This window comes from Pseudomonas sp. GL_135 (genome assembly GCF_057834665.1).
Genome location: NZ_CM174408.1, coordinates 1,383,922 through 1,497,549, shown reverse-complemented (window position 1 = coordinate 1,497,549; position 113,628 = coordinate 1,383,922). Strand labels below are relative to the sequence as shown.

Below are 113,628 nucleotides of genomic sequence, written 5' to 3'. Positions count from 1 at the left end.
CGCCAATGGTCTCGTTGGGCACGTAGTGAACGTAGGCGGCGTCTTTCGACAGCTTCCACTCGCTCTGACCGGGGATAGCGAAGTAATCGGCGGGTTTGGCGCTGGCGGCCACATTGATATTGCCGTAGCGCGATGCTTCTTCAATGGCTTTCTGCGACCAGATGCCGGTGTCGATGTAGTCGGCCGTGCCGTTTTCCGGCAGCAGGTTTAACGGAACCTGAGCGAATTGCTGACTGCCGCCGCCTTGAAGAAACAGCACTTTGTAGTTTGAGGGGATGGACAGCAGGTCGCGAAAATCCTGCTCCGCCTTGGTGGCGATGGAGACGAACTCGTCGCTGCGATGGCTCATTTCCATGACGGACAGGCCTTTGCCATGCCAGTCCAGGAGTTCGGCCTGGGCGCGCAGCAGAACAGCTTCAGGGAGCGCGGCAGGACCTGCGCAGAAGTTAAAGGCTCGCTTGCTCATATCCACTCTCGTCGTGTCACTGAATTAATTTGGAACGGGTGAAGTGCGGGAAGGTGCAGGACAGGGACTGCATTGTGTCAGAAGATACGCATCGCGACCGTCGTTACCTCCGGTTGCTCCTACAGACGTTCTCTGGTCGGGCGCTGAGATCGACTGTAGGAGCAGTCGGAGTTTGCGACGGTCGCGAAAGCGGTCTGCCTGACAGCGTGCGCCCCATGATTCTAAGGAGGGGGCCGGATCGCCAGCCCCCCCTTTCAGCGTTACGCCTGCGGCTCGTCTTCGTCAGCCGCGGGATCCGCTTGCACATCGTCAGCGGACTCGTCGGTTTCGGCGGCGCCAATAACGTCGCCGTCAACCTCATCTGCGTCGAACGCCTCGCCTTCCAGCTCTTCGCCCTCGACTTCCGATGGTTCCTGAACGCGCTCCAGACCGACCAGTTTCTCGTCCTTGGCCAGCTTGATCAGGGTCACGCCCTGAGTGTTACGGCCCAGACTCGAGACCTCGCCAACACGGGTACGCACCAGCGTGCCCTGGTCGGAAATCAGCATGATCTCCTCGCCTTCCTGCACCTGAACGGCGCCGACCAGACGGCCGTTACGCTCGTTGCTGACCATGGCGATGACGCCCTGACCGCCACGCTTGTACTCAGGGAACTCGGTGATCGCGGTGCGCTTGCCGTAGCCACGCTCGGAAGCGGTGAGGATCTGGCTGCCCTGCTCCGGAATCAGCATGGAAATCAGCTTCTGCCCTTCCGGCAGACGCATGCCGCGCACACCGCGAGCGGTACGGCCCATGGCGCGCACTTCGGATTCCTTGAAGCGGGTGACCTTGCCGCCGTCGGAGAACAGCATGATTTCCTGCTCGCCATCGGTGACGGCCGCGGAAATCAGAATGTCGCCTTCGTCCAGCTCCAGCGCAATCAGGCCAACGCTGCGTTGACGACTGAACGCCACCAGCGGGGTCTTCTTGACGGTACCGTTGGCGGTTGACATGAAGATGAACGGGGCCTTCTTCTTGTCGGCAGCCTTGATGCGCGCCTTGCGCTCTTCTTCGGTCTCGTTGCTGTTTTCGAGGTCTTCGGCGTCGGCGTCCACGCCTTCGGCTTCTTCTTCGTCAGCCCGCTTGCGCATGGCTTCGAGGTCGACCGGCAGCATAGTGGTGATGTATTCGCCTTCGCTCAGCGGCAACAGGTTGACCAGCGGACGACCACGGGCGGCGCGGGACGCTTCCGGGATCTCGTAGGTCTTGAGCCAGTACACCTTGCCTTTGCTGGAGAACATCAGCAGCGTGGTGTGGCTGTTGGCGACCAGCAGGTGAGCGATGTAGTCCTCATCCTTGACGCCGGTGGCCGACTTGCCTTTGCCGCCGCGACGCTGGGCCTGATAGACGGCCAGCGGCTGAGTCTTGGCGTAGCCACCGTGGGAGATGGTCACGACGCGCTCTTCTTCGGGGATCATGTCGCCGAGGGTCAGGTCCAGGCGCGCATCGAGGATCTCGGTGCGACGCACATCGCCGTATTCGGCGCGGATCAGCTCCAGCTCTTCGCGGATGACTTCCATCAGGCGCGTGGCGCTGTTGAGGATGCGCAGCAGCACGCCGATCTGAGTCAGGATTTCCTGGTACTCGGTCAGCAGCTTCTCGTGTTCCAGACCGGTCAGGCGGTGCAGACGCAGTTCGAGGATGGCCTGAGCCTGTTCCGGCGACAGGAAATACTTGCCGTCACGCATGCCGTACTGAGGATCGAGGTTTTCCGGGCGGGAGGATTCGGCGCCTGCGCGCTCGACCATCTCGACCACGGCGCTGGATTCCCAAGGTGTGCTGATCAGGCCTTCTTTCGCTTCGGCCGGTGTCGGCGAGGCTTTGATGAGGGCGATGACCGGGTCGATGTTCGACAGGGCAACGGCCTGACCTTCGAGGATGTGACCCCGCTCGCGGGCCTTGCGCAGTTCGAACACGGTGCGGCGGGTAACCACTTCGCGACGGTGACGAATAAAGGCTTCCAGCAGGTCCTTGAGGTTCAGGATGCGTGGGCGGCCGTCGATCAGCGCAACAATGTTGATACCGAAGACGCTTTGCAGCTGGGTCTGGGCGTAAAGATTGTTGAGGATGACCTCAGGCACTTCGCCGCGACGCAGCTCGATGACCACGCGCATGCCGTCCTTGTCGGACTCGTCGCGCAGTTCGGTGATGCCTTCAAGCTTCTTCTCTTTGACCAGCTCGGCGATCTTCTCGATCAGACGCGCCTTGTTCAGCTGGTACGGCAGTTCGGTGATGACGATCTGCTGGCGACCACCGACCTTGTCGATGTCTTCGACCATGGAGCGGGCGCGCATGTATATGCGGCCACGGCCGGTTTTGTAGGCTTCGACGATGCCCGCACGGCCGTTGATGATCGCGGCGGTCGGGAAGTCGGGGCCGGGGATGTACTGCATCAACTCGTCGACGGTGAGGTCGCCGTTGTCGATGAGCGCCAGACAGCCGTCGATGACTTCACCGAGGTTGTGCGGCGGAATGTTGGTCGCCATGCCCACGGCGATGCCGCTTGAGCCGTTGACCAGCAGGTTGGGAATACGGGTCGGCATGACCGCGGGGATCTGTTCGGTGCCGTCGTAGTTCGGCACCCAGTCCACGGTTTCCTTGTGCAGGTCGGCCAGCAGCTCGTGGGCCAGCTTGGTCATGCGCACTTCGGTGTATCGCATGGCGGCGGCGTTGTCGCCGTCCACGGAGCCGAAGTTGCCCTGGCCGTCTACCAGCAGGTAGCGCAGGGAAAAGGGTTGGGCCATACGAACGATGGTGTCGTAGACCGCGGTGTCGCCATGCGGGTGGTACTTACCGATAACGTCACCGACCACACGGGCGGATTTCTTGTACGGCTTGTTCCAGTCGTTACCCAGTTCGCTCATCGCGAACAGTACCCGGCGGTGCACGGGCTTCAAGCCGTCGCGCGCATCGGGCAGAGCTCGTCCGACGATGACGCTCATCGCGTAGTCGAGGTAGGACTGCTTCAGCTCGTCTTCGATATTGACCGGGAGGATTTCTTTGGCCAGTTCGCCCATGAGAAGCCTGATTCCTTTTTCTGGTGAAACCTCGCTCAGCCGTACGGGATGAACAAGGCTTGCCGCTGCCGACGATTGTCAGGCAACGACTTACGACAAATCAGCGAGTTATGCCATGAATAGGCGCAGTTATCAGGGTCGCCATGCGGCCCTTTGGAAAGCGCCGGATGGTACCACAATCGCCGTCAGGCACGAAGTGTTTGCAGGTGCCGCGAACAAGCCATTTCGCCAGCAGACGCCTGAGACGCGCTCACAGAGCGCGATAGGGCGTTTGGGGACGAACGGTATTACCGGTCACGGCGTGATTAATGCAGGCGTTTGCGGCACATCAACAGGGCCATTTTTGCCGTGTCGGGGCGCTCGACGATGCCCTTCTCGGTGACGATGGCGTCGATGAGATCAGCGGGCGTCACGTCGAAGACGGGGTTGAAGGCGTCGACGTCGGCGCCCACACGCTTGCCGCCGACTTCCAGCAATTCGCGGCCGTCGCGCTCTTCGATGGGAATGTCGTCGCCGCTGGCCAGGTTCATGTCGATGGTCGAGCTCGGCGCCACCACCATGAAGCGCACGCCGTGGTGCATTGCCGCGACTGCCAACTGGTAAGTGCCGATCTTGTTGGCGACGTCGCCGTTGGCGGTAATGCGGTCGGCACCCACGATGACCCAGGTGATGCCCTTGGTTTTCATCAGGTGCGCGGCCGCGGAGTCGGCGTTGAGGGTGACCGGAACGCCTTCGTTGACCAGCTCCCACGCCGTGAGGCGGGAGCCCTGCAGCCAGGGCCGGGTTTCATCGGCGTACACGCGCTCGATCATGCCTTCAAGATGTGCTGCGCGAATGACGCCGAGTGCGGTACCAAAGCCGCCGGTGGCCAGTGCGCCGGTGTTGCAGTGGGTCAGCACGGTCTGCAGGTTGCCCTGATGCTTGCGGATCAGCTCGGCACCCAGTTGCGCCATGGTCAGGTTCGCTTCGCGGTCGCTCAAATGAATAGCCACGGCTTCGGCTTCCATGACCTTCAGCGGATCTTCGTGATCCTTCAGGCGATACAAGCGCTCACGCATGCGGTTCAGCGCCCAGAACAGGTTGACCGCCGTGGGCCGGGAATTGGCCAGCAGGTCGAAGTCTTCTTCCAGGGCCATCTGCCAGTCGCCGCCTTCGGCCAGACGATCAATGACCGCCAATACGATGCCGTAGGCCGCGCTGATGCCGATGGCGGGCGCGCCGCGCACTACCATCGTGCGAATGGCTTCGGCCACGCCTTCGGCACTGGTGTAGGGATGCCAGGTTTCTTCGAAGGGCAAGACCCGCTGATCCAGCAGATACAACGTGCCGTCCCGCCAATCGATGGCCTTTACCTTCTCAGCAGCCAGTAATCGATCGCGCATTGCACACCCCACTTGATGAATGTTTGAAAAGCCTGCCGCCACAGCGACGGTGCAAAGAAGCAAATCGCCAGCACCTTAAAAAGCCGCCGATTATAGCGAGCCGCCTGCGAAGACGCTCGGGTATACTTCGCCGTCCCCGTAATAAGCCATTGGATGCCCGCCCCATGCCCCATTCCGCTGCCCCACTCGACCTGTTGTTGCTGCCGGACTGGCTGGTACCGGTCGAACCCGCCGGCGTTGTGTTGAAGCAGCACGGGATCGGCATTCGCGATGGCCTGATCGTTTACATCGGCCCCCGCGCCGAAGCCCTGCGCCAGCCGGCCATCGAAGTGCGCGAGCTGCCGGGCATGCTGCTCAGTCCCGGGCTGATCAACGCTCACGGCCATGCGGCCATGACGCTGTTCCGCGGCCTGGCGGACGATCTGCCGTTGATGACCTGGCTGCAGGATCATATCTGGCCAGCCGAGGCGAAATGGGTTGATGAGGATTTCGTTCGCGACGGCACCGATCTGGCCATCGCCGAGCAGTTGAAAGGCGGCATCACCTGCTTCTCCGACATGTATTTCTTTCCGAAGGTCGCCTGCGAGCGGGTGCACAACAGTGGCATTCGCGCACAGATCACCGTGCCGGTGCTGGACTTCCCGATACCCGGTGCGCGTAACAGCGATGAATCGCTGCACATCGGCATCGAGCTGTTCAACGACCTGGCCCACCACGATCGCATCAAGATCGCCATGGGTCCCCACGCGCCCTACACCGTCAGCGATGAAAACCTGGAGAAGATCCGGGTCATCGCCGATGAGCTGGACGCGATGATCCAGATGCACGTTCACGAAACCGCCTTTGAAGTGCACGAGGCCGTCCAGCAACGCCAGGAACGCCCCCTTGCGCGGCTGCAGCGCCTGGGCCTGCTGGGCCCGCGCTTCCAGGCGGTGCACATGACCCAGATCAGTGATGACGATCTGGCGATGCTGGTCGAAAGCAACTCCAGCGTCATTCACTGCCCCGAATCGAACCTGAAACTGGCCAGCGGCTTTTGCCCGGTCGAGCGCCTGTGGCAGGCCGGGGTCAACGTCGCCATCGGCACCGACGGTGCGGCCAGCAACAATGACCTTGATCTCCTTGGCGAAACCCGCACCGCTGCGCTGCTGGCGAAAGCCGTCGCCGGCTCGGCTACCGCGCTGGACGCCCACCGCGCGCTGCGCATGGCCACGCTGAACGGCGCGCGCGCCATGGGCATCGATGATCACACCGGCTCGCTGCAAATCGGCAAGGCCGCCGACATGGTCGCGTTCGACCTCTCGGGGCTCGCGCAACAGCCGGTCTACGACCCGGTGTCACAACTTATTTACGCAACGGGACGCGACTGCGTGACCCACGTCTGGGTCGCCGGCAAGCAGTTGCTGCAGGACAAACGCCTGACCCGCATGGACGAAGAAGCGCTGACCCGAACTGCCAAAGCCTGGGGCGACCGCATCGCGTCAGATAAAGCCTGACCCATTGAGCGCCGCCACGGTCAGATACCGTGGCCGGACACCGAATTCAAGTTTTAGAGGATCACACATGAGCAACGTCGACCACGCCGAAATCGCCAAATTCGAGGCCCTCGCCCATCGCTGGTGGGACCGCAACAGCGAGTTCAAGCCGCTGCACGACATCAATCCGCTGCGGGTGAACTGGATTGACGAGCGCGTGAATCTGGCCGGCAAAAAGGTGCTCGACGTCGGCTGCGGCGGCGGCATTCTGAGCGAGGCCATGGCCTTGCGCGGCGCCACCGTGACCGGCATCGACATGGGCGAAGCCCCGCTGGCCGTGGCGCAACTGCATCAGTTGGAATCCGGCGTGAGCGTTGAATACCGGCAGATCACCGCCGAAGCGCTGGCCGAAGAAATGCCCGAGCAATTCGATGTCGTGACCTGCCTGGAAATGCTCGAGCACGTACCCGACCCTTCGTCGGTGATTCGCGCCTGCTACCAGATGGTCAAGCCGGGCGGTCAGGTGTTTTTCTCCACCATCAACCGCAATCCGAAGGCGTACCTGTTCGCCATCATCGGCGCCGAATACATCATGAACCTGCTGCCCCGCGGCACCCATGACTTCAAGAAATTCATCCGCCCGTCCGAGCTGGGCGCGTGGAGCCGTGATGCCGGGCTTCAGGTCAAGGACATCACCGGCCTGACCTACAACCCGCTGACCAAGCACTACAAGCTGGCGTCCGACGTCGACGTCAATTACATGATCCAGACACTTCGAGGGGTCTGAGCCATGCGCTTGAGGGCGGTTCTCTTCGACATGGACGGCACGCTGCTCGACACCGCGCCGGACTTCATCGCGATCTGCCAGGCGATGCTGGCCGAACGCGGCTTCCCGCGTGTGGACGACAAGCTGATTCGCGATGAAATCTCAGGCGGCGCAAAGGCCATGGTCTCGGCGGCGTTCGCCATGTCCCCCGACGCGCCGGAATTCGAGGCGCTGCGACTGGAGTTTCTGGCGCGCTACCAGACTGATTGCGCAGTGCACAGCAAGCTGTTCGACGGCATGGCCGAGTTGCTGGCCGACATCGAAAAAGCCAACTTGATCTGGGGCGTGGTGACCAACAAACCGGTGCGCTTCGCCCAACCGATCATGGAACAACTGGGTTTGTCGGAACGCTCTGCGCTGCTGATCTGCCCGGACCACGTGACCAAGAGCAAGCCCGACCCGGAGCCGCTGTTGCTGGCCTGCAAGATGCTCGATTTGGACCCGGCTAGCGTGTTGTTTGTGGGCGATGACCTGCGTGACATCGAATCCGGCCGCGACGCCGGGACCAAGACCGCCGCCGTTCGCTATGGCTATATCCACCCCCACGACAACCCCGATCATTGGGGCGCGGACGTGGTGGTGAATCACCCTCTGGAGCTGCGCCGGGTGCTGGACGATGCGTTGTGCAGTTGCTGATTTAGGACCGAATGCACATCCCTTGTGGGACGATCGAAGTGGCGTTCCACCTTGCTCGCGAAGAGGACGGTACATCCGTCGCATCTTTGTAAATCCAAAAACCATTCGCGAGCAAGCTCGCTCCCACAGGGTCGGGGTGGACTCGATATCTTGGTTACACCGCCGGACTTGTGGGAGCGAGCTTGCTCGCGAAGAGGACGGTACGTCCGTCGCATCTTTACTGAATCCAAAAACCATTCGCGAGCAAGCTCGCTCCCACAGTAACGCCGCCAGCCAAACACTGCGTTCTACCGCTTGACTACGTGTGATGAAGGAGACCCCATGTTCAATTACTCCGCCCACCCCGATCTGCTCAAGGACCGGGTCATTCTGGTCACCGGCGCCGGCCGTGGGATTGGCGCCGCTGCCGCGAAAACGTACGCCGCCCACGGTGCAACGGTCTTGCTGCTGGGCAGGACCGAATCGAACCTGAGCGCGCTGTATGACGAGATCGAGGCCGCCGGACATCCGCAGCCCGTGGTCATCCCGTTCGACCTCGAGACTGCCCTGCCCCATCAATACGATGAACTCGCCGCGATGATCGAAGCCGAGTTCGGTCGGCTAGACGGTGTATTGCACAATGCCTCGATCATCGGCCCGCGCACGCCGATCGAACAGCTCACTGGCGAGCAGTTCATGCAAGTCATGCACGTCAACGTCAACGCCACCTTCATGCTGACCACTGCGTTGCTGCCGCTGCTCAAGCTCGCGGGTGACGCATCCATTGCGTTCACCTCCAGCAGCGTCGGGCGCAAAGGCCGCGCGTATTGGGGCGCCTATGGCGTTTCCAAGTTCGCTACCGAAGGGCTGATGCAGACGCTGGCCGATGAAATCGATGGGCTGGGGTCGCTACGCGCCAATAGCATCAATCCGGGCGCAACCCGCACTGACATGCGCGCCCAGGCGTACCCGGCCGAGGACCCGACCAACAACCCGACGCCGGAAGAGATCATGCCGGTGTACCTGTACCTGATGGGCCCGGATAGCAAGGGCATCAACGGGCAGGCACTGGATGCGCAGACCCGCTGAACCCGGCTGTGCGTTTGTCGCAGCTCATGGAAGGGAGCGCACTCACTCTGCGCTCCCTCACCTGAATATCAGTCGGCGCCGGGTACCTCCACTCGGCAGTTTCCTGTCATCTTGCATCGCCCAATGCCTTCGGAATCGATACGTAAGTCAAATCCAAGGCGCCGAAAGGTACCAAACCTGTCACAATCCGCCGCAACTTATTGATTGACAATGCTTTTCACGCAGGCAGTCGAATTGGCACGAGTTTCGCTCTCTCCTTTTCAAGCCCGTAGAGGCGAAGGAGCGGAACCATGAGTTTTCCAACCACCACCAATGCCATAGATTTCGACAGCGCCCGGCTGCAACGCCATGGTTTCGCGCCGCAGCACAGCCTCGTTCGGCCTGCCCTCGATTACGAGCAGCTCCGGCGTCAGCTCGACCTGCAACTGCAAACCAGCCTTGAAGCGGACAAGATCCTGTCGATGCTCTTCCAGAGCATTCAGCAGCTCATCCCGCTGAATGCCCTTAACTTTAAACACCTGCCGACCGATCTGCGTCTGGAGCTCGGCGAACGCGCCCGGCATAACGCCACGTACAGCATGACGCACGAAGGCAACCAACTTGGCGAGCTTTCGTTCCAGCGTGATCATCGTTTTGCCGAGCACGAGCTGGAGCAACTCGAATCGTTGCTGTCGAGCTTGCTCTATCCCCTGCGCAATGCCCTGCTGTACCGCCATGCCAGCCTGAGTGCGCTGCGTGACCCGCTGACCGGCGCCGGTAACCGGATTGCCATGGAACAGTCGCTCATTCGCGAGTTCGAAATCGCACGCCGCCAGCAGCAACCGCTGTCGGTGCTGATGCTGGACATCGACCACTTCAAGGGCATCAACGACGCCCATGGCCATGCCACGGGCGATGAAGTGCTGCGGGCCGTGACCAACGCAGTCAAGGATCGCCTGCGTAACATCGATCAAGTGTTCAGATTTGGCGGTGAGGAATTTCTTATCGTGCTGAGCAACACCAGTCGTGAGTCAGCCGCGCTGGTGGGTGAGCGCCTGCGCAGTGCGGCACTGCAACTGAGTTATCCGGTGACAGGACGGCCTCTGGATCTGACCGTCAGCCTCGGTTGCTCGACGCTGCTGCCGGGCGAATCGTCCGACAGCATGTTGCGCCGTGCCGACACGGCCCTGTACGCCGCCAAGCGCAAGGGCCGCAACCGCCTGGAAATGGCGGGCTGACCGATCAGGCGCGAGCAGGTATCCGGTGTTCCCGGACCGAGCCGTTACCTTCCTGGGATCGTTCCAGCGTCATGCACCGTTCGAGGAACAGGAACATGTACTCGTAACTCTTGCAGACCGCCATTCGCAGGTCGGCCTGCAATTGCTCGCTGGGGTTGTTGCCGGCCAGGGTGCAAATGATTTCCAACGCTTCCCAAGGGTGGGAATCGTCGTACTGCGCATGCATCTTCAGCCACTTCATCGCCCGCTTTCGTGTCTCCGGCGGGAACAGGTCTGCGTAGGTGTCCTGGGAACAGACCACCGCAGACCATTCACCAGTGGCGCCTTCAATGGCGTAGTTGGTCGCCGCAATGGCCACCACCAGCGAATCCGACGAACAGCTGTGCCAGCACCAGTGATTCAATGCGTGAAGTTCCGAGGGTACCCTTTGCGCCTGCAGGTCTTCCAGTGTCACCCCATGGGCGGCGCTCCAGTTGACCCAGTAATCGGCATGGTTGAGTTCGACCCGAATATTGCGCATTAACCATCGTCGCGCCATGTCTTCACCCGGGTGTCGGGCGAATCGGGTTTTGGTCAGGTTATGCGCCATATAGACCGCGAACTGTTCGACAACCGGCCAGCCACCAATCAGGTACTGGCGCATGGTCTTAGAACTGAGCCGCCCGTCACGCATGCGTTGATAAAGTTCATGCCCTACCACCTTGGCCTTGGCGTCACTGCAATCATTGATCAATTGCTGTGCCCAAGCGGGGTAACTGCTGGCATCCATCAGCGGACCGGTTCTAATGAACATATCGATCACTGTGTAGCTCCTTATGTGAGTTGCGTAGGGTGTGTTCAGCGAAAAGTCCCGGGAGCGCTGAACAACAGGGGGGTCTGCCTCGCGGGCCGTGCGTGCAGACATTCACAGGTGAATAATTGCGGTCGCTCGATAACATACCCCTGAGCGTAGTCCACACCGATTTCCAATAACGCCTGCTCTATCTGAGGGCTCTCGACGAACTCGGCGATCGTCTGTTTGCCCATCACGTGCCCGATATGGTTGATCACTTCCACCATCGCCCGGTTGACCGGATCGTCGAGCATGTCCTTTACGAAACTGCCATCAATCTTCAGGAAGTCCACAGGCAAGTGCTTCAAGTACGCAAATGACGACATGCCTGCACAGAAGTCATCCAGAGAGAAACGGCATCCCAGACTTTTGAGTTCATTGATAAACCGAATGGCGCTGCCCAAGTTAGCGATCGCACTGGTTTCGGTGATTTCAAAACAGATAAGTTCAGGGGGGATTGCGTAGATCTGGAACTGCTGTCGCAAATATTCAAGAAATGCGTCGTCGCCAATGCTGGTGCCGGACAGGTTGATCGCACACACGGCCATCGGCCCTTCGCCGTGTCCGGACTTGAGACAGTCGGCGATGATCATGAAAACGTGCTGCACGACCCAGCGGTCCAGGGTGGTCATCATGCCGTAGCGCTCGGCGGCGGGGATGAAACTGTCCGGCAGGATCATGCGCCCGGACTCGTCGCGCAGCCGCAGCAGAATCTCGATATGGCCAGGGCCTTGCACGGCGTTGCGGCCCAGTGCTGCAATTTCCTGGGAGTACAGACAGAAGCGGTTGTCTTCGAGGGCCATGTGCAGGCGCTGAATCCAAGCCATTTCGCCAAAGCGGGTGGACAGATCAGAGTCGTCGTCGTGGTAGACCTGAACCCGGTTGCGGCCCTTTTCCTTGGCCATGTAGCAGGCCATGTCGGCGGCGCGCAGCGAGGTCTCCAGCGTGGTCGGGACCTCGTCGATGTGCACCAGACCGATGCTGACGGTGGTGACAAAAGGCCGGCCTTTCCAGACAAAGTGCAGGCTTTCCACCGTTTGCCGCAGGCTTTCGGCCACGCGCTCAGCGGCCTCCGGCGCACAGTGTTCGAGAAGGATGCCGAACTCGTCGCCCCCAAGGCGCGCCAGCGTATCGCCTTCGCGCACGCCCTGCTGCAGCAGCGTGCAAATGTGCCGCAGCAGCTCATCACCCGCGGCATGACCGCTGGTGTCGTTGACCAGCTTGAACTGATCGAGGTCAAGGAACATCAATGCATGCTGCGCCGGCTGCTCGGCCAGGCCGTTGAGGGCCAGCTCGAGGCGGTATTCGAACTCGCGGCGATTGGTCAGTCCGGTCAGCGCATCGTGGGTCGCCTGCCAGGACAGGTTGGCGATGTACTGACGCTCCTGGGTCATGTCGTGCAACACCAGCACCGCGCCACTGACCTTGCCTTCGGTGCGGATCGGCGAGCCGACCAACGCGACCGAAACGGTACTGCCGTCCAGGCGCTGAATCAGTCGTGAGCTTTCGCTGCCGCCGCCCAGATTGCCACTGAGCATGCGCTCGATCAGGGTCGAGGTGTCTTTCTGATCGTTCTCGTCGAGCAGGCTGAACAGCGCGGCCAGCGGCAGACCGGCCGCCTGCTCGTTCTTCCAGTGAGTCATGAGTTCGGCGGCGGGATTCATATAGACGATGGAGCCGTCGACGTCGGTGGTGATGACACCATCACCGATGGACTCGAGGGTAATTTGCGCACGCTCCTTTTCCATCTGCAGCGCGACCGCGAAGGCGTGGCGCTGCTCCAGCAACTTATGGGTGCGCAGCAGCGCCAGGATGATCAGGCACAGCGCGGTGGCGAGGTTGACCACCAGCAGAATTCGCAGGATGACCCGCGAGCCCTCGCCCAGCGCGTCGCTGAAGGCCATGGCCGCGGGCGTGACGCCTTCGTTGATGGCGCTGATGCGCTGCCGCCATCCCAGGACCTCGCTATTGGTGACGTTGCCTTCCTGAATCCGCGCATGCATTTCCCGGGCGACTTCATCGAGCTGTACCAGGTAGTTGTCACCGACCTTCCACAGGTCAATGGCCTTTTCCAGGTAGCTGAAGTGCTGAAAATTCAGATAAAGCCAGATGATGCTCTGGGCATCGTCAGGGTGGTTGCCACCTTGCAGAATCCCGGCCTTGGCGCGCGCGATGTCGGGCACCGGCTGATCCATGGCCAGGCGCAGGTCATGGCCGCCCTGGGGAATGGCAATGGCTTTCTGGTATTTCAGGTAATTAATGTCGTCGCGGCTGTTGGCGTAGAGATTCAGGTAATAAATGGCGTCTTTCTGGCCCTTCGACCACAGGCTCTCCCCGCCGATATAGCTGCGCACCGCCGACATCATGTACAGGCTGACGCAGCCGAGCAGTGCCTGTAACAGCACAACGGCGATAAATGGCCATACGATGCCCAGAAGGCGAGGCTTCTCGAGAATCCGCTTTTGCTTCATGGTGTCCCTTTGATCAGCACTGCCAGATACTCAGCCCCCCTGCCAGGCAACCTTCCTGGAGCCTGAGGGACTTCGCTAATTTCCACGATGCAGCAGACAATCTCTCACATCCATTACAGGACGTAACCAGCCAATTGAGTGGTGAGACGTAAACATGACGCTTCTCACATTTCCGGTGGGCGTCGACGCGAAGCATAGCCCAACAATTGACGTGGTCCAGTGGCGATACGCCATTTCACCATGAACCTTCGGAACCCCACAGGCTGAGTCACACCTGTTGCAGGTGTCCGTAGAGCCGGGCGTATAACCCGCCGTCTGCAATCAGCTGCTGATGGTCACCGTCCTCGGCAATGCGCCCCCCATCGAACACCAGTACCCGATCCGCCTGTTTCACTGCCGACAGTCGGTGGGCAATGATCAGCGTGGTGCGGCCACTTAAAAAACGGTTCAGCGCCTGATGCAGGTTGTACTCGGTGGCAGCGTCCAGGGCAGAAGTGGCCTCGTCGAGAATCACCACCTTGGGGTCAGCCAGGACCATGCGCGCAATGGCCAGCCGTTGTCGCTGGCCACCAGACAACCGAACCCCCGAGCGCCCGACCACGCTGTCCAGCCCGAGGGGCAGCGCGCGGATGGTGGCATCCATCTGCGCAATTTCCAGCGCCTGCCAACAGGCGCTGTCGTCTTGCTCGCGCCCCATCAGCAGGTTGGCGCGGACGGTGTCGTTGAACAGCGCCGGATGCTGCAGCACTACCGCGACGTTCTCGCGCACGGTGTCCAGACCAATCTCCTGCATACGTGAGCCACCAAAACAAATGACGCCGGATTGGGGGGTGTACAGGCCGAGCAGCAACTGGACCAGCGTGCTTTTGCCGCCGCCGCTGGCACCGACAATGGCGACCTTCTCGCCCGGATTGATCGACAAGTCAAGTTTATCGAGGACCAACTCGTCGTTGTAGCCGAAGCTCAAACCCCGCACGTCAATGCTCACCGTCTGCCGACCTTCGAACGGATTGGTTTGCCCCAAGAACTGAGGCTCGTCCGCACGGGCGAGCAGCTCGTTGATCCGGGTCAGTGCGCCGCCCGCCGCGTAGTAGGCGTACTGCAGGTTCAGCAGTTGTTCGACGGGACCGATCATGAACCACAGGTAGCTGAACACGGCGAGCATGTGGCCGATGGACAGGTCGGAGAACAGCACCGTCAGCATCGCGGCAGCGCGGAAAATGTCGATGCCGAACTGAAACAGCAACCCGCTGGCCCGGCCCGACGCATCGCTTTTCCATTGAGACGACACTGCGTAATCACGCACTTCCCGGGCGCGCAGGCCGAGCAATCCGAGGAAATACCCCTGACGGTTGCTGGCGCGGATCTCCTGAATCGCGTCGAGGGTTTCAGTGAGCGCCTGGGTGAAGCGCGAAGTGCTGTCGTTTTCCAGCTTCTTGAGGTGCTTAACGCGCTTGCCGAGTTTCACCGTGGCGAACACCACCAGCGGGTTGAACAGCAGAATCAGCAGCGCCAGTTGCCAGTGCATCCACATCAGGATCGCGGCAGTGCCCGTGAGGGTAAGCATCGCCACGAGAAACTTGCTGAGCGTTTCGCCGACGAATTTGTCGACGGTGTCCAGATCCGTCACCAGGTGCGCGGTGACCGTGCCGCTGCCCAGGCTTTCGTATTCGCTCAGCGAGATGCGCTTGAGTCGCTCGATCAGGCGAGTGCGGATGCGGTAGACAATGTTTTTGGCCAGGCCGGCAAACAGCCACGACTGAATCACGTTGAACACCAGCGCGCCCAAGCGCAGGCAGAGTGTCGCCACGAGCATCAGACCGATGTAGCCGACAGGCTTGTGCAGGCTGTCGGGCAGGAACTGATTCATGAAGATCAGCGCCGAATTGCCTTTGCCCAGCAGCACTTCATCGACCAGCAGCGGCAATAGCAGCGGTATCGGCACCGAGCAGAGCACGGCCAGAACCGCGACGCCATTGGCCACCCACAGCGATTTTCTGTGCTGCAGGGCAAGGCGGCGGATCTGCGCCCAGTTCAAGCGATCAACGGCGGGATGCTCATCAACCGATGGTGCGGCACTGCGACGATCCGGATTCTCGACATCAGGCACTGGCATTACGCTCCAGCCAGCGACCCAGCAAGGGCTCAAGGACATCAAGGGGTTGATACCCGTTGGTCAGCAGCGCCAACTGGCCGTTGTGCTCGGCAAGCAATGTCGGAAAACCCGCGATGCCCAAGTCCTGAACCCAGGAGAAATCCGACGCAGTCGCGGTGTGCTGCTCGACGCTGTCGAAGGCTTCGGCAAACTCGATGCGCGGCAAGCCGGCTTTTTCGGCCAGCTCGGCCAGCACCGAGCCGTGGGTCACGTCGCGGCCGTCCAGGTAAAAGGCCTGCTGGATTTCCTTGACCAGCCGCCAGGCGACGTCCGGGGCCAGACTGCGCGCCGCAACAATCGCTCGGCAGGCAGGCGCGGTGTCATAGACGAAACCGTCGGGCAAGGCGCCGTCGAAACGGAACGCCTGGCCCGTGGCCTCGTGCACCGCTTGCCAGTGTTCGAGGATGTAGCGTTTGGTCGTCGGTTCCAGCGCCGCGCCACTGCCGGTGCGCAACCCGCCCACCACCAGATGCAACGGCACCCCCGCCGCTCCCGCCTGCTCGACCAATGCTTCGGCCACCGGAGAAAATCCCCAGCACCAGGAACACATTGGGTCCATCACATACAGCAGGCGGGTGGACATGGCTCAGCCCTCGTTGCTTTGAGTTTCAATGGCCTGGCCGTCGAGCGCGCGGTAATTGCGCCCGATCGGGTGCGGCTGATTGCGCGCCTTCGCCAATTCGATCTGCTTTTGCCGGTCGATGGCGCTGCGGCGGGTTTTTTCGCTCAGTGAATCCCAGCAATGCGGGCAACTGACGCCCGGCGAATAGTGCTCGCTGGCGCGGTCTTCTGCGCTGATTGGTGTGCGGCAGGCGTGACACTGATCGTAGTCGCCTTCGGTCAGGTCGTGGCGCACGGTGACGCGATTGTCGAACACGAAGCAGTCGCCCTGCCAGCGGGTTTCTTCCTGGGGCACTTCCTCCAGGTATTTGAGAATGCCGCCCTTGAGGTGATAGACCTCTTCGAAGCCTTCGCCAAGCATATAGCTGGAGGCCTTTTCACAGCGGATGCCGCCGGTGCAGAACATCGCGACCTTCTTGTGCCTGGCCGGGTCGAAGTGGGCCTTGATGTAGTCCGGAAACTCACGGAATGATGTGGTCTTGGGGTCAATCGCGCCTTCGAAGGTGCCGATCGACACTTCGTAATCATTGCGCGTGTCGATCAGCAGCACTTCAGGGTCGGCAATCAGCGCGTTCCAGTCCTTGGGATCGACGTAGGTGCCCACGGCCTTGTTCGGGTCTACGCCCGGCACGCCGAGGGTCACGATCTCTTTCTTGAGTTTGACCTTGGTGCGGTAGAACGGCTGCTCGTCGCAGTAGGATTCCTTATGGTCGATGTCGACCATGCGCGGGTCCTTCTTCAGCCAGGCCATCAAGCCGTCGATGCCCTCGCGGCTGCCGGAGACGGTGCCGTTGATGCCTTCTTCGGCGATCAGCAAGGTGCCTTTGATGCCGTTGTCGACCATCGCCTGCAGCAGTGGCTCGCGCAGTGCGACGTAATCGGAAAGGGTGACGAATTTGTACAGCGCCGCGACAACGATGGGTGCGGTTTGGGTCATGTGCCGTCTCCAGGTGGTGACCCTCGCAAAGGGCCTACCGGGTGATTGATTCAGATGAGCGCGTGCCGACCGGGCAACGCGGCGCGGATTCTATCAAGAATCGACGGCGAGCAGTCAGGGAGGTTGATCAACCGAAGCTGACGGCCGATCCGACGTGAGAGCTCAGTAACGCAAGACAAAACCAAACCTAACGAATGTTAGGTAGCCTATTGACCGAGGCGGTATTCAAGCCTAAGGTTGGCCTACCTAACAACCGTTAGGTGCTTAATCTTCCATTACAGGACAGCGCCATGACGACCAGACTGCAGCTATTCACCTCTCCTTCGGCGTTCCCCAATCCCCAACGGCTGCGCTTGTTTATGCACGAAAAGGGCATCGCCGATCAATTCGATGAAACCGTCTATGACATGTCGCCCGGTGGCGAACAACGCGGTTGGCGTCACCTCAACATGAACCCATGGGGCGAAACCCCGACACTCCAGCTGGCAGATGGCAGCTTTATTTCCGAAACAGCGGCCATCGTCCGTTTTCTCGACCAGTCCTACCCCGGCCGCAAGATCATGGGAGAAACCCCGCTGGAGCAAGGCCTGGACAACATGTGGGATAACCGCATCTGGGTGCATATCCTGTATCGCATCGTCACGGCTTTTCACGTCTTGCACACCGGGCTCGGTTTCAAACTGGAACTGACGAAGAATGAGGCATGGGGTGAGCACTGCCGCAAAGAGGCACTGATGCACGCGGCCTTGGTGAATCGTCATCTGGCCGACGGTCGCGAATGGCTGTTGGGAGGCGCCGAACCGACGTTTGCCGATATCACGCTGGCCACTGCCATTGCCTTTTCCAAGTTCCCGGTAAACGCGACCCCGCTGGACGAGCGTTTCGAGCATCTCGATAGCTACTGGCAGCGCTGGCAGAAGCGCCCAAGTTTCCAGGCCGCCTACGCTGATCGCAGCAGTGGCATACCGGAACTGGATTCACCTTCCGCCTGATCCATCTGGATCCGCACGTCATATGTGTGAGGACGATTGCCTGGACATTTGCTTTAAGATGGCCGGTTCCACAGCAACTCGTCCGACCCATGAAAGGCACGACAATGAGCATCAACGCCCGCGAAGCCATACTTCTGGCTGCTCGAAACATTGCCCAGTCACAGGGCTACAACGGACTGAATTTTCGCGATCTCGCCCAAGAGGTTGGCATCAAGCCAGCCAGCATCTACTACCACTTCCCGAGCAAGGCCGATCTAGGTATCGCCGTTGCCAAGCGGTATTGGCAAGATGGTGCCGCTGCCCTCGAGACTATTTCCGAGGAGACGCCGGATCCGGCGGAGGCATTGCGCCGATTCCCCGAAATTTTTCGTCGCTCGCTGGAGACCGACAACCGGCTGTGTCTGGCGAGTTTTGTGGGGGCGGAAACCGATAATCTGCCCACGGCCATGGCCGAGGAGATTCAGACGTTTGCCAAGGTCAATATTGCCTGGCTTAGGCGACTGCTGGTCGCCGCGAAATACTGCGAGGAAGCCGACAGCGACGTCCGCGCGCGCGCCATTTTCTCGGCCGTCGCGGGGGCGCAGCTCATCGCACGAAGCAGGTCGGACATCACACTGTTCGATACGTTAATCGAGGCCTATCGCGCCTACGGCCCACTGCCGGCGTGACGCCCGCTAGCGCCCGAAACCTGTACAACGGCTTCGGGCGGCGCGGGTCAGTCATGCCCACCCGCACAGGTCGGGGAAGACGGCGCCGAGCCGAGCTTCGCCCATTCTTCAGGGGTGTAGGTGTGCAGCGCCAGAGCGTGGAACTCACCCATCAGGCCACCGAGCAGGCCATAGACCTTCTGATGGCGCTTGACTGCGTTGAGGCCAGCGAACTGCTCGCTGACCACCACCGCCTTGTAGTGAGTGTCCGTGCCGCGACTGTGCATGTGGCTTTCGTTGAGCACCTGAAGGTACTCGGGCTGAAAGACCGTCAACGCGGATTCGATTCGCTGTTGCATGCTCATGTCAGGCTTCGCTTATGGCTTCTTGGCAGGAGCAGCCGGTGCAGCAGGCTTGGCGCCGGCCGGGGTCAGTTCCTTGGTCATGTCGGCGAGCAGCTTGTTGACCACAGGCACCGCGCTTTCCAGTTTGCTCTGGGTCAGCTGGAACGACTGCTGGCTGATCTGCGGCATCTTGGCCTGGACTTTCTGGCCCAGTGGAGACTGGTAGAAGGCAACCAGGTCTTTCAGCTCGCTTTCGCTGAAGTTGGAGGTGTACAGCTTGACCATGTCAGGCTGCAGTTTTGGCCAGCTGATCACCTGATCCAGCGCAGCGTTGGCCTTGCCCTGGTAGGTTTCGAGGGTGGCTTGCTTGGACGCAGGCGCTTTGGTTTCAGCAAAACGCTGAGCGAACATCTGCTGGACTTGCATGTAAACCGGCGCACCCAGTTGATCGGCGTGAGCCAGTTTGAGGAACGCTACAGCACTGGCTTCATGGCTGGCGGTATCGGCAAGAACCTGGCCGCTGGCACATACCAGAGCAACCGCAGCACAAATGGCACGAAGACGGGTCATCGAGTTTCCTTATCTAGCAGGCGAGGCAGAACCCCAAGGGCGGCCATTCTGCGCCCCTTTGCGCATTTCCCTCAACCCCCGACCCTACGAGCGGTTATCCCGCGGACCTGACGCACTCCCCCGTATGCAGGTTTAGGGCGACCGCCCCGGTCGTTTTGTCGCACACTGGCCGTACCTGTTCCGACCGCACAGCAGCCACGGGGAACCCCACCGGCTCGCCTGGTTACTAAACTGCGCAAATCGATCTTAAGGAGAGAGTCCAGTGAGCCGTACCGAAACCGACAGCATAGGTCCGATCGAAGTCCCCGAAGACGCTTACTGGGGGGCGCAGACGCAGCGTTCTCTGATCAACTTCGCCATTGGCCAGGAGCGCATGCCACTGCCCGTATTGCACGCGCTGGCACTGATCAAAAAAGCCGCCGCCCGGGTCAACAACCGCAACGGCGACTTGCCCACCGACATTGCCAACCTGATCGAGCAGTCCGCCGACGAAGTGCTGCAAGGCCAGCTCGACGACCAGTTTCCCCTGGTGGTCTGGCAGACTGGCAGCGGCACGCAAAGCAACATGAACGTCAATGAAGTCATCGCCGGCCGTGCCAACGAACTGGCGGGTGGCGTTCGCGGCGGCAAGTCGCCGGTTCACCCCAACGACCATGTCAATCGCTCGCAGAGCTCCAACGACTGCTTCCCCACCGCGATGCACATCGCCGCTGTACAAGCAGTGAAAGAACAGCTGCTGCCGGCGATCGCCGAATTGTCCAGCGGCCTCGCCGAGCAGTCTTCACGGCACATGAAGCTGGTGAAAACCGGCCGCACGCACATGATGGACGCTACGCCGATCACTTTCGGCCAGGAGCTGTCGGCCTATGTCGCCCAACTCGACTACGCCGAAAAGAGCATCCGCGCTGCGTTGCCGGCCGTATGTGAACTGGCCCAGGGCGGCACCGCCGTAGGTACGGGTTTGAACTCGCCCCATGGGTTCGCCGAAGCCGTCGCCGCTGAACTGGCTGCGCTGTCTGGCCTGCCCTTCGTCACCGCGCCGAACAAGTTTGCCGCGCTAGCCGGGCATGAGCCGCTGACCGCGCTGTCCGGCGCGCTGAAAACCCTCGCCGTGACGCTGATGAAAATCGCCAACGACCTGCGTCTGCTCGGTTCCGGCCCTCGCGCCGGCCTGGCCGAAGTCAAGCTGCCGGCCAACGAACCGGGCAGCTCGATCATGCCGGGCAAGGTCAACCCGACCCAGTGCGAGGCGCTGTCGATGCTGGCGTGTCAGGTCATGGGCAACGACACCACGATCACCTTCGCTGCCAGTCAGGGCCACCTGCAACTGAACGTGTTCAAGCCGGTGATCATCCACAACCTGCTGCAATCGATCCGCTTGCTGGGCGATGGCTGCCGCAACTTCAACGAGCACTGCATTGCCGGCATGGAACCGGATGCCGCCAAGATGGCCGAGCATCTGGAACGCGGCCTGATGCTGGTGACCGCGCTGAACCCGCACATCGGCTACGACAAGTCGGCGCAGATTGCCAAGAAAGCCTATAGCGAAGGGCTGACCCTGCGCGAAGCGGCGCTGCAACTGGGCTTCCTCACCGACGCCGAGTTCGACGCCTGGGTGCGCCCGGAACACATGCTCGAGGCTGGCAGCAATGGCTGAACCCATCAGCGGCGCCACGCCACTGGAAGGCTATGGCAAACGCATTCTGATGATCATCGGCACGCCGAAAAGCATCAGCCTCGGCCACGCGCTGGGCGAGGCTTATGCCCAGGGCGCGCGGAGCAAAGGTCATGTCGTGCGGGTGCTCAAGCTTGATGAAATGGATTTCGACCCGGTGCTGCGGGGTGGTTATGAATCCGCACAGACGCTTGAACACGATCTGCTCGAAGCCCAGCGCGAGGTGCACTGGGCGCAGCATCTGGTGTTCGTGTATCCCGTCTGGTGGGGCGGGCTGCCGAGCCTGCTTGGTGGATTCTTTGACCGGGTGTTCATGCCCGGCTTTGCTTTCAAAGCCCACGGCAGGCATCACCCGTCCAATGAGTTGCTGAAGGGCCGGACAGCGGAATTGCTGGTGACAATGGACACGCCTTCGCGCTATTTCCGCTGGGTTTTCAAAGCCCCGGCCCATCGGCAGATGGTCAGGACGATCCTCGAGTTCTGCGGCATCAAGACCACGCGGCTCACGGAGTTTTCGCCGGTGCGCACCTCTACCGAAGAGCAGCGTCAGCAGTGGATTCGTGACGCCGAGGCACTGGGCAAGCGCTGAATGTGATGCCCGAGCGGTCAGCAGTGGCGCGTGGGCTCGCACGTTGATGGAACCGTTAACAACGCTACTATTCAAATGCTCTGACTTACGCTGTGGCGGCGGCTGTCGCCCATTCAGATCACTCGCGTACCCACCCAATGCCCGGAGAAGGCCATGTTAAGCAAGCGTGAACAAGATGCAGCCCCCACCGTCCGTTTTCGCAGCGACCGCGTTTCCCGCGTCAATGGCCAGTATTTCTTCAGCACCCGGGAAAACACCCTCGAAGGTCCGTTCATGAGCAAGGAAGACGCTGCTCGTGAAACCGAGGTCTATATCCGTCGCATGCAGGCGGTCAGTGCATATCAGCCAGGCATGCCCTCCTCGCTCAACGGCTGATTCAGCCCGTTTTCATGAATGATTGCGGCGAAAGGTCTCTTCGCCCATCGCTGCGATCTGCCCGTCGATCAGCGCATCGAACGGACGCAACAAGCTATCAAATGACGTCTCCGGCTCCAGCGTATGCAGCGCATGGACGATGGCCTCGAGCGTTGACAACGCGTCGGGCCCCGGCGCTTTGCGTAGACGGTAGCGTGACGCTGGCGCATTCGTCAGCATCACTCTGGGCAATGCTGCCAGCAGAGGATTGAGGTGCAGCAGCTTGCGCGCCTTGCGCCAAGTGCCATCGGGTACCACGAGCAGCACGGACACGTCGTCGGCACTGTAAGCCTTCAACGCAACAGCCTCCTCCCCTGGAAACAGCAAACAGGCCCGGTAACCGGGCCGGCTCAGCCATTGCGGCAGATCCTCAAACATCTCCCCCACCTGCAATTCCGCATTCGTCAGGCCTAGTGCTGCCAGGCGCGCCGTGTTGAGCGCGTGATTGACTTCGCTGGGGTGCTGCAGGATCAACACGCGCGTCCGGCTGCCCAACGCGGGAATCAACGCACACAGGCAGTGATCGGTCGGGCGCAGGCAGCGTTCACAACGGGCACGGGACATCGTCGGTTTCCTACAGTGGATTGAGCTGCGCTTTCAGCAGATCGCGAAAGGTCTGAATCAGCGGCTCACGGCTGCGGCCGCGACGCAGGATCATCGAAAACGGCGCCTGATAGCCGAATGTGGCCGGCAGCAAGACGCGCAGGTGCCCGGAGTCCACCCACGACTGCGCGTAATGCTCGGGCAAGTAACCGATGTAGGCCCCGGACAGCACCAGAATCAGCTGCGCTTCCATACTCTCGACGGTCGCGGCGCTGTGCTTGAAGCCGTGGCGAGCCAGTTCGGCCTGACTCCAGTAGCCGCGCCCGACCATGCGTTGTTGAGTGATGACCGGTTCCGGAATCCGCCGTTCGGCATACAGCGTGTGGCGATTGCTGCAGTACAGCCAGTGCTGCTCGCGGTACAGCGGCTGATAGAGCAGGCCGTTCATGCGGGTGGAGAACGAGCCGATTGCGAGGTCCAGCCGGTTGTCCAGCACGCCCAGCTGCAGTTCATACGGACTCATCACGGCGAGGTGCAAATGCACGGCCGGATGCTCTGCACTGTAGGCGCCGATGACTTCCGCAAAGGGCAGCGCGCGGTCGCTGACCGTCGAGTCCAGCACCCCCAGGTTCAGCGTGCCGCGCAGCTCGCCCTTGAGCGCAGCGGCGTAGCGCTCGAAGCCTTCCAGCTCGCCCAACAGCCGCAGGGTTTCCTGATGAAACAGCTCGCCCTTGCTGGTCAGGCTGAAACCGCCGCGTCCGCGATGACACAGCACGATGCCCAACGCAGTTTCGAGCTGGCTCATGTAGGTGCTGATTGCCGAGGTCGACAGGTTGAGTTCTTGCTGGGCGCTGGCAAAGCCCTGATGGCGCACCACGCAGGCGAAGATGCGCAGCAATTTGAGGTCGGGGAGCGCGCTGAGCATGGTTGTTCCAGGGAGGGTTTTGCGCGCAGCTTACCCGATACTTCAGGAATATCTGAACTAAGTATTTTGCCTGGCCGATTGTTCGCGGTGGGCCCGGTCAACAGAATCGAGGCCATGCTGGAAGACCGCTTCCGCCCCTTTTTTTGATTACCACTGACGAGGCATTCTCGTGGACAAGATTTTTCACCAACCACTGGGCGGCAACGAAATGCCGCGCTTCGCCGGCATCGCCACCATGATGCGCCTGCCGCACCTGCAAACGGCGGCCGGGCTGGACGCGGCCTTCGTCGGCGTGCCCCTGGACATCGGCACGTCGCTGCGCGCCGGTACTCGGTTCGGCCCGCGGGAAATCCGTGCCGAATCGGTAATGATTCGCCCCTACAACATGGCCACCGGCGCCGCCCCGTTTGATTCGCTGTCCGTGGCGGACATCGGCGACGTGGCGATCAACACGTTTAACCTGCTGGATGCCGTGCGCATCATCGAAGAAGCCTACGATGGCTTTCTCGAACACGACATCATTCCACTGACCCTCGGCGGCGATCACACCATCACGCTGCCGATCCTGCGCGCCATGAAGAAGAAGCATGGCAAGGTCGGGCTGGTTCACATCGACGCCCATGCGGACGTCAACGATCACATGTTTGGCGAAAAGATCGCCCACGGCACCACGTTCCGCCGGGCGGTGGAGGAAGGCCTGCTGGATTGCGATCGCGTGGTGCAGATCGGTTTGCGTGCCCAGGGCTATACCGCTGAAGACTTCAACTGGAGTCGCAAGCAAGGGTTCCGCGTGGTTCAGGCCGAGGAATGCTGGCACAAGTCGCTGGCGCCGCTGATGGCCGAAGTGCGCGAGAAGGTAGGCGGCGGTCCGGTGTACCTGAGTTTCGACATCGACGGCATCGACCCGGCCTGGGCGCCGGGCACTGGCACACCCGAGATCGGCGGTCTGACGACCATTCAGGCAATCGAGATCATTCGTGGGTGCCAAGGGCTAGAGTTGATTGGCTGCGACCTCGTCGAGGTTTCGCCGCCGTATGACACCACCGGCAATACCTCGCTGCTGGGGGCGAACCTGCTCTATGAAATGCTTTGCGTGCTGCCAGGCGTCACGCACCGCTGACAGCGGGACTGGAAGGGTTGCTTAATGGGACCAGCCGCGCTGCTTTCTGAGTGGGACCGGCTTCAGCCGGGAAGAGGCCCTTATGAGCACTCCTCAATTTTGCGGTGTGGCGCCTGACGCCTTCCCGGCTGAAGCCGGTCCTACGATTTGCACGCGCTGACTTTGTGGGAAGGGCTTCAGCCGGGAAGAGGCCCGTATGAGCACCCTTAATCTTGCGGTGTGGCGCCTGACGCCTTCCCGGCTGAAGCCGGTCCTACGATTTGCACGCGCTGACTTTGTGGGAAGGGCTTCAGCCGGGAAGAGGCCCGTATGAGCACCCTTAATCTTGCGGTGTGGCGCCTGACGCCCTCCGGCTGAAGCCGGCACCACGATGAATGCGCTGCATCGGGCGCGCCGCTCTTCCATTGCGCGCCGTTACAAAAAATCACCACACACCTGTCATTCCTCTCCCGCAAACTTGGGCTAGCCTTAATCCGAGACCGCCGGCGTTGTGCATTGCACCGCAGGTTTTTCAGGGTGGTTGCTCATTGGGCATTCCTGCCACAACCCTCTGTATTTTGATGTTGGGGTGATTACCACTTGGATCAAAGCAGAGGCCGGCCATGAAGCGGAGTGAAGTCAGACAACATGTCATCGACACGATCGGGAAGATCCTGGTCGACAAGACGCTGATTCAGGAAGAAGACGATGTGATGCTGAGCGCGCTTGAACTGGATGAGGAAGACTTCAGGGAGTTTTTTTCAATTCTGCAAAGTGACTTTGGCATCGTCCTTCCCAACCAGATTAAAGCCGATATTGCGGGTATGTCACCGCAATCACCTTATGGACAACTGACGCTGCAGGGTCTTGTCGACCAGATTCTCGTCGAGAAAAGGCGCCGAACTCATCACTGAGTCGCAAATGGGATCGATTCAAATGGTGCAGAGCAGAGGAAAGGACTCGACCAAATGGTCGGAGAAAATCGGGAGCGGGCTATCGGGCGATAGCGCCGCTTTCAGACGCGTCTTTTAGAAAGCGCCTACCGCCGTGGACGACGACGCTCATCATCATTGCTGCGCACGGGAATGGGTTGCAGCTTTGGCTTTTCAATCAACCCGAGCGCGACGCCTACATCGTGAAGCCATTCTTGCAACTTGCTGTTCATATAACGCCCCCTTCAGGGAAATACTCGGCAGCCAATGTCCGAACTGCCTAAAGCAGATCATAGTGCTAAGGCGCACTTTACGCCTGCTACCGAGTGTCGCGGCAGGAATTTTTTGCCTTGCATGACGTTGTGACACTGCAAATCGCCGATTCGAAGACTTCACGCGACAGACGGCAGGGGCGTCAGCCAGCAACCGCGGAGGTCAACGCCGCGCATTCATGGGCCTGCCGGCGTCTGGCAAACAGATAGAACAGCCCGCCGCCAAGGAAACATCCTGTAAACCATGCGAAGTTGGCCATCGGCTGCAATGCCGGGACGAAGGTGATTGCGATGCCTGCCACTGTCGCCAGGATAAGCGCCTTGACCGCCGTGTAGTTCACCCCGCCGGTGTACCAGTAGCGCCCGGTCGGCCCATCGTTGAACAGCGCATCGACATCGATCTGCTGCTTCTTGATCACGTAATAGTCCACCAGCAAGATGCCGAACAATGGCCCGATGAACGCCGCCAGCACGTCCAGGGTGTAATGGATGACGGCGGGGTTGTTAAACAGGTTCCAGGGTGTGATGAAGACCGACGCCACCGCTGCGATCATCCCGCCTGCACGCCAGCTGATCTTGCTGGGCGCGACGTTGGCGAAGTCGAACGCCGGCGACACGAAGTTGGCGACGATGTTGATGCCGATTGTGGCGGTCACGAAGGCAAACGCGCCGAGCAGTACTGCAACGTCGTTGTCGATGCGCGCCACGGTGGCGATCGGGTCATGGAGCATCTCGCCGAACACCGGCAGCGTTCCCGAAACGATGACGACGGTGACCAGCGAAAACGCCAGAAAGTTGATAGGCAGCCCCCAGAAATTACCGCGACGCACTTCGGACATGCTCCGGCAGTAGCGGCTGAAATCGCCAAAGTTGAGCGTAGGACCAGAGAAGTAGGACACCACCAGCGCCGTTGCCATGATCACTTGGGAAAACGCTTCCCAGCCGGTCAGGGATTTCTCGGACAGGGTGAAGCTGATGTTGGCCCATCCCGCCTTCCAGACAATCCACCCCGCCAGGATGAACATCACGGCGTAGACCACGGGTCCGGCCCAATCAATGAAGCGCCGGATCGAGTCCATCCCGGTCCAGAACACAGCAGCCTGTACCACCCAGAGCGCGAGGAAGCCCATCCAGCCGAGGTAGGACAAGCCGGCAAAGTGCGGCTCTGCATAGACCGACATGTGTGGGAAGAAGCGCAGCACCACGATGATCAGCGCGCTCGAGGCCAGATACGTCTGTACCCCGTACCACGCCACCGCGATAAGGCCGCGAATCACCGCAGGAATATTCGCGCCGAAAACGCCAAACGCGAGACGGCAGATCACCGGGTACGGCACCGCCGCTTGCTGGCTGGGCCTGGCCAGCAGGTTGGCGATCACCTGAATGATGCAGATGCCCACCAGCAGCGCGATCAGCACCTGCCAGCTCGCCAGCCCGAGGGCAAAAAGGCTGGCGGCGAAGACGTAGCCGCCCACGCTGTGCACATCGCTCATCCAGAACGCGAAAATGTTGTACCAGGTCCACTTCTGCGGCACGGGGCCCAGGTCCTCGTTGTACAGGCGGGGGCTGTAGCCTTTGGGCAATGGCTCGGTCATCGCATATCTCCCTCTAAGGACGAACCGGCTCCCGACCTCACGTGCGCACACTGCGTACGGGAGCGCGTGTGGGTTGTATACGAAGCGAGAGGCAGAATGCGTGCCATTGGCCGCCTGACCCTGTGGCAAGGCGCCAAAACAGGGGGTTACCGGCAATCGGAGACACCGGTCGCTGTGACCATAATCAGCATGGATTTTGCACTCCGCGCCTGCTGGCAGTGCACCGTGATCAATGTCGGTGCATTTTCGCCAGGCAGCAAACGGACATAGGGAAAGTGATGAAATCTGTATACGATCAGTGCGGACTTTGTTCTAACTCCAAGCCCGCGTGAAAGCGCAGCGTGAGGAAAACCAGTTCAGGATCACTCCGGCAACTGCACCAGTCCCTCCGGGTCGGTCATCGCCCGCTCCAGCAGATCCGCCGGCAGACTCTTGCTCGCCCGCGCGCCCAGCAGCTTGAGCTGTTCACTGCGGCTGACCAGGTTGCCGCGCCCTTCGACGAGCTTGTTGCGCGCGGCGCCGTAGGCCTTGTCGAGCTGCTGAAGACGGTTGCCGACCTCGTCCAGGTCTTGGATAAACAGCACGAACTTGTCGTAGAGCCACCCTGCCCGCTCAGCGATCTCACGGGCATTCTGACTCTGCCGCTCTTGCTTCCACAGACTGTCGATGACCCGCAGCGTTGCCAGCAGTGTGGTTGGGCTGACGATCACGATGTTACGATCAAAGGCCTCCTGGAACATGTTCGGCTCGGCCTGCAACGCCGCCGAAAACGCCGCCTCGATCGGCACGAACAGCAAAACGAAATCGAGGCTGTGCAGCCCTTCAAGGCGTTTGTAATCTTTGCCGGACAAGCCTTTGACGTGATTGCGCAGGGACAGCACATGCTGTTTCAACGCCGCTTGGGAAATCACCTCATCGTCAGCCGACACGTACTGCTGATAGGCGGTCAGGCTGACCTTCGCGTCGACAACGACCTGCTTATCGCCCGGCAGCATGATCAACACGTCAGGCTGGAACCGCTCGCCGTCGGGGCCCTTCAGGCTGACTTGGGTCTGGTACTCGCGGCCCTTTTCAAGACCGGCGTGCTCGAGCACGCGCTCCAGAATCAGTTCACCCCAATTGCCCTGAGTCTTCTGGCCTTTGAGCGCACGGGTCAAGTTGTTCGCTTCGTCGCTCAGGCGCAGGTTGAGCTGCTGCAAGCGCTCCAGTTCCTTGCTCAGAGAGAAGCGTTCGCGGGCTTCGTTCTGGTAACTGTCTTCAACGCGCTTTTCGAACGACTGGATGCGTTCCTTGAGCGGGTTGAGCAACTGCCCCAATTGCTGCTGACTGGTTTCGGCGAAGCGCTGTTCGCGCTCATCGAAGATCTTGCCGGCCAGCTCTGCAAACTGCGCACGCAGCTCATCGCGGGAGCCCTGCAGGTCGGTCAGGCGCTGCTGGTGACTGTCCTGTTGTTCGCGCAGCTCGGCACCAAGGGACGCGCACTGGGCGTCAAGGCGGCGCAACTCAGCCTCCCTGGCCGTCCGTTCGCGGCTCCAGTCTTCCTGAGCCTCGCGCGCGCCTTCATGCTGTTGGCGCAGCAACTCCACTTCCCGGCGCAGCGCCGCCAGGTCCGCCTGCTTGACCGCATTGGCCTGGGCCAGGTCGCTGATCTCATCGCGGCTGGCGTCAAGCTGGGCGTTGAGCCCATCCTGCGCCATCTGCGCATTACTCAAACGCTCGTCAAGCAACGCGGCGTCCGCTTCGCGTTGCGCCAGACGCCGCTGCAACTGCCACGCCAGTCCCACCAAAGGCAATGCCGCCACCGCCAAACCCAGCAACAGGCTGGTTAACTCAAACACCATAAAATCCAGACTCCTCCATTCATGCAGTCAGCATTATGCGCAGAAGCGAGCTCGACGTACGATTCGGGTAAAACCGCGCAAGGGGAAGAGAAAAAAGCAAGCGGATGCTTCAAGAGCGGCGTGATAGAGCCAGTGCTTGGGACAATCCACAGAACCTGTGGATAACTCAGTGGACAACACCCCTTAAGCTCTCGGAAACGCACGTAGAATGGGGCCTGCGTTCAAACTGACGATTTTTTCACCAGCGAAAAAAAACGATGGTTTTCATTGACTTAATAATTCGTTGCATTAAATCAAGCGGTTAGCGGACGACGTGACAGTGACATGACAGATACCTATCGCAATGTGCACAAGTTGATTTTGTCTGCCCGCAAGCCTGGTCCTGCTGCCACGCAACCGGAGGAAAGTTGCGGGGAACGCAGCACTTGGCCACCTCCTTCGCTCTGCATGATGCAGCCTTATTCGCCCCGCCTTCCGATCTTTTTCAAAAGATTGCGATTCAGCGCTTGCCTTGTTCGGATAACTCCACTAGCATCGCCGCCGTTAGTACCAAGCTGAAAGTCAATTCTGATCGAACAAATCCCCCAATCCCGGTTCGCCACTGAGCGAACGGATTGAAAACAGGGATCGATCACCTCGATGGTTTCCAGACATGAACTCACGCCACCTGCCGTCAAAACGGAGGGGTGTGCAGAACATTCATGCTCTCCATAACCAGCCTGCAAATTGATCAGGATCTTCACCTCGAGCATCGAACCTTTGCTCGCGTTGTGTTGCCTGCCCTCCTAAGTACCTACCAGTCAGCCCCGCGCCACATTTTAAATGCGCTCAACTGGCTGCTTTTGTTCCAGACAGGTTCTGCGCCCTGCCCCTGACTCGCATTCGAGCATCGGTCCGCGTTTACTGGAACGTTTTTATTTTGCACGCCTCTTATTGCGTGTCGATTCAGGAAACACCCATAACATGACTACTCATATCCAGACTCAAAACGCTATTCGTACCCTGACCAACGCTTTTGCCCCGATGAACTGCCTGATCATGGCAACCCGCAAAGGCTGCTTCAGCTTCACCATCGTCAACGAGCACGGTATCGCCCGCCACAGCGAGCGTTTGTACCCGGATCAATACTCCACCGATGCTCCGCTGCAGGCTGTCATCGACCGTACGCGTCAGGCCCTGGTTGCCTAATACCGTTGCCTGATACCGTCCGTCGGTAAATAACGCTGCATCGACAAGGCCTCACCCGATAACGGTGGGGCTTTTTTGTATCTGTTTTACTTACATAAACAGCGACAGATGCAGTAAGGAATGCCAGTCAGCCGATTCGAGTCGCACTGGAACTTCCCGCAAAACAGACCTTTACATCCTAAATATCACACTACACTTCAAGTCAGCGGCTCAGGTCGCCGCCGGTGGGCCCACTCCATCAATGCTGCCAAGCGCCAGGGCCCGCCGACTCATCAACTCCTCGAGGGTGTTATGGGAATCGCCGCCAGTGAACTGTGTCGCTACGTCATTCGCCCGACGCTCATCTACCTTGGTCGGCACAATCGGGCCGCCGAAGCCTTGCTACTGGGCATTGCCGCCAGCCAGTCAGCGCTAGGCGCCGAGCTGGACAATCCGCCCGGCCACGGGCTTTACAGCATCGCCGACACCCAGCACCGCCAGCTTTGGGACGAGTACCTGGCCCGGGATCCGGACCTTGCCAGCCTTGTTCGAGGCCTGGCCAGCCAGCACGCGTTCCTCACAGGTCCCGATCTGGAGCTGACCGTCAACCTGCGTTACTCGACTGCCATTGCCTGGTTGATGGTCGAAGCAAGCCATATCTCGCTGCCGGATACGGATGACTGCCTGGCCATGGCACACATGTGGCGCGAGATATTTCAGCCCGATGGGCAGTTGCAGGATTTCACCTCGGCTTGGCAAACGTGGGTCAGCCCCTTGTTCCAGCCCTCACCAGCCATTTCGTGACCAACCGGTATTAAACGAAAAAGCCGCGAACTTTCAGGATTGTCCTACAAGAACCGCTCTAAATCGGCTGATCCAGGCTATGGCGCGTGGGGAGAAATATTGGTAATTTCCGCGCGGTGATCAACAAGGAGTTCTAACAATGAAAAAAACAATGATCAAATCCAGCCTCAGTCTCGCCATCACTCTTGCCTCCACTCAGATTTTTGCATCCGGCTTCGCCCTGAACGAACAAAGTATCAGCGGCATGGGGACCGGCTTTGCGGGCCGTACCTCGTCCGTCGATGACGCCAGCATCGTGTACGGCAACCCGGCCGGCATGTCGCGTCTCAAGCGCGCGCAGGCGACCGTGGGGGTCGCCGCAATCGATGCTTCCACCGACATTACCGACACCAGCGGCCGCAGCACCGGTTCGAACAAAGGCGACATGGTGCCTTTCATCGCCGTGCCGATGGGCTTCTACGTGAACCCGGTCGACGAGCACTGGGCGTTCGGCTTTGGTGTCTACGCGCCATTCGGCCTGGTCACCGATTACGAAGATAACTTCCAGGGCCGTAACTTCGGCAGCAAGAGCATCGTCAAGGTCGTGACCTTTCAGCCGACCGTCAGCTACGCATTCAACGACAAGGTGTCGATCGGTTTCGGGCCGACCATCAACCGTATTTCCGGCGCGCTGGAATCGGCACTCAATGTCAGCCCGTTGCTGGGCGCCCGTACCGGCGACGGCCGCGTCCAGGTCAAGGGCGATGATGTTGGTTACGGCTTCAACGCCGGTATCCTGGTGCAAGCCACTGATACCACCAGCGTCGGCCTGACCTATCACTCCAAAGTGACCTACAAGCTCGAAGGCCACACTGAAGTGACCCCGGGTGCAGGCGTGCCTTCAGCCATCCTGCCGGGCGGTCGCTACGACGCCAAGCTGAACATCGATACACCGGAAACCGTGGACTTCTCCGTCACTCAGAAAATGAATGACGACTGGAAGCTGTACGCCGGTGCAACGTGGACCCGCTGGAGCCGCCTGGAAGACATCACCGTCAAAAACTCCGGGATCTCGCCGGTGTCTCGCCGCGACGCGACCCAGTCTCTGGTCGGTACCATCCGTGAAGAGCAGAACTGGCACGACACCTGGGCCTACGCCGTGGGTACGTCGTATCAGTTGAACAAGCAGTGGGTGCTGCGTACCGGCCTGTCGTTCGATCAGTCGCCGACCAACAACGAAAACCGCTCGCCGCGCATACCGACAGGCGATCGCACGATCTTCAGCCTGGGCGCCGGTTACAGCCCGACCGACGACATCACCATCGACGTGGCTTACTCCTACCTTCAGGAAGAGAAGGTCAAGGTCTCCGACGCGAACGCGCTGGGTCAGAGCTACAACGCCAAGTACGACAACAGCGCCAACGGTTTCGGCGTGGGCATGACGTACCGCTTCTGATGCAGTTGGCGGGACAGGTACATCACCTGTTCGCCAGACAGAAAACCCCGCAGCCAGCAATGACTGCGGGGTTTCTCGTTGTGGTCGGTCTGTTCTGTGTCGCGCCGCTTTTACGGCTTGGAGGCGATGGCCTTCTCGATGGCCGAAATCAGCTCGGGATCATCCGGCGCGGTTTTGCTGGAGAAGCTGGCAACCACATTGCCCTTGCGGTCGACCACATACTTATAGAAGTTCCAGCGCGGTGGACTGCTTTGCTCGGCGAGGACCTTGAACAGGTTGATGGCGTCGGCGCCGCGCACCGGCTGCGGCTCGGTCATGGTGAACGTGACGCCATAGTTCACGTAGCAGACCTTGGCGGTCTCGGCAGCGTCTTTGGATTCCTGCAGAAAATCGTCCGAAGGCACGCCCAGCACTTCAAGCCCCTCGCCCTTGAAACGCTGATTGAGCGCTTCAAGCCCTTTGAACTGCGGCGCGAAGCCACAGAAGCTCGCGGTATTGACCACGAGCATCGGCTTGCCGGCGAACTGCTTGCACAAGTCGATATCCTGTTTCGCCCGCAGCTTGGGCAGCTCGCCTTGCAACAATGGCGGGCAATCGGCAGCCGACGCGGCGCCACTGAGGGCAAGCAACAGCAGAGTCGCGTGAATCCATCGTAGGGCCATGGCGACGTCCATTCATGAGCGGGCAGGAAAGATGAAGCTGTCGCTACGCTACTCCGCCGCGCGATGAATGCCTAGCGCGCCACAGAAACGGGGTTATCAGCTGGCTTTGTCGGTGGCCGTGAACGCTCGCTGGATCGCCTGGGGCGGTTCGCCGAAGTTGCGCAGAAACGCCTGGCGCATCCTTTCCCGATCGCCGAAACCGGTCTCCCGGGCGACCACTTCGATGGGATGCCGACTGGTTTCCATCATCGCCCGCGCCACTTCCACCCGCAGGCATTCGATGGCTTTCGCCGGGGTCTGGCCGGTCTCCTCGCGGAACACCCGACTGAATTGGCGAGGGCTCAACCGGGCAATGGCCGCCAGTGCATCGATGGAGAGATCGCTTTTGAGGTTCTCGCGGGCATAGGCCAGCGCCAGCTGCACGCGGTCGGACTTGGGGTCCAGTTCCAGCAGCGTCGACAGCTGGGAATGCTCGCTGCCGCGCCGCTGATAGATCACCAGCTTGCGCGCGACCTGCCGGGCAATGTCGGCGCCGAGGTCGTTCTCGACCATCGCCAGCGCGAGATCAAGGCCAGCGCTCATGCCCGCGCCGGTCCAGACCTGGCCGTCCACGGTGAACAGTTTGTCGTCCTCGACGCGAACGTTGGGGTAACGCTTGCGAAACTCGGGGGCGTGAATCCAGTGCATGGTCGCGCGCTTGCCGTCGAGCAGCCCGGCCTCCGCCAGCACAAACCCGCCCGTGCACAGCGACGCCATCCGCCGCGATTGAGCCGAGGCGGTGCGCACGAACGCAAGTAGGCTGGGGGTGGGCAATTGCAGGTCCATGTAGCCGCTGACGATGATCGTGTCGTAACCCTCGGGCTGCAATGGCGTGGTGTTGACCGAGAAGCCTTCGGACGACATCACCGCCCCGCCGCTCTCCGACACCAGATGAAAGGAGTACGCCGCCTCGCCCTGCATCAGGTTCGCGCAGGTCAGCACGGACCCGACCGACAGGCTGAGGGACTGAAAATGCGGGTACACCACCAGCGCAACGCTATGCATGACACCTCTCCGGCTGATCTGCCGACTCATCAATTTGGGAGCTAGCTTGCTCGCGAAGGCTCACTTTCAGTCACCAGAGAAGTGGCTAACAGTTCCGGCCCCTTCTTGAGCAAGGTGGAGCGCCACCCTGGTCAGTCCCACAGGTTCAGTGGCTTGCCGTAGATATCGAACTCAGACTGCAGATCCTGTGGGAGCGAGCTTGCTCGCGAAGACGTCGGTACATCCAATAAATTTTCAGCGGCTGGAATGGCGTCTTCGCGAGCAACCTCGCTCCGACATGGACGGTGTTTGCCGCGCGCCGATGCAGGATGTTAAACGACAAATCAATCGCCCATCAGCGCCAATGTCACCAGCACCAGGGTTTCGAGCAGTTCGAGCATCGCGCCGGCGGTGTCGCCTGTGCTGCCGCCCAAACGGTGCATCATCACCCGGCGCAGCCAGAAGAACCCACCCGCTGCCACCACCAGCACCCATGCCGCCGAACCGCCACCGATGAGCACGCAGACCACCGCCACCGACGCCAGCACCCGCATCCCGCTCTTGCGCGGCAGGTGATCGGCCAGCGCCTGGCCCAGCCCGCCGGCGCGCACATACGGCGTGTTCAGAAACAGCGCCAGCATCGCCGCGCGGCCAATCACCGGGGCCAGCAGCAGCCCAACGCCCGTGTGCGCCTCAACCAACGCCAGCAGCGCGCTGAATTTCAACAGCAACACCACCACCAGCGTGACCACCGCAATCGGGCCGCTGCGCGGATCCTTCATAATGAGCAGCGTGCGTTCGCGGTCGCCGAAACCACCGAGCCAGGCATCCGCGCTGTCGGCCAGGCCGTCCAGGTGCAACCCTCCGCTGAGCATCACCCACGCTGCCAGCAGCAAGGCGGCGTGCAACAGCATCGGTGCGCCGTCGAGCAGATGATCCATCGCCATCAACAGTACGCCGAACAGCAATCCGACCAGCGGGTAAAACAGCAGCGAGCGCCCCGACTCCTGGGGCGTCGGCATGCCCGGCAGGCGAATCGGCAGGCTGCTGAGGAACTGCAAGGCGATCCAGAACGGCAGCATTTAAACCTCCGTCAACTCACCGTCGGCCTGGACATTGAGGCCGAACATACCGCCATGAGCCACCGTGACCTGCAGCAATTGCTCGCGAGGCAGACCGCGGGCGCGGGCCAGCAAGAGACGCATCACCCCGCCATGACTGATCAGCAGAACGCGCTGACCCTCATACGCCCGCTGCAACCGCTCAACAGCGGCCAACACGCGGGTGGCAAAAACCTCAACCGGCTCGCCATTGGGTGGCGTGAACCCGTACGGGTCCTCCCAGAAGCGTCCCAACCCGGCGGCTTCGGTTTCCATCAATTGCGCGGGGCTCTGCCCTTCCCAGTCACCGAAGTGCAATTCCTGAAGATCGGGCGCCAGCTCGACTGGCAAGCCTAAACGCTCAGCCAATTCGTCGGCGAAACGGGCGCAGCGTTGCAGTGGCGAGCTGACGATCCGGTCCCAGGGGCCACGATCAGCCACCGCGGCACGCATTTGCTGCCAGCCGGTGTCGGTCAGCGCGTCGTCGATGCTGCCGCGCAGGCCGCCGCCGAATTCGGTTTCGCCATGGCGCAGCAGTTCAAGATGCAAGGTCATGCCGGACGGTCTGCCACAGCGGCTTCAGCGAAGGTCGCCATGCCGTTATGCAGCTCACAGGCCAGACGCAACAACGGCACCGCGAGCGCCGCGCCACTGCCTTCGCCCAGACGCAATCCCAGTTCCAGCAACGGCTCGACCTGCAACGCGTCCAGCACCAGGCGATGGCCCGGCTCGGCGCCACGATGGCCGAAGAACAGCCACGCCCGGCACGAGGGATTGAGCCGGACCGCCACCAGCGCCGCCACGGAACAGATAAAGCCGTCGACCAGTGCAGCAATGCCCTCTTGGGCGCAGGCCAGGTACGCACCGACCAGCGCGGCGACTTCAAAACCACCGAGGGCACGCAGGCTGGCCAGCGGGTCACCGACGGCGTCGCCATGCAGCCGCAGCGCACGCTCGATCACCTGCGCCTTGTGGCTCACGCCCTCGGCATCCAGACCGGTGCCGGGGCCGACCAGTGAGGTGGCCAGGCAATCGAGCAAGGCGCAGGCCAGCGCACTGGCGACGGTGGTGTTGCCGATGCCCATTTCGCCGCCGATGAACAGCTCGGCGCCCGCAGTCTGCGCGCGCAACACGCTGTCGCGACCGCCTTCAAGGGCAGCATGCAGCTGCGCCTCAGTCATCGCCGGGCCGTGGGCAAAATTCGCGGTGCCCGGGCCGAGGTTGAGGTGACGCACGCCCGGCAGGTCAAGCGGGGCAACCGTACCCAGATCGACCACGTCCAGTTGCGCGGACAATTGCCGGGCCAACACGCTGATTGCCGCGCCGCCCATGATGAAGTTGTGCAGCATCTGCCCGGTCACTTCCTGGGGGTACGCCGAAACCCCTTCAGCGACCACGCCGTGATCGCCGGCAAAAATCGCGATCCAGACCTCATCGACCTTCGGCTTCTGGCGACCCTGCAGGCCAGCCAGCTGCACCGCCACGTCTTCCAGTCGCCCCAGAGAGCCGGTCGGTTTTGTCAATTGCTGCTGCCGGGCCAGCGCGTGGTCGCGGCTGGCGTGATCGACTTCTCGGGCAGGCGCGAGCCACCAGGCGTTACTCATAGTGCGGGTCCTTTCAGGATCATGGGCAGTCCGGCAACGTTAAACACCACGCGATGGCAGCGTTCGGCCAGCGCCTGATGCAGCCAGCCGGCTTCATCGACATAACGACGGGTCAGCTCACCGAGTGGCACGACGCCGAGCCCGGTTTCGTTGCTGACAAAAATGATGTCGCCGGGCAGTTCAGCCAGGCCGTCGAGCAAGGCTTCGCGCTCTTCAGCCAGGCGCTGCGGATCGTCCAGCATCAACAGATTGGTCAGCCACAGGGTCAGGCAATCCACCAACAGGCAGCGGCCCTCCCCGGCGTTTTCGCGGAGCACGCGAGCCAGTTCGACAGGTTCTTCGATCAGCCCCCACTCCGCCGGACGTCGCTGACGGTGCAAGGCGACGCGCTGGTTCATTTCGCCGTCCAGCGGCTGACTGGTGGCGATGTAGATGACGTCGAGGCCGCTGTCGCTGGCGAGCTTTTCCGCCAGCCGACTTTTGCCGGAACGTGCGCCGCCGAGGATCAATTGCAGCATCAGGGTTGCTCCAGGCCGCAGAGTTCACGCAGCAATGTGCCGTCCAGATGGGTTTCCACCAGATCGGCCAGGCGTTCGATGTCGCGCTCGCGCAGCGCGTGGTAATCCACGGACTGTACGTTCTGCAGCCCGGCCCATCGCAGCAAGGCGCTGCTCGACGCGGGGTTCTCGAACAGCCCGTGCAGGTACGTGCCGAGGACCTGGCCGTCCGGGCTGCGCGCGCCATCGCAGCGACCGTCGGCGAGCTGGACCAGTGGACGTTCCAGCGCCGCGCCGGTGGTCACGCCCGCATGAATCTCGTAGCCGATGACGTTGGCGTCTTCGAGGGTCAAACGACCGCTCACGTTGCGCAGTTGCTTTTCTTCTTCCAGCACCGTGCTCAGGGCCAAGAGTCCCAAACCCGGGCTGGAACCGGCCGCGCCTTCAAGCCCCAGCGGGTCATGCAGCTGCTCGCCGAGCATTTGCAGGCCACCGCAGATGCCCAGCACTTTACCGCCGTAACGCAGGTGGCGGCTGATGGCGGCGTCCCAGCCATTGGCACGCAGGTAGGCAAGATCGCTGCGCACGCTTTTCGAGCCGGGCAGGATAATCAAGTCAGCGCCAGGAATCGCCTGCCCCGGCCCGACGAATTGCAGATTCACCTGCGGGTGCAGGCGCAGTGGGTCGAAATCGGTGTGGTTACTGATGCGCGGCAAGATCGGCACGATGACGTTGAGCACCTGCTCGGCTTTATCGGTCTGACGCTGGTCGAGGCCGTCTTCAGCCTCGAGATGCAGATCCATCACGTAGGGCAGCACGCCGACAACCGGTTTGCCGGTGCGCTGTTCAAGCCAGTCGAGGCCCGGCTGCAACAGGGCGATGTCACCGCGAAAACGATTGATGATGAAGCCTTTGACCCGCGCCTGTTCGCTGGGCGAAAGCAATTCCAGCGTGCCGACCAGATGGGCAAATACCCCGCCGCGATTGATGTCCGCCACCAGCAGCACCGGGCAATCCACCGCTTCGGCAAAGCCCATATTGGCGATGTCGCCGGCACGCAGGTTGATCTCGGCTGGCGACCCGGCGCCTTCGACCACGACCACCGGCCAGCCTTCGCTGAGACGGCGGTGGGAGGCGAGTACGGCCTGCATCGCGATCGCTTTGTAGTCGTGGTAGGCGACGGCGTTCATGGTGGTCACGGCGCGACCGTGAATGATCACTTGGGCGCCGGTGTCGCTGTTGGGTTTGAGCAGCACCGGGTTCATGTCGGTGTGGGGCTCGAGGCCACAAGCCTGAGCTTGCACGGCCTGGGCGCGACCGATCTCCCCGCCGTCGGCAGTCACTGCGCTGTTCAGCGCCATGTTCTGCGGCTTGAACGGCACGGTGCGCACGCCCTGACGGGTCAGCCAGCGGCACAGCGCCGTTACCAGCGTGCTTTTGCCGGCGTCGGAGGTGGTGCCCTGCACCATCAGGGTTTTGCCGAGGGTCATAAGCGCTCCCGGGAAAATTCGCTGAGCGTCTGTTCCAGACGATGCCAGTCGGCTTCCTCGCGGGGCAGGCCGAAGCGCAGGCTGCTGTTGTGAGTAAAGATCCGCAGAAGGACGCCCCGCTGCGCACAGAATTCGTAAAGTTCTTCCGCCAGCGGCGTGATCAGCCACTGGAACAGCGCGCAGCCGCCCTTGGGCGCGAAGCCGTGGCGATTGAGCACGTCGACCAGACGCTGGCTGGCTTGCTCGGTGCGCTGGCGCTGGCGTTGATGGCCGGCCACGTCGTTGAGACAGGCCTGACCGATGATCCGCGTGGGTCCGCTGACCGACCAGGGGCCGATCTGCCGCGCCATGACTTTCAGAAACCGCGGCTCCGCCAGCACAAAGCCCAGGCGCACACCGGCCAGCCCGAAGAACTTGCCGAACGAGCGCAACACGATCAGGCCCGCGCGCTGGGTGTACGCCGCCAGGCTCAACTCCGGCGTGTTGTCCATGAACGCTTCGTCCACCACCAGCCAGGCGCCGCGCTGGGCCAGACGGGCGTGCCATTCCAGCAGGCGTTCGGGCGGCAGGCTCAGGCCGGTAGGGTTGTTCGGGTTGACCACGACGAGCACATCAAGGGTGTCGATGAACCGCTCCACCTCGTGCTCCAGTACCTCGCGCACCAGAAAGCCGGTGTTGCGCCAGGCCTCGGCGTGCTCGGCGTAGCACGGCGACAGCACGCCGACCTTGCCCGCCTGACGCAGACGCGGCAATGCTTGAATCGCTGCTTGGGAACCGGCCACCGGCAGCACGTCCGTGGCGCCGTAATAGCGGCGGGCGGCGGCTTCCAGACCGTCATCGGTTTCCGGCAGGCGCGCCCAAGCCGCCTCAGGAATCGCCGGAATCGGCCACGACCACGGCGAAATCCCGCTGGACAGGTCGAGCCAGTTCGCTTCTTCAATGCCATATTTCAGGACTGCACCACGCAATCGGCCGCCATGTTCAAGCATAGAATTCTGTCCCCAGACACAAGATCAGCAACCACAGCCACACGCCGCGCTGCACCAGTTGCCAGCCGCGATCGATGGAGTCGGCGTCCGCCGGCACGCCTTCGCCCAGGGTCGCGCGCTCATGCAGCTCGCCGTGATAAATCGCCGGGCCACCCAGCTCGACGCCCAGCGCACCGGCGCCAGCGGCCATCACCGGGCCTGCGTTGGGGCTGTCCCACTTCGGTGCCTGGGTGCGCCAGCAGCGCAGGGCCAATCGGGTGTTGCCCAGCAGCGCGTAGGTCAACGCCACCAGGCGGGCCGGAATGTAGTTGAGCAGGTCGTCGATTTTCGCCGCCGCCCAGCCGAAGCGTTCGAAGCGCTCGTTGCGATAGCCCCACATAGCGTCGAGGGTGTTGCTCAGGCGGTAGAGCACCACGCCCGGCGCCCCCAGCACGACGAACCAGAAGATTGCCGCGAACACCGCGTCGCTGCCGTTTTCCAGCACCGATTCCGTGGCCGCGCGTGCCACTTCGGTGCTGTCCAGTTCGGACGTCTGGCGACTGACCAGATAGCCAACCCGTCGGCGTGCTTCGTCCAGATCATCGCTGCGCAGCGCCTGGGCAACCGGCTCGACGTGCTCACCCAGACTGCGCAAACCCAACGCGCAATAAAGCGCCAGGACTTCCACCAGCCAGCCAATCAGCGGCAGCCAACTGAGCAACGTGGCGATCAGGGTCAGGGGAATCACGGCGATGAACCATGCGGTCACGCCATGGCTGCGCCAGCCTCGGCCGGCGGCATTCAGGGGCTGTTCGATGCGCTCGGCAAAGCGGCCGAACGCCACCAGCGGGTGGTTCCGTTTTGGCTCGCCGAGCAACGCGTCCAGCGCGACCCCGGCGACGCTCAATAACGCCACGCTCATGCAATCACTCCCCATGTATTCTCGTAGACCAGTTCCTGCAGCGCGCGCGGCTGCGCCCAGCCCTCCAGCACCAGCATCGGCGCCGGGTAGAATTCCTTGACCGGGCCCAGGCACAGAATCGCCAGGGGTTTTGAACCGGTTGGCATCTTCAGCAGATCGGCCAGGGCCAGGGGATCGAACAGCGATACCCAGCCCATCCCGAGGCCTTCGGCACGCGCCGCCAGCCAGAGGTTCTGGATCGCGCACGACAGCGACGCCATGTCCATTTCCGGCAAGGTGCGACGGCCGAAGATGTGTTTGTCGCGGTCGTCCATCAGCGCGGCGACCAATACCTCGGCGCAGTCGCTGATGCCCTCGACCTTGAGCTTCATGAAATCGTCAGAGCGCTCGCCGAGGGCTTCGGCAGTGCGAATACGCTCCTCCTCCACCTGCGCCTGAATCTGCCCACGCAATGCCGGGTCGGTGATCCGCAGGAAGCGCCACGGCTGCATCAATCCGACGCTCGGCGCGTGGTGCGCGGCTTCGAGCAGGCGGGCCAGCAACTCGGGCGCGACCGTGCCGCCGCAGAAGTGGCGCATGTCGCGGCGCTCGGCAATGGCACGGTAAACGGCGGCGCGTTCGGGGTCGGTGAAGGTGTGTTCAGTCATGGAGTCGCCTGTCCCGCGGTTGAAACGCAGCAGTCACCGGCAACACAGCCCTTGTGGGAGCGAGCTTGCTCGCGAAGGGGCCGAGCACCTGATACATCTTCAACGCCTGAAATACCGTCTTCGTGAGCAAGCTCACTCCCACAAGGAGCGAGTTTGCTGCTCGACGGCGCGGCGCGTTAGTGGCGAGCCAGCTCCCACTGAATGCGGCGATTGCATTGGCCAGGCTCATGGCAAAAACAGCGCCGCCATCGCCTGGGGATTGGAGGGGAAGTAGAAGTGCACGTACGACGCGGTCATGCGCCCTTCGCGGTACACCGCTTCGGCGCCGCGCCCGCCATTGGGGCTGAGGCCGCGGGCGATGGGGGTCAGTTCGGTGCTGGTCAGGGAGTGGTGATAGGTGTGACCACGCAGGGTGCCTTCCGGCAGTTCGACCGATTGCAGGGCCAGGGCTGCCAGACGCTTTTGCATCACGGCTTCGCCCTTGAGCAAGCCCACCCCTTCGGCGCGCTGGCCGTCGACATCGGTCAGGGCATCGAGCAGGTACAACATGCCGCCGCATTCGGCGAGCAAGGGTTTGCCGGCGGCGTGGTGCGCACGAATGGCGGCGAGCATGCTGTGATTTTCCGCCAGCGCCGTGTGATGCAGTTCCGGGTAACCGCCCGGCAGATACAGGCTGTCGGCGTCGGGTAAGTCGCGGTCGCGAATCGGCGAGAAGAAGGACAGTTCTGCGCCCATCTCCCGAAGCAGGTCCAGGCTGGCGCCGTAGAAAAACGCGAACGCCTCGTCATGGGCGATGGCGATTTTCACGCCGGCCAACAGCGGTTCAGCCGGCACGAACTCGGGTGCAGTAAAAGTCACGGCCGGCGGCAAGGTGGCGTCGCAGGTGCTGGCCAGCGCGGTGGCGGCAGCGTCGAGGCGCATGTCCAGGTCGTTCAGTTCGCTCGCCTGAACCAGGCCGAGATGCCTGCTCGGCAGCTCAATGCCGGTCTCGCGCGACAGCGCGCCATACCAGCGCAGGCCTTCGGTCAGACTGCCTTCCAGCAACTGCGCATGGCGCACCGTACCGACCCGATTGGCCAGCACGCCGGCGAACGGCAGATCCGGCTGATAGCGCGCCAGTCCCAGCGCCAGGGCGCCGAAGGTCTGGGCCATGGCCGTGCCGTCAATCACGCCCAGCACCGGCACGCCGAAGCGCCGCGCCAGGTCGGCGCTGGAGGGCGTGCCGTCGAATAAGCCCATGACGCCTTCGATGAGGATCAGGTCGGCATCGGCAGCGGCTTCCCATAACAGGCGCCGGCTTTCGTCCTCGCCGATCATCCACATGTCCAGTTGGTACACCGGATGGCCGCTGGCGCGCTCGAGAATCATCGGGTCGAGAAAGTCCGGCCCGCATTTGAACACGCGCACCTTGCGCCCCTGATTGCGGTGCAAACGGGCGAGTGCGGCAGTGACGGTGGTTTTGCCCTGACCGGACGCAGGCGCGGCGATCAATACTGCCGGGCAGTGCCGGGGTTGACGCTCACTCACAGTTCAATGCCTTTCTGGGCCTTGATGCCGGACTGAAAGGCATGCTTGACCACGCCGATTTCCGACACGGTGTCTGAAAGATCTATCAACTCCTGCTTAGCCCCGCGACCGGTGACGATCACGTGCTGCATTGGCGGGCGTGCCTGCAGGTCGATCAGCACCTGCTCCAGGTCCAGATAGCCGTGCTTGAGGGCGATGTTCAGCTCATCGAGCACGACCATACCGATGGAGGCGTTCTTGAGCATCTCCCGGGTCACGGCCCAGGCGGCTTCGGCGGCGGCGATGTCACGCTGGCGGTCCTGGGTTTCCCAGGTGAAGCCCTCGCCCATCACGTGGTAACGCACTTGTTCAGGGAAGCGGCGGAAGAACAGCTCTTCGCCGGTGCTGTGGCGGCCCTTGATGAACTGCACGACGCCGCACTGCATGCCGTGGCCCATGGCGCGGGCGAGCATGCCGAACGCCGAACTGCTCTTGCCTTTGCCGTTGCCGGTCAGCACCAACAGCAATCCGCATTCATTCGGCGCGCTGGAAATGCGCTCGTCCATCACCGCCTTTTTGCGCAGCATGCGCGCCAGGTGGCGTTCGTCACGTTCGGGGGATTCGCTCATCTCAGCTCTCCGCTTGAGGGCAGGTGTGGCAGACGGAGGGCTCGGGCAAAGACTGTCAGCAGGCACCGGACAAGGCCGGCCTGCAGCAGAGCATCGCCCTCCGTGATGCTGTTCGATGGATCAGGCCGGTCTCCGGACTCATGAGTTGCCACAAGCGTGGCAGGCCAGGCGCCTTCCCATGTTCAGCGAACACAGTGGCATCGTGCGTGGCCCAGACTCATTTACCGTTGCGGAGGCAGCGCCGGAATTGATCGCACGAGCAATCGCACCGGCTTCCCTGTTTCACCCTGTGGACCAACGAGGTCCCGGGCACCTGAAACATGGCGCGAAGGTTAGAGGGTTGACTGGGGAGCGTCAATCGAACCGTGGGCAGAGCGCCCACAGGTTTACGGGATTTCACCCTGAAAGGCACAGGTGTTCATGCAGCAACAGCCCATGGACACATTGACTCAGAAGCGACTATTGCCTGGCGAGGTTCGATGGCTGGATAACGCGCTTGGCATTCAGCCAGGCCTTTTGCCAATACGGCTTGTCGAGGCTGTCGAGTTTGACGGTGCCGCCGGTGGCTGGTGCGTGAACGAATCGCCCTTCCCCGACGTAGATGCCGGCGTGGCTGACGTGGGAGCCGCCGCCAGTGGCGAAGAACACCAGATCACCCGTCTGCAACTGGCTGCGGTCGATGTCGGGGCCACGCAGGGTGATCATCTCCCGCGTCGATCGCGGCAAGGTGATGCCCGCCGCATCGTGGTAGACGTAGCCGATCAGGCCACTGCAATCGAATCCCGAATCAGGCGTGTTGCCGCCCCAGCGATACGGCGTGCCAACGAGGCCGATCGCGCGCAACAAGACGTCGTCGGCGAGCGGTGAAGAAAACTGGGGAGGAGCGGAAACCACAGGCCGGTAGACGACCTTGCGCGGAGCGGGCGGTGGCGTGCTGGAACACGCGGCCAGCAGCACAGCCAGAGAGGCAACCATCAGGCGAACCGTTAACGACATAAACACGACAACCTGTGCGGGGTGCAGCTTACTTTGCCGAGAGCCGGGGTTGCGCGCAAGAGGGTCGAACCCTTTGCGCGCCCGGAATTAACGGTGTTGGCGCTTGATGGTAGTCGAAGTCATCGCGGTGGTGGTTTCAGGTACCGATGAGGGTGCCATGGCCAGTGCGCGTTTGGCTTCGATGAAGGTCTTGGCCCAGTAGGCATCGTCGAGGCTGTCGACACGGACGCCACCGCTGCGGCGGCTGCTGGAGTGGATGAACTGGTCATCGCCCAGGTAGATGCCCGCATGGCTGACACGACCGCGACCGGCGGTGCTGAAGAACAGCAGGTCGCCCGGCTTGAGGTCATTGCGTTTGATGAGGGGGGCATCGATGTTGATCATTTCGCGGGAAGACCGCGGCAGGCTCATGCCCGCCTCTTCACGGAAGAGATAACCGATGAAACCGCTGCAGTCGAAACCGGAGGTGGTCGACGTGCCGCCAAAGCGATAGCGAGTGCCTATCAAGGATTTGCCGCGTTCGAGGATGCTGTCAGCCAGAACGGGCAAGCGGTACGGCTTGTTGTCGGCAAACTGAGCGAGCTCGTCTTCGGTGGCGACTTCGTCATCCAGCACGGAAGAGGCGTAGTCGGCGCGCTTGGTAGCGGATTGAGCCGTGGCAGAGTCCCGGAACTGGGGGCTTTGCGACTGTTGTTGCGACGTCGGCATCTGGGCCGCGCAGCCGAACAACAGCGTTACGAGTGCGAGAGGCACGAGGGGTGCGAAGCGGTTTAGCATGTGCACGACCGTGGCTGAAGTGTAAAGAAGCCGAGACTATGCCCTCTATCGTACCCATTTGCAAATTCAATCGAAACAAATGTGACTTACGATGTCTTCCATCACTTCTAAGGCTCTACACCTCAGAAACGCATCCATATGCGCGGAATGATCGGTTGGCGAAGGGTTTATCTCGGCAGTAAAGCCTCCCATCACCCGAGCGCGCAGCATTGGCTCATGAATGTACGGAAAGCTGGCGGTGGTTCCGATGCTGAGCACAGCGTCAAAGCCTTTTGCCATCTCCCTCTCAAGCACGTTCAGTGCCAACTCCGGCAACATCTCCCCAAACAACACCACCGATGGCCGCAGAACGCCAGTACAGCTGGGGCACAGCGGTGGCAATGGCCGGTCGAGATGTTCGCTCAACTGCGGATCCTCGGCGCCACAAGATTGACAGTAGAGCGGCGCCAGCTGGCCATGAATTTCGATCAGCCGCTCTGGCGGACTGCCCGCCGCGCGATGATAGCCGTCGACGTTTTGCGTTAACACCCAGCACTCCGGCTTGCGCCGCTGCAATTCCGCGATGGCGTAGTGCGCCGCATTGGGACGTCCGCCCAGGCAAGCGCTGCCCAATTGTGCGATGTACTTCCAGCACAGCGCGGGATCACGACGCAGCATCGGGCCGGACAAGGCCATTTCGATGGGCAGGCCATCATCAGTCTCGCCGTTGTACAAGCCACCGACACCGCGATAGGTCGGCAAACCCGAATCCGCCGAGAGGCCGGCACCAGTGATGATCAGGATGCGTGTGGCATGGCGCAGGGCCGCGGCGGTTTGCAGCACCAAGGCCGGATCGACCACGGACGCGCTTACCAACCGAGGGTTTCTTTGAGGAAAGGAATGGTCAGCTTGCGCTGGGCCTGGAGCGAGGCCTGATCGAGTTGCTCAAGCAGGTCGAACAGCGCGCTCATACTGCGTTTACCGCGGGTGAGGATGAAATGCCCCACCTCATCGGTCAGGTGCAGCCCGCGGCGCGAGGCGCGTAACTGCAGGGCGCGGAGTTTTTCCTCGTCGGACAACAGGCGCATCTGGAACACCAGCGCCATGGTCAGCCGTGATTTCAGGTCGGCCAGCTTGACCGGCAGCTCCCTGGGCGAGCATGAAGCGGCGATAAGCAAGCGTCGGCCGCTGTCGCGCAGGCGGTTGAACAGATGGAACAACGCTTCTTCCCACTCAGGTTTGCCGACCACCGCTTGCAGGTCATCGAGGCACACCAGTTCGTACTGCTCAAGATGATCGAACAGGCCGATGCCTTGATCGAGCAACTCGGCCATCGGCAGGTAAACGGCCGGCTCGCCCAATTGTTCGAATCGCAGGCAGGCGGCCTGCAACAGATGGGTGCGCCCTACCCCGTTCTTGCCCCACAGATAGATGAGACTTTCTGTCCAGCCAGCCTCGGCTTCGCACAGCCGCTCGACATAGCCGAGTGCAGCGGCATTGGCGCCTGGATAGTAATTGATGAAGGTGGCGTCATCACGCAGACGCACACTCAGGGGCAGCTGAACTGGTTTCATGCTGGCTGAACGGTTCGAGACGAACCGCCAAATGGCCTCTGTGAAAAGTGCGCAAAGTCTATACCCGCAGGGCTGGCCGCACAATGCGGCAGACCGCCAGCAAAATCAAAGGCTTGCGTAGGTCACTGGTATGACGGGGGATTACGGGAAAATCCCGTGGAGGATAGGGCGCGCGGCGGACACCGCGCGCCCTCAGGAATCCTGATTCAGGGAATCAGAGATCCGGGTCGTCGAGACCGCCGTAGATGTCAGAATCCTTGTACAGGTCATGAACGTGGCGCACCAACACCATGATCACCGCTGCCACCGGCAGCGCCAGCAGGATGCCGGTGAAGCCGAAAAGCTCGCCGCCCGCCAGGATGGCGAAGATCACCGCGACCGGGTGCAAGCCAATGCGGTCGCCTACCAGCAATGGCGTCAGCACCATGCCTTCGAGCGCCTGACCGACCATGAACACCGCCACGATGCCCAGCATCGGGTACAGGTCGCCGCCGAACTGGAAGAAGCCCGCCAGAATCGCCGAGCCGATGCCGATCACGAACCCCATGTACGGCACGATGGCCGCCAGGCCGGCGATGACACCGATCAACAGCCCCAGCTCCAGCCCGACCAGCATCAGCCCGGCGGCGTAGATCACGCCCAGCGCGACCATCACCAGCAACTGACCACGAATGAACGCACCCAAGACCTCATGGCACTCGTCCGCAAGGGCGACGATCTTCTTCTCGCGGTGACGCGGCAACAGGCTGCGGACCTTGGCGGTCATCACGTCCCAGTCACGCAGCAAGTAGAAGCAGACCACCGGGATCAGCACCAGGTTGGTCAGCCAGCCGATCAGCGCCAGGGTCGAGGTCGTGGCCTGGGACAAGACGATGCCGACGATGTCGCCGGTCTGGCCCATGTGCTCCGAGATCGCCGCCTTGACCTTGTCGAACTTCCAGAACCCCTCTGCCAGACCCAGCTTGGCCTGTGTCCACGGCATGGCGGTGTGCTGCAGCCAATCGAGGATCTGCGGTGCCAGTTCGTACAGGCGATAAAGCTGCTTGGCCAGCATCGGCACCAGCACCAACAGCAGCCCCATGAAAATCAGGGTGAACAACAGGAACACCGTCACCACACTCATGGTGCGGGACATTTTCAGTTTTTCCAGCCGGTCTGCCAGCGGATCGCCCATGTACGCCAGCAGCAAGGCCACGAGAAACGGCGTCAGAATCGAATGCAGCAGCCAGACGAACAAACAGACCAGGACAACCCCGCCCAGCCAGAACCAACGACGCGTATCAGTCATTACTGCCTCTTTCCCCAAGATGATGTGCTTTACGCAACGTCGTTATGAACCTGTTCACCAACGGAAGTGCAATGCGCTATCAGAAACAGCGGGCGGCTGCGGTGCTGCCGGCGTGCCGTCCGCAGCAACGGGCGCGGCGGTGACCGGCGCGCTGGCGATTTCACCGGCTGGCACTTCCTGCAACTTCGCCAGCGACAGCTGGGACCGCAACTGATCGGGGCTGCCGCTGACGTCGAAAGCGACGCGATCACCGTCGGCTGATTTCAGGCGGCCACCGAACGGTTCGAGCAGGCGCAACAGCTGCGCATAACGCTCAAGATTCATGCCCTGCACATCCAGCACCATGCCGGTCGACGCACCCGGCTTGACCACGAAACGCGGCGCCAGACGCTGGCTCACCGCCAACAGCACCGCGTCGGCCAGTTCCGCCGAACTCGCGCCGCTGGCGCTGCCCTGCTCCATCTTGTCGCCCAGCCACAGGTGCCATTTGCCCTGCCACTGGCCGCCGTTTTCCTGAGCGTGAACCGCCAGAATCGCGTCTGAACCGTAACGCTCGGAAGCCTCTTTGAGCGGGCCAACGTCGTTGCCGTCGAGGGTCTTGGCGTTGCCGATGCCTTGTTCGCCAAGGTCCGCTAGGGGTAGACGCAACGGCAGGCCGCGATGCTGGGCGGCGCGGCGAAGAGGCTCGGCAGAGGCTTGGCCGTCACCGACCAGATTGGCACCGTCAGTCGCGTCGTTCAGCCACCAGGCCATGATCACCGGGCGGTTGGAGCCCCACAACGACAGCCCGGCCTGACGCATCGCACGTTCGGTGCTCGCCGGGTCGAAGTCGACCTGCAGGGTCTCGGGTGGGCCGGCGTCATAACCGTACTGGCTGATAATTTGCTGAGGGTCTTTGCGCACCTCGGCAAGGCCGCCGTTCTGCACCGCCTTGGGGTCGCCGGTCAGGCGGATGACCAGGGTTTCCAGCGCAGCCTGGGTGGCACGGGTTTTCTCGTCCGGGGTCTGGCCGCTGACGGGCTCGCGCACCTGATAAAGCGTGTTCACCGTCTCGGCGAGCGCCGGCAGACTCATCAATGAGAGGCAACCCACGAACAGGCAGTTTTTTAGGCGCATGAATGAAGGTGGACGCATGAAGGATTCCCGCTGGGTAAAAAAGGCAACGCTATAAATAGCTGCATAAACTTGAATGAATCGACTCAGACCGCAGGTGCAGCCGAATCGCTCACTCAGGCGCCAACGTTACACCGGATCCTTGCGGCGACGAACGGGTGCGGCAGGATAATCCGGGTTATTTTTTCTTCACGGTCGTCCTGCCCGTCGGCCCAAGGATGGCCGCTTGCGCCCAACCCTGATAAAATCGCGCGCCTTCGCAGACCGGCGATGACAAGGCCCCGCGTCGTTGCCACTCGGTCGTTACCCCGAATCCCCCCCTTAAAGGCCTGGATCATGAGCAAGCAACCCTCCCTGAGCTACAAAGACGCCGGTGTAGACATCGACGCCGGTGAAGCGCTGGTCGAACGCATCAAGAGCGTCGCCAAGCGCACCAAGCGCCCGGAAGTGATGGGCGGCCTCGGGGGCTTCGGCGCTCTGTGCGAAATCCCGGCCGGCTACAAGCAGCCTGTGCTGGTCAGCGGCACCGACGGCGTCGGCACCAAGCTGCGTCTTGCACTGAATCTCAACAAACACGACACCATCGGCATCGACCTGGTCGCCATGTGCGTCAACGATCTGGTGGTCTGCGGCGCTGAGCCGCTGTTCTTCCTCGACTACTACGCCACCGGCAAGCTGAACGTCGACACCGCTGCTCAAGTGGTCACCGGCATCGGCGCGGGCTGCGAACTGGCCGGCTGCTCCCTGGTCGGCGGCGAAACCGCTGAAATGCCCGGCATGTACGAAGGCGAAGACTACGACCTGGCCGGTTTCTGCGTCGGCGTCGTGGAAAAAGCCGAGATCATCGACGGCTCCAAGGTTGCTGCGGGCGACGCACTGATCGCGCTCCCCTCTTCCGGTCCGCACTCCAACGGTTACTCGCTGATCCGCAAGATCATCGAAGTGTCGGGTGCCGACATCGACACCATCCAGCTCGACGGCAAGCCGCTGACCGAACTGCTGATGGCGCCGACCCGCATTTACGTCAAGCAACTGCTCAAGCTGATCAAAGACACCGGCGCGGTAAAAGCCATGGCCCACATCACCGGCGGTGGCCTGCTGGACAACATCCCGCGCGTGCTGCCTGAAGGCGCACAGGCCGTCGTCGACGTGGCGAGCTGGACCCGCCCGGCGGTGTTTGACTGGCTGCAGGAAAATGGCAACGTGGATGAGCACGAAATGCACCGCGTACTGAACTGCGGCGTTGGCATGGTCATCTGTGTTGCCCAGGAACACGTTGAAGTCTCGCTGAACGCCCTGCGTGAAGCCGGCGAGCAGCCTTGGGTCATCGGCCAGATCGGCACCGCTGCCGAAGGCGCTGCACAAGTCGAGCTGAAGAACGTCAAGGCTCATTAATGCCTGACATGCCCCAACCCTGTGACGTGGTGGTGCTGCTGTCCGGCACCGGCGGCAACCTGCAGGCGATGATCGACAGCTTTCAGGACAGCGCGAGCCCTGCGCGCATCCGGGCGGTGATTTCCAACCGCGCCGATGCCTTCGGGCTCGAGCGGGCCGCCCGCGCCGGGATCGACACTCGCGTGCTTGATCACACCGGCTACGAAGGTCGCGAGGCCTTCGATGCGGCGCTGATCGAAGCCATCGATTCGTTTCAGCCGTCGCTGGTCGTGCTCGCCGGGTTCATGCGCATCCTCACGCCCGGGTTCGTGCGCCATTACCATGGCCGCCTGCTTAACATTCACCCTTCCCTGCTTCCGCGGTATAAAGGCCTGCACACCCATCAACGGGCGCTGGACGCCGGCGATGCCGAACATGGCTGCAGCGTGCACTTTGTCACCGAGGAACTCGATGGGGGGCCTCTGGTCGTACAGGCAGTTGTTTCTGTAGAGTTGCACGACACGCCCGCCACGCTGGCACAGAGGGTTCACGCCCAGGAACACCTGATATATCCCCTGGCCATTCGCTGGTTCGCCGAAGGACGCTTGACCCTCGACGAACACGGCGCCTCACTGGACGGCCAGGGCCTAGGGCCCAGCGGCCACTTGATCCGACATTAGGAGATATTATGCGTCGCGCTTTGCTCTTCGCTTTCGCTCTGTTCGCACTTCCCGCAGTCAACGCGGCCGACCTTCAACCTTTCTCCGCCAGCTACACCGCTGACTGGAAACAACTCCCCATGAGCGGCGGCAGTGCCAGCCGCAGCCTCGAGAAAAACGCCAACGGCACATGGACCCTGAACTTCAAGGCATCGATGATGATCGCCAGCCTGACCGAAGTCAGCACGATCAAGGTCGACAAGGACCAGTTGCTGCCGCAGACCTACCACTTCGAACGTGGCGGCCTGGGCAAGAGCAAGACGGTCGATCTGGTGTTCGACTGGCCTACCAAATTCATCACCGGCTCGGACCGTGGCGACGCGGTGAAAATCCCGCTGAATGCCGGCGTTCTCGACAAGTCCACCTACCAGCTCGCGCTGCAGCATGACGTGGCGGCGGGCAAAAAGAGCATGTCGTATCAGGTGGTCGACGGTGACGAGATCGACACCTATGACTTCCGCGTCCTGGGCACTGAAAAGGTCGAGACCAAAGTCGGTTCGGTCGACGCCATCAAGGTCGAGCGCGTGCGTGACCCGACGCAGAACAAGCGCATCACCGTGATGTGGTTCGCCAAGGACTACGACTACCTGCTGGTTCGCCTGCAACAGGTTGAAACCGACGGCAAGGAATACAACATCATGCTGCAGGACGGCACGGTGAACGGTAAGTCGGTCAAAGGCAGTTAATACACGCCAGCGCCGAGCGCACTACGAAAAAACCCGCCTCCATGGCGGGTTTTTTCTTGGCGCCGAGAGACACATTTGCCCACATGAAAGATTCTTCATGGCCCTCAACCGGGTGTGACAAAGCGTCGCATGCCCTTCGAATACAAGCATTTAGCGCACTGTTACGGATTCGGTAAATAACTGTTGCCGGATGAGCACATTTACTTAGCTGGCTACCAAAAACTATAAAGAAGGCCTGCGACGTCCTGCCGCAGATATCCAAGAGTCAGGAGTTTGCACTATGACCGTAACTGTTACTGAACGCGACGACGCCCATATCTCCCACGAAACCATCGCCGATGGCATCCAGATCTGGGATGTTCGCCAGCAAGACCAATTGGTAGGGATGTTTCATCACGAATCGGACGCACAGCGTTACGCAGCAGAACTAGCCGAGCAAGAAGCGAAGCTTCAGGCCAGTCATTCGTAATTTCGGAATCGCAGCAAAACAAAACCCGCCTCTCGGCGGGTTTTGTCGTTTACCAGAGGTCCGCTTTTCACGATGCCCCAGCGCAACTCTTTCATACAGACAATGCGAACTAGGTGGGAGTGAGCTTGATCACGAAAGCGGTAGCACCCTCTGAAGATTTAGCTCATGCCCCTTCGCAAAGAATCACCACATCAGGTCATCAGGGATCTTGTACGCGGCATAAGGATCATCGCCATCCGGCTCTTCGGTGGGGGCGCTGAGCATGACAATGCGGCGCGGATCGCGCTCTTGCACCTTGAGGGCGGCTTCCCGCGGGATCACCTCGTAAGTACCGCCGTGGTGCACGATAGCCAGCGCGCCGCTGCTCAGCTTGCTGCGCATCAGAGGGTTGACCGACAGGCGCTTGACCTTCTTGTCGTCGACGAAGTTGTAGTAGTCCTCGGTGGTCAGCTTCGGCAGGCGCGTGGCTTCGATCAGTTGCTTGACCTGGGCAGCACGGGCTTTCTGCTCGATTTTTTCCTGCTGCTGACGGTTCAACTCCTGATCCCGTTTGGCCTTTTCGGCCATCGCTTCCTGGGCCGCGCGCTGGCTGGTGTCGTCCGCCACCGCCTGGCCCTTGTGCACCAGGCGCTGCTCCTTCTGCTTGCTCTTGCTGGCCTGCTTGGCCTGCTTCTCATTGACCAGTCCGGCTTTCAGCAACTGGTCACGAAGGGAAATACCCGCCATCTGTCTTCTCTCTCTAAATAGTCAACTCAACCGCAGTTGGGCGTGATCTTTTCCTGACGCTTGGCTTCGCCCCAGAGCGCATCCATTTCTTCGAGGCTGCAATCTTCAATGGGGCGCCGGGTGTCGCGCAAGGTCTGTTCGATAAATCTGAAACGCCGCTCGAATTTGGCATTGGCGGCGCGCAGGGCATTTTCCGGGTCGACCTTAAGGTGCCGGGCCAGATTGACCGCGGCAAACAGCAGGTCGCCGACCTCTTCGGTGATGGCAGCGCTGTCGTTGTCGGCCATGGCTTCCAGGACTTCGTCGAGTTCCTCGCGTACGTTGTCGACCACCGGCAGGGCGTCCGGCCAGTCGAAACCGACCCGGGAGGCACGCTTCTGCAACTTCGCCGCCCGCGACAGCGCAGGCAATACGGCCGGCACATCATCGAGCAGGGAAAGCTGCTCAGGGGCGCTGGCCTTTTCCGCGCGCTCCTCGGCCTTGATCTGTTCCCAGCGCTGCTTGACCTGCTCCTCGCTGAGACGCGGGGTTTCCAGCGGCGCGTACAGATCGCCGGTCGGGAACACGTGGGGATGACGGCGAATCAGTTTGCGGGTGATACCGTCGACCACACCGTCAAACTCGAAGCGCCCTTCTTCCCGCGCCAGCTGGCAGTAATACACCACCTGAAACAGCAAATCGCCGAGCTCGCCGCGCAGGTCATCGAAATCGCCACGCTCGATGGCGTCGGCCACTTCGTAGGCTTCTTCAAGGGTGTGCGGCACGATGCTCGCGTAATGCTGCTTCACGTCCCACGGGCAACCGAATTGCGGATCGCGCAGACGGGCCATGAGGTTAAGGAGGTCTTGGAGGCTATACATGAGGGTCTCTCTTCGTTCGCAGCGGTAAGCGACAAGCCACAAGCTTCAAGTTATCCGCGTACGGCTTGAAGCTGATCGTTCCCACGCTCTGCGTGGGAATGCCCGCCTGGACGCTCTGCGTCCCACGAGTGACGCGGAGCGTCACGGACTGCGTTCCCACGCAGAGCGTGGGAACGATCAACCGCCGTAAAATCACGGTGTTCTGTTGCGCCGCGTTTCGATGATGTTCGGCAGTTGCGAGATGCGCCCCAGCAGCCGGCCCAACGCGTCCAGGCCCGGGATCTCGATGGTCAGCGACATCAGCGCGGTGTTGTCTTCCTTGTTCGAGCGGGTGTTGACCGCCAGGACGTTGATGCGCTCGTTGAGCAGAATCTGCGAGACGTCACGCAGCAGCCCCGAGCGGTCGTAGGCGCGGATGATGATGTCCACCGGATAGGTGAGCACCGGCACCGGGCCCCAGCTGACCTGAATGATACGCTCGGGTTCGCGCCCGCCCAGTTGCAGCACCGAGGCGCAGTCCTGACGGTGAATGCTCACGCCGCGGCCTTGGGTGATGTAACCGACGATGGCATCGCCCGGCAGCGGCTGGCAGCAGCCGGCCATCTGCGTCATCAGGTTGCCGACGCCCTGGATCTGAATGTCGCCGCGCTTGCCCGGCTTGTAGCCGGTGGCCTTGCGCGGAATCAGCTCCAGCTGCTCGTTGCCGCGTTCAGGCTCGACCAGTTGCTGGGCCAGATTGACCAACTGCGCAATGCGCAGGTCGCCGGCACCGAGGGCGGCGAACATGTCTTCGGCCATCTTCATGTTGGCCTTCTCGGCCAGCTTGTCGAAATCCACTTGCGGCAGCGCCAGACGCGCCAGTTCACGCTCCAGCAACACCTTGCCGGCGGCGACGTTCTGGTCGCGCGCCTGCAGCTTGTACCAGTGCACGATCTTCGCCCGCGCCCGAGACGTGGTGATGTAACCCAGGTTCGAGTTCAGCCAATCGCGGCTCGGCGTGCCGTGCTTGCTGGTGATGATCTCGACCTGCTCGCCGGTCTGCAGGCTGTAGTTGAGCGGCACGATGCGCCCGTTGATCTTCGCGCCACGGCAGTTGTGGCCGATCTCGGTGTGCACGCGGTAGGCGAAGTCCAGGGGCGTTGCGCCTTTGGGCAGGTCGATCGCGTGGCCGTCCGGGGTAAACACGTAAACGCGGTCGGGTTCGATATCCACGCGCAGCTGTTCCGCCAGCCCGCCGATGTCGCCCAGCTCTTCGTGCCATTCGAGCACCTGACGCAGCCAGGAGATTTTCTCTTCGTAATGATTGGAGCCGGATTTAACGTCGGTGCCCTTGTATTTCCAGTGGGCGCAGACGCCCAGCTCGGCCTCTTCGTGCATGGCGTGGGTGCGGATCTGCACTTCCAGCACCTTGCCCTCCGGACCGATCACTGCCGTGTGCAGCGAGCGATAGCCGTTTTCCTTGGGGTTGGCGATGTAGTCGTCGAATTCCTTGGGAATGTGCCGCCACAACGTGTGGACAATGCCGAGGGCGGTGTAGCAATCGCGCATCTCCGGCACCAGCACGCGAACAGCGCGAACGTCGTAGATCTGGCTGAATTCCAGGCCCTTGCGCTGCATCTTTCGCCAAATCGAATAAATGTGCTTGGCCCGGCCGCTGATGTCGGCCGTCACGCCAGTGGCCAGCAGCTCGTTCTCAAGCTGGGACATCACGTCGGTGATGAAGCGCTCGCGATCAAGGCGGCGTTCGTGCAGCAGCTTGGCGATCTGCTTGTACTGCTCGGGCTCCAGGTAACGGAAGGACAGGTCCTCCAGCTCCCATTTGATGTGACCGATACCCAGTCGGTGGGCCAGCGGTGCGTAAATGTCGAAGACTTCCCGGGCGACGCGGTTGCGCTTTTCATCGTCGGTGTTCTTCACCGCCCGGATGGCGCACGTACGCTCGGCCAGCTTGATCAATGCGACGCGCACGTCATCGACCATGGCCACCAGCATCTTGCGCAGGTTTTCGACCTGGGCCTGAGTGCCGAGCACCAGGGACTGACGCGGGCTGAGACTGGCGCTGATCGCCGCCATGCGCAGCACGCCGTCGATGAGTTTGGCGACGGTGGGGCCAAAGCGCTGGTTGACATCGGGCAGCGAGATCTTGCCTTCGCGCACGCCGCGATAAATCACGGCGGCAACGAGGGAGTCCTGATCGAGCTTGAGGTCGGCCAGGATTTCAGCGATTTCCAGGCCCGTCTGAAAACTCGACGTGCCCTCCGCCCAGAGGTTCTTGGCGGCGTTGTCCTGTTGCTCGGCGTGCCGGGCAAATTCACAGGCCTCTTTGAGGGCCTGTCGGTCCACTGCGAGGTCGACGCTGACCACGTGATCCAGCCACGCGTCGAGGTTGATACTGCCGTCTGTGTTGATCGGCTGGTGGGGTCTCACCTGTACCATGTTGCTTACCTTCCCTACGGCGCGATGAAATGCGCCTTCAGTCGCCGGCCTTCTTGAGCGCGTGCGCCTTGCGGGCCATGCAAGGTCGCGTACGCGCGGGCCAGTCGGATTAAACGAGACTCCGTGTAAGGCATGGGCTTTTCCTGAGCCGCTGCCTCACTTGCTCGCTTCAAATAACGCCATCGCCTCGACATGCGCTGTCTGCGGGAACATATCGAGGATTCCGGCACGTTTTAAACAGTAGCCCTGCTTGATCAATTCAACCGTGTCGCGCGCCAGCGTAGCCGGGTTGCACGACACATAAAGGACGCGCTGAGCGCCCAAAGACTTGAGTTTGCCCACTGCTTCGAACGCCCCGTCACGGGGCGGATCGAGCAGCACTGCGGCGAAACCTTCCGCCACCCAGGCCGCCTTGTCCAGTGGCTGCGACAGATCGGCCTGATAAAACTTCACGTTGCTTAAACCGTTGCCGGCGGCGTTGGCCGTCGCCCGCTGAACCATGGCGTCGACGCCCTCCACGGCCACCACGTCGCGCGACATTTGCGCCAGCGGTAGAGCGAAGTTACCGAGACCGCAGAACAAGTCCAGCACTCGTTCGTCCTTGCCCGGCGCGAGCCAGGCCAGAGCCTGTTCGATCATCGCGGTGTTGACCTGAGCATTGACCTGCACGAAGTCGCCGGGGCGATAGGCCAGGGACAGATTCCACGGTTCCAGACGGTAGCCCAGTGGCGCGGCCGGATCGACCGGTTGTGGCTCGCCTTCGCCGTGCAACCACAGCTGCGCGTCATGGGTTTCGCAAAACGCCTTGAGGATGGCCAGATCGTTTTCAGGCAGCGGCGCGGTGTGCCGCAGCAGCACGGCGGTGGCCGAGCCGCTAAAGAGCTCGACATGCCCCAGCGCCTGGGGTTTGCTCAGGCTGCAAAGCATGGGCGCCAGCGCCGTCATGATCGGTTGCAAGGCCTGTACCAGCACCGGGCATTGTTCGATGGCAATGATGTCCTGACTCGCCGCGGCGCGGAAGCCGACGTCCAGCCGTTTGGCGCGGACGTCCCAGCGAACGGCGACGCGGGCGCGCCGGCGGTAGGCGTATTCATCACCGGTCAGGGGCGCAGCCCACTCCTGCGGCTCGACCCCGGCAATGCGGCCTAATTGCTCGGCGAGCATGCTCTGTTTCAGGGCAAGCTGTTCGGCGTGGGGCATGTGCTGAGTGCTGCAACCACCGCAACGGCCGAAATGCGGGCACGCTGCGGGGCGGCGCATGGGGCTGGCCTGGAACACGCGCTCGGTGCGGGCTTCAACGACTTTGCCGTGGGCATTGAGCACGCGGGCCTCGACCTCTTCGCCGGCCAGACTGCCCATGACAAACCAGGTGCGGCCGTCGACGAAACCGATGCCGCGACCGTCATTGGCCAGCCGCTCGATATTCAGGCGTTGTTTTTTACCGGTGGGGACCTGCGGGGTCCGGGTGCCGCCGCTGGGCTGGAAACGCAGGCCTGCATCACGCTTGGCCATCAGTTGGGCGCATCGTAGACGCCGGTCGACAGGTAACGGTCGCCGCGGTCACAAATGATCGCGACCATCACCGCGTTCTCGACTTCCTGGGACAGCCGGAGCATCCCGGCCACAGAGCCGCCTGACGACACGCCACAGAAAATGCCTTCTTCCCGCGCCAGACGACGCATGACGTCCTCGGCTTCGGCCTGACCCATGTCCAGAATCCGGTCGACGCGGTCGGCCTGATAAATGCTCGGCAGGTATTCCTGAGGCCAGCGGCGAATGCCTGGAATCGACGCGCCATCCATAGGCTGGAGGCCGACGATCTGGATGTTCGGGTTCTGTTCCTTGAGGAAACGCGAGGTGCCCATGATGGTGCCGGTGGTGCCCATGGAACTGACGAAATGGGTGACGGTGCCGCCGGTCTGCCGCCAGATTTCCGGGCCGGTGCCGACGTAATGCGCTTGGGGATTGTCGCCGTTGGCGAACTGGTCGAGCACTTTGCCGTGGCCTTCGGCCTGCATGCGCTCGGCCAGATCACGGGCGCCTTCCATGCCCTCTTCCTTGCTGACCAGAATCAGCTCGGCGCCATAGGCGGTCATCGCCGCCTTGCGCTCGGCGCTGGAGTTGTCGGGCATGATCAGGATCATGCGATAGCCCTTGATCGCCGCAGCCATCGCCAGGGCGATGCCGGTGTTGCCGGAGGTGGCTTCGATCAGGGTGTCGCCGGGGTGGATCTGCCCGCGCAATTCGGCACGGGTAATCATCGACAGCGCCGGGCGGTCCTTCACGGAACCGGCCGGGTTATTGCCTTCGAGCTTGAGCAGCAACGTGTTGCTGGTGTTCCCGGCCATGCGTTGCAGACGCACCAGCGGGGTGTTGCCGACGCAATCGGCGATGGTTTGATACTGCAGGGTCATGGCGTTTTCGCGATCCAGACGTGCGGGGGTCGCCCATCATACCGGCAATCGCTGCCGGGCCATATCACGCAAAGTGAGGTGGTTATCGCTGAATGGAATAAGGCAGAGGATTTCTGCACAGGCGAACCGGAGATATCCGGGATAACACGCCATCGCCCTGCCGCTGCAAAACCTGTGGGAGTGAGCTTGCTCACGAAGGCGGTATTTCAGCCGCTGAAGAAGTGGGGAATGTACTGGCCTCTTCGTGAGCAAGCTCACTCCCACACGACTGCGTTATTCGCCCGATACAGCGGCGCCTGGACCTCGAGGCGCTTCCTAAAAAGGTCGCGTCCCGCGGGCCGGCAAGCGCATGATCATTCTCAAGCCCTGCCCCGTGTTCTCCGCCCACAAGTCGCCACCTTGCAGGCGCAGCGAGTTGCGCGCGATGCTCAGGCCCAGGCCGAAACCGCCGTCGCCGGGGCGGGCGCCATCCAGGCGGATGAAAGGCGCAAAAATACGCTCGAGATCGCCCTCGTCGATCCCGCCGCCCTGATCTTCGAGCCATAACAGCCAATCGTCCCCTTCCCGGCGACCGTCAAGGCGCACGATGCCCTCGGGCGGCGAGTGGCGGATGGCGTTACGCAGAGTGTTTTCCAGCGCCTGCGCCAACGTATTGAGATGGCCACTGACCCAGCACTCGCCGTCCAGATCGCAGCGCAACTGACGGGACGGCCAGCAGGTTTCGAAACAAGCGTCATCCACCAGCATCTCCCACAGCGCCACCACTTGAATATCCTCGCCGGGAAGTTTCTCGCGCTCGGTGTCAAGCCAGGCCAGTTGCAGGGTGTCGTCCACCAACCGGCGCATGCCATCCACTTCCCGGCTCAGGCGCTCGCGCAATTCAGGCAGGGTCTGCTCGCTGTCGCAGGCCACCCGCAGGCGACTCAGTGGCGTGCGCAGTTCGTGGGAAAGGTCACGCAGTAACTGCTGCTGAACCTGCACCGTCGAATGCAGGCGCGCGGCCATGTGATCGAAGGCGCGGTTCAGCTCGCCCAGCTCGTCGCGGCGCTCGGTCATTTGCGGCGACAGCCTGCTGCTCAGCCGATCGGCGCGCCACGCGTTGGCCTGTTCGCGCAGTTGGTTGAGCGGGCGAATCAGCAGGCGATACAGCCCGACGCACAGCAGCAAGGTGAACAACGCCGGAATCAGCCCGTTGGTCAGGATTTGCCCGATCCACGCGTAACGGCCCGGCTTGAAGCGCTCGGGCAGTTCGATCACCAGACTGCCGGCGTCCGGGTTGCCCGGAAACGCGATCTTCAGCCAAGGCACGGTCTTCTGCCGCGTGCTCATGGGCCAGTCGATGCCACGCATGAAGGTCAGCCGTTGCGACTGCTCGCGGGTCAGCGGCGTGCTGCCGAGGGATTGCAAGTCGCTGCCGATGACCCCGACCCAGCCCGTTTCCTGCAGACGGACCTGCTTTAGCCATTCGTCGATGCCGCGCTGGCTGCCTGTGTTCCATGCCTGTTCGGCCTGCGCCGCATAGCCGTTGAGCACCTGATGGGCTTCAGCGTTCAGATAGGCGTTGCGGGTCTCGATGTAGCGGCCCCAATACCAGCTGAGCCAGATCATCAGCAGGCAAAAGCCGACCAGCAGAACGGCCAGTTTCCAGAACAGCGAATGCCGGCCGGGCAGCCGTTTGCGCGGCTCAACCATTCAACACCTCAACCATCCAGCACCGCAGCCGTCAGCACGTAGCCCTTGCCCCAGACCGTGCGCAGTTGCCGTGCTTGATAGCCAACGGCCTTGAGCTTGCGGCGAATCTGGCTGATGTGCATGTCCAGGCTGCGGTCGTGCTGGGAATAGCCGCGCTGCAGGACGTGCTGATAAAGAAAGGCTTTGCTGAGGACGTCCTCCTGGTTGCGCCACAAGGTTTCCAGCAGGCGGTATTCGCTGCCGGTCAATTGCGCCGGGGTGCCGACGAAGAAGACATCGCAGCGTCCGTCGTCAAAGGTCAGGCCGTCTGCTTCAGGTTTCTCCACGCCGGCATCTGGCTCGTTGGCAGTCTGGCCGTGGAAGCGTCGTTCCAGGTCGACCCTGCGCAGGATCGCCTCGATGCGCACGCGCAGCTCATCGACGCTGAACGGTTTGGGCAGGTAATCGTCGGCGCCGTTCTGGAAGCCGGTGATGCGGTCGGCCTCGGCACCCAGGGCGGACATGAGGATGATCGGCACGGTATGGCGACGACGCAGATGGGTGAGGATGTCGAGGCCGTTCATGCCAGGGAGCAGGATGTCCATCAGCACCACATCGAAGGGTTCGCGTTGCGCACAGGCCAGCCCTTCGGCACCGTTCTGGCACCAGGTCACCTGAAACCCGCAGCGATCAAGCTGATCGTGGACAAAAGCGCCGAGCACGACATCGTCCTCGATGGCGAGTATGTGGGGGCGATGGAGGCTGGCGGGAGTCATTGGCGTCTGCGACTGATTCTCAAGAAGGGGATTATTCAAGATTGCGTGCGGCGGGGCAATGCTGGCCTTGCCGGAGCGGTGCTCTTTAGTAGGACCGGCTTCAGCCGCGAAGAGACCGGTTTGGACACCCTCAATTTGCGGTGTGACGTCAAATGCCTTCCCGGCTAAAGCCGGTCCTACCAGGGAAGTTTCCAGTCCCATCATGTGCACACGCCGCGGTCCTGTAGGACCGGCTTCAGCCGGGAAGAGGCCAGTTTGGGCACCATCAATTCTGCGGCGTAACACTTGACGCCTTCCCGGCTAAAGCCAGTCCTACAAGGGAAGTGTCCAGTCCCATCATGTGCACACGCTGCGGTCCTGTAGGACCGGCTTTAGCCGGGAAGAGGCCGGTTTGGACACCCTCAATTTGCGGTGTCATCCAAAACGCCTTCCCGGCTAAAGCCGGTCCTGCGAAGGCGGTGTCCAGTTCCATCAGGTGTGAACGCGCCAGTCGCACTGTGTGCACGAGGCGCAAATGACTACACTGCGCAGTGATTGCGCTTCACGCGCTGCATGGGCGCCGCATTTGCCTGAATTCGTGCCGGGTTGCTGGAGAAGAAGTGTGCTGAAAAAAGTGGGCATCAAAGGCCGCGTCATGCTGCTGACCCTGCTCCCGGCCTGCCTGATGGCGGCATTGCTGGGGGGGTATTTCACCTGGATGCAGCTGACCGAGTTGCAGACCCAGTTGCTCAAGCGTGGCGAGATGATTGCCAACGAGCTGGCGCCGCTGTCGGCCGGCGCGCTGGCCAGCGGTGATCAGGCCATGCTTGAACGTATTGCCGGGCAAGTGCTGGAGCAGGCCGACGTGCGTGCGGTGTCGTTCCTCGATGCCGACCGGGGAATGTTGGCCCACGCCGGCCCGAGCATGATCAACCAGGTCCCCACCGGGAACAGCACGCACCTGCTGCAGCGATCGGAAAACGACGCCACGCGCTACCTGATGCCGGTGTTCGGGCGCAGCCGTCATCTGACCGGCGATGTCGTTCCCGCCGAAGCCGACCGTCTGCTGGGCTGGGTCGAGCTGGAGCTTTCACATAACGGGACGTTGTTGCGCGGCTATCGCAGCCTGTTTGCCAGCGTGATCCTGATTCTTATCGGTCTCGGCCTGACCGCCATGCTCTCCCTGCGCATGAGCCGCACCATCAACGGCCCGATCACCCAGATCAAGCACGTCGTCGCGCAGTTGAAGGACGGCAACCTCGAAGCGCGGCTGCCGCCCATGGGCAGTTACGAACTCGATCAACTGGGCTCGGGCATCAATCGCATGGCGGCAACGTTGCAGAACGCTCAGGAAGAATTGCAGCACAGCATCGAGCAGGCCACCGAAGACGTGCGCCAGAACCTGGAAACCATCGAGATCCAGAACATCGAACTGGACCTGGCGCGCAAGGAAGCCCTGGAAGCCAGCCGGATCAAGTCCGAGTTTCTGGCGAACATGAGCCATGAAATCCGCACGCCGCTCAACGGCATCCTCGGTTTTACCCACCTATTGCAGAAAAGCGAGCTGACGCCGCGCCAGTACGATTACCTGGGCACCATCGAGAAATCCGCCGACAACCTGTTGAGTATCATCAACGAGATTCTGGATTTCTCGAAGATCGAGGCCGGCAAGCTGGTCCTCGACGCCATCCCGTTCAACCTGCGCGACCTGCTGCAGGACACACTGACCATCCTCGCCCCTGCCGCCCACGCCAAACAATTGGAGCTGGTGAGTCTGGTCTATCGCGACACGCCGTTGTCGCTGGTGGGCGATCCGCTGCGCTTGCGGCAGATCCTCACCAACCTGGTCAGCAATGCCATCAAGTTCACCCGCGAAGGCACCATCGTCGCGCGGGCGATGCTGGAGGAGGAGCACGACACCACCGTGCAGTTGCGCATCAGCGTGCAGGACACCGGCATTGGTCTGTCGAGTCAGGACGTGCGCGCGCTGTTTCAAGCGTTCAGCCAGGCGGACAACTCCCTGTCGCGGCACTCCGGCGGCACCGGGCTGGGGCTGGTGATTTCCAAGCGGCTGGTCGAGCAGATGGGCGGCGAAATCGGTGTCGAGAGCACGCCGGGGGAAGGGTCGGAATTCTGGATCAGCCTGACGCTGCCAAAAACCCGCGACGACCTCGAAGACCTGCCCGCCCCGCCGCTGTTGGGCCGTCGCGTGGCGGTGCTGGAACATCACGATCTGTCGCGGCAGGCGCTTGAGCATCAACTGGAAGACTGCGGCCTGCAGCCGATGGTCTTCAACAATCTGGAAAACCTCATCAATGGCGTGACGGTGGTGCACCAGACGCCCCACGCCATCGACATGGCCGTGCTCGGCGTGACCGCCCACGAGCTGCCGCCCGAGCGCCTGCGCCAGCAGATCTGGGACCTGGAAAACCTCAACTGCAAAGTGCTGGTGCTGTGCCCGACCACTGAACAGGCGCTGTATCAATTCTCCGTGCCCGACGCCTATAACCAGTTGCAGGCGAAACCTGCGTGTACGCGCAAATTGCGCCGCGCGCTGTCGGAGCTGATCCAGCCCAAACAGTTGCGCAGCGAGGTGCCGGAGCCGCTGTCGAGCCGGCCGCCGCGCATTCTCTGCGTGGACGACAACCCGGCGAATCTGTTGCTGGTGCAAACCTTGCTCGAAGACATGGGCGCCAAGGTCAAGGCCGTCGACAGTGGTTATGCCGCGGTGCAAGCAGTACAGGACGAACCTTTCGATCTGGTGCTGATGGACGTGCAGATGCCGGGCATGGATGGACGCCAGGCCACCGAAGAAATTCGCAGTTGGGAAAGCGAGCGCCAGGCCACATCGCTGCCCATCGTCGCCCTCACCGCCCACGCCATGGCCAACGAAAAGCGCGCGCTGTTGCAGAGCGGCATGGACGACTACCTGACCAAGCCGATCAGCGAACGCCAGCTGGCGCAGGTGGTGCTGAAGTGGACCGGACTGGCGCTGCGCAATCAGGCGCCCGAGCGGCACGTCGAGCTCGCACAGGCCGGCATCAATCTGCAGGTGCTCGATCACGAGGAAGGGCTTCGGCTGGCGGCGGGCAAAGCCGATCTGGCCGCGGACATGCTGGCGATGCTGCTGGCCTCCCTCGCCACCGACCGCGAAGCCATCCGCAACGCCCGCGAGGCCAAGGATAATGTCGCGCTGATCGAACGCGTCCACCGCCTCCACGGCGCCACCCGTTACTGCGGCGTCCCGCAACTGCGCGCGGCGTGTCAGCGCAGCGAGACCCTGCTAAAGCAGGAATCAGCAGACAGTGACAAGGCACTGGATGAATTGGAGAAGGCCATCAACCGCCTGGAAACCGAGGCGCGAGTGAGTGCTTGATCTGGGTCACTGGTGTTTTATTTTGTGATGGATAGGGTAACGGGGTTCGGCGGTGGGTCAGGTCAGATGGAGGGGCTGACAGACCGCTCGCGAGCACGCTCACTCCCACAGGAGCTTTGTTTGCTGCGATAGCCATATGTCAGGCCATATACAAGGAGCAACCATGCGCACGCTTGTCTACAGCAGCCAGACCTACGACCGCGAGAGCTTTCTTGGCGCGCAGGTCGCGGCGGACATCGAACTGCATTTCCAGCCCGCGCGCTTGACGCTGGACACCGTTGCGCTGGCTGATCAGTACGAAGTGGTCTGTGCGTTTATCAACGACGACCTGAGCGCGCCGGTGCTTGAACAATTGGCAGCAGGCGGTACCAAACTGATTGCGCTGCGCTCGGCCGGTTTCAATCACGTCGACCTCGCCGTCGCCCGGCGCCTGGGCCTCAGTGTCGTGCGGGTTCCGGCCTATTCGCCCCATGCCGTCGCCGAACATGCGGTGGCGTTGATTCTCTCGTTGAACCGCCATCTGCACCGCGCCTACAACCGCACCCGCGACGGCGATTTCAGCCTGCACGGCCTGACCGGTTTCGATCTGGTGGGCAAAACCGTCGGCGTGGTCGGCACCGGGCAGATCGGTGCAACGTTCGCAAGGATCATGGCGGGTTTCGGTTGCCGGTTGCTGGCTTACGATCCGTACCCGAACCCGGTAGTCGAAGCGCTGGGCGCCCGCTATCTGCCCCTCGACGAACTGCTCGCCGAAGCGCAGATCATCAGCCTGCATTGCCCGCTCAACGAGCACACCCGGCACCTGATCAACCCGGATTCGTTGGCGCGCATGCAGCACGGCGCGATGCTGATCAACACCGGGCGCGGCGCGTTGGTGAACACGCCGGCGCTGATCGACGCGCTCAAGAGCGGCCAGCTGGGCTACCTCGGGCTGGACGTCTATGAAGAGGAAGCGCAGCTGTTTTTCGAGGACCGCTCGGACCTGCCGCTGCAGGACGATGTGCTGGCACGACTGCTAACATTCCCCAACGTGGTGATCACCGCCCATCAGGCATTTCTGACCAGAGAAGCCCTCGGCGCCATCGCTCAGACTACGCTGGATAACATCACCGGCTGGGCGGCGGGCAGCCCGCAGAATCTGGTGCAGTGAACCCGTTCTCCGCCGATCCCGGGCCGGTCGGCAGCGAGAATCCCCTCTCTAAAGTGTTAGCATGCGCGCCTATTTGGAGACCCCCATGGCCGAACACGATTTCCGTTACAGCATGCTCACCCCGCAACACACCCTGATCGAATGCCGCAGTCTGGCCGTCGGTCGTTACCAAGTGACCGGCAACGGCGGCTCGATCAAGCCCGACGACGTGCTGCTGGTTACCGTCAAAGGCAGCAAAGAGCTGTTCATGCGACTGAACGTGGAAAAAGTCCGTCACCTGATCAACCCGACCGGTCAGTGGGTGGCCGTCGCCAACGGCCCGGCGTTCACCGAGCTTGCGATCCATCAGTGGAAGGTGAACTGCAACGACTGCGGCAAAGAGCGCGACATCGAATTCATGGTCGACGGCAAGGACGGCAAAAAAGCCCTCAAGCCTGCCGCCACTGCGCGCATCGAGGAGCTGGGCTGGAAGGTCGTCGGCGAGAACCACCTCTGCCCTGCCTGCGCGAAGAAAACCGCATGAAACCGTTTTTGCTGACACTGCTGGCGGCCATGCTGCTGACGGCATGCGCCACCGAAACCCCTGCACTCAAGCAAGACCACGGCTACGTGCTGGAATGGATCGGTGAACGGCCGTTGATCGACAACAGCCACCTGACCATGACCCTCGGCAACGACGGTCGCGCCTACGGCAATGCCGGCTGCAACCACTGGTTCGCGTCGTACCAGCTGCAGGGTGATGCGATCAGCTTCGGCCCGGTCGGCAGCACCCGCAAACTGTGCGCGCCGGCTTTGATGGAGCAGGAACATCGGTTCCTTGAAGCGATGGGCAAGGTGCAGCGGTGGGATGTGTCGCCCATCGAGCAATTGCGCCTCTGGCCTGCCCAGGGCAAACCGTTGCGGTTCTGGCTGGAAGAGGACTGACTGGATTAGCAAAAGGCCAGCGCCTTGCTGCCCATAGAGCCGGATGCCATAGGCCGCTCAAGCAGCCTGCGCTTTGGCCGATAAGCCTTACATCGTAATCCCTCCTTTTTATGCAGCGCTGGCTATGCGTACCCGAGAGTGCGGAGCTGACCCTTGGAGCCCACTTGATCAGTATTTTGTCATCGCGCCTTGAGCTGGTTCGACGCTTTGCCCGCACTCGGCGGAGCAAACTGGCCCGTTATGCGGGCGCACTTCTGATAGTGACGCTGTGCTGCGCGCTTCGCTCGCTGCTTCCTTTTACAGCCCTGCCCTACTTGTTTTTCATTCCCGGGTTGATGTTTGTCGGCTTCTGCTTCGGGGTCGGGCCATCCGCTTTTGGTTGCGTGCTGGCGGTGCTCGCCGCGCAATTTTTTTTCATCGGTCAGATCGGTTTCAACGATGGGTTTGCGGCTTGGGCCAGCAGCGCGAGCTTCGCACTGGTGACGTTCGGCATGTCAGTCATCTGCGCATTGTTCCAGAAGAGTTTGAACGCGCTCTCCGATCTCAATGAGCGTCTGGAGCTTGAGGTTGAGCGCCGCACTCTGGAGCGCGATGGCATCTGGAATGTCTCCCCCGACCTGATCTGCATGCTGTCCGAACGTGGCGAAGTCGTTGCGATGAATCCCTCCTGGCAAAGCGAGACCGGACACGCCGAACATGCCCTCAAAGATGGGGCATTTTTCAACTTTATCTCGCCTTCGCAATTGTCCGATGCCTTGAACAGACTCAGCGAGGTGCCGGTCGCTGAGCTCGATAGTCAGGGCCCGCGCAGCAATGGACAGCCGTTGCATCTGAACTGGCGAATTGCACGTCGCGAGGGGCATTACTTCGCGGTAGCCCGAGACATCTCTCTGCAAAAAGAACGCGAGCAAGCATTCGAAGAGGTCAGATCACAATTACAGCAAAGTCAAAAAATGGAAGCGGTCGGTCAGCTGACCGGCGGCCTGGCCCATGACTTCAATAACCTGCTGACGGTGATCACCAGTAGCCTGGACATGCTCGAACAACGGCTTGCCCAGGGCAGGCACGCTGAACTTCCACGATACGTGGGTCTGGCCCGCAATGCCTCCGATCGCGCCGCCTCCCTCACCCATCGTCTGTTGGCCTATGCCAGGCGCCAGACGTTGGCGAGTACGGTGATCGATCCGGCTTTGTTGGTTCAGGAAATGGAGGACCTGATCAGCAGGACGCTGACCCCTCGTATAGAACTCGAGGTACTGGCGGCCAGGGACGCGGTGCTGTGCTTTTGCGACGCGCATCAGTTGGAAAATGCGCTACTGAACCTGTGCATCAATGCACGCGACGCCATGCCGCAAGGTGGCCGCCTACAGATTGAAGTCACCCCGGTGCGCATCGAACCGACGCAAGCAACCGGGACGCTGGGCGCAGGTGGATATGCACGCTTCAGTGTCAGGGATACCGGGACAGGTATGCCGCGCAGCGTTCTCGAGCGTGCGTTCGATCCGTTCTTCACGACCAAGCCACTGGGTTCCGGCACTGGCCTGGGCCTATCGATGGTGCATGGCTTTGCCCGACAATCATCCGGGGACGTCCAGATTGAGTCGCAGGTAGGCAAAGGCACGACGGTGAACCTGTTTCTGCCTTTGCATCAAGGCACGGCACCGGCAGCCGGTGCCGCCTCGCCAGCGGCGGCGGAGGACAAGGCTCACACGCTGAGCGGGTCGATATTAGTGGTCGACGATGAGGATGCCATCCGCGATCTGATCAGCGAAACACTCTTGGACATGGGCTATCAGGTCGCCAAGGCGGCAACCGCTGCGCAGGCGCTGCATCAGCTAGAGCGACTGCCTGAGGTCAGCCTGCTCATCACCGATATCGGCTTGGCGGGCGGCATGAGTGGCGATGAATTAGCCGTAGCCGCGCTGGATGCGCGGCCCACGCTCAAGGTCTTGTTCATCTCCGGTTTCGCCGAAAACAGCATCCCTGCGATCGCCTTGAAAAGCGGCCAGACTGAATTGCTGCTCAAGCCTTTCGCTATGAATCATCTCAAGACGCTGACCCGGCAATTACTGACGTCAGGCTGAAGGCGCCGACTTGCAGCGCCTGCAAGCAGTTATCGTGTCGTCGGCAACGGCTGGAACTCGCCGCGCTCCAGATTTTGCACCTGGTTGCCCATCGCGTCCGTGGCATTAAGATCCGCGCCTTTTGCGGCCAGTGCGTCTAGAACATCCTTGCGATGGAACAGCGCCGCGTACATCGCTGCTGTCTGACCCGCGTTATTGCGTTGATCGGGCGCGCAGTTCGCGGCGACCAGTTGCCGGGCGATGGTGAGCTCGCCTTTGAAGATCGCCCCCATCAATGCCGTATTGCCTCGCAGATCTTTGGCGCAGGGATCGGCGCCAGCGTCCAGCAGCTGGGTCACGGCAGGTTGTTGGCCGTGGTAAGCGGCAAGAATCAGGGCGGTATAGCCTTTTTCGTCCTGGACGTTCAGGTCGAATTTGGCATTGATAAATTCGTTGAGCATCTCCTGGCGGCCGTCTCGGGCGGCCTGGAAAAACAGCTCCTTGAGTTGTGCCTGGGTATCGGCGGTGCTGCCGGTGTCTGACGGGGCGGCGTGGACTACGCTTGCCGTCAGACACAGCAACAGCCCATAAAGGGTTTTGCGCATGTGATGTCCTCCAAAAGGTGATGCCCTCCAAAACCTCGGCCCGCTGTGCAAACGGGCCGAGGTGGTCGGTCAGTCCTTCAGTGCCGCGGCCAGTTGCTTGACCTTGGCCAAGTCGCCATTGGCAACCTTGGTCACGCCGGTGCCGTATTCCGGATCCGCCTTGTAGAGGAACGACAGCATGATGTTCTTGCTTTCGGTGTCGGTGGTCGCCAGGGATTCACCGAAGCTCTGAATCAGGTCCTTGCGGTCCTTCTCGCTGTAGGAGCGGTACAAGTCGCCCGCCTGCTTGAAGTTCTGCTCTTTCTGGATCTTCGCCTGCTGCGTGCTGCCGGACAAAGGCAGTTGGCTGTAGCGCGCCTCTTCAACCGCTGGACGCGGATTGAGTCGGCTTGGCTCGTAGTTCACGCCGGTGGTGGTGTGGCCGGTATTGAGCGGGCCGTCCTGGTTGCCGTTATTGACCTTGACCCGTGGTGCGTTGATCGGAAGGCTCAACACGTTAGGTCCCACGCGATAGAGCTGCGTGTCAGCGTAGGAAAACACCCGGCCTTGCAGCAAACGGTCTTCCGAAGGCTCGATACCCGGCACCACGTTGGCCGGTGCCATGGCGACCTGCTCGGTCTCCTGGAAATAGTTATCCACGTTCTTGTTCAGGACCATCTGGCCGATTTTGCGCTCGGGAACATTGGGCCAGATTTTCGTGGCGTCCAGCGGGTCGAAGTCGAACTTCGCCAGGTCCGCAGGCTTGACCACCTGGACGTACAGGTCCCACTTCGGAAAGTCGCCCTTGTTGATGGCGCCAACCAGATCGTGGGTCAGGTGGCTGTAGTCCTTGGACTGCACTTCAGCGACCTGCTTGGGATCGAGGTTTTTCAGGCCCTGCAGGCTCTTCCAGTGAAATTTCACATAGTTCACTTCACCCTTGGCGTTCACCAGTTTGTAGGCGTGCACACCGTTGCCATCCATGGTGCGATAGCTGGCGGGGGTGCCTTCGTTGGAGTACAGCAAGGTCAACGTGCGCGTGGCTTCCGGGACGTGGGAGAAGAAGTCGAAGCGTCGCGAATCGTCATCCAGGTTGGTGCGCGGGTCAGGCTTGAAGGCGTGGACCATGTCGGGGAACTTGATCGCATCGCGGATGAAAAACGTCGGGAAGTTATTACCGACCAAGTCCCAATTGCCGTCGGCGGTGTAGAACTTGGTGGCGAAGCCGCGCGGGTCACGCAGGGTTTCAGGGGAGTGGTTGCCGTGGACAACGGCGGAGAACCGCACGAACACCGGGGTGTGCTCGCCCTTGCGGAAGACCGTGGCCTTGCTCAGATCAGAGGCATCGTCGGAAGCAACGAATTCGCCATGCACGCCAGTTCCGCGAGCATGCACGACACGCTCCGGAATGCGTTCGCGATCAAAGCGCTGAAGTTTTTGCAGCAATTGCACATCTTGCAGGAGAACCGGGCCGTTTGGGCCGGCGGTTTGAGAGTTCTGGTTGTCGCCAACGGCGGCGCCATTGTCGCGGGTCAGGGTGTCAGCGTACGCGGCAGAACTGACCATCAGGCTCGCGCCAATCAGGCTGGCCGCGATAGGGGATCGGGGTAAGTACATCTCGGTCTCTCTCTCTGTTTTTGGTTGTTCTGAGAGTGAAAGCCTACGGCTAGAGCCCGCGATTGCTGAATTGGTTCTGACTATGTGTTTGATAAATTTATAAACATTGACGGTCAGCGCGCAGAAGTCACCACCCTGCGCCGCAATAACTGCCTGCCCACCGCCTGCCCTCTGAGCTCGACATAGTGATAGGTCGCGCTGGAAATCGTCGCCACCACCGTCAAAATCAGCAGTAGGAGCAGGTTATTCAGCCAGACATGCCCGGTGTCCAAATAGCGGATATCACCCAGCATTGGCGCGGCTTCAAAACCGGTTTTTTTCTGCACCACCATGAAAGCCGAAATCACGAAGAACAGCACGGCCAGATGGGTTAAGTAAATGGAGTAGGACAACCGCCCAAGGCGAGCGAAGAATTCGTGCTTGAGCACGCGCGACAGCGCCCCGCCATCGAAGGCAAACAGCACGATGGTCACACAGAACACCGCGCTGGCCGCCAGGACTTTTTGCGGCATTTCCGAGGTCAGCACCCACCAGATGGCGATTGCTGCCAAGGCTTCCAGCACGCTGAGTAGTGCAAAGCCAGGCGCTATCCAACCTCTCAGGCGACTGAAAAAGGCGTAGGCCAGTGCCCCGGCAAAGAAGCAGCCCACGCCTTTTTGCGCGTAGACGGTCAGTACATCGATCTGGCGGTAAAGCAGCGCAAATCCGCTGAAGGCAATGAATGTCCACAGCAGGTATCGCCGAGTAGACGCCATGAGCACGGTGGCGGCGAAGAGCATGTAGGTCCAGTACTCGATGCTGATGCTCCAGGACGCTGTGTTGAATGACAGGTTTTCCGTCAGGTGCGTCCAGCTCTGCAGCAGCAGGAGATTGGGCAGAATCTGCGACGGCGCGTAAATGCCGGTGAAGGGCGTCTGGTTGAAGGACAAACCTCGTCTGTAGGCGGCGTACTTGAGGCATTCCAGGGCAACGAATACCGCGAGCATGAAAACATGCAGGGGTAGCAGGCGAAAGGTGCGCGAAACCAGAAAGTGGCTGAAGTCCAGTTGGCGCTTACTACCGTAGGCATGGGCCATGACGAAGCCGCTGAGGACGAAGAAAAACTCGACGAACAGGTCGGCGTTGGAGAAGAACGCCCACTCCGTGATGCTGCCGACGACATGGGTATGGTAGAGGACGACCGCTATTGCGCAGATACCTCGCAGGCTGTCCAGCGCGTGAAATCGTGTCACGTCCTGCATGTAAACCCCCGATAAGTTGCCATCGCTCGAAAGCGCCTAAAGCAACCCATCGGGTTCGGTCGCGTACTGCCTAAGGCAGAACCTTAGTGCAGGAACGGTTTTGTGCAAGGGTGGTGGTCGAAGACTTTTTGAGGCGTGGCGGCAGGGGTCTGTTGAAGGCCCCTGTCCAGATGCGAAAGTGGGCCTACCGATAACCACGCGCCTGGATGTCGAACAGGCTGGCATAGCGCCCGCCGCCAGCCATCAGTTGCACATGGCTGCCTTGTTCTAGAATCCGGCCCTGATCCAGCACGATGATGTGATCAGCGTTGCGCACGCTGGAGAATCGGTGAGAGATCAGCAACGTCATGCGCCCCTTGGCGTACTCGCGGAAGTGCTCGAATACGGCAGCCTCGGCCGCAGCGTCGAGGGCGGCCGTCGGCTCGTCCAGAATCAGCAGATCAGCCTCACGGCGCATGTAGGCCCGCGACAGCGCCAGCTTTTGCCATTGCCCACCGGACAGTTCCTGCCCACCGGCGAACCAGCGCCCCAACTGCGTGTGATAGCCGTTGCTCAAGCGTTCGATGAAGTCGGCGGCGATCCCTTGAGTGGCCGCATCGCGCCAACGCTCCTGGTCATCGAACGCGTCGACGTCACCCACCCCAAGGTTTTCGCCGACTGTCATCTGGTAACGGATGTAATCCTGAAAGATCACCCCGGTGCGCTGGTGCAGGGCCTGTTCGTCCCAGTCCTGCAAATCGCTGCCGTCCAGCAGGATCCGGCCTTCGTCAGGCGTATAGAGTCGAGTGAGCAACTTGATCAATGTGGTTTTACCCGAGCCGTTTTCGCCCACCAGGGCCAGGCTCATGCCGGGCGTCAGGTGCAGGCTGATGTCGCTGAGCGTGGGCTGCGCGGCACCCGGGTAGCGGAAACCCAGGCCCTCGCAGCGCAGGCCGTCGCCCGGGCGTGCACCGGCCTTCAACGTGCCACGTGCATCTGCCACGGGCACCTCAAGGTATTCGTAGAGGTCAGACAGGTAGAGGCCGTCCTCGTACAAACCGGCAATCGCGCTGAGGCTGGCCGTGATGGCGACCTGGCCTTGTTTGAACAGGACCAGGTACATCGTCATCTGCCCCAGTGTGGTCTGACCGCGCACGGTGTCCAGTACCACCCAGGCGTAAGCCACGTAAAACGCGGCAGTGCCCAACAATCCGAGGGCAAAGCCCCAAACGTCGCGTCGCACGGTGAGCCGGCGGTCTTCGGCGTACAGGCGGGTGAAATTGTCGCGATAGCGTTGCAGCAACAACGGCGCCATGCCGAAAAGCTTCACTTCCTTGGTGTGCGACTCATGGGACAGTAATGCTTCCAGGTAATTTTGCTGGCGGGTTTCCGGGGCGCGGCGCTGAAACAGGCGGAAGGCATTACCGGAAAAATGCGTCTCGGCGAAGAACACCGGCAGCGCACCGAGCACCAGGATCAGCAACGCCCAGGGGGAAAAATGCACCAGCAGCACCGCAAAGCTGACCAGCGAGATCAGGTTTTGCGTCAGCCCCAGGCCTTTTGTGACGAGGCCCAGGGGCCGGGTCGATGCATCGCGGCGCACGCGCACCAACTTGTCATACAAGGCCGAGTCCTCGAACTGCAGCAGCGACAAGGTCTGGGCCTTTTCCAGGATCATCAGGTTGACCTTCTGCCCCAACTGCACCCGCAGCAACGCTTGTTGCATTGAAAGCGCCCGTTGCGCCGCGGCCAGCAACGCCAATACGCCCGCTTCGGCCAACACGTACCGCAGGACAGGCCATACCGGCGCCTGGCTGCCATTGGCGTGGATCTGCATCGCCTGAACCACCGCATCGACAATCCGCTGGCCGATCCAGGCGGCCAGCGCGGGCAATATACCGGCGATCAGCGTCGCCAGGATCAAACCGCTGAACAATGGCCGGGAAGTCGCCCAGACCAGGCCGACCGCCCTGCCGCTCTGGGTTGAAAATGCAGTCAAACGATTAAACAACGACATTAAAGGCGCAGGCTCCGGGTTGTCAGCGACAGGGGATTGTACGGGCTCGTTCGGCAGGATTCGCCGGTCTTGTTGATCGCTATCCCGATATTCAAGGGCGATTCAGGCTTTGCACAGAACTCGCGGCACTCAGTTATAGCCGTCTACCGGGCAATAAGATCTGAGCTACGGCTGTATCGGAAGTGGGAACCAGAAGACAGCAGCCCAGTCCAACTGCACGACGAACCAGCATGGACACAGGACAGTGTTATCAACCGTTTTAGTGGTGGAAGATGACTGGCTCATCCGCAGTTTGATCCATGAAATTTTAGAGACCGAAGGCTTCGAGGTGGTAACAGCAGAGACAGGCGACGACGCCTGGGACTGGTTGTGCGAGACCTCGGGAGGGGCCGATCTCATCTTGTCCGACATCCATATGCCGGGTGGGCTGAGCGGTATCGGGCTGGCTAATCGGGTGCAGGCTCATTGGCCCCGGATACCTGTGATCCTGTCCTCCGGGGGACGAGGGCAACAAATTCTGGAGTCTGGATACGCGCCCCTTTTCATCCCTAAACCCTGGCATTCCCAAGACATAGGGACGATTTGTCGACGTGCATTAGCCTTGGCAATTAACCGAGAGTGATCCTGCCGATCCCAGGCCGGGCAGATGATCAGGCGGGGATGATCGAAATCTTGCCGTTTCGCTCCAGGATCGCGTACTTGATCTGCTCCACTCGCTCGAAGCCCTTCTCTATCCTTGCAGCTTCCAGGATGTCATCTTCCTGGATGCGCGCCTCATGCATGCGATGCCGCAGGAAAGCGCCGTTTTCAACGACAATCGTCGGCCCCCCATCGATCAGCTTGGCCAAGCGTTTGGAGCGGCGCTTGACGAGGGAAAGCCCGATGTCGATCACCATCAAGGTCACGATGACCAGAATCGCATTGGTCACGGAGAAGTCATCGCCCAGCAGTGCTTGTTGGGTGGCTTCGCCAATGACCATCAGCAGCACGAAATCAAACGACGTCAGCTCCCCCAACGATCGTCGGCCAGAAATCTTGAAGAGCACCATTAGTGCCAGATAAATCGCACCCGCGCGTAGTACGGCGTCCATTGAGCACCTATGGGTAGATGAACTGAGTGACGGGAATGTGGCCGCCGCCAACGATACCGATCCGACTTTTAAACAGCCCGATGCCGTTGCTGCGCCATGAAATAAAGAGTGTGACGTGACCGCTCTTGTCGGTCGGGAACGTAAGGCTCAAACCATCAGGACTGCCCATGGAGCTGACCGGCTGCGGCTGGATAGACTCGATGCTGAAGCCATCCAGCATCGGCTTGCCAATGGACAGCGTGACCTCTTTGCCCGGCTGCCCCGTTGCCTGAACGACCATGGGATTGGTTCCGCCGCCTCGGTGGAAACGCTCGTATTCCACCGTCAGATCACCCTGCTCACTCACCGCTTCGACTGTGCTGAGCGGGCCTCGGGAAAACAGGCCAAGCAACGTCAGGATGACAACCGCCGTCAGCACATACCAGCCAACCCTCTGGAACTTCCAGACTTTGCGCTGCAGCGCCATGTCCTCGGCCACGGGGTATTCACGGTCCTGCATTTCCTGCTCTAAGAGGCTCATACGCATCACTCGTCGGGACTAGCGATGTGACTGCTTTGATCTGTGGGAAGTTCTGGTGCGGTAAGCGTGCGCTGCTGATTGCGTGGGAGGTTAGAGACGCTGAACTGGTTTTTGGATTCGGCGCTTTGATGAGGTTGGGGCTGCTTTGGGTCGATTACTGCCCGTCACGAACGGCAGAAATCGATGGAATGCGTGAAAAATGTAACCCGCTTTTGCAGTATTTCCTCTGTAAATCGACAGAGTCAGGTGTCAGCCGCTACGGATTACTTTAAGGTGGTGGCTCTTTGCTACTCGCAAACAGCTCGTTAATTTCTCCAGGATGCGAAAATGAAGCGTATCGAGCGCGATTTCATCACTCCCTTCAATTGCATTTGCTATCAGGACTTCCCGGTAAACATCGACAATGATCTTACCAACCGCGCCGGTTGTACCATCGATATCGGGGTGGTTATACGCCAATGCGCCAAGCTGCTCGGTACACATTCCTACCTCGAACAAGGCGGGCGCACCGATGCTGTTTTGAAATACCCCGACCAGCCCCTCCTGTCCAACGTCGAGTGGGAGTGGGTGCAATCTCATAACGACAAAGGCAACGAAATTGAAAAGCTGCTGAAAGCACGTGAAAGCGCTGCATTTTCGAACTTTGTGTCCTATAGAACTAGGAAGAAATTAAGCGACGCCATCGAGAAAATGTCAATGCTTTGGGCCGAGGTCAGTACGCCATTGATTTTCTTTGTGGTGACTTTTGAATCGGCTGGGCGTTCTCGGCAATTTTCCAAATGTGGCGATCATAAGAAAATTCACTCGCAACCGAAATTATCGTGGCAGTTTGAGCGCGCTCGATTTAACAGCGCCGAAGAAAATTAATATATTTTGTTGAGCTGGATTATTTGTATGCATTCGTCTTACCTTCGCCATCGAATGGCGAGGCTTGGCACGAAGTTGAGATCTGAGAAATTGAGACAAAAATTTCAATCGTCAATGAGGTTGTAATTGAAAAATTTAAAAGAGCTGAAACCTTCGATTGACTTTACAGCGCTAGAGAGTCCGCACCAGAAAAGTGCTCATACTACTTTTTTTGGTCGCGTAGTGGAAAGAGCCTCTTACTTTGACTTGTTCGCTTTTGCCATGATTGTGCTGGCTGTATCTGCCGCATACTATTGCTTCGGTCCGGACTGCCAAACATTAAATGTGAAGGAAATAAGTTATTCAGGCGCTGTTTACTTTTCTCTTGTGACGGCGACTTCGTTGGGGTATGGGGATATTTCACCCATTGGGTTTGGTCGCGTAGTCGCCTCCCTAGATGTACTTCTTGGCTTGTCGGTCGTAGCTATATTCGTCGGAAAAATAGCATCTGAGCGTCAGCAGTCAGTATTGTATCTTTTATATACTAGTGATGCGCAGCGCAGGATAAATGATTACTCAATAAGATTCTATGATTTAAGAGTTGCGCTTCTGAGCGCGCTCGATTCTGAAGATGAAGTGGCTTTAAAAGATATTACTAAAGACTTGGCGTCACGGTTCGAAATTATTAATAAGTATCTATTTTTTAACTTGAATCAGGGTAAGTTTTTAGAGTTGGGCAGTGGCAGTGCTCTGCAGGCACTTTATCATGAGTTTGAAATGATACAGCAGGCGTGTATAGCGATACATAAAAGAAAGCCTTCTGAGGTTGTGGCGCGCAGGACACTGATGTTGGCTGGACGCTTGTGTGGCCTAATGAGGTTGCTTTATATGTTTCATGCGGATGCAAATAACAAGTCGTCTTATAGTGTTGCTTTTTTCAGATGGTTGTTGAGTTTCTGCCAAATAGAATATGAGGTGTCTGACGTTACATCGGCCGTTAAGGTTCTTGAGATTTATGGCAGGATTGAGAAAGAGAGGGAGCTTTTGAGGGAGTGGGTTAGAGTGACTGTGACTCCTGCCATGCTTGCTTCAGTGCATAAAGCTTCTCCTTCTGGACCTGTTGCACAATGGCCAAAATCAATTCACAAATTAATCGCTGAGGAGTTAGATATATCTAATAATTTAGCGCAGCGTTGTTTAGATGAACTTTTGGCTTCCTCGAAGCTTCCAAAGCACAATATGGATGAATGCAGCGCCAAACTAGCAATCAAAAGTCCTGTGGCTTGATGGTGTGGGGGCGGGCCTCTTCGCGAGCAAGCCCGCTCCCACAGTGCACCAGTTGAATCGTGTAGGCAGAAAATATGACCTTGGCACTCTAAGGTCTTTTTTTGCCCGCCGATCAGCCCAGCAGCTGCTTGGAAATCAACCGCGAGATTTCAACAATCGAAGTCTTCCCGGTGAATTCAAACTTCACTTTCCCCAACGACGAAAAATAAAACTCCAGCTCCGAATCCAGATCAAACGTCCCGGAAGTCTGCACCGAGTACGCCACAATATTTTTGTATGGCAACAAGATGAAGTCCTTCTTGCACCGGTAGCGCCCGCGCTAAGGGCGTTCAACTGCTGCTCGGCCAAACAAAGCTGGAGAGCACCGTTCGATATTTGGGGATCGAGGTCGATGATGCCTTGGAAATGGCGGGACAGACCGAGGTTTGACTATGCATAGCGACGGTTGACCTCAGGCCGTCGCTGATCGACCCAAAGCTGTCCCGCACCACAGAGATCAAACGGCCTGAAATGGATTCGCAAACCACACCTCCACACATCTCACTCTGACGTGAGTGCAGCGTTCAGACTGGGTCACTGGCCAGCACGTTGCGTGTTCACCGTCAGCACATGCGTCAATGCAAACAACATATCCTGGCGAGAGTACACCTAGGCTCTGTATGAAAAAAATGTAGCAAACACCGCATGGAACAAGCCAGCGAGACCATGGCGGGCATAGCTCTTAGCGAGCTTGTCGAAGCGAGTCACGATCCTGCGGCCTCTTTCAGTCAGCCGTACATGCGCTCAATGATGTTGCGCTGTAGGTACTTGGGCCTATCAAGCAGTCTTGATTAGCTAGGCTTACGCTTCCTCTAGCGCATATCTTCCAGCTTTGCTGCGCATGAGAGGCGCTCTAAAACGCCAAAGGGCCCTACACTAAAGGCCCTGTGCTTAATCCCCGAATAACAGCTGCTGTTTATGCCCCTATATAATTTTTAGAGCCGATTTTGTGCGCAATTTTTATGATGCTGAAGGGTTGGGCCAGAGTATCACCCGCTAAAGTGGCGTCCTGTTCGTTGGCGTATACGCTAACCGGATCGCTCCCCACTTCAAGAAACACGCCCCAACACACCTGCCAGCCGGGCTCATCAAGGCTAGGTGCAAACACCTGGATTTCGTGGCTTCTACCCAGATCTACCGCGAACCCACGGCCAGGGAGGTCTTGTTCGGCTCGGACCGAGCGGCTGACGATACCAACGACTTCTCCTGCTTGGTTGAAAACGGGACCTCCGCTCATGCCGGGGGGCCAATCGGAGTCAACGACAAAAACTGGGCTAGGGGTGGAGGTGCCTACGCCATTAGGAAACACCTCAAGAATTTTGCCATACGTGCCGTACATCCCTTCTGAAAGGAGCATCCGCTGCGAGTCCTCGTTCAACTCGGAAAGGTTCAGCTCGGGGTACCCAATAGCGAGGACCAACTCACCTACCTTGGGCTTCCAGTTGTTTACGCGCACCTTCAACGTTTGGGGGGCGCGAACGCCCGGGCCAAGTGGGGAAGCCTGCATTACCGCGAGGTCCATGGCGACTTTGCGCTCCGGCTTCCCTAACAAAAAGCCGAAGGGGTTTTCGGAATCCATAGTAGGAAAATGAGCGCCTGTGGTAGGCACAAAACAGGCGGGAGGAATGATGGCTTTGCCATATACCAAGGCGTGCATGCCCAGGAAAAGGATCGGGCTGCTGTTTTTATCGTAGTCGATAAAGTCGATGACATGATGGGCGGTGAGGAAGGTGCCAAATTCATTGATGTTGAACGCGGTGCCCAGCCCATAGATGCTTCCCGTAACGTCTCGCCGAAACACGGGTACGACGGCATTTCTCAGTCCGAATGGGTCCTGGATTCTGAAAGAGTGAAAAGGTCGTTCTAAATCCGGGACCAGAGGGTAGCCCTTGTTGTTCGACGAACCTTCCATCTCACAGGTTTCAATCACGAATGGTACGAAGTGTTCCACGGCGACTCCTATAGGCGATCCTGTCCATAGCTTCGCAGCTGTATGCTGGATGCTCGGCCAGTTGGGTCCAGCGTAAGCGGCAGAGACTGCGCGCAGCAAGGGCCGCCGCCCAGAATGATCTGGCGGCAGGCCAAACTCCCATTTAGGAAACGGTCTAAAGACCGCTGCGAGTTGGTTGCCGCCGCCCGTTAACGACCACCTCCGACCCATAGCAGCCCCTCTCTACAGGTAGCAATCGGCCAGAAGCGGACGGTGAAAGAAATCATCACATGGTCATCGCTGAATTTGATAGTCCCATAGCGATTGAGGCCGTAAAATTATTTATCCTCGGATGTTGTTCTGGCTGGCGTAGTTACTGCTTCAATCGCTTTAGTAAACTCGTCCGGTTTAGCTAATACTTTTGTTGGGTTCGCCGTGGCGTAGACCTTGGCTTCAATCTCTAAGCGAGATATTTCCGTTTTCAGCCGTTGATTGACGTAGTCCTCACATGCTTTTTCTAATGGTGTATACATATCTTTAGCTGCATTTTGTGACTTTCCTCTAAAACCGGAAGTTTGAAGGATGTCCGTGCAAACAAACATAGAGTTTACATTTTCAAGGCTGGCATTTGTGGTTGCTACGAGTTTCAGAATTGCATCAGTGATGGTTGTAATGTTCGTCTGAGTTTGCCCCACGGACTCGGGTATTTCTGCTTGCTCAACGTGTACGTCGCCGCTAGCGTTGGACTGGCTTCGCTGGGCATCTTTGAGGTCTTTCTTAAGCGCATAAATTGTTTTTGTCAGCTCTTGAGATTTCTCTGACTTTTTGTCGTCCTGATCAGCCAGCTCAGCCTCCATTTCGGTAACTTTATTTTGTTTGGTAACTAAGCCTGAGGCGTAAGACTCTGCGCGTGTCGTGATCTTTACATTGGGAGACTTTATGACGCCGGTTAATTGCTCGATAGCCATTAATGCGATTGTATTTTGTTGGTTCTTTGCGAGCAATGTTTGGTAGCTATAAGAAGAAAGACCTTCATTAGCATATGCTTGACAGATACTGTAAAGCTGATCGCGCAACAATTGAATTGATTGAGTTCTTAACCCTATACTTGCAGCGTTCTCAGAATAAGCGGCTGCCACGTTAACCCCGGCTTTAGTTTCCCCGCTAAGACTTGCGGCAAGAGCTGTTAGAGCATCGGGACTGGGTTCGGAGCAGGTAATTTTTCTTGTGTATGCCGTCGTCCCATTGAACTCTTGCTTTTCGGTAACAATAGCAAGACGCTTATCAGCTTCCAGTTCTTTGTAATACGTTAAGTAGTTGCATCCTGAGAGGGACAAGCAGATGAGGCAGGTCGAAACGAGCTTGGAAATCATATTTTTTCCTTGAACGCTTGAACGGCGGTGAAGGCTTTGTGATGGCAATTATGGTCGTGAATTGACTTTCCGCCAGTTACTAGGCTGGCAAAGGGCGAAAGATAGCTGAGGGGTACCAGCACGAGCACCTTAGGTACAACTCACGTACGCGAGACAATGGTGCTGTATGGAGCGAGCGTAAGTGTCGCAGGGGAGCGCAGCGTCAGACAGCTCCGGCCTATTCCTGCTCTCCGTGCGGGGCAGCTTCGGGTCTATTCTGTTGAAAATAGTCGGTTTCTCAAACCGCCAGCGGACCGATCGATGAAGACGCCCGTTTAGCACGCTGCTACGTGAAATCCGGATCTGAACATCTACGCGGTGATTCAAGACTTCAATCTCAGGCGCGTACTTTGCTGCCGTGAAAACCATGTACGACTTTTTCAACAGAATAGGTTGAAAGCGGTCAGCCACGACCGGCTGTCTCCGCCCCAAAGCGGCTTAAACCGGTCAGAAGCAGCCGCTCGCCACCCACACCCGCGGCCCCTCAAACAAACATGAACAGCGCCCGGCGGGCAGTCACTGACACGCGCCGGGCGTTTCAATTCACAACACCTTCAGCACGATTTTGCCGACATGGTCGCCCTGTTCCATTCGCTGATGCGCTTGTGCGGCGTCGGCGAGAGGGAAAACACGGTCAATGATCGGCAGGCATTCGCCTTGGCTGAGCAACGGCCAGACATTGGCCCGTATGGCGCGAGCAATCTCGGCTTTTTCCTCCGCGCTGCGCGAACGCATCATCGACCCGGTCACCGAGCCTTGCTTTTCCATCAACGCCAGCAGGTTGAAGTCCTTGACAGAGCTGCCGCCCAGAAAACCGATAATGACCAGTCGACCGCGTCGTGCAAGTGACGCCACGTTGTTCTCGAAATAGCTCCCGCCCATGATGTCGAGAATCACGTCCACGCCCTTCTCGTGGGTTAGCCGGGCGATCTCTTGAGCGAAGTCCACCTCGCGGTAATTGATCGCTTCGCCACCCAGCGCGCGGATTCGGTCGCACTTTTCCTGGCTGCCAGCCGTTGCGAATGCCTTGATCCCCAGGGCCTTGCACAGCATCAGCGCGGTCGTGCCGATGCCGCTGGTGCCGCCATGGATCAACACGGTGCAGCCCTCTCGGGCACGGCCCAGCTCGAAAAGATTGGCCCACACGGTGAAGAAGGTTTCCGGAATGGCCGCAGCCTGGATCATGTCGACGCCGTCGGGGACCGGTAATGATTGGGTGGCCGCCACAACGCAGTATTCGGCGTAACCGCCGCCATTGGTCAGCGCACACACCTTGTCGCCCAGCTTGAAGTCGGCCACCTTTGCGCCAACCCCAACGACCTCACCGGCCACTTCCAGCCCGGGCACTGGGGTCATGCCGGGTTTCATCGGGTATTTGCCCGAACGCTGTATGACATCAGGACGATTGATGCCGGCGGCGTGAACCCGGATCAGCAACTCGTGCTCACCCGGCGTTGGGACATCAGCCTGCATTATCTTTAATACGTCGGGGCCACCAGGTTCGGTGATCTCGATGTAGTTCATGCGGTTTGGCACATTCATGGGACACCTTTTGTTGACTAGGCTAATTGTTGAGAGAGCTAAAGACTCTGAAAGCTGAACGTCAAAGACATTCAGCCTTTTTAGCGGCCCATCGAATCAACCCTCGACGGTAAACCTCAGTCCGGCTTTTTCAGTCAGGCGCTTGATCAACGCCTCATTCAACGCCGCCGCGGGCGTCCAGCAACCGCCCGGGGTCTCCTCACGTGTCACATCGAACGCCAACGCCATCGCTGACTCGGCCAACATCTTGGATGTCGACAGGTAGCCCGGATCCTCGTCGCAACTCACGGATGCCTTGAGCACCTGACCGTCTGCCAGTTCAGCGATGAACAGCACATCATAAAAGCCTGCCTCAAGCTCCTTCTGCGTCGGCCCTTGCCCCGGTTGCGGATGACCGCCCTCGTTAAAAGAGAAGCCCGCCAGGCCAGGCTCATCGTCTTCGCTCGGTTGTGCCTTGAGCATCAGCATTTCGTCGTACTGAAACGACGTGCCCCACAGGTGCCCTTCCAGCAAGTTTGTGCGATGCACCGCCTTGGAATTGATGCCCGACATGATGAAAGGCCCGACCCAGGTCTGAGCCAGTTCATCCCTGTAGGGGGTCTGGTCATCAGGTTGCTCGACGCCTTTGAATCCTGGTGTGTAGGCAAAGGGATCGGCCACCAGTTCACCGAGAGCAGGATCCTGCGCTGCCGCTGCCACCACAGCATCGACACTCAGGAACGTGCCACCGGACAGCACGCCTTGCATGCTGCGCACGCGGCCCCTGATCCGAGGCGCGTAGCGAGCGAACTTCTTCATGACCTGCTGCTGGGTGAACCATACGCCGAGGTCGAACGGCACCGAATCGAAACCACAGGAGAACACCAGTCGCGCGCCCGATGCCTGAGCTTGGGCCTGATGGCTGCCGATCATCCGGGCAATCCAGGGGATCTCCCCTGAGAGGTCAACGTAGTCCGTCCCCAACTCGGCGCAGGCGGCCACTAGGTCCGAGCCATAGACCGAAAACGGTCCTGCGGTGGTGATCACGACCCGGGTCGCGGCAACCATGTCGCGCACGGACGCCCGGTCTTGGGCATCGGCCACGATCAGCGGCAGCGCTGCGGCGTTTGCCCAACGGTCCCGAATGGCTTCCAGCTTGCTCAGGCTGCGACCGGCGATGGCCCATTTAACAGGGCCGTCGACGCCGTATTGAGTGAATAAGTATTCAGCGACCAGCCGACCGGTGTAGCCCGTGGCGCCAAAAATGATCACATCGAATGTTTGTTTACTCATGGAAAAGATGATTCCTGAAAGCGCCGCAAAGCGAATGCGACACTCTAGCCATCATGGCTACAAATGATTAGATGGTATGGTTGGAATGGACCTATAACCGCAGAGCATCAATCGTGCGCGACAACGTCACCGACCTCCTGGCCCTCCTGCGGGTCGCCCGGGAAGGCAGTTTCACCAAAGCGGCGGCGCAGCTTGGCGTGTCCCAGCCTGCGCTGAGCCGCACCATCACCAAACTGGAATCGCGCCTGGGTGCGCAATTGCTGACCCGCAGTACCCGAAGCGTCGCGCCGACCGAAGCCGGCGCGCGCCTGATCGACAGCATCGGGCCGCATTTTGACGGGATCGAGTCAGGGCTCAACGAGCTGAGCGAACTCAGCGGCACGCCGGCGGGTAACTTGCGCATCACCTCCATGGAACACGCAACTCATCTGGTCCTTGCCCCGGCTGCGCTGCAATTGATGACCGACTATCCGGGCATCAAGGTCGAAATCAACGACAGCTACGCCTTGGTCGATATCGTTGCAGAGCGGTTAGATGCCGGTATCCGCCTGGGGGCGCAGCTGGCTCAGGACATGATCAGCATGCCCATCGGCCGGGATTTTCGCCTGGCACTAGTGGCCGCCCCCGCCTATCTGGAACACCGTGCTAAACCCCTGACGCCACAGGATTTGACCGAGCACGCCTGTATCAACCTGCGTCAGCCGACCTCGGGAGGGTTGTGGGCGTGGCCTTTCGCAAAAAACGGGAGAGAAATCAAAGTACGCGCCGACGGGCATCTGGTGAGTAACAACATCTGGCTCATGCGTGATTTTGTCAGGGCGGGTGCCGGACTGGGCTACTTCCCGGAGCATCTGGTCGAGCAGGATCTGGCACAAGGTCGCCTGGTGCGGCTGATGGAGGACTGGACTGGCACCGTCACCGGGTATCACCTCTACTACCCAAGCCGGCGCCAACACAAACCGGCTTTTCGTTTGCTTCTGGATGCGCTGCGTGATCAGTCAGGGCGTTGAGTGTCTTCTTCTGGCCGACTGCTGTCTGATGGGATTAGTCGCTTTCGGCCAGAGGCAGCCCATCGTTTCGGCATCAATGGGCAAGTGAAATCTGGATTGTATGACCAAGGATCGGGGCGGGTAAGCGGGATTACGTTGCCAATGAGAGACGTAAGCGCTGCCACTCATTCCAGCAGTCCTCGGCAACTAAAACCCGGTTGCCACGTTCGCTCTCCATCTGTAGGGCGACGTCGAATGGAACTGCAACACACGTCGCATGATCACGGATCTCAAGTACCTCGGACTCTGAAAGTGGAGAGCCTTTGTCTGCCTCCGCGCGTTTCAAAGCCGCCGAAAGCGTCGGAATAAAAACTATGCAAAGCTGTTCGGTCATCTGCTATTAACCTCGGTCATTCGGGATGACCGAAGGGTACGCTGGTTGCAAGAGCGGGGGTATCGGTTGAGAGCATCTAAGCCAGGATGTTTACTGTGGTCCGAGAGCAGGCCGCTGCGGAGGTCTGCTTTGGGTCGAAAGCGGTCAGCCACGACCGGCTGCTTCCGACCCATAGCGGCCGGTCGGAATCGATAGGATTCGTCTGAGAGCCCACGACCATCAGGAGCCACCTTTGGCAAGATGCATACGCTCACGATGCTCGCTTATCGTAAATCTGCAACGATATGCGCTTTTTGTGTATTCATGAAACAGGACTATCGCGGTAATCTCGGACACCACTTTGCAAAAATAGATGTGGCTTAAATTACCTGATTAGTCATGGCAGAGAAAAAATCTTACTATTTTCCTATGCTATTCTTGGTGCCTGGCTTTGAAGAGTCTGAAATTAATACTGGTCACGTCACTTTGTCGACACGAAAGTGGAGAACATCGACCTTCGATCTCGCCACTCTGGCTACGAAACACAAACTGCATCTGCCTTACCAAGCAGTAGATATATTCTCGGCCATTGCAGACTTGGATTTGTATCTCAGATGTAGAATTAATGGAGGAAGCGCAACGGAAATTTCGAGCTATACAGATTGCTTTATATAAGGATGGAATGTCACCATTTCTTTCACCCCTCATATCCACGCACTCGATAAATTCATATTCCGGAATCAATACCCGTGATAGCGGATTGGGCCTAGATAAGCTCCCTGATTGATTGCGGACCGGGTTTAAATCAGATCAAGATGTTGTTGAAGTTTGGGCTTTAGAGCTGTCTTTCGACTGTCAGACGATTAATGACAAGCGCAGTGTGTCAGTTAAGTCATTATATGAGGCTGGAAAATTCGCTGAGGAATTGTCGCGTATTACGGCGAGGACTCCCTCTTTGCTCGCACTATAGTCCGCAATGATCGGGGCGCCTAAGCTGTCATCACGAGCGCAATCAATGCTACACATTTGGACTGCTCTTGAATCTATTTTCCCGTTAGTCACTATAGAAGTGTCGTTCCGGATGGCACTTTACATGGCGCATCTGAATTCCATTGGAACAGACCGACGTGAATATCACAGTCGAGTGAGACGGGCTTACAATCTGCGTAGCAAGAAAGCCCATGGCGCTAAATTCAATCCGGAGTTTCAGACTGGATAGAAGCTTGGGGCCTTGCCACTGATACGGTTACTGCCATCGTCAGACGCGGTCGATTGCCCAACGAGGAGGAGTTGCTTGACGAACTGCTTGCTTGACCCCTAAATAGTATTTTTGCTGAATATTCGAGGCGCTAATGTCAAGTTGGTCTGGTATCTCGCTCGACGGGATGGCGATTCTTGAGACTCAAAATTACTTTCACGAATGGTATTTTCGTAAATCCGAACGCGTAATTGAAAATTTCGGAGTACATGAGCTTGAGCATGAATCTCACTTACCTCCTGACGCAATCATAAGCACCTATAAGTACAAAATGCCAATAGAGACCCTCCGCAGAAGGCTGGATCTAGCAGGCTACAACTATGCAGCATTAGAACAAGAGTTCAAAGAACAGCACTTTCAGCTGATGTCTGACCTAGATGAGATGTTAGAGCTTGCTCCAAGCAGAGTAGAGCCATTTTATGATGCAGTCAAAAATTCCACTATAAAGCAATGGCTCATCTGCTTACGAATAATAAAAGAAAATGGGCGAAGCATTACGAACGTTGAACTGGGCAATTTCGATAAAGAGTTACGAAAACTTTTGCAATTCATGATGGGTGTCGATTTATACTTCACAAACCATCCAACATGTGGAGATTTTGATTTTCCTTGTAGAACTGAGGAAGGTTATGCAGTTGCGCTCCTAGAAATAACGCCGGAAAATACATATTGCATCTTGGACGTAACAGAATTGGTTGAAGGGGGGTGGACTGAGGCGTTTGATGACCTGATTGAGTACCATCGAGACTTTACGCGATTCTATGAAGTGTTTTCTGGTTCGTTAATAGATATCCAAAGTTTAATGAATCTTGCGCCTCAGAATGAAACATTAGCGAGACTTCTATACGCCGCAACTATAACAGCTATGGAAACTTATCTTTCTGATACGTTGAAAAAACAGGTATTAACTAGGGAGGCTATTAAGAAGCGATTCATAAAAAATCATGACTTCTTCAAAAAAGAAAAATTTACACTTTCTGAAATATATGAAAAAACGACCTCAATAAATGAGACGATCACTTCTGAAATCGACAAAATGAGCTTTCACAACTTGTCTCGCATCCCAGCGCTGTACAACTCTGTGCTTGCAACAACTTTCCCTAGTGACCGCCTGCCGGAACTTAAAAAAGCGATAGATAATCGCCACGATATTATTCACAGAAATGGCAAAGACACAACGAACAAACCTTTGAAAATTCTTATGGGCGATGTGAGTGCTTTAATTGTTCTGATTGACGAAACGGTAAGACACATTGATAAGCAAATTAAGGATGGATTACTTGATGACGACTAAGTGGGCTAAACGGTTGACTGACCGCTTAGGGTCGATAGCGGACGCTCGTGACAGCCTGCTATAGCCCGCTTGCGGACACCAACTCCGCAGCCTGATTGGACTCAGTGCGGTTTCGTCTTCATCATGAAATCACAAGGTTCGCCGGACACAGGCTGTTGGGAATGGGCGTCGGTGAGCCAGAGAAGCGATCAGGAAAGTAGGAAACGAACAGATATTATGGAAATGTCCAACGTTAAACTCGCCCGCGTGACACGCACCGATCTCGACGAGCTTCTCCACGCAAATCAGGAAAGCCGGGACCACCACGGCCGCTGGGTACAGCCCTTCACAACCACTGCAGGATTCGAGGAGTGGTACTCAGCCCAAACCACAAGCGCCAGCGTTGGGCTCGTGGCTCGCGATAGAGAATCGGGGCAGATCGTTGGAGTGACCAACCTAAGCCAGATTTTCTATAAAGGATTTCAGAACGCGTATCTCAGCTACTGGGGCATGGTCTCGTTTGCCGGGACGGGAAGGATGTCACAGGCGGTGGAACTGACGACGAGGTATGCCTTTGAAGAGTTGGGTCTTCACCGTCTCGAGGCCAATATTCAACCTGAAAATGTGCGTTCAATCGCGCTGGTCAAACGTCTCGGATTTCGGAAAGAGGGGTTCTCCCCGAAATACCTGCAGATCGCCGGGGTCTGGTGCGATCACGAGCGCTGGGCACTGCTGGCCGATGAGCGTTGATCAGCGAGCAGTGCCGTTTAACATCTACGCTGACTGCCCAATGATCTGCTTCAGCCCTTCCCTTTCAACTCCGCCAACTTCTGCATCACGCCCGCCGCAGTCTGTTCGCCCATCAACTGCTCACGCACTTTGCCTTTGTCGTCGATGATGTAGGTCACCGGCAGGGCTTCGCTTTTCGGCAGGTCGTATTGTTCGGCCGGGTCTTGTGCCAGTACGGTGAAGGTGATGCCCAGCGCCTTGCTGGCGCTCTTCAGGTCTTCACCCTGGAGGTTGTCGAAATTGACGCCGAACACGCTGACGTTCTGCCCTTTGACCTGCTCGGACAGGGTGTTCAGTTCGGGGATTTCGGTCCGGCACGGGCCGCACCATTCGGCCCAGTAATTGACCACCAGCCAGTGCTTGTCGACGCGGCTGCTGGCGACTTTCTCGCCATTCTGGTCGGTGCCGAGGTCCACGCCGCACCCGCTGAGCAACAGACTTCCAATCAGTGCTGCCGCCGCTGCCAATCGCCTTGCCATGATGCTGTTTCCTTCTAGGTGCTCTTTTTTTCCAGATGCACGCTACGCCGATGGTGCATCGCTCGCCGCGTGTTACCGGTCGTTACCGTGACGCAGGTAGAATAGCCGCCACCTCAGGCAAGATGCGACCCGCAAATGACCGATCTCACGCTTTATCACAACCCGCGTTGCACCAAATCCCGTGGCACGCTGGAATTGCTTGAAGCCCGCGGCCTGACGCCGACCATCATTCATTACCTCGAGACCCCGCCCGACGCCGCACAACTGCGCGACCTGCTGGGCAAGCTCGGCATCGGCGCCCGCGCGCTGCTGCGCAAAGGTGAAGACGAGTACAAAACCCTGAACCTCGCTGATACCAGCCTGAGCGACGAACAACTGATCGCCGCCATGGCGGCCCATCCCAAGTTGATCGAACGCCCGATTCTCGTCGTCGGCGACAAGGCCGTGATTGGCCGTCCGCCGGAAAACATTCTGGAGATCCTGCCATGAGCGCGCCCTACATTCTGATTCTGTTTTACAGCCGTAACGGCGCGACTGCAGAGATGGCGCGGCAGATCGCCCGTGGAGTGGAGATGACCGGCATGGAAGCGCGTCTGCGCACAGTGCCAGCGGTGTCTACCGATTGCGAAGCGGTTGCACCGAGCATTCCGGACGCCGGCGCCCTGTACGCCACTCTGGATGACCTGAAAAACTGCGCGGGCCTCGCTTTGGGCAGCCCGACCCGCTTCGGCAACATGGCCGCGCCGCTGAAGTACTTCCTCGACGGCACCAGCAACCTGTGGCTGACCGGCGCACTGGTGGGCAAACCGGCCAGCGTGTTCACCTCCACCGCGAGCCTGCACGGCGGCCAGGAAACCACGTTGTTGTCGATGCTGCTGCCCCTGCTGCACCACGGCATGCTGATCAGCGGCCTGCCCTACAGCGAAGCGGCGTTGATCGAAACCCGTGGCGGCGGCACGCCGTATGGCGCCAGTCATCACGCCGGTGCCGATGGCAAGCGCGCGCTGGATGAGCACGAAACCACCCTGTGCCGTTCGCTGGGTCAGCGGCTGGCGAAAACCGCGCTGTTGCTCGACCCGTCCAAGGGCTAATCGCCCAAGGCGTTGCTCGCGCACGATTGCTGGAACCCCTCGCTCAAACCGGGTCAAACACAGAGCCCCCTTGCCGGGGCGCCGGGTCTGTACTCGGAATGCGCTAAACCAGCGATCGCGCACATGAATTTTGTTTTGGAGAGGGCATGCAAGACTACAAATGGCTCCATGAGTACTGTCTCAACCGCTTTGGTTCCGTCGCCGCCCTCGAGGCGCATCTGCCCACCCCCGCCACGCCGAAAAAACTGAAAGCCCTCAGCGACGACCGTTACCTGTCGACCATGGCCCTGCGGGTATTTCGTGCCGGCCTCAAGCACAGCCTGGTGGACGCCAAATGGCCGGCCTTCGAGCAGGCCTTCTTCGGCTTCGATCCGGAAAAGGTCACGCTGATGGGCGGCGATCACCTTGAACGCCTGATGCAGGACGCGCGGATCATCCGTCACCTCGGCAAGCTCAAGAGCGTGCCGCGCAACGCGCAGTTGATCCTCGACATCGCCCACGAACACGGCAGCTTCGGCAATTTCATCGCGGAATGGCCAGTGACCGATATCGTCGGGCTGTGGCGTTACCTGTTCAAACACGGCAATCAGATGGGCGGACTGTCGTCGCCGCGCTTTTTGCGCATGGTCGGCAAGGACACCTTCATCCCCAGCCATGATGTGGTCGCTGCGCTCAACGCGCAGAAGATTGTCGACCGCGTGCCCAGCAGCCAGCGCGATCAGGCGGCGGTGCAGGCGGCGTTCAACCAATGGCATGCCGAGAGCGGACGGCCGATGTGCCAGCTGTCGATGATGTTGTCTTACACCGCCAACCATTGATCGTTTCGCCGGCGGAGTGAAAAGACACAGCGCGTAACAAATCGGACGTCGTATACAATATTCGCCGCCCCTACTGCTGAGTCATTCGCGTGCCTTTCCTTCTTCCTGACGCCCCCAACCTCGGTGTCGCGCCCTCCGCGTCCGAGGTAATTTCCAAATACCTGCGCGAGTCGATCATCTCCGGCCAGTTCGCCGAGGACGAGCCGATTCGTCAGGACGACATCGCCCGCGTGTTCAACGTCAGCAAGATCCCCGTGCGTGAGGCGCTCAAGCGACTGGAAGCCGAGGGGCTGGTGCAGTTCCAGCGCAACAAGGGCGCCGTGGTCACGCGGATTTCCGAGCCGGAACTGGCGCAGATCTTTGAAGTGCGGGTGCTGCTGGAAGTGCAAGCCATCCGCCTCGCCGTGCCGCGCATGACCGCTGCCCAGTTGGATCGGGCCCGGGCCATCTGTGACGAGTTCATGCGCGACGACGACATCGGGCGCTGGGCCGAGCTGAACTGGGCGTTTCACACCTGTTTGTATGAAGCGGCGCAGCGGCCGTTTTTGCTGAACATGATTCGCTCGATCCACGACAAGGTCGAACGCTACCTGCGGGTGCAGATGAGTTTCGACGAAGGCAAGGAGCGCGCCGACCTGGAACATCGCGAGATCCTCAAGGCCTGTGCCGATCGTGACGTGGACAAAGCCGCCGAACTGATCGAACACCACATCATCGGCGTCTGCCGAACCCTCTACGCCCACCTGCCCCACGCCGTGCTCAGCGAGATTTGAGCGACAGGTCCCTGTGCCGATTTCGTCATAGAGAAGGGTGAAATCGGTCAAGACCCTGGACGTCGTTCGCGGCACTCTTGCCTCAATAGTGAAGTTGCTCCGCGCCGCGATCTGTAGGACCGGCTTTAGCCGGGAGGAGGTCAGTGTGAACGCCATGAATCTCGGGTGCGACGGCCGACGTCTTCCCGGCTGAAGCCGGTCCCACAGGGACCGTGGTAGCCAGTGACGTCGGGGTGTACGCAGTGCTCTTCGTAGGACTGGCTTTAGCCGGGAAGAGGCCAGCATTGGCACCACAGAATTTGCAGCGTGGGGACCGACGCCTTCCCGGCTGAAGCCGGTCCCACAGGGATAGTCGTCGCCAGTGACATCGGGGTGTACGCAGTGCTTTTAGTGGGACTGGCTTTAGCCGGGAAGAGGCCAGCACTGGCACCACAGAATTTGCAGCGTGGCGACCGACGCCTTCTCGGCTGAAGCCGGTCCCACAGGGATAGTCGTCGCCAGTGACATCGGGGTGTACGCAATGCTCTTCGTAGGACTGGCTCTAGCCGGGAAGAGGCCAGCACTGGCACCACAGAATTTGCAGCGTGGCGACCGACGCCTTCCCGGCTGAAGCCGGTCCCACAGGGATAGTCGTCGCCAGTGACATCGGGGTGTACGCAGTGCTCTTCGTAGGACTGGCTTTAGCCGGGAAGAGGCCAGTGTGATCACCATAAGTCTCGGGTGTGGCGACCGACGCCTTCCCGGCTGAAGCCGGTCCCACAGGGATAGTCGTCGCCAGTGACGTCGGGGTGTACGCGGTCCAATAGTGGGACTGGCTTTAGCCGGGAAGAGGCCAGCGCTGGCACCACAGAATTTGCAGCGTGGCGACCGACGTCTTCCCGGCTGAAGCCGGTCCCACAGGGATAGTCGTCGCCAGTGACATCGGGGTGTTCGCAATGCTCTTCGTAGGACTGGCTTTAGCCGGGAAGAGGCCAGCACTGGCACCACAGAATTTGCAGCGTGGCGACCGACGCCTTCCCGGCTGGAGCCGGTCCCACTAGAGATTGTCGTAGTCAGTTAAAGCGGGTGTACGCAGCGCTTTTAGTGGGACTGGCTTTAGCGGGGAAGAGGCCAGTGTGAACACCACAAATCTTGCAGCGGGACGACCGACGCCTTCCCGGCTGAAGCCGGTCCTACCAGGGATCGTCGTAGCCAGTTACATCGGGTGTACGCGGTCCAATAGTGGGACTGGCTTTAGCCGGGAAGAGGCCAGTGTGAACACCATAAATCTCGGATGTCGCCACCGACGTCTTCCCGGCTGAAGCCGGTCCTACTAGGGATCGTCGTAGCCAGTTCCATCGGGTGTACGCGGTCCCACTAGCAATCGTCGTAGCCAGTTCCAGACTCAGTCCGACAGGGGAATACATGAAACGCATCCAGATCCTCGATTCTCATACCGGCGGCGAGCCGACTCGGCTGGTGCTCGACGGGTTTCCCGATCTTGGGCGGGGCAGCATGGCCGAGCGGCGTCAGCGTCTGGCTGAGCAGTTCGATGACTGGCGGGCGGCGACCGTGCTCGAACCCCGCGGCAGCGATGTGCTGGTCGGCGCGCTGTTGTGCGAGCCGGTCGATCCGGAGGCGTGCGCCGGGGTGATTTTTTTCAACAACAGCGGCTACCTGGGCATGTGCGGCCACGGCACCATCGGGCTGGTGGTCTCACTGGCGCATCTGGGCAAGATCGGCCCCGGCGTGCATCGCATCGAAACCCCGGTCGGCACGGTTCAGGCCACGCTGCACGAAGACTGCTCCGTCAGCGTCGACAACGTCCCTTCCTACCGCTATCGCAAGAACTTCGTCGTCGAGGTGCCTGAACTCGGCAACGTGACCGGCGACATCGCCTGGGGCGGCAACTGGTTTTTCCTGATCGCCGACCATGGCCTGAACGTCGCCGCCGATAACCTCGACGCCCTCACCGATTACACCTGGAAGGTCCGTCAGGCGCTGGAAAGCCAGGGCATTCGCGGCGAAGACGGCGGCGTCATCGATCACATCGAGCTGTTCGCCGACGACGATCACGCCGACAGCCGCAACTTCGTCCTCTGCCCCGGCAAAGCCTACGACCGCTCGCCTTGCGGCACCGGCACCAGCGCCAAACTGGCGTGCCTGGCGGCGGACGGCAAACTTCAGCCCGGCACCCTGTGGCAGCAGGCCAGCGTGATTGGCAGCCAGTTCGAAGGCAGCTTTGTGTGGGAGCACGGCGAGCGGCAAACGGGCGACCGCATCGTGCCCACCATCCGTGGCCGCGCCTACATCAGCGCCGAAGCCACCTTGCTGCTGGACGACGAAGACCCCTTCGCTTGGGGCATTCGCCCGTGACCGACGCGTCCACCCTACAAGGCCATGCCGCTGATGTGATTGTTATCGGCGGCGGCATCATCGGCGCGGCGTGTGCGGACGAGCTGGCGTCTCAGGGCCTGCACGTGCTGGTGCTGGACTGTCAGCGCCCCGCCGCCACCGCTGCGGGCATGGGTCACCTGGTGGTGCTGGACCACAGTGCCGCCGAGTTGGCGCTGGGGGAATATTCGGTCAGGGCGTGGCGCGAGCTGGCTTCGCAGATGCCCGACGACTGCGCGATACGCACCAACGGCACTCTGTGGCTGGCTTGTAATGAAGAAGAAATGGAAGAAGCCGAGCGCAAACATGCGGCGCTGAACGAATACGGTCTGGCCTGCGAGTTGCTGTCCGGCGCCGAACTGGCACGGGTTGAACCGTCATTGCGATCCGGCCTGCTCGGCGCATTGAAAGTCAGTGGCGACGGCATTCTGTACGCGCCCAATGCCGCGCGCTGGCTGTTGCAGCGCCAGTCTTCACGGGTGGTTCAGCGTCAGGCAGAAGTCGTGGAAGTCCAGGGCAACCGTGTTCGGCTGGCGAGTGGTGAATGGCTGCAAGCCCCGGCGGTCGTGCTGGCCAGCGGCATCTACGCCCGCGAACTCTGTCCCGATTTACCGCTGCAAGCGAAGAAAGGCCACCTGCTGATCACCGACCGTTACCCCGCGCAGATCACCCACACGTTGGTCGAACTGGGCTACGTGACCAGCGCCCACAAGGGCAACGGCCCGTCGGTGGCGTTCAATGTGCAGCAGCGCCCGACTGGCCAATTGTTCATCGGCTCATCGCGGCAGTTCGACAACCACAACCCGGAGGTCGACGCGGCCATGCTCGGGCGGATGCTGCGTCGGGCGATGGATTTCCTCCCAAGCCTGGGCGAGATGAACGGCCTTCGCAGCTGGACCGGCTTTCGCTCCGCCAGCCCCGACGGTCAGCCGCTGATCGGCGAGCACCCGCATCAACCCGGGCTGTGGCTGGCGGTCGGGCACGAAGGCCTCGGCGTCACCACCGCAACCGGCACCGCCCGCTTGCTGGCCGCGCAAATGCTGCGCACTCGGCCGCCCCTCGACCTTGAACCGTATCTGCCGCAACGCTTTATCGGAGCCCGCGCCCATGCCTGAATTGAGCATTGATGGTCAGCCCTTTCGCTTCGTCCAAGGCACCACTGTGGCCGTCGCGTTGATGTCGAGCGGCGATCGCTGCAGCCGCACATCGGTCAGCGGCCAGCGCCGCGCGCCCTTGTGTGGCATGGGGATTTGTCAGGAATGCCGGGTGAGCATCGACGGCCTGCGCCGATTGGCCTGCCAGACGATCTGCCGCGACGGCATGCGCGTCGAGACCCAACCATGACCGTGGCCGTGACCGCGACAACGACCGAGCATGTCGATCTGCTGATCATCGGCGCAGGTCCGGCGGGCATGGCGGCGGCCCTGGCTGCGGCGCCTCGCGGGCTGAGCATCGTCCTGCTCGACGACAACCCGCTGCCGGGCGGGCAGATCTGGCGCGACGGCCCACATGCTCAGGTGCCGAAACAGGCTCGGGATATGCGCGGGCAGTTGCAGGGTTTCAGCAACATTCGTCTGCACAGCGGCTGCAAAGTGGTCGCGCTGGCCGGGGCGAAACGCTTGCTGCTGGAAGACGCCGAGCGCGGCTGGGTATTGAGTTACGACACACTGATTCTGTGCACCGGCGCGCGGGAGCGGCTGCTGCCCTTCCCCGGCTGGACGCTGCCGGGGGTCACTGGCGCCGGCGGTTTGCAGGCGCTGATAAAAGGCGGCTTGCAGGTGACAGACGAACGCATCGTGATTGCCGGAACCGGCCCGCTGTTGCTGGCGTCGTCGGCGACCGCGCAGAAGCACGGCGCCGAAGTCGTGCGCGTTGCCGAGCAGGCGCCCTTGAGCGCCGTCGCCGGATTTGCCGCCGGGTTGTGGCGCTGGCCGAACAAGGCGATTCAGGCGATCACGCTGGCCAGTGCCGCCTATCGAACCTCGGCCCATGTGCTGGCGGCGCTGGGCACGGATCGCCTGGAAGGCGTTCGCGTTCTGGTGGGCGACACCGTTGAAGAGCTGGCCTGCGAGCGTCTGGCCTGCGGTTTCAGTCTGGTGCCCAACATCGAGATCGCCCAGGCACTGGGCTGCACCGTGCGGGATCAGGCCATCGTGGTGGATGAGTGGCAGGCGAGCAGTCTGGCCGATCACTTCGCCGCGGGGGAATGCACCGGTTTCGGCGGCAGCGAACTGGCGCTGGTCGAAGGGCGAATTGCCGGGCTGGTGGCGGTGGGGGAACGGGACAAGGCGCGAGGCTTGTGGGCTGAGCGGCAGCGCTGGCAGGGTTTTGCGGATCGGTTGAATAAGGCGTTCCGCCTGAATCCTGCTCTGAAACACCTGGCGATGCCGGAAACGATAGTGTGCCGCTGTGAGGACGTGCGTTACGCGGACCTTGCCGAACATAGCAGTTGGACCGGGGCCAAACTCGCCACCCGTTGCGGCATGGGCGCGTGTCAGGGGCGCGTCTGTGCAACGGCGGCGCAGACGTTGTTCGGCTGGGAACCCCCGTTGTTGCGCCCGCCCTTCAGCCCGGCGCGGATTTCGACGCTGGCGTGTCTGGACGAGGGTGCCCCTGTTTAAAGCGCCTGATTTATCAAATTGCGTGAGTGAACGGGGTGGCGCTCCACCTTGCTCACAAAGACGGTGTTTCGAACGCGGAATATCCAGCGGATGTCCCGGCCCCTTCGCGAGCAAGCTCGCTCCCACAGTTTCTTCGTCTGCAAGGATATCGGCACTCAGAGCGCTGTTCCAAGAGGACTGATTTATTGATACGGCGGATCAGTCGCCCCCCGACTAGCCGACGCACCCAACATCCCGCATGATCGATCCCATCTTCCGCCCGGCCCTCCCGCCCCCGAACATGATTGACCTCATCCCCACAGCGCCCTTGCACGACCTCGACCAACTGCTTGCCAGCCTGGCGTTGGTCGCGCCGCTGTTCGATACCATTCCCGGGGTGGTGTTCTTCGTCAAAGACGCCCAGGCGCGCTACGCACTGGTCAACCAGACGCTGGTGCAGCGCTGCGGTTTCAAGGAGAAAAGCCAGATCGTCGGGCTGACCGCCGAGGAAGTGTTCCCCGCGCGCTTCGGTCCGCTGTACACCGCTCAGGACCGCCGTGTGCTGGCCGATGGCAGGCAACTCAGCGATCAGCTGGAGCTGCACCTGTATTACGGCAATCAGCCGATCTGGTGCCTGACCCACAAGATCGCACTGCGTGATCATCAGGGCGCAATCATCGGGCTGGCAGGTATTTCCCGGGATCTGCAAATCCTGCAGACGACCCACCCGGCATATCAAAAACTGGTCGAGGTCGACGCGTACATTCGCGAACACTTCGCGCGGCCCATCACCCTTGAGCAACTGACGGCCATTGCCGGGCTGTCCATTGCCCAGCTGGAGCGGCACTGCAAACGCATCTTCCAGCTGACCCCACGGCAGATGATTCACAAAGCGCGGCTGGGTGAGGCCTCACGGTTGTTGCAGGAAGACCTGTCGATCACCGAGATCGCCCTGCGCTGCGGGTACACCGATCACAGCGCGTTCAGTCGCCAGTTCAAGGCACTGACCGGGGCTTCGCCGAGTGAGTACCGGGGTTCGCAAAAGCGCATTTGAATTCGCTGCCATCCTCCCTGGATGATCGCAGAGCTTTTTGTGGGACCGGCCTTAGCCGGGAAGAGGCCAGTGTGAACACCATAAATCTCGGGTGTGGCGACTGACGTCTTCCCGGCTAAAGCCAGGCCTACAGTGACCGCGGTCCCGGTGATTTACCGCGGTGCGGCGGAATGTGGCGACTACCGCACTGCAACGTGCATCAATGAAGCACGCCGCGCATTCCTGCTCCTTTATGTAACACCGCCCCGCGCTCCTGAAACACCCATCCAACCCCCGGCCCGCTGATCCAGAGCCCTGCCCGGCATGCTGGCAAAACAGGCACGCTGCATGCATATTAAATATCGTATACGAAATTACTTATCCGGCCGTTTCTCACTTTGCACGCACCGAGGCTTCTATGAAAAACCAAGCTGTCGCCGTCGCCCTCTTCGCCGTCATGAGCTCTTCTTTTATCAACACCGCGCTGGCCGACAAGCTCGATGACATCATCGACTCGGGCAAGCTGCGCTGCGCGGTGACCCTGGACTTCCCGCCGATGGGGTCCCGTGACGACAAGAACAACCCGGTCGGATTTGACGTCGATTACTGCAACGACCTGGCGAAGGTGCTGGGCGTGACTGCCGAGGTGGTGGAAACGCCGTTTCCGGACCGCATTCCTGCGTTGGTTTCAGGGCGCGCCGACGTGATCGTGGCGTCGACCTCGGACACCCTGGAGCGGGCGAAAACCGTGGGCATGACCATCCCCTATTTCGCGTTCCAGATGGTGGTGCTGACCCGCGACGACGCCGGCATCAACAGCTACGACGACCTCAAGGGCAAGGATGTCGGCAACACCAGCGGCACGTTCGAGGCGATTGCGCTGGAGAAGGATCAGAAGAAATGGGGCAGCGGCAGTTTCCGCGCGTACCAGACCCAGAACGACACCATCCTCGCCGTCGCCCAGGGCCACATCAAAGCGTCGGTGGTGACCAACACCGTCGCCGCCGCCTCGATCAAATCCGGCAAGTACAAAGGCCTGAAGATTGCCGGTAACGCGCCCTATACCATCGACTATGTTTCTCTTGCCGCGAAGCGTAACGAGTACGGGCTGATTCATTACCTGAACCTGTTCGTGAACCAGCAAGTGCGCTCGGGACGCTATGCCGAGCTGTATGAAAAGTGGGTGGGCGGCAAGCCGGTGGATCTGACCGTGCCGGGCGTCTATTACTGAGTTGGCGCACGCAAGTGATTGATCGTTCCCACGCTCTGCGTGGGAATGTAGCCCCTGACGCTCTGCGTCAGAACAGGCGACGCGGAGCCTCCGAGGTGGTGTTACCACGCGGAGCGTGGGAACAATCATCAATCGGCGTAAGCCCCGGAACCGGTTCACTCACTCAGGAGCCCACGATGTCTGAAGTCTCGTTGAGCGGGCGCTGTCTCGTCACCGGCAGCGCCCAGGGCGAATTGCTGTATGCCGACGTGGGCCTGAGTTTCTGGGGCGGGGTCGAGCCGTTTACCGGTGAAGTCATCGACCGGCATCACCCCCTCAGCGGCCAGTTCATCAGCGGCCGGGTGCTGGCCATTCCCAGCGGGCGCGGCTCGTGCACCGGCAGCAGCGTGTTGCTGGAACTGATCCTCAACGGCCACGCACCGGCCGCACTGGTCTTCGAACGCGTCGAAGACATCCTCACCCTCGGCGTGCTGATCGCCGAGCAAATGTTCGGCCATTCGATTCCGGTGATCAGCCTCGGAGAAGCGGGTTTTGCGGCGCTGCGGAACACCGCTTTCGTGCGGGTCGAGGATGACCGCGTGAGCGGCTTTTCCAGCCCTCCGCCGCCACTTTCTCGCGACCAACAAAGCCCGACACCTCATCGCCCGCTCAGCCAGATTTCACTCACCGAAACCGACCAGGGCTTTCTCGACGGCGCCTACGGCAAAGCCGCGCAAGTGGCGATGGGCATCATTCTGCGCATGGCCGAGCTGCAAGGCGCGACCGAACTGCTGGACATTACCCAGGCGCACATCGACGGCTGTATTTACACAGGGCCGGCCAGTCTGCGGTTCGCCCGGCAACTGGTGGCATGGGCCGCCAGGGTCCGCGTGCCGACCACGCTCAATTCAATCTCCGTGGACGAGCGACGCTGGCGCGAACTGGGCGTTGATCCGGCCCTCGGCGAGCCGGCCAGTCAGCTGGGCGATGCGTATCTGGAGATGGGCGCGCGGGTGAGTTTTACCTGCGCGCCGTATCTGCTGGACAGCGCCCCGGAGCTGGGGGAGCAAATCGTCTGGGCCGAGTCCAACGCCGTGGTGTACGCCAACAGCGTGATCGGCGCGCGCACCTTGAAGTACCCCGATTACCTCGACATCTGCATCGCCCTCACCGGCCGCGCACCGAAGATCGGCTGCCACCTGACCCAGCAACGGCTGGCGACTTTGCGCATCGATGTCCCCGCACTGGACGGCCTCGACGACAGTTTCTACCCGCTGCTCGGTTATCACGTCGGGTTGCTCTGCGGCGCCTCGATCCCGGTGATCTGCGGCCTGGAAAACAAGGCGCCGACACTGGATGACCTCAAGGCCTTCGGCGCTGCGTTCGCCACCACGTCTGCTGCGCCGATGTTTCATATCGCCGGCGTGACACCCGAAGCCACCACCGCCGAACTGGCGCTGGGCGGGCACGCGCCGGAGAAATCCCTGAGGGTCAGCCCGGCGGATTTGCTGCGCAGCTGGCGCGAGCTGAACAGCGCACAAACACCGGAAGTGGACGCCGTGACCTTGGGCAATCCGCATTTTTCCCTAAGCGAATGCGCGACGCTGGCGCACCTGTGTAGCAGCCAGCGCAAACACGAGAACGTGGCGATCGTGATTACCTGCGGTCGCGCCACCCTGGAACGCGCGCAACAGGCCGGCTATGTCGAGACGCTCGAAAACTTCGGCGTGCAGTTCGTCACCGACACCTGCTGGTGCATGCTCGGCGAGCCCGTCATCCCGCCGACCGCGCGCAACCTGATGACCAACTCCGGCAAATACGCGCACTACGCCCCCGGACTGGTGGGGCGTCGCGTGCATTTCGCCAGCCTGGCCGAGTGCGTCGACAGCGCAATCACCGGCGTTGCCAGCGGGCGCCTGCCGGGCTGGTTGATGGCGGTGCACCAGGCGGAGGTCAGCGCAAATGTTTGATTACAACTTCCACTGGCGCGCAGCGTTCAAAGCCCTGCCCGACATGCTCGCAGGCGCGTGGGTCACCTTCGAAACCGCCGCGCTGTCGATGATCCTCGGCGTCACCATCGCGCTGTTTCTGGTGTTCATGCGCCAAGGCAAGAACCGCCTGTTCCGGGGGTTCGCCGCGACCTGGATTTCCATCGCGCGCAACACGCCGTCGCTGTTTCAGGTGTACATCCTGTATTTCGGCCTGGGCTCGTTCGGCCTGCACATCAGCTCGTGGGCCGCGTTACTCGCCGGCATCACCATCAACAACGCGGGCTATCTGGCGGAGAACTTCCGTGGCGGTCTGAAGGCCGTACCCGACACCCAATTGCGCGCTGCCCGGTCGCTGGGCATGAGTGCCCCCCAGGCCTATCGGCTGATCGTCATTCCGCAGTTGCTGCGCATCGTTTTCTATCCGCTGACCAACCAGATGGTCTGGGCCGTGCTGATGACCTCGATGGGCGTGATCGTCGGCCTCAACAACGACCTCACCGGCGTGACTCAGGATTACAACGTCAAGACCTTCCGCACCTTTGAATTCTTCGCCATTGCGGCGGTGCTCTATTACCTGATCGCCAAGCTGATTGTGGCCGTTGCGCGGCTGCTGTCCTGGCGGCTGTTCCGGTACTGAGGAGATGGGCATGTTCGAGAGCACGTTCACCTGGAACGATCTGCAATTCATGCTGCAAGGCGCCTGGGTCACGATTTTGCTGACGGTGGTGTCGATGTTCATCGGCACGCTGGCCGGAGTGGTCTGCGGCATGGCCCGCGCCCTCCTGCCGCGCAGCACGATTCCGCTGGCCTGGCTGCTGGACGTATTTCGCAGCGTGCCATTGCTGATTCAGTTCGTGCTGTTCAATGCGCTGAAAAGCATCGTCGGCCTCAACTGGAGCGCCTTCGCCGTCGCCTGTGTGGTGTTGGGGTTGTACGTGACCGCGTACTGCACGGAGATCGTGCGCAGCGGCGTGCTGTCGGTGCCGCTCAGCCTGCGCCGCGCCAGCCGTTCCCTGGGCCTGACGTACTGGCAGGACCTTCGCCAGATCGTCATGCCGATGGCCACCCGCGTGGCGTTTCCCGGCTGGATCAACCTGCTGCTCGGGGTGATGAAAGACACCGCGCTGGTGATGTGGATCGGCATCGTCGAACTGCTGCGCGCCTCGCAAACCATCGTCACGCGCATTCAGGAGCCGCTGTTGGTGCTGTGCATCGCCGGCCTGATTTATTACGTCATGAGTCTGGTGGTCGCCCGGTTAGGCGCCCGGCTGGAAACGAGGTGGCAGGAAAATGATTGAGATCGACAACGTGCACAAATCCTTCGGCGAGCTTGAAGTCATCAAGGGCGTGAGCCTGCAGGTGAACAAGGGCGAAGTGGTGTCGATTATCGGCGGTTCGGGCTCGGGCAAGTCGACGCTGCTGATGTGCATCAACGGCCTGGAATCGATCAAGAGCGGCAGCATTCGCGTCGACGGCACCGAGGTGCATGCCAGGGGCACGGACATCAACAAGCTGCGGCAGAAGATCGGCATCGTCTTTCAGCAGTGGAACGCCTTTCCCCATCTGACGGTGCTGGAAAACGTCATGCTCGCCCCGCGCACCGTGCTGGGCAAAAGCAAGGCCGAAGCCGAGGCGCTGGCGGTCAAGCAGCTGACCCATGTCGGGCTGGGCGACAAGCTCAAGGTATTTCCCGGCAAATTGTCGGGCGGTCAGCAACAGCGCATGGCGATTGCCCGGGCGCTGGCGATGTCGCCGGATTACATGCTGTTCGACGAGGCCACGTCGGCCCTCGATCCGCAACTGGTGGGCGAGGTGCTGGACACCATGCGCATGCTGGCCGAGGACGGCATGACGATGATTCTGGTGACCCACGAAATCCGCTTCGCCCGTGACGTGTCCGACCGCGTGGCGTTTTTCCGCAACGGCCTGGTGCACGAGATCGGCACGCCGGATCAGGTGATCGGTCACCCGCAAAGGCCGGAGACGGCGGATTTTTTGCGATCAATCAACTAGATCCTGCTCAGGAGGGCCTTAGGTCATGCGCTCAACGAAAGTGATTCATGTGGTCAGTTGTCACGCCGAAGGTGAGGTGGGCGATGTGATTGTCGGCGGGGTTGCGCCGCCGCCCGGGGACACGATCTGGGAGCAGTCGCGCTGGATCGAGCAGGACAACGTGCTGCGCAATTTCATGCTCAACGAACCTCGCGGCGGGGTGTTCCGTCACGTCAATCTGCTGGTGCCGCCCAAGCACCCGAAGGCGCAGATGGGCTGGATCATCATGGAGCCGGCCGACGTACCGCCAATGTCGGGCTCCAATTCCCTGTGCGTGGCGACGGTGCTGCTGGACAGCGGGATTCTGCCGATGACCGAGCCGGAAACCCGGCTGATTCTGGAGGCGCCGGGCGGCTTGATCGAGGCGATTGCCCAGTGCCGCGATGGCAAGGTGACGAGCGTCGAGGTGCACAACCACCCTTCTTTCGCCGATCAGCTGGACGTGTGGATCGAGGTGCCGGGGCTGGGTTCGGTTCAGGTCGATACCGCCTATGGCGGAGACAGTTTTGCCATCGTCGATTCGGTGAAGCTGGGCTTTGCATTGACTGCCGATGAGGCGAAAGACCTGGTGGACACCGGCCTGAAAATCACCAAGGCGGCCAACGAGCAACTGGGGTTCAGCCATCCGTTGAACAAGGACTGGAATCACATTTCGTTTTGCCAGATCGCCGCGCCGGTCAACTTTGACGGCGGCGTGGCCCATGCGGCGAACGCGGTGGTGATTCGCCCGGGCAAGATCGACCGCTCGCCCTGTGGCACCGGCTGTTCCGCGCGGCTGGCGGTGTTGCATGCCAAGGGTCAGCTGAAGGTGGGCGACCGGTTTATCGGGCGTTCGATTATCGGTTCGGAGTTTCACTGCAAGATCCAGCGCGAGACCGAAGTGGCCGGTCGCAAGGCCATCATTCCGAGCCTGTCCGGGCGGGCGTGGATCACCGGGACGCACCAGCACATGCTCGACCCGAGCGATCCGTGGCCGGAGGGGTACAAGTTGAGTGACACCTGGCCGGTGGGGTTGAAGCTGTAAATGCTGCGTCGGTTTGGGAATGGATGCACAGCCGATTTGGCTGGATGAATGCAAAAGCTGTGGGAGCGAGCGAATAGGTCAGGACATCCTCCAGACCTCTACCAGCTGAAACGCCGCCTTCGTGAGCAAGCTCACTCCCCCAAGGATTGGGTCTGCTGCGAGACAGCGGAGGTTCTGGAGCATTTTTCTGGATGAATACAGATCCTGTGGGAGCGAGCTTGCTCGCGAATAGGCCGGAACATCCCCCAGGTATCTAGCGCCTGAAATGCAGTCTTCGTGAGCAAGTTCACTCCCACAGGAACGGTGATCACTTGAGAATCAGGCAGCAATCTGGACCACTGAATAACCGGGCGTAGCCCGCTCAAATCCAACCGTATACGAAATACATTCACTCAATCAGGAGTCAATCATGAGCCAGTCCGTATCCTGGAGCGGGGTCTTCCCTGCCGTTACCACGCAATTCAACGACGATTTTTCCCTTAACCTTGAGGCCACTCACAAGGTCATTTCCAACCTGGTGCGCGATGGCGTGTCCGGGCTGGTGATCTGCGGCACCGTTGGGGAAAACACCTCGTTGAGCGTCGCTGAAAAGATCAGCCTGGTGGAAGCCGCCAAAGACGCCTCGGCCGGGCGGGTACCGGTCATTTCCGGCATCGCCGAGTTCACCAGCGCCAACGCCAGTGCGGTCGCCAAAGAAGTGCAGAAAGCCGGTGCCGACGGAATCATGCTGATGCCGGCGCTGGTGTACTCGGCCAAACCTTTCGAGACCGCCACACACTTCCGCACCGTGGCCGCTGCCACCGACCTGCCGATGATGGTTTACAACAACCCGCCGATCTACAAGAACGACGTCACGCCGGACATCCTCATCTCGTTGGCGGACTGCGACACCATCGTGTGTTTCAAGGATTCATCGGGCAACACCAACCGCTTCATCGACGTGCGCAATGAAGTCGGCGATCGCTTCGTGCTGTTTGCCGGGCTTGATGACGTGTTGGTGGAAAGCGTCGCCGTGGGCGCGGTGGGTTGGGTGTCGGGGATGTCCAACGCCTTCCCCAAAGAGGGCGAGACGTTGTTCCGACTGGCCAAGGCCGGGCGCTTTGCCGAAGCGATGGCGCTGTATGAGTGGTTCATGCCGCTGCTGCACTTGGATGCGCGTCCGGACCTGGTGCAGTGCATCAAGCTGTGCGAAGCCATCATGGAACGCGGCAGCGCCCTCACCCGCCCACCGCGTCTGGCGCTGCCGGACAGTGATCGGGAATATGTGGAGAAATTGATGAAGACGGCGTTGGCGAACAAGCCGGTGCTGCCGGATGTGGGGCTGTGATGCCCTTGGTTTTGGGTTGAACCGATCCGCGTGTTTGGATCGCAGATCTATGGCGCTCGAACCGGCCTCTTCCCGGCTGAAGCCGGTCCCACAGGGTCGTGCATTCGGCCGGAGACCGGGTTTCAGCCGGGAAGGCGATTCCACGGTTTCAACGCGGTTTAGTGGGACCGGCTTTAGCCGGGAATGCGGTTTAACAGGTTCAACGCGCATCGAGCCTTACACATTCACCACATTCACAAACCGCGAGGCGGCGGTTTCGTCGATGCGCAGGTTGGTGAAATCGAACAGGTTGCGGTCCGCCAGTTGCGACGGTTGGACGTTCTGCAGGCTGCGGAAAATCATGTCGGAGCGGCCCGGGGTCTTACGGTCCCATTCCTGGAGCATTTCCTTGACCACCTGACGCTGCAGGTTTTCCTGGGAACCGCACAGGTTGCACGGGATGATCGGGAACTGCTTGATGTCCGAATACGCTTGAATGTCCTTCTCGGCGCAGTACGCCAGCGGTCGGATCACCACGTTGCGGCCATCATCGGCGCGCAGCTTGGGCGGCATGGCCTTGATGCTGCCCTGGAAGAACATGTTCAGGAAAAACGTCTCGACGATGTCGTCTCGGTGGTGACCGAGGGCCATCTTGGTCGCGCCGATTTCATCGGCAAACGTGTACAGCGTGCCGCGACGCAGGCGCGAACACAGCGAGCAGGTGGTCCGGCCTTCGGGCACCAGTTCCTTGACCACCGAGTAGGTGTCCTTCTCGACGATGTGGTACTCGACGCCCAGTTGTTCCAGGTACGCCGGCAGCACGTGCTCGGGAAAGCCCGGCTGCTTCTGGTCCATGTTCACCGCGACGATGTCGAACTTGATCGGCGCGACTTTCTGCAAATGCAGCAGCACATCCAGCAGGGTGTAACTGTCCTTGCCGCCGGACAGGCAGACCATCACCTTGTCGCCCTCTTCAATCATGTTGTAGTCGGCCACCGCTTCGCCCGCGAGTCGACGCAGACGCTTCTGCAGTTTGTTCTGATTGACTGAAAGGGTGCCCATGGCGCTGGTATCCGCTCGCTGTGGTGGGAAGAGACGTGGGGAAAGGGGTCGGCATTTTACGCAAAAAGACCGACCGGGGTAATGCCTGTCGCGGGTGAATACCATCCCTGATGATCTATGCCCATTGATCGCCAATCGCTATTAACAAGACCCTTGAACACCTCAATCGCTCTAACGCATCCGGTTTTAGGGTGCTCAGCTTTCTATACTGACTTGAAAGGTCGCAATCATTTCCCATGATCGACTGCGACCTTGTCCTAACGGCATCTGGCGGTCAGGCGCTTTGTCGGGAGCGGCGGCACACTTCACGGGAGTAACGGACATGATCCATCACGTATTGGGGCTGTTCACCCACCCCGATCAGGAATGGCAACAGATACGCAGTGAGGATGAAGAAAGCATCGGCCACCTGTACCTTACCCATACGCTGATCCTGGCGGCGATTCCGGCGGTGTCGGCGTACATCGGCACGACGCAGGTGGGCTGGCAGATCGGCGACCGGACGCCGGTCATGCTGACCAGCGACAGCGCAGTGTGGATGGCGCTGATGTCGTACATCGCCATGCTTGCCGGCGTCGGCATCATGGGCGGCTTCATCCACTGGATGGCGCGCACCTATAACGCCACGCCCAGCCTTGGCCGCTGCGTGGCCTTCGCGACCTACACGGCGACGCCGCTGTTCCTCGGCGGGCTGGCGGCGCTGTACCCGCATATGTGGCTGGGGATGATGGTCGGGCTGGCGGCAGTCTGCTACACGGTGTACCTGCTGTACGTCGGCTTGCCGGTGTTCATGGGCGTACACCCGGACGACGGTTTCATGTTCTCAAGCTCGGTGCTGGCGGTCGGGCTGGTGGTGTTGGTGGCGATCATGGCGTTTACGGTGGTGCTGTGGGGCGTCGGGATCGGTCCGGAATTTATCAGTTAAGACCGGGTGACCATTCGGCGCTTCGGGTTTTGGCGGTACAGAAGCTTGCGGCATACTCGCCTCCTCTGGAGACCGATGAAGCATGCTCGAACCACTCAACACCCGCGTCGAATCCTGCTACCAGCAAGCCGAAGATTTCTTCAAGCGCCCTTTCAAACGTCCGGTCGTGAGCGTCAAACTGCGCGGCCAGAAGGCTGGGGTGGCGCATCTGCACGAGAACCTGCTGCGCTTCAATCCGCAGCTGTACCTCGAAAACAGCGAAGACTTCCTGCGCCAGACCGTCCCTCACGAGGTCGCGCACCTGGTCGCTCATCAATTGTTCGGCGACACCATTCAGCCCCATGGCGAGGAATGGCAACTGATCATGCGCGGCGTCTACGAGCTGCCGCCCAACCGCTGCCACACCTACGAAATCCAGCGCCGCAGCGTGACCCGCTATATCTACCGCTGCCCGTGCCCGGAAAGCGATTTCCCCTTCACCGCCCAGCGCCACAAGCTGGTACGCAAAGGCCGGCGCTATCTGTGCAAGCGCTGCCGGGAGATTCTGGTGTTCAGCGGCGAGACGCGGGTGGAGTGATTGCCAGCTTCCGTGCGGACGTTCAAATGATATCCAATGCCACACGCGGTCAGAGTGGAAGTGACCGGGGTGGACTCGGATCTTGGTAACGCCGCTGGACTTGTGGGAGTGAGCTTGCTCACGAAGAGGCCAGGGCAGTCAGCAATTTTCTCAAGTGGCTGCAAGTAAGTCTTCGCGAGCAAGCTCGCTCCCACAGGATTGGGCTGGACTCGGGATCTTGGTAACACCGCTGGACTTGTGGGAGTGAGCTTGCTCACGAAGAGGCCAGGGCAGTCAGCAATTTTCTCAAGTGGCTGCAAGTAAGTCTTCGCGAGCGAGCTCGATCCCACAGGATTGGGCTGGACTTGGGATCTTGGTAACACCGCTGGACTTGTGGGAGTGAGCTTGCTCACGAAGAGGCCAGGGCAGTCAGCAATTTTCTTAAGTGGCTGCAAGTAAGTCTTCGCGAGCAAGCTCGCTCCCACAGGATTGGGCTGGACTCGGGATCTTGTTAAATCCACTGAGGTTGCGCACGAGAGGCCGAGGCATTCTATTGACCCTGCCCTAAAATTTCACCCAAACACCCCCGCCTCACCCATCGACTCAATCTCCTGCGCGGTGAACCCCGCTTCGGCCAGCACCTGCGCGGAATGCGCGCCGACGGCCACGCCGACATGCCGGGGCGCGGGCAGTCGTTTTGAAAACTTCACCGGGCAGGCCATCTGCACCTGAGCGCTGCCGTCACCGCGAGGCACCTGCGCCAGCATCTCTCGCGCCTGAATCTGCGGGTGCTGGGTGGCTTCGGAGAAACTCAGCACCGGCTCGACACAGGCATCGATCCCGGCGAACAGCGCTTCCAGCTGATCAGAACTGCGGCGCTCGAACTCGATTTCCAGCTCACGCCTGAGCGAGGCCTGTTGTTCGGCGGCAAACGAGAGCCCAAGCCTCGCCAGTTCCGGTCGTCCCAGCGCGGCACACATCCCGTGGAGAAACGCCGGCTCCAGGCCCCCCACCGAAAACCATCGGCCGTCGCGACTGCGGTAGTAATCGTAGAAGCTGCCGCCGTTGAGCATCTGCGTCTCCCGCTCCGGCTCGATGCCGGCCGCCAGATACCCCGCGCCGGCCAGGGCATTCAGGCTGAACGCGCAATCGGTCATGCTGACGTCGACGTACTGGCCTTGCCCGGTTTGATGGCGCGCGACCACCGCCGCGAGCAAACCGATGACCCCGTGCAGCGAGCCGCCGGCGACGTCCGCGACCTGCACGCCCAAGGGCAACGGGCCGCTGTCTTGGCGCCCGGTGTGGCTGGCCAGCCCGGCCACTGCCATGTAATTGATGTCGTGGCCGGCGCGATCGCGGTAGGGCCCGGTCTGCCCGTAACCGGTGATGGCGACGTAGATCAGCCGCGGATTGATCGCTTTCAACGCCTCATAGCCAATCCCCAGTCGGTCCATCACACCGGGCCGAAACTGCTCCAGGACGATGTCGTAATCCGCCACTAGCCGCTTGACCACCTCGATGGCCCGGGCCTGCTTGAGGTCCAGCGCCAGGCTGCGCTTGTTGCGATTGAGGTAAGCGTGGCTGGCTGAAACGCCGTGGTCGTGGGGCGGCAACTCCCGCAGCAGGTCCGGGCGGGTGGGCGACTCGATGCGCAGCACCTCGGCGCCCATATCCGCCAGCAGCAGCGAAGCGAATGGCCCGGGCAGCAGCGTCGAGAAATCGAGAACTTTTAGCGATGACAGCGGACCGTGCATGGGGCGTTCTCAGATGGCCGGCAAAGGGCTCAGAGTAGGTGCGATCCGCCCATAAAAAAAGCCTGTCCGAAGACAGGCTTTTTCAACAACCCTTACCGCTGACGCGTGTTACGAACGCAGCTTACGAACGTACAACAGGGGTTGGCGCCGTTTCGGCCACACCCAGGTCGTCAGTCGGCGCGGTGTTGTCGATGGCACGACCGCCGGAAGCCAGCTCAGCTTCCATTTGCGGAACGTCCAGCTCACCGACCCACTTGGCCACAACCAGGGTTGCCACAGCGTTACCGCACAGGTTGGTCAGGGCGCGGGCTTCGGACATGAAGCGGTCGATACCCAGGATCAGCGCCAGACCGGCCACCGGCAGATGGCCTACGGCCGACAGCGTCGCGGCCAGCACGATGAAGCCCGAACCGGTCACGCCAGCCGCACCTTTGGACGACAGCAGCAGCACCAGCAACAGGGTGACCTGATGGGTGATGTCCATGTGGGTGTTGGTGGCTTGAGCGATGAACACTGCGGCCATGGTCAGGTAGATCGAAGTACCGTCGAGGTTGAACGAGTAGCCGGTCGGGATCACCAGACCCACGACGGATTTCTTCGCGCCCAGACGCTCCATCTTGATCAGCATGCGTGGCAGCGCCGACTCGGACGACGACGTACCCAGCACGATCAGCAGCTCTTCGCGGATGTACTTGATCAGCTTGAGGATGCTGAAGCCGTGAGCTTTGGCGATGGAGCCCAGCACCAGCAGCACGAACAGCAGGCAAGTGATGTAGAAGCACAGCATCAGCTGACCCAGTTGCACCAGCGAGCTCACGCCATAAGCGCCGATGGTGAAGGCCATGGCACCCAGCGCGCCGATCGGGGCGAGCTTCATGATCATGTTGATGATGTTGAACATGACGTGGGCGAAACGATCGATGAAGTCCAGAATCGGCTTGCCGTAGGCGCCCAGGCGATGCAGGGCGAAACCGAAGATCACCGAGAACATCAGCACTTGCAGAATGTCGCCGTTGGCGAACGCGCCGACGATGGTGTTCGGGATAACGTTGAGGATGAAGCCGACGATGCTCTGGTCTTTACCGGCGGTCACGTAGGCCGCGACTTTGGAGGCGTCCAGGGTGGACACGTCGATGTTCATGCCGGCGCCCGGCTGGACGACGTTGACCACGATCAGGCCGATGATCAGCGAGATGGTCGAAACGATTTCGAAGTAGAGCAGCGCGTAGCCGCCGGTCTTGCCCACGGATTTCATGCTCTGCATGCCAGCGATGCCGCTGACGACGGTGCAGAAGATGATCGGCGCAATGACCATTTTGATCAGTTTGATGAACCCGTCACCCAGCGGTTTGAGGGTTACGGCAGTTTCGGGATACCAGTGGCCGAGGGCGATACCGACGATGATCGCGACGATCACCTGGGCGTACAGGGATTTATAGATGGGCTGACGAGTCGTCATTGCAGTTTCCTCAAGAGCATCGGTCTGCAGCATTCCGGTTGCAGAGACGCCTAAAGTGCGAACCCTCCTGCTCGGAGGGATTTGTTTTTGTCGAGCTGCGCGCGGCAGACCTCTGCCCAGTGCATCGCAAGCACCGTGCCAGTATTGCTAAATGAGGCGAGAGCCACGGATTACGTGAACCATCTGGTTAACAAGAGACCCGTCGGGGTGAAGGCGGTGGCGGTTTTCCGCCGTTTGGCGGCAAATCATCCGCCACACTGGCGGGTATCCGCCTCGAATGACGGATCAGGAGTGAGCCTAAATCGCGAACGTAATTCGGAACGCCGCGCCGCCCAGTTCCGAGTCACCCAGGGTCAGCTGCGCGCCGTAGCTTTCGATGATGTCCTTGACCACCGCCAGACCGATGCCCTGCCCCGGGTTCTGCGTGTCCAGTCGCTCGCCGCGTTCGAGAATCCGTGCGCGCTGGCTTTCCGGAACACCCGGGCCGTCGTCTTCAATGCACAGCTCGTCGCCCATCATCGATGACCGCCAGCTCACGCGCACCTCGCCGAGGCACAGGCGGTAGGCGTTTTCCAGCAGGTTGCCGAGCATTTCCAGCAACGCGCCCTCCTCCATTTGCACCTGGCAATTGTCTGGCAGGTCGAGCACGACGTTGACGCGCTTGTCGCGGTAGACCTTTTCCAGCGTGTTGCACAGGCTCTGCACCACAGGCTTCAAGGACACGTGATAGCGCACCAGCCCGCTTTTACGCAGGCTGGCGCGCTGCAGTTGATAACTGATCTGCTGGCTCATGCGCTCGATCTGCGATTGCAGAATCCGCGCCTGCTCCAGGTCTTCCGGTCGTTTGGCGATTTGCTCGCTGACGCCCTGCAACACGGCCAGTGGGGTTTTCAGGCTGTGGGCGAGATCGTCGAGTGAGTCGCGGTAACGAATGCGCTGTTCGCGTTCGCTGCTCAGCAGGCGGTTGAGCGAGTCGGTCAGGCGCAGCAGTTCGCTGGGGTGTTCTTCGCTGAGGCTTTCCCGCGAGCCGGCCTCGACCTGATCGAGCTCCTGACTCATGCCCCGCAGCGCCCGCAGGCCCCAGGTCAGCCCGCCCCACAGCAGAATCAACAGAACCAGCAGCGCGCCGCCGAAGCCCAGGTAGAGTTTCTGGCGCAGGCCGGAGATGGTTTCCTGGTATTCGCGCACCGGTTGCAGCGCGACGATGCTGAAGGCGGCATTGCGCCCGCCGAGCAGTTTGATTTCGACGTCGTAGACGAAAAACTCGTCGCCGTTGGGTTGGCGGATCTTCGCGAATTCGTTGCCGCGGCCGTCGTAGCGGGGCTGGTAGTCGATGGCTTCGTCTTCGGTGGCCCGGGAGCGCCACACCAGTTTGCCGGCGCGGTTGTAGATGTAGCCGAGCAAGCGGCTGTCGGGCAGGGCGAACTGTTCGCCGGGCAATAACGACGGCATCAGCAGGTGGTCGTCTTCGACACGGGCGGCAGAGATCAGTGTGGTGACGTCCGACGCCAGGCGTTTTTCGATGGAGCTTTCCAGCGCCAGGCTGAAGGCGCTTTGCAGCGCCGGCAGCATCAGCAGCATGAAAATGACGGCGAGGGTCGCGGCGCCCAGCATCAGACGCAGGCGCAGCGAACGAATCATGTACAGCGCTCGGTGAACAGGTAGCCCAGGCCGCGCAC

General features: G+C 60.4%; 106 protein-coding genes, 2 pseudogenes and 1 riboswitch (2 of these 109 cut by a window edge). Of the genes and pseudogenes, 48 read left to right on the top strand and 60 right to left on the bottom strand.

Annotated features, from left to right (window positions below; all coding sequences use genetic code 11):
* From serC to mtnA, 3 genes are all read right to left on the bottom strand, one after another.
* Positions 1 to 466 carry the beginning of a 3-phosphoserine/phosphohydroxythreonine transaminase gene (gene serC, locus AC3ISG_RS06800; RefSeq protein ID WP_122535650.1) on the bottom strand. It extends 620 nt beyond the left edge of the window, so only the first 466 of its 1,086 coding nucleotides appear in the window; the start codon lies at positions 464 to 466; the stop codon falls past the left edge of the window.
* 260 nt (positions 467 to 726) lie between these two features.
* Positions 727 to 3,522, bottom strand: coding sequence for a DNA gyrase subunit A (gyrA, locus tag AC3ISG_RS06795; RefSeq protein ID WP_489298810.1), 2,796 nt, complete (start codon positions 3,520 to 3,522; stop codon positions 727 to 729).
* A 305-nt stretch (positions 3,523 to 3,827) separates the two neighbouring features.
* Positions 3,828 to 4,904, bottom strand: coding sequence for an S-methyl-5-thioribose-1-phosphate isomerase (gene mtnA, locus AC3ISG_RS06790; RefSeq protein ID WP_489298809.1), 1,077 nt, complete (start codon positions 4,902 to 4,904; stop codon positions 3,828 to 3,830).
* A gap of 164 nt (positions 4,905 to 5,068) precedes the next feature.
* Between mtnA and AC3ISG_RS06785 the strand changes: the two genes are divergently transcribed.
* The 5 genes from AC3ISG_RS06785 (at position 5,069) to AC3ISG_RS06765 (ending at position 10,126) form a co-directional block, all read left to right on the top strand.
* On the top strand, positions 5,069 to 6,400 hold the full coding sequence (locus AC3ISG_RS06785) for a TRZ/ATZ family hydrolase (RefSeq protein WP_122622184.1): 1,332 nt from the start codon (positions 5,069 to 5,071) through the stop codon (positions 6,398 to 6,400).
* 67 nt (positions 6,401 to 6,467) lie between these two features.
* Positions 6,468 to 7,166, top strand: coding sequence for a bifunctional 2-polyprenyl-6-hydroxyphenol methylase/3-demethylubiquinol 3-O-methyltransferase UbiG (gene ubiG / locus AC3ISG_RS06780; protein WP_122535654.1), 699 nt, complete (start codon positions 6,468 to 6,470; stop codon positions 7,164 to 7,166).
* A gap of 3 nt (positions 7,167 to 7,169) precedes the next feature.
* Positions 7,170 to 7,841 (top strand): N-acetylmuramic acid 6-phosphate phosphatase MupP, encoded by a 672-nt coding sequence (mupP, locus tag AC3ISG_RS06775; protein ID WP_272632069.1) that lies wholly within the window; start codon positions 7,170 to 7,172, stop codon positions 7,839 to 7,841.
* Positions 7,842 to 8,162: 321 nt separating this feature from the next.
* A complete protein-coding gene (locus AC3ISG_RS06770; protein WP_489298808.1) occupies positions 8,163 to 8,909 on the top strand; it encodes a YciK family oxidoreductase in 747 nt (248 codons plus the stop codon).
* A gap of 290 nt (positions 8,910 to 9,199) precedes the next feature.
* Positions 9,200 to 10,126, top strand: a complete 927-nt coding sequence (locus AC3ISG_RS06765) for a GGDEF domain-containing protein (protein WP_489298807.1) — start codon at positions 9,200 to 9,202, stop codon at positions 10,124 to 10,126.
* Positions 10,127 to 10,130: 4 nt separating this feature from the next.
* Here the strand turns inward: AC3ISG_RS06765 and AC3ISG_RS06760 are convergent, their stop codons facing one another.
* The 5 genes from AC3ISG_RS06760 to trhO all read right to left on the bottom strand — a co-directional run bounded on the left by AC3ISG_RS06760 (position 10,131) and on the right by trhO (position 17,142).
* A complete protein-coding gene (locus tag AC3ISG_RS06760) occupies positions 10,131 to 10,928 on the bottom strand; it encodes an iron-containing redox enzyme family protein (protein WP_122622188.1) in 798 nt (265 codons plus the stop codon).
* A 35-nt stretch (positions 10,929 to 10,963) separates the two neighbouring features.
* Positions 10,964 to 13,429 carry an EAL domain-containing protein gene (locus AC3ISG_RS06755; protein WP_489298806.1) on the bottom strand — a complete coding sequence of 822 codons (2,466 nt, stop codon included), beginning with the start codon at positions 13,427 to 13,429 and terminating at the stop codon, positions 10,964 to 10,966.
* A gap of 268 nt (positions 13,430 to 13,697) precedes the next feature.
* Complete coding sequence (locus AC3ISG_RS06750; protein ID WP_272632062.1) at positions 13,698 to 15,545, bottom strand: ABC transporter ATP-binding protein; 1,848 nt, start codon at positions 15,543 to 15,545, stop codon at positions 13,698 to 13,700.
* Positions 15,532 to 16,167: a DsbA family protein gene (locus tag AC3ISG_RS06745; protein ID WP_122535661.1), complete on the bottom strand. Its 636-nt coding sequence runs from the start codon at positions 16,165 to 16,167 to the stop codon at positions 15,532 to 15,534. The genes AC3ISG_RS06750 and AC3ISG_RS06745 overlap by 14 nt, the downstream gene beginning before the upstream one ends.
* 3 nt (positions 16,168 to 16,170) lie before the next feature.
* Complete coding sequence (trhO, locus tag AC3ISG_RS06740) at positions 16,171 to 17,142, bottom strand: oxygen-dependent tRNA uridine(34) hydroxylase TrhO (protein ID WP_122622194.1); 972 nt, start codon at positions 17,140 to 17,142, stop codon at positions 16,171 to 16,173.
* A 290-nt stretch (positions 17,143 to 17,432) separates the two neighbouring features.
* Here trhO and AC3ISG_RS06735 point away from each other — a divergent pair, with 290 nt between their 5' ends.
* Together AC3ISG_RS06735 and AC3ISG_RS06730 are read left to right on the top strand one after the other, a co-directional pair.
* Positions 17,433 to 18,134, top strand: coding sequence for a glutathione S-transferase family protein (locus AC3ISG_RS06735; RefSeq protein ID WP_489298805.1), 702 nt, complete (start codon positions 17,433 to 17,435; stop codon positions 18,132 to 18,134).
* Between the two features lie 104 nt (positions 18,135 to 18,238).
* Positions 18,239 to 18,802: a TetR/AcrR family transcriptional regulator gene (locus tag AC3ISG_RS06730; RefSeq protein ID WP_122535664.1), complete on the top strand. Its 564-nt coding sequence runs from the start codon at positions 18,239 to 18,241 to the stop codon at positions 18,800 to 18,802.
* 47 nt (positions 18,803 to 18,849) lie between these two features.
* On the opposite strand, the gene AC3ISG_RS06725 is transcribed toward AC3ISG_RS06730, so the two are convergent.
* Positions 18,850 to 19,146 carry a BolA family protein gene (locus tag AC3ISG_RS06725; protein ID WP_122535665.1) on the bottom strand — a complete coding sequence of 99 codons (297 nt, stop codon included), beginning with the start codon at positions 19,144 to 19,146 and terminating at the stop codon, positions 18,850 to 18,852.
* 12 nt (positions 19,147 to 19,158) lie between these two features.
* Positions 19,159 to 19,695 carry a DUF2059 domain-containing protein gene (locus AC3ISG_RS06720; protein WP_122535666.1) on the bottom strand — a complete coding sequence of 179 codons (537 nt, stop codon included), beginning with the start codon at positions 19,693 to 19,695 and terminating at the stop codon, positions 19,159 to 19,161.
* A gap of 262 nt (positions 19,696 to 19,957) precedes the next feature.
* Between AC3ISG_RS06720 and AC3ISG_RS06715 the strand changes: the two genes are divergently transcribed.
* The 3 genes from AC3ISG_RS06715 to AC3ISG_RS06705 all read left to right on the top strand — a co-directional run bounded on the left by AC3ISG_RS06715 (position 19,958) and on the right by AC3ISG_RS06705 (position 22,334).
* Positions 19,958 to 21,352, top strand: a complete 1,395-nt coding sequence (locus AC3ISG_RS06715) for a class II fumarate hydratase (protein WP_489298804.1) — start codon at positions 19,958 to 19,960, stop codon at positions 21,350 to 21,352.
* Positions 21,345 to 21,959: an NAD(P)H-dependent oxidoreductase gene (locus tag AC3ISG_RS06710; RefSeq protein ID WP_122535668.1), complete on the top strand. Its 615-nt coding sequence runs from the start codon at positions 21,345 to 21,347 to the stop codon at positions 21,957 to 21,959. Before AC3ISG_RS06715 ends, AC3ISG_RS06710 begins: the two co-directional genes overlap by 8 nt.
* Positions 21,960 to 22,112: 153 nt before the next feature.
* The gene (locus AC3ISG_RS06705; protein WP_489298803.1) at positions 22,113 to 22,334 is read left to right on the top strand and encodes a DUF6316 family protein; all 222 of its coding nucleotides are present in this window, start codon (positions 22,113 to 22,115) and stop codon (positions 22,332 to 22,334) included.
* Positions 22,335 to 22,346: 12 nt separating this feature from the next.
* On the opposite strand, the gene AC3ISG_RS06700 is transcribed toward AC3ISG_RS06705, so the two are convergent.
* Both AC3ISG_RS06700 and AC3ISG_RS06695 read right to left on the bottom strand, forming a co-directional pair.
* Entirely contained in the window at positions 22,347 to 22,937 is a 591-nt protein-coding gene (locus tag AC3ISG_RS06700; RefSeq protein WP_489298802.1) for a tRNA-uridine aminocarboxypropyltransferase, read from the bottom strand.
* Positions 22,938 to 22,947: 10 nt separating this feature from the next.
* The gene (locus tag AC3ISG_RS06695) at positions 22,948 to 23,841 is read right to left on the bottom strand and encodes a LysR family transcriptional regulator (protein ID WP_489298801.1); all 894 of its coding nucleotides are present in this window, start codon (positions 23,839 to 23,841) and stop codon (positions 22,948 to 22,950) included.
* A gap of 169 nt (positions 23,842 to 24,010) precedes the next feature.
* On the opposite strand from AC3ISG_RS06695, the gene speB reads away from it, so the two are divergent.
* On the top strand, positions 24,011 to 24,961 hold the full coding sequence (speB, locus tag AC3ISG_RS06690) for an agmatinase (protein WP_489298800.1): 951 nt from the start codon (positions 24,011 to 24,013) through the stop codon (positions 24,959 to 24,961).
* A gap of 602 nt (positions 24,962 to 25,563) precedes the next feature.
* On the top strand, positions 25,564 to 25,854 hold the full coding sequence (locus AC3ISG_RS06685) for a hypothetical protein (RefSeq protein ID WP_122535673.1): 291 nt from the start codon (positions 25,564 to 25,566) through the stop codon (positions 25,852 to 25,854).
* Between the two features lie 125 nt (positions 25,855 to 25,979).
* Here AC3ISG_RS06685 and AC3ISG_RS06680 read toward each other — a convergent pair whose 3' ends face one another.
* The 4 genes from AC3ISG_RS06680 to AC3ISG_RS06665 form a co-directional block, all read right to left on the bottom strand.
* On the bottom strand, positions 25,980 to 26,105 hold the full coding sequence (locus AC3ISG_RS06680) for a PA1414 family protein (protein WP_122535674.1): 126 nt from the start codon (positions 26,103 to 26,105) through the stop codon (positions 25,980 to 25,982).
* A 182-nt stretch (positions 26,106 to 26,287) separates the two neighbouring features.
* The gene (locus AC3ISG_RS06675) at positions 26,288 to 27,739 is read right to left on the bottom strand and encodes an NCS1 family nucleobase:cation symporter-1 (RefSeq protein ID WP_122535675.1); all 1,452 of its coding nucleotides are present in this window, start codon (positions 27,737 to 27,739) and stop codon (positions 26,288 to 26,290) included.
* 362 nt (positions 27,740 to 28,101) lie between these two features.
* Positions 28,102 to 29,466 carry a DNA recombination protein RmuC gene (locus AC3ISG_RS06670; protein ID WP_205487292.1) on the bottom strand — a complete coding sequence of 455 codons (1,365 nt, stop codon included), beginning with the start codon at positions 29,464 to 29,466 and terminating at the stop codon, positions 28,102 to 28,104.
* Between the two features lie 572 nt (positions 29,467 to 30,038).
* Entirely contained in the window at positions 30,039 to 30,323 is a 285-nt protein-coding gene (locus tag AC3ISG_RS06665; RefSeq protein WP_489298799.1) for a hypothetical protein, read from the bottom strand.
* A 220-nt stretch (positions 30,324 to 30,543) separates the two neighbouring features.
* Here AC3ISG_RS06665 and AC3ISG_RS06660 point away from each other — a divergent pair, with 220 nt between their 5' ends.
* The 3 genes from AC3ISG_RS06660 (at position 30,544) to AC3ISG_RS06650 (ending at position 32,986) form a co-directional block, all read left to right on the top strand.
* The gene (locus AC3ISG_RS06660) at positions 30,544 to 30,768 is read left to right on the top strand and encodes a hypothetical protein (RefSeq protein WP_122535677.1); all 225 of its coding nucleotides are present in this window, start codon (positions 30,544 to 30,546) and stop codon (positions 30,766 to 30,768) included.
* Positions 30,769 to 31,059: 291 nt separating this feature from the next.
* Positions 31,060 to 31,551 (top strand): hypothetical protein, encoded by a 492-nt coding sequence (locus AC3ISG_RS06655; RefSeq protein ID WP_172609283.1) that lies wholly within the window; start codon positions 31,060 to 31,062, stop codon positions 31,549 to 31,551.
* A gap of 139 nt (positions 31,552 to 31,690) precedes the next feature.
* Positions 31,691 to 32,986 (top strand): OmpP1/FadL family transporter, encoded by a 1,296-nt coding sequence (locus AC3ISG_RS06650; protein WP_122622203.1) that lies wholly within the window; start codon positions 31,691 to 31,693, stop codon positions 32,984 to 32,986.
* 110 nt (positions 32,987 to 33,096) lie between these two features.
* Here the strand turns inward: AC3ISG_RS06650 and AC3ISG_RS06645 are convergent, their stop codons facing one another.
* From AC3ISG_RS06645 to AC3ISG_RS06560, 18 genes are all read right to left on the bottom strand, one after another.
* On the bottom strand, positions 33,097 to 33,648 hold the full coding sequence (locus AC3ISG_RS06645) for a glutathione peroxidase (RefSeq protein WP_489298798.1): 552 nt from the start codon (positions 33,646 to 33,648) through the stop codon (positions 33,097 to 33,099).
* 96 nt (positions 33,649 to 33,744) lie between these two features.
* A complete protein-coding gene (locus AC3ISG_RS06640; RefSeq protein WP_489298797.1) occupies positions 33,745 to 34,692 on the bottom strand; it encodes a GlxA family transcriptional regulator in 948 nt (315 codons plus the stop codon).
* A gap of 323 nt (positions 34,693 to 35,015) precedes the next feature.
* A complete protein-coding gene (locus AC3ISG_RS06635) occupies positions 35,016 to 35,753 on the bottom strand; it encodes an adenosylcobinamide-GDP ribazoletransferase (RefSeq protein WP_489298796.1) in 738 nt (245 codons plus the stop codon).
* Positions 35,754 to 36,326, bottom strand: a complete 573-nt coding sequence (gene cobC / locus AC3ISG_RS06630) for an alpha-ribazole phosphatase family protein (protein WP_489298795.1) — start codon at positions 36,324 to 36,326, stop codon at positions 35,754 to 35,756. It lies immediately after the preceding gene.
* Positions 36,323 to 37,375, bottom strand: a complete 1,053-nt coding sequence (cobT, locus tag AC3ISG_RS06625) for a nicotinate-nucleotide--dimethylbenzimidazole phosphoribosyltransferase (protein WP_489298794.1) — start codon at positions 37,373 to 37,375, stop codon at positions 36,323 to 36,325. The genes cobC and cobT overlap by 4 nt, the downstream gene beginning before the upstream one ends.
* A complete protein-coding gene (gene cobU, locus AC3ISG_RS06620) occupies positions 37,372 to 37,893 on the bottom strand; it encodes a bifunctional adenosylcobinamide kinase/adenosylcobinamide-phosphate guanylyltransferase (protein WP_489298793.1) in 522 nt (173 codons plus the stop codon). The genes cobT and cobU overlap by 4 nt, the downstream gene beginning before the upstream one ends.
* The gene (locus AC3ISG_RS06615; RefSeq protein ID WP_489298792.1) at positions 37,893 to 39,362 is read right to left on the bottom strand and encodes a cobyric acid synthase; all 1,470 of its coding nucleotides are present in this window, start codon (positions 39,360 to 39,362) and stop codon (positions 37,893 to 37,895) included. The genes cobU and AC3ISG_RS06615 overlap by 1 nt, the downstream gene beginning before the upstream one ends.
* Positions 39,359 to 40,351: a threonine-phosphate decarboxylase CobD gene (gene cobD, locus AC3ISG_RS06610; protein WP_122622211.1), complete on the bottom strand. Its 993-nt coding sequence runs from the start codon at positions 40,349 to 40,351 to the stop codon at positions 39,359 to 39,361. The genes AC3ISG_RS06615 and cobD overlap by 4 nt, the downstream gene beginning before the upstream one ends.
* Entirely contained in the window at positions 40,344 to 41,252 is a 909-nt protein-coding gene (gene cbiB, locus AC3ISG_RS06605) for an adenosylcobinamide-phosphate synthase CbiB (RefSeq protein WP_489298791.1), read from the bottom strand. Before cbiB ends, cobD begins: the two co-directional genes overlap by 8 nt.
* Positions 41,249 to 41,899: a 5,6-dimethylbenzimidazole synthase gene (bluB, locus tag AC3ISG_RS06600; protein ID WP_485620019.1), complete on the bottom strand. Its 651-nt coding sequence runs from the start codon at positions 41,897 to 41,899 to the stop codon at positions 41,249 to 41,251. The genes cbiB and bluB overlap by 4 nt, the downstream gene beginning before the upstream one ends.
* 225 nt (positions 41,900 to 42,124) lie before the next feature.
* Positions 42,125 to 43,426, bottom strand: a complete 1,302-nt coding sequence (locus AC3ISG_RS06595) for a cobyrinic acid a,c-diamide synthase CobB (RefSeq protein WP_489298790.1) — start codon at positions 43,424 to 43,426, stop codon at positions 42,125 to 42,127.
* Positions 43,423 to 44,034, bottom strand: coding sequence for a cob(I)yrinic acid a,c-diamide adenosyltransferase (gene cobO / locus AC3ISG_RS06590; RefSeq protein WP_489298789.1), 612 nt, complete (start codon positions 44,032 to 44,034; stop codon positions 43,423 to 43,425). Before cobO ends, AC3ISG_RS06595 begins: the two co-directional genes overlap by 4 nt.
* Positions 44,035 to 44,140: 106 nt before the next feature.
* A riboswitch (cobalamin riboswitch) is annotated at positions 44,141 to 44,366 on the bottom strand.
* Positions 44,367 to 44,493: 127 nt separating this feature from the next.
* Positions 44,494 to 45,030, bottom strand: coding sequence for a C40 family peptidase (locus AC3ISG_RS06585; RefSeq protein WP_122535694.1), 537 nt, complete (start codon positions 45,028 to 45,030; stop codon positions 44,494 to 44,496).
* An 87-nt stretch (positions 45,031 to 45,117) separates the two neighbouring features.
* Positions 45,118 to 45,807: a C40 family peptidase gene (locus AC3ISG_RS06580; protein WP_272632019.1), complete on the bottom strand. Its 690-nt coding sequence runs from the start codon at positions 45,805 to 45,807 to the stop codon at positions 45,118 to 45,120.
* 66 nt (positions 45,808 to 45,873) lie between these two features.
* A complete protein-coding gene (locus AC3ISG_RS06575) occupies positions 45,874 to 46,647 on the bottom strand; it encodes an NAD-dependent deacylase (RefSeq protein WP_489298788.1) in 774 nt (257 codons plus the stop codon).
* Between the two features lie 8 nt (positions 46,648 to 46,655).
* Positions 46,656 to 47,360, bottom strand: coding sequence for a DnaA regulatory inactivator Hda (gene hda, locus AC3ISG_RS06570; RefSeq protein WP_122535696.1), 705 nt, complete (start codon positions 47,358 to 47,360; stop codon positions 46,656 to 46,658).
* A gap of 214 nt (positions 47,361 to 47,574) precedes the next feature.
* Positions 47,575 to 48,648, bottom strand: coding sequence for an AI-2E family transporter (locus AC3ISG_RS06565; protein WP_122535697.1), 1,074 nt, complete (start codon positions 48,646 to 48,648; stop codon positions 47,575 to 47,577).
* Between the two features lie 54 nt (positions 48,649 to 48,702).
* Positions 48,703 to 49,764, bottom strand: a complete 1,062-nt coding sequence (locus AC3ISG_RS06560) for a DUF2066 domain-containing protein (protein WP_122535767.1) — start codon at positions 49,762 to 49,764, stop codon at positions 48,703 to 48,705.
* 333 nt (positions 49,765 to 50,097) lie between these two features.
* On the opposite strand from AC3ISG_RS06560, the gene purM reads away from it, so the two are divergent.
* The 4 genes from purM (at position 50,098) to AC3ISG_RS06540 (ending at position 53,009) form a co-directional block, all read left to right on the top strand.
* Positions 50,098 to 51,156, top strand: a complete 1,059-nt coding sequence (gene purM, locus AC3ISG_RS06555) for a phosphoribosylformylglycinamidine cyclo-ligase (protein ID WP_122622220.1) — start codon at positions 50,098 to 50,100, stop codon at positions 51,154 to 51,156.
* An 8-nt stretch (positions 51,157 to 51,164) separates the two neighbouring features.
* Entirely contained in the window at positions 51,165 to 51,815 is a 651-nt protein-coding gene (gene purN, locus AC3ISG_RS06550; protein ID WP_122622608.1) for a phosphoribosylglycinamide formyltransferase, read from the top strand.
* 8 nt (positions 51,816 to 51,823) lie between these two features.
* Positions 51,824 to 52,540 (top strand): DUF3108 domain-containing protein, encoded by a 717-nt coding sequence (locus AC3ISG_RS06545; RefSeq protein ID WP_122535700.1) that lies wholly within the window; start codon positions 51,824 to 51,826, stop codon positions 52,538 to 52,540.
* Positions 52,541 to 52,820: 280 nt separating this feature from the next.
* Entirely contained in the window at positions 52,821 to 53,009 is a 189-nt protein-coding gene (locus tag AC3ISG_RS06540; protein WP_122535701.1) for a hypothetical protein, read from the top strand.
* A 183-nt stretch (positions 53,010 to 53,192) separates the two neighbouring features.
* Here the strand turns inward: AC3ISG_RS06540 and AC3ISG_RS06535 are convergent, their stop codons facing one another.
* The 7 genes from AC3ISG_RS06535 to AC3ISG_RS06505 all read right to left on the bottom strand — a co-directional run bounded on the left by AC3ISG_RS06535 (position 53,193) and on the right by AC3ISG_RS06505 (position 61,892).
* Positions 53,193 to 53,735, bottom strand: a complete 543-nt coding sequence (locus AC3ISG_RS06535; RefSeq protein ID WP_122535702.1) for a DUF2058 domain-containing protein — start codon at positions 53,733 to 53,735, stop codon at positions 53,193 to 53,195.
* A 26-nt stretch (positions 53,736 to 53,761) separates the two neighbouring features.
* A complete protein-coding gene (mazG, locus tag AC3ISG_RS06530; RefSeq protein WP_272632014.1) occupies positions 53,762 to 54,595 on the bottom strand; it encodes a nucleoside triphosphate pyrophosphohydrolase in 834 nt (277 codons plus the stop codon).
* Between the two features lie 192 nt (positions 54,596 to 54,787).
* Positions 54,788 to 57,031, bottom strand: coding sequence for a GTP diphosphokinase (relA, locus tag AC3ISG_RS06525; protein WP_122622221.1), 2,244 nt, complete (start codon positions 57,029 to 57,031; stop codon positions 54,788 to 54,790).
* A 156-nt stretch (positions 57,032 to 57,187) separates the two neighbouring features.
* The gene (rlmD, locus tag AC3ISG_RS06520; protein WP_489298787.1) at positions 57,188 to 58,543 is read right to left on the bottom strand and encodes a 23S rRNA (uracil(1939)-C(5))-methyltransferase RlmD; all 1,356 of its coding nucleotides are present in this window, start codon (positions 58,541 to 58,543) and stop codon (positions 57,188 to 57,190) included.
* Positions 58,543 to 59,445, bottom strand: coding sequence for a cysteine synthase CysM (gene cysM, locus AC3ISG_RS06515; protein WP_122622223.1), 903 nt, complete (start codon positions 59,443 to 59,445; stop codon positions 58,543 to 58,545). Before cysM ends, rlmD begins: the two co-directional genes overlap by 1 nt.
* A gap of 315 nt (positions 59,446 to 59,760) precedes the next feature.
* Positions 59,761 to 61,137 (bottom strand): histidine kinase sensor domain-containing protein, encoded by a 1,377-nt coding sequence (locus AC3ISG_RS06510; protein ID WP_489298786.1) that lies wholly within the window; start codon positions 61,135 to 61,137, stop codon positions 59,761 to 59,763.
* A gap of 8 nt (positions 61,138 to 61,145) precedes the next feature.
* The gene (locus AC3ISG_RS06505; protein WP_489298785.1) at positions 61,146 to 61,892 is read right to left on the bottom strand and encodes a response regulator transcription factor; all 747 of its coding nucleotides are present in this window, start codon (positions 61,890 to 61,892) and stop codon (positions 61,146 to 61,148) included.
* Between the two features lie 601 nt (positions 61,893 to 62,493).
* On the opposite strand from AC3ISG_RS06505, the gene AC3ISG_RS06500 reads away from it, so the two are divergent.
* The 5 genes from AC3ISG_RS06500 (at position 62,494) to AC3ISG_RS06480 (ending at position 69,405) form a co-directional block, all read left to right on the top strand.
* Positions 62,494 to 65,247 carry a response regulator gene (locus AC3ISG_RS06500; protein WP_272632285.1) on the top strand — a complete coding sequence of 918 codons (2,754 nt, stop codon included), beginning with the start codon at positions 62,494 to 62,496 and terminating at the stop codon, positions 65,245 to 65,247.
* Between the two features lie 163 nt (positions 65,248 to 65,410).
* Positions 65,411 to 66,397 (top strand): 2-hydroxyacid dehydrogenase, encoded by a 987-nt coding sequence (locus tag AC3ISG_RS06495; protein WP_489298784.1) that lies wholly within the window; start codon positions 65,411 to 65,413, stop codon positions 66,395 to 66,397.
* A gap of 85 nt (positions 66,398 to 66,482) precedes the next feature.
* The gene (locus AC3ISG_RS06490; protein WP_272632001.1) at positions 66,483 to 66,920 is read left to right on the top strand and encodes a hypothetical protein; all 438 of its coding nucleotides are present in this window, start codon (positions 66,483 to 66,485) and stop codon (positions 66,918 to 66,920) included.
* Positions 66,917 to 67,321 (top strand): META domain-containing protein, encoded by a 405-nt coding sequence (locus AC3ISG_RS06485; RefSeq protein WP_489298783.1) that lies wholly within the window; start codon positions 66,917 to 66,919, stop codon positions 67,319 to 67,321. Before AC3ISG_RS06490 ends, AC3ISG_RS06485 begins: the two co-directional genes overlap by 4 nt.
* Positions 67,322 to 67,485: 164 nt before the next feature.
* Entirely contained in the window at positions 67,486 to 69,405 is a 1,920-nt protein-coding gene (locus AC3ISG_RS06480) for an ATP-binding protein (RefSeq protein ID WP_489298782.1), read from the top strand.
* Positions 69,406 to 69,434: 29 nt separating this feature from the next.
* On the opposite strand, the gene AC3ISG_RS06475 is transcribed toward AC3ISG_RS06480, so the two are convergent.
* From AC3ISG_RS06475 to AC3ISG_RS06460, 4 genes are all read right to left on the bottom strand, one after another.
* Complete coding sequence (locus AC3ISG_RS06475) at positions 69,435 to 69,989, bottom strand: ankyrin repeat domain-containing protein (RefSeq protein ID WP_489298781.1); 555 nt, start codon at positions 69,987 to 69,989, stop codon at positions 69,435 to 69,437.
* Positions 69,990 to 70,058: 69 nt separating this feature from the next.
* Positions 70,059 to 71,585 (bottom strand): catalase KatB, encoded by a 1,527-nt coding sequence (gene katB, locus AC3ISG_RS06470; RefSeq protein WP_489298780.1) that lies wholly within the window; start codon positions 71,583 to 71,585, stop codon positions 70,059 to 70,061.
* Positions 71,586 to 71,698: 113 nt separating this feature from the next.
* Positions 71,699 to 72,826, bottom strand: coding sequence for an acyltransferase family protein (locus tag AC3ISG_RS06465; RefSeq protein WP_122535715.1), 1,128 nt, complete (start codon positions 72,824 to 72,826; stop codon positions 71,699 to 71,701).
* A 184-nt stretch (positions 72,827 to 73,010) separates the two neighbouring features.
* Positions 73,011 to 74,822 (bottom strand): ABC transporter ATP-binding protein, encoded by a 1,812-nt coding sequence (locus AC3ISG_RS06460; RefSeq protein WP_489298779.1) that lies wholly within the window; start codon positions 74,820 to 74,822, stop codon positions 73,011 to 73,013.
* A gap of 244 nt (positions 74,823 to 75,066) precedes the next feature.
* Between AC3ISG_RS06460 and AC3ISG_RS06455 the strand changes: the two genes are divergently transcribed.
* A complete protein-coding gene (locus tag AC3ISG_RS06455) occupies positions 75,067 to 75,444 on the top strand; it encodes a response regulator (RefSeq protein WP_074892304.1) in 378 nt (125 codons plus the stop codon).
* A gap of 28 nt (positions 75,445 to 75,472) precedes the next feature.
* On the opposite strand, the gene AC3ISG_RS06450 is transcribed toward AC3ISG_RS06455, so the two are convergent.
* Both AC3ISG_RS06450 and AC3ISG_RS06445 read right to left on the bottom strand, forming a co-directional pair.
* Positions 75,473 to 75,913, bottom strand: a complete 441-nt coding sequence (locus tag AC3ISG_RS06450) for a DUF421 domain-containing protein (protein WP_122622233.1) — start codon at positions 75,911 to 75,913, stop codon at positions 75,473 to 75,475.
* Positions 75,914 to 75,920: 7 nt separating this feature from the next.
* Entirely contained in the window at positions 75,921 to 76,433 is a 513-nt protein-coding gene (locus AC3ISG_RS06445; RefSeq protein ID WP_489298778.1) for a hypothetical protein, read from the bottom strand.
* A 327-nt stretch (positions 76,434 to 76,760) separates the two neighbouring features.
* Between AC3ISG_RS06445 and AC3ISG_RS06440 the strand changes: the two genes are divergently transcribed.
* Together AC3ISG_RS06440 and AC3ISG_RS06435 are read left to right on the top strand one after the other, a co-directional pair.
* On the top strand, positions 76,761 to 77,300 hold the full coding sequence (locus AC3ISG_RS06440) for a hypothetical protein (protein WP_489298777.1): 540 nt from the start codon (positions 76,761 to 76,763) through the stop codon (positions 77,298 to 77,300).
* Between the two features lie 126 nt (positions 77,301 to 77,426).
* On the top strand, positions 77,427 to 78,566 hold the full coding sequence (locus AC3ISG_RS06435) for a potassium channel family protein (RefSeq protein WP_489298776.1): 1,140 nt from the start codon (positions 77,427 to 77,429) through the stop codon (positions 78,564 to 78,566).
* Positions 78,567 to 78,678: 112 nt separating this feature from the next.
* Here AC3ISG_RS06435 and AC3ISG_RS06430 read toward each other — a convergent pair.
* The 6 genes and pseudogenes from AC3ISG_RS06430 to AC3ISG_RS06405 form a co-directional block, all read right to left on the bottom strand.
* Positions 78,679 to 78,867, bottom strand: a pseudogene (locus AC3ISG_RS06430) (PH domain-containing protein); the annotation flags it as partial.
* Positions 78,868 to 79,180: 313 nt separating this feature from the next.
* Positions 79,181 to 79,393: pseudogene (locus tag AC3ISG_RS06425) on the bottom strand (hypothetical protein); the annotation flags it as partial.
* Positions 79,394 to 79,521: 128 nt separating this feature from the next.
* Positions 79,522 to 80,556 (bottom strand): S1 family peptidase, encoded by a 1,035-nt coding sequence (locus AC3ISG_RS06420; RefSeq protein ID WP_489298775.1) that lies wholly within the window; start codon positions 80,554 to 80,556, stop codon positions 79,522 to 79,524.
* Positions 80,557 to 80,873: 317 nt separating this feature from the next.
* The gene (locus AC3ISG_RS06415; RefSeq protein WP_489298774.1) at positions 80,874 to 81,908 is read right to left on the bottom strand and encodes a hypothetical protein; all 1,035 of its coding nucleotides are present in this window, start codon (positions 81,906 to 81,908) and stop codon (positions 80,874 to 80,876) included.
* A gap of 582 nt (positions 81,909 to 82,490) precedes the next feature.
* On the bottom strand, positions 82,491 to 83,489 hold the full coding sequence (locus AC3ISG_RS06410; RefSeq protein WP_489298773.1) for an NAD(P)H-quinone oxidoreductase: 999 nt from the start codon (positions 83,487 to 83,489) through the stop codon (positions 82,491 to 82,493).
* Positions 83,490 to 83,585: 96 nt separating this feature from the next.
* Positions 83,586 to 84,761 (bottom strand): saccharopine dehydrogenase family protein, encoded by a 1,176-nt coding sequence (locus tag AC3ISG_RS06405; RefSeq protein WP_489298772.1) that lies wholly within the window; start codon positions 84,759 to 84,761, stop codon positions 83,586 to 83,588.
* Positions 84,762 to 84,871: 110 nt separating this feature from the next.
* Between AC3ISG_RS06405 and AC3ISG_RS06400 the strand changes: the two genes are divergently transcribed.
* Complete coding sequence (locus tag AC3ISG_RS06400; RefSeq protein ID WP_489299460.1) at positions 84,872 to 85,771, top strand: LysR family transcriptional regulator; 900 nt, start codon at positions 84,872 to 84,874, stop codon at positions 85,769 to 85,771.
* Positions 85,772 to 85,901: 130 nt separating this feature from the next.
* Here the strand turns inward: AC3ISG_RS06400 and AC3ISG_RS06395 are convergent, their stop codons facing one another.
* Positions 85,902 to 86,144 carry a hypothetical protein gene (locus AC3ISG_RS06395; RefSeq protein ID WP_489298771.1) on the bottom strand — a complete coding sequence of 81 codons (243 nt, stop codon included), beginning with the start codon at positions 86,142 to 86,144 and terminating at the stop codon, positions 85,902 to 85,904.
* 1,331 nt (positions 86,145 to 87,475) lie between these two features.
* Here AC3ISG_RS06395 and AC3ISG_RS06390 point away from each other — a divergent pair.
* The gene (locus AC3ISG_RS06390) at positions 87,476 to 88,675 is read left to right on the top strand and encodes a HEPN/Toprim-associated domain-containing protein (RefSeq protein ID WP_489298770.1); all 1,200 of its coding nucleotides are present in this window, start codon (positions 87,476 to 87,478) and stop codon (positions 88,673 to 88,675) included.
* A 216-nt stretch (positions 88,676 to 88,891) separates the two neighbouring features.
* A complete protein-coding gene (locus tag AC3ISG_RS06385; protein ID WP_489298769.1) occupies positions 88,892 to 89,404 on the top strand; it encodes a GNAT family N-acetyltransferase in 513 nt (170 codons plus the stop codon).
* 50 nt (positions 89,405 to 89,454) lie between these two features.
* Here the strand turns inward: AC3ISG_RS06385 and AC3ISG_RS06380 are convergent, their stop codons facing one another.
* A complete protein-coding gene (locus AC3ISG_RS06380; protein WP_122622240.1) occupies positions 89,455 to 89,922 on the bottom strand; it encodes a TlpA family protein disulfide reductase in 468 nt (155 codons plus the stop codon).
* A 135-nt stretch (positions 89,923 to 90,057) separates the two neighbouring features.
* Here AC3ISG_RS06380 and arsC point away from each other — a divergent pair, with 135 nt between their 5' ends.
* The 16 genes from arsC to AC3ISG_RS06300 all read left to right on the top strand — a co-directional run bounded on the left by arsC (position 90,058) and on the right by AC3ISG_RS06300 (position 106,214).
* Complete coding sequence (gene arsC, locus AC3ISG_RS06375) at positions 90,058 to 90,411, top strand: arsenate reductase (glutaredoxin) (RefSeq protein ID WP_489298768.1); 354 nt, start codon at positions 90,058 to 90,060, stop codon at positions 90,409 to 90,411.
* Positions 90,408 to 91,013, top strand: coding sequence for an NAD(P)H:quinone oxidoreductase (gene wrbA / locus AC3ISG_RS06370; protein ID WP_489298767.1), 606 nt, complete (start codon positions 90,408 to 90,410; stop codon positions 91,011 to 91,013). Before arsC ends, wrbA begins: the two co-directional genes overlap by 4 nt.
* Before the next feature lie 146 nt (positions 91,014 to 91,159).
* A complete protein-coding gene (locus AC3ISG_RS06365) occupies positions 91,160 to 91,831 on the top strand; it encodes a DNA-3-methyladenine glycosylase I (RefSeq protein WP_108120502.1) in 672 nt (223 codons plus the stop codon).
* A gap of 89 nt (positions 91,832 to 91,920) precedes the next feature.
* Positions 91,921 to 92,604, top strand: coding sequence for a GntR family transcriptional regulator (locus AC3ISG_RS06360; protein WP_122622244.1), 684 nt, complete (start codon positions 91,921 to 91,923; stop codon positions 92,602 to 92,604).
* Positions 92,605 to 94,008: 1,404 nt separating this feature from the next.
* The gene (locus AC3ISG_RS06355) at positions 94,009 to 94,959 is read left to right on the top strand and encodes a 4-hydroxyproline epimerase (protein WP_489298766.1); all 951 of its coding nucleotides are present in this window, start codon (positions 94,009 to 94,011) and stop codon (positions 94,957 to 94,959) included.
* The gene (locus AC3ISG_RS06350; RefSeq protein ID WP_489298765.1) at positions 94,956 to 96,092 is read left to right on the top strand and encodes an NAD(P)/FAD-dependent oxidoreductase; all 1,137 of its coding nucleotides are present in this window, start codon (positions 94,956 to 94,958) and stop codon (positions 96,090 to 96,092) included. The genes AC3ISG_RS06355 and AC3ISG_RS06350 overlap by 4 nt, the downstream gene beginning before the upstream one ends.
* The gene (locus AC3ISG_RS06345; protein ID WP_489298764.1) at positions 96,085 to 96,321 is read left to right on the top strand and encodes a (2Fe-2S)-binding protein; all 237 of its coding nucleotides are present in this window, start codon (positions 96,085 to 96,087) and stop codon (positions 96,319 to 96,321) included. Before AC3ISG_RS06350 ends, AC3ISG_RS06345 begins: the two co-directional genes overlap by 8 nt.
* Positions 96,318 to 97,598 carry an FAD-dependent oxidoreductase gene (locus AC3ISG_RS06340; RefSeq protein ID WP_489298763.1) on the top strand — a complete coding sequence of 427 codons (1,281 nt, stop codon included), beginning with the start codon at positions 96,318 to 96,320 and terminating at the stop codon, positions 97,596 to 97,598. The genes AC3ISG_RS06345 and AC3ISG_RS06340 overlap by 4 nt, the downstream gene beginning before the upstream one ends.
* Positions 97,599 to 97,878: 280 nt before the next feature.
* Positions 97,879 to 98,631 (top strand): AraC family transcriptional regulator, encoded by a 753-nt coding sequence (locus tag AC3ISG_RS06335; RefSeq protein WP_122622249.1) that lies wholly within the window; start codon positions 97,879 to 97,881, stop codon positions 98,629 to 98,631.
* Between the two features lie 397 nt (positions 98,632 to 99,028).
* Complete coding sequence (locus AC3ISG_RS06330; RefSeq protein WP_122535737.1) at positions 99,029 to 99,841, top strand: ABC transporter substrate-binding protein; 813 nt, start codon at positions 99,029 to 99,031, stop codon at positions 99,839 to 99,841.
* A 176-nt stretch (positions 99,842 to 100,017) separates the two neighbouring features.
* The gene (gene lhpI / locus AC3ISG_RS06325) at positions 100,018 to 101,790 is read left to right on the top strand and encodes a cis-3-hydroxy-L-proline dehydratase (RefSeq protein ID WP_489298762.1); all 1,773 of its coding nucleotides are present in this window, start codon (positions 100,018 to 100,020) and stop codon (positions 101,788 to 101,790) included.
* Positions 101,783 to 102,448, top strand: coding sequence for an amino acid ABC transporter permease (locus AC3ISG_RS06320; RefSeq protein ID WP_489298761.1), 666 nt, complete (start codon positions 101,783 to 101,785; stop codon positions 102,446 to 102,448). Before lhpI ends, AC3ISG_RS06320 begins: the two co-directional genes overlap by 8 nt.
* A gap of 10 nt (positions 102,449 to 102,458) precedes the next feature.
* Positions 102,459 to 103,109 carry an amino acid ABC transporter permease gene (locus tag AC3ISG_RS06315; protein ID WP_122535740.1) on the top strand — a complete coding sequence of 217 codons (651 nt, stop codon included), beginning with the start codon at positions 102,459 to 102,461 and terminating at the stop codon, positions 103,107 to 103,109.
* Positions 103,102 to 103,824, top strand: coding sequence for an amino acid ABC transporter ATP-binding protein (locus tag AC3ISG_RS06310; RefSeq protein ID WP_074892335.1), 723 nt, complete (start codon positions 103,102 to 103,104; stop codon positions 103,822 to 103,824). Before AC3ISG_RS06315 ends, AC3ISG_RS06310 begins: the two co-directional genes overlap by 8 nt.
* A gap of 25 nt (positions 103,825 to 103,849) precedes the next feature.
* Positions 103,850 to 104,887, top strand: coding sequence for a trans-3-hydroxy-L-proline dehydratase (locus AC3ISG_RS06305; RefSeq protein ID WP_489298760.1), 1,038 nt, complete (start codon positions 103,850 to 103,852; stop codon positions 104,885 to 104,887).
* Between the two features lie 409 nt (positions 104,888 to 105,296).
* The gene (locus AC3ISG_RS06300; RefSeq protein WP_122622254.1) at positions 105,297 to 106,214 is read left to right on the top strand and encodes a dihydrodipicolinate synthase family protein; all 918 of its coding nucleotides are present in this window, start codon (positions 105,297 to 105,299) and stop codon (positions 106,212 to 106,214) included.
* Between the two features lie 216 nt (positions 106,215 to 106,430).
* On the opposite strand, the gene ttcA is transcribed toward AC3ISG_RS06300, so the two are convergent.
* Entirely contained in the window at positions 106,431 to 107,255 is an 825-nt protein-coding gene (gene ttcA / locus AC3ISG_RS06295) for a tRNA 2-thiocytidine(32) synthetase TtcA (protein ID WP_122622255.1), read from the bottom strand.
* A 322-nt stretch (positions 107,256 to 107,577) separates the two neighbouring features.
* Between ttcA and AC3ISG_RS06290 the strand changes: the two genes are divergently transcribed.
* Both AC3ISG_RS06290 and AC3ISG_RS06285 read left to right on the top strand, forming a co-directional pair.
* Entirely contained in the window at positions 107,578 to 108,180 is a 603-nt protein-coding gene (locus AC3ISG_RS06290) for a Yip1 family protein (protein WP_489298759.1), read from the top strand.
* Between the two features lie 82 nt (positions 108,181 to 108,262).
* Positions 108,263 to 108,757: a SprT family zinc-dependent metalloprotease gene (locus AC3ISG_RS06285; RefSeq protein ID WP_122535745.1), complete on the top strand. Its 495-nt coding sequence runs from the start codon at positions 108,263 to 108,265 to the stop codon at positions 108,755 to 108,757.
* A gap of 551 nt (positions 108,758 to 109,308) precedes the next feature.
* Here the strand turns inward: AC3ISG_RS06285 and AC3ISG_RS06280 are convergent.
* The 4 genes from AC3ISG_RS06280 to AC3ISG_RS06265 form a co-directional block, all read right to left on the bottom strand.
* Positions 109,309 to 110,490 carry a CaiB/BaiF CoA transferase family protein gene (locus tag AC3ISG_RS06280; protein WP_489298758.1) on the bottom strand — a complete coding sequence of 394 codons (1,182 nt, stop codon included), beginning with the start codon at positions 110,488 to 110,490 and terminating at the stop codon, positions 109,309 to 109,311.
* A gap of 121 nt (positions 110,491 to 110,611) precedes the next feature.
* On the bottom strand, positions 110,612 to 111,949 hold the full coding sequence (locus AC3ISG_RS06275) for a dicarboxylate/amino acid:cation symporter (protein WP_122535775.1): 1,338 nt from the start codon (positions 111,947 to 111,949) through the stop codon (positions 110,612 to 110,614).
* Between the two features lie 297 nt (positions 111,950 to 112,246).
* On the bottom strand, positions 112,247 to 113,590 hold the full coding sequence (locus AC3ISG_RS06270) for an ATP-binding protein (protein WP_489298757.1): 1,344 nt from the start codon (positions 113,588 to 113,590) through the stop codon (positions 112,247 to 112,249).
* On the bottom strand, positions 113,587 to 113,628 hold the 3' portion of the coding sequence (locus tag AC3ISG_RS06265) for a response regulator transcription factor (protein ID WP_122535748.1). It continues 636 nt past the right edge of the window; the window shows 42 of its 678 coding nt (coding positions 637-678); the start codon falls outside the window, past its right edge; the stop codon is at positions 113,587 to 113,589. The genes AC3ISG_RS06270 and AC3ISG_RS06265 overlap by 4 nt, the downstream gene beginning before the upstream one ends.

Bases quoted from the DNA above. Each gene is read 5' to 3' on its own strand.
- gyrA (WP_489298810.1), bottom strand. From the start codon at position 3,522: ATGGGCGAACTGGCCAAAGAAATCCTCCCGGTCAATATCGAAGACGAG.
- mtnA (WP_489298809.1), bottom strand. From the start codon at position 4,904: ATGCGCGATCGATTACTGGCTGCTGAGAAGGTAAAGGCCATCGATTGG.
- AC3ISG_RS06785 (WP_122622184.1), top strand. From the start codon at position 5,069: ATGCCCCATTCCGCTGCCCCACTCGACCTGTTGTTGCTGCCGGACTGG.
- ubiG (WP_122535654.1), top strand. From the start codon at position 6,468: ATGAGCAACGTCGACCACGCCGAAATCGCCAAATTCGAGGCCCTCGCC.
- mupP (WP_272632069.1), top strand. From the start codon at position 7,170: ATGCGCTTGAGGGCGGTTCTCTTCGACATGGACGGCACGCTGCTCGAC.
- AC3ISG_RS06770 (WP_489298808.1), top strand. From the start codon at position 8,163: ATGTTCAATTACTCCGCCCACCCCGATCTGCTCAAGGACCGGGTCATT.
- AC3ISG_RS06765 (WP_489298807.1), top strand. From the start codon at position 9,200: ATGAGTTTTCCAACCACCACCAATGCCATAGATTTCGACAGCGCCCGG.
- AC3ISG_RS06755 (WP_489298806.1), bottom strand. From the start codon at position 13,429: ATGAAGCAAAAGCGGATTCTCGAGAAGCCTCGCCTTCTGGGCATCGTA.
- AC3ISG_RS06750 (WP_272632062.1), bottom strand. From the start codon at position 15,545: ATGCCAGTGCCTGATGTCGAGAATCCGGATCGTCGCAGTGCCGCACCA.
- AC3ISG_RS06745 (WP_122535661.1), bottom strand. From the start codon at position 16,167: ATGTCCACCCGCCTGCTGTATGTGATGGACCCAATGTGTTCCTGGTGC.
- trhO (WP_122622194.1), bottom strand. From the start codon at position 17,142: ATGACCCAAACCGCACCCATCGTTGTCGCGGCGCTGTACAAATTCGTC.
- AC3ISG_RS06735 (WP_489298805.1), top strand. From the start codon at position 17,433: ATGACGACCAGACTGCAGCTATTCACCTCTCCTTCGGCGTTCCCCAAT.
- AC3ISG_RS06730 (WP_122535664.1), top strand. From the start codon at position 18,239: ATGAGCATCAACGCCCGCGAAGCCATACTTCTGGCTGCTCGAAACATT.
- AC3ISG_RS06725 (WP_122535665.1), bottom strand. From the start codon at position 19,146: ATGAGCATGCAACAGCGAATCGAATCCGCGTTGACGGTCTTTCAGCCC.
- AC3ISG_RS06720 (WP_122535666.1), bottom strand. From the start codon at position 19,695: ATGACCCGTCTTCGTGCCATTTGTGCTGCGGTTGCTCTGGTATGTGCC.
- AC3ISG_RS06710 (WP_122535668.1), top strand. From the start codon at position 21,345: ATGGCTGAACCCATCAGCGGCGCCACGCCACTGGAAGGCTATGGCAAA.
- AC3ISG_RS06705 (WP_489298803.1), top strand. From the start codon at position 22,113: ATGTTAAGCAAGCGTGAACAAGATGCAGCCCCCACCGTCCGTTTTCGC.
- AC3ISG_RS06700 (WP_489298802.1), bottom strand. From the start codon at position 22,937: ATGTCCCGTGCCCGTTGTGAACGCTGCCTGCGCCCGACCGATCACTGC.
- AC3ISG_RS06695 (WP_489298801.1), bottom strand. From the start codon at position 23,841: ATGCTCAGCGCGCTCCCCGACCTCAAATTGCTGCGCATCTTCGCCTGC.
- AC3ISG_RS06685 (WP_122535673.1), top strand. From the start codon at position 25,564: ATGAAGCGGAGTGAAGTCAGACAACATGTCATCGACACGATCGGGAAG.
- AC3ISG_RS06680 (WP_122535674.1), bottom strand. From the start codon at position 26,105: ATGAACAGCAAGTTGCAAGAATGGCTTCACGATGTAGGCGTCGCGCTC.
- AC3ISG_RS06675 (WP_122535675.1), bottom strand. From the start codon at position 27,739: ATGACCGAGCCATTGCCCAAAGGCTACAGCCCCCGCCTGTACAACGAG.
- AC3ISG_RS06660 (WP_122535677.1), top strand. From the start codon at position 30,544: ATGACTACTCATATCCAGACTCAAAACGCTATTCGTACCCTGACCAAC.
- AC3ISG_RS06655 (WP_172609283.1), top strand. From the start codon at position 31,060: ATGGGAATCGCCGCCAGTGAACTGTGTCGCTACGTCATTCGCCCGACG.
- AC3ISG_RS06650 (WP_122622203.1), top strand. From the start codon at position 31,691: ATGAAAAAAACAATGATCAAATCCAGCCTCAGTCTCGCCATCACTCTT.
- AC3ISG_RS06645 (WP_489298798.1), bottom strand. From the start codon at position 33,648: ATGGCCCTACGATGGATTCACGCGACTCTGCTGTTGCTTGCCCTCAGT.
- AC3ISG_RS06640 (WP_489298797.1), bottom strand. From the start codon at position 34,692: ATGCATAGCGTTGCGCTGGTGGTGTACCCGCATTTTCAGTCCCTCAGC.
- AC3ISG_RS06635 (WP_489298796.1), bottom strand. From the start codon at position 35,753: ATGCTGCCGTTCTGGATCGCCTTGCAGTTCCTCAGCAGCCTGCCGATT.
- cobC (WP_489298795.1), bottom strand. From the start codon at position 36,326: ATGACCTTGCATCTTGAACTGCTGCGCCATGGCGAAACCGAATTCGGC.
- cobT (WP_489298794.1), bottom strand. From the start codon at position 37,375: ATGAGTAACGCCTGGTGGCTCGCGCCTGCCCGAGAAGTCGATCACGCC.
- cobU (WP_489298793.1), bottom strand. From the start codon at position 37,893: ATGCTGCAATTGATCCTCGGCGGCGCACGTTCCGGCAAAAGTCGGCTG.
- AC3ISG_RS06615 (WP_489298792.1), bottom strand. From the start codon at position 39,362: ATGACCCTCGGCAAAACCCTGATGGTGCAGGGCACCACCTCCGACGCC.
- cobD (WP_122622211.1), bottom strand. From the start codon at position 40,351: ATGCTTGAACATGGCGGCCGATTGCGTGGTGCAGTCCTGAAATATGGC.
- cbiB (WP_489298791.1), bottom strand. From the start codon at position 41,252: ATGAGCGTGGCGTTATTGAGCGTCGCCGGGGTCGCGCTGGACGCGTTG.
- bluB (WP_485620019.1), bottom strand. From the start codon at position 41,899: ATGACTGAACACACCTTCACCGACCCCGAACGCGCCGCCGTTTACCGT.
- cobO (WP_489298789.1), bottom strand. From the start codon at position 44,034: ATGAGCGAATCCCCCGAACGTGACGAACGCCACCTGGCGCGCATGCTG.
- AC3ISG_RS06585 (WP_122535694.1), bottom strand. From the start codon at position 45,030: ATGTCGTTAACGGTTCGCCTGATGGTTGCCTCTCTGGCTGTGCTGCTG.
- AC3ISG_RS06580 (WP_272632019.1), bottom strand. From the start codon at position 45,807: ATGCTAAACCGCTTCGCACCCCTCGTGCCTCTCGCACTCGTAACGCTG.
- hda (WP_122535696.1), bottom strand. From the start codon at position 47,360: ATGAAACCAGTTCAGCTGCCCCTGAGTGTGCGTCTGCGTGATGACGCC.
- AC3ISG_RS06565 (WP_122535697.1), bottom strand. From the start codon at position 48,648: ATGACTGATACGCGTCGTTGGTTCTGGCTGGGCGGGGTTGTCCTGGTC.
- AC3ISG_RS06560 (WP_122535767.1), bottom strand. From the start codon at position 49,764: ATGCGCCTAAAAAACTGCCTGTTCGTGGGTTGCCTCTCATTGATGAGT.
- purM (WP_122622220.1), top strand. From the start codon at position 50,098: ATGAGCAAGCAACCCTCCCTGAGCTACAAAGACGCCGGTGTAGACATC.
- purN (WP_122622608.1), top strand. From the start codon at position 51,165: ATGCCCCAACCCTGTGACGTGGTGGTGCTGCTGTCCGGCACCGGCGGC.
- AC3ISG_RS06545 (WP_122535700.1), top strand. From the start codon at position 51,824: ATGCGTCGCGCTTTGCTCTTCGCTTTCGCTCTGTTCGCACTTCCCGCA.
- AC3ISG_RS06540 (WP_122535701.1), top strand. From the start codon at position 52,821: ATGACCGTAACTGTTACTGAACGCGACGACGCCCATATCTCCCACGAA.
- AC3ISG_RS06535 (WP_122535702.1), bottom strand. From the start codon at position 53,735: ATGGCGGGTATTTCCCTTCGTGACCAGTTGCTGAAAGCCGGACTGGTC.
- mazG (WP_272632014.1), bottom strand. From the start codon at position 54,595: ATGTATAGCCTCCAAGACCTCCTTAACCTCATGGCCCGTCTGCGCGAT.
- relA (WP_122622221.1), bottom strand. From the start codon at position 57,031: ATGGTACAGGTGAGACCCCACCAGCCGATCAACACAGACGGCAGTATC.
- rlmD (WP_489298787.1), bottom strand. From the start codon at position 58,543: ATGGCCAAGCGTGATGCAGGCCTGCGTTTCCAGCCCAGCGGCGGCACC.
- cysM (WP_122622223.1), bottom strand. From the start codon at position 59,445: ATGACCCTGCAGTATCAAACCATCGCCGATTGCGTCGGCAACACCCCG.
- AC3ISG_RS06510 (WP_489298786.1), bottom strand. From the start codon at position 61,137: ATGGTTGAGCCGCGCAAACGGCTGCCCGGCCGGCATTCGCTGTTCTGG.
- AC3ISG_RS06505 (WP_489298785.1), bottom strand. From the start codon at position 61,892: ATGACTCCCGCCAGCCTCCATCGCCCCCACATACTCGCCATCGAGGAC.
- AC3ISG_RS06495 (WP_489298784.1), top strand. From the start codon at position 65,411: ATGCGCACGCTTGTCTACAGCAGCCAGACCTACGACCGCGAGAGCTTT.
- AC3ISG_RS06490 (WP_272632001.1), top strand. From the start codon at position 66,483: ATGGCCGAACACGATTTCCGTTACAGCATGCTCACCCCGCAACACACC.
- AC3ISG_RS06485 (WP_489298783.1), top strand. From the start codon at position 66,917: ATGAAACCGTTTTTGCTGACACTGCTGGCGGCCATGCTGCTGACGGCA.
- AC3ISG_RS06475 (WP_489298781.1), bottom strand. From the start codon at position 69,989: ATGCGCAAAACCCTTTATGGGCTGTTGCTGTGTCTGACGGCAAGCGTA.
- katB (WP_489298780.1), bottom strand. From the start codon at position 71,585: ATGTACTTACCCCGATCCCCTATCGCGGCCAGCCTGATTGGCGCGAGC.
- AC3ISG_RS06465 (WP_122535715.1), bottom strand. From the start codon at position 72,826: ATGCAGGACGTGACACGATTTCACGCGCTGGACAGCCTGCGAGGTATC.
- AC3ISG_RS06460 (WP_489298779.1), bottom strand. From the start codon at position 74,822: ATGTCGTTGTTTAATCGTTTGACTGCATTTTCAACCCAGAGCGGCAGG.
- AC3ISG_RS06450 (WP_122622233.1), bottom strand. From the start codon at position 75,913: ATGGACGCCGTACTACGCGCGGGTGCGATTTATCTGGCACTAATGGTG.
- AC3ISG_RS06445 (WP_489298778.1), bottom strand. From the start codon at position 76,433: ATGAGCCTCTTAGAGCAGGAAATGCAGGACCGTGAATACCCCGTGGCC.
- AC3ISG_RS06440 (WP_489298777.1), top strand. From the start codon at position 76,761: ATGAAGCGTATCGAGCGCGATTTCATCACTCCCTTCAATTGCATTTGC.
- AC3ISG_RS06415 (WP_489298774.1), bottom strand. From the start codon at position 81,908: ATGATTTCCAAGCTCGTTTCGACCTGCCTCATCTGCTTGTCCCTCTCA.
- AC3ISG_RS06410 (WP_489298773.1), bottom strand. From the start codon at position 83,489: ATGAATGTGCCAAACCGCATGAACTACATCGAGATCACCGAACCTGGT.
- AC3ISG_RS06405 (WP_489298772.1), bottom strand. From the start codon at position 84,761: ATGAGTAAACAAACATTCGATGTGATCATTTTTGGCGCCACGGGCTAC.
- AC3ISG_RS06395 (WP_489298771.1), bottom strand. From the start codon at position 86,144: ATGACCGAACAGCTTTGCATAGTTTTTATTCCGACGCTTTCGGCGGCT.
- AC3ISG_RS06390 (WP_489298770.1), top strand. From the start codon at position 87,476: ATGTCAAGTTGGTCTGGTATCTCGCTCGACGGGATGGCGATTCTTGAG.
- AC3ISG_RS06385 (WP_489298769.1), top strand. From the start codon at position 88,892: ATGGAAATGTCCAACGTTAAACTCGCCCGCGTGACACGCACCGATCTC.
- AC3ISG_RS06380 (WP_122622240.1), bottom strand. From the start codon at position 89,922: ATGGCAAGGCGATTGGCAGCGGCGGCAGCACTGATTGGAAGTCTGTTG.
- arsC (WP_489298768.1), top strand. From the start codon at position 90,058: ATGACCGATCTCACGCTTTATCACAACCCGCGTTGCACCAAATCCCGT.
- wrbA (WP_489298767.1), top strand. From the start codon at position 90,408: ATGAGCGCGCCCTACATTCTGATTCTGTTTTACAGCCGTAACGGCGCG.
- AC3ISG_RS06365 (WP_108120502.1), top strand. From the start codon at position 91,160: ATGCAAGACTACAAATGGCTCCATGAGTACTGTCTCAACCGCTTTGGT.
- AC3ISG_RS06355 (WP_489298766.1), top strand. From the start codon at position 94,009: ATGAAACGCATCCAGATCCTCGATTCTCATACCGGCGGCGAGCCGACT.
- AC3ISG_RS06345 (WP_489298764.1), top strand. From the start codon at position 96,085: ATGCCTGAATTGAGCATTGATGGTCAGCCCTTTCGCTTCGTCCAAGGC.
- AC3ISG_RS06340 (WP_489298763.1), top strand. From the start codon at position 96,318: ATGACCGTGGCCGTGACCGCGACAACGACCGAGCATGTCGATCTGCTG.
- AC3ISG_RS06335 (WP_122622249.1), top strand. From the start codon at position 97,879: ATGATTGACCTCATCCCCACAGCGCCCTTGCACGACCTCGACCAACTG.
- AC3ISG_RS06330 (WP_122535737.1), top strand. From the start codon at position 99,029: ATGAAAAACCAAGCTGTCGCCGTCGCCCTCTTCGCCGTCATGAGCTCT.
- lhpI (WP_489298762.1), top strand. From the start codon at position 100,018: ATGTCTGAAGTCTCGTTGAGCGGGCGCTGTCTCGTCACCGGCAGCGCC.
- AC3ISG_RS06320 (WP_489298761.1), top strand. From the start codon at position 101,783: ATGTTTGATTACAACTTCCACTGGCGCGCAGCGTTCAAAGCCCTGCCC.
- AC3ISG_RS06315 (WP_122535740.1), top strand. From the start codon at position 102,459: ATGTTCGAGAGCACGTTCACCTGGAACGATCTGCAATTCATGCTGCAA.
- AC3ISG_RS06310 (WP_074892335.1), top strand. From the start codon at position 103,102: ATGATTGAGATCGACAACGTGCACAAATCCTTCGGCGAGCTTGAAGTC.
- AC3ISG_RS06305 (WP_489298760.1), top strand. From the start codon at position 103,850: ATGCGCTCAACGAAAGTGATTCATGTGGTCAGTTGTCACGCCGAAGGT.
- AC3ISG_RS06300 (WP_122622254.1), top strand. From the start codon at position 105,297: ATGAGCCAGTCCGTATCCTGGAGCGGGGTCTTCCCTGCCGTTACCACG.
- ttcA (WP_122622255.1), bottom strand. From the start codon at position 107,255: ATGGGCACCCTTTCAGTCAATCAGAACAAACTGCAGAAGCGTCTGCGT.
- AC3ISG_RS06290 (WP_489298759.1), top strand. From the start codon at position 107,578: ATGATCCATCACGTATTGGGGCTGTTCACCCACCCCGATCAGGAATGG.
- AC3ISG_RS06285 (WP_122535745.1), top strand. From the start codon at position 108,263: ATGCTCGAACCACTCAACACCCGCGTCGAATCCTGCTACCAGCAAGCC.
- AC3ISG_RS06280 (WP_489298758.1), bottom strand. From the start codon at position 110,490: ATGCACGGTCCGCTGTCATCGCTAAAAGTTCTCGATTTCTCGACGCTG.
- AC3ISG_RS06275 (WP_122535775.1), bottom strand. From the start codon at position 111,949: ATGACGACTCGTCAGCCCATCTATAAATCCCTGTACGCCCAGGTGATC.
- AC3ISG_RS06270 (WP_489298757.1), bottom strand. From the start codon at position 113,590: ATGATTCGTTCGCTGCGCCTGCGTCTGATGCTGGGCGCCGCGACCCTC.